Annotated in this window: 107 protein-coding genes (1 of these 107 only partly in view); 41 read left to right on the forward strand and 66 right to left on the reverse strand. The window is 52.1% G+C overall.

What is annotated here, in order from left to right:
- Nucleotides 1-78, forward strand: the end of a protein-coding gene (locus RAHAQ2_RS16445; protein WP_015698308.1) for an MGMT family protein. The gene continues 231 nt to the left of window position 1, outside the view; only the last 78 of its 309 coding nucleotides appear in the window; the start codon falls outside the window, past its left edge; its stop codon occupies nt 76-78.
- Nucleotides 79-148: 70 nt separating this feature from the next.
- Here the strand turns inward: RAHAQ2_RS16445 and RAHAQ2_RS16450 are convergent, their stop codons facing one another.
- On the reverse strand, nt 149-730 hold the full coding sequence (locus RAHAQ2_RS16450; protein WP_015698309.1) for a YbaY family lipoprotein: 582 nt from the start codon (nt 728-730) through the stop codon (nt 149-151).
- Nucleotides 731-999: 269 nt separating this feature from the next.
- Here RAHAQ2_RS16450 and tesB point away from each other — a divergent pair, with 269 nt between their 5' ends.
- Nucleotides 1,000-1,866, forward strand: coding sequence for an acyl-CoA thioesterase II (gene tesB, locus RAHAQ2_RS16455; protein ID WP_015698310.1), 867 nt, complete (start codon nt 1,000-1,002; stop codon nt 1,864-1,866).
- 140 nt (nt 1,867-2,006) lie between these two features.
- Here the strand turns inward: tesB and amtB are convergent, their stop codons facing one another.
- From amtB to RAHAQ2_RS16480, 5 genes are all read right to left on the reverse strand, one after another.
- Nucleotides 2,007-3,296 carry an ammonium transporter AmtB gene (gene amtB, locus RAHAQ2_RS16460; protein ID WP_015698311.1) on the reverse strand — a complete coding sequence of 430 codons (1,290 nt, stop codon included), beginning with the start codon at nt 3,294-3,296 and terminating at the stop codon, nt 2,007-2,009.
- Between the two features lie 85 nt (nt 3,297-3,381).
- Nucleotides 3,382-3,720, reverse strand: coding sequence for a P-II family nitrogen regulator (glnK, locus tag RAHAQ2_RS16465; protein WP_009639071.1), 339 nt, complete (start codon nt 3,718-3,720; stop codon nt 3,382-3,384).
- A 342-nt stretch (nt 3,721-4,062) separates the two neighbouring features.
- Nucleotides 4,063-5,862, reverse strand: a complete 1,800-nt coding sequence (locus RAHAQ2_RS16470; protein ID WP_015698312.1) for a SmdB family multidrug efflux ABC transporter permease/ATP-binding protein — start codon at nt 5,860-5,862, stop codon at nt 4,063-4,065.
- A complete protein-coding gene (locus RAHAQ2_RS16475) occupies nt 5,855-7,627 on the reverse strand; it encodes a SmdA family multidrug ABC transporter permease/ATP-binding protein (protein ID WP_015698313.1) in 1,773 nt (590 codons plus the stop codon). Before RAHAQ2_RS16475 ends, RAHAQ2_RS16470 begins: the two co-directional genes overlap by 8 nt.
- 136 nt (nt 7,628-7,763) lie before the next feature.
- Entirely contained in the window at nt 7,764-8,219 is a 456-nt protein-coding gene (locus RAHAQ2_RS16480; protein WP_015698314.1) for an Lrp/AsnC family transcriptional regulator, read from the reverse strand.
- A 120-nt stretch (nt 8,220-8,339) separates the two neighbouring features.
- Here RAHAQ2_RS16480 and RAHAQ2_RS16485 point away from each other — a divergent pair, with 120 nt between their 5' ends.
- Nucleotides 8,340-9,383 (forward strand): PLP-dependent cysteine synthase family protein, encoded by a 1,044-nt coding sequence (locus RAHAQ2_RS16485; RefSeq protein ID WP_015698315.1) that lies wholly within the window; start codon nt 8,340-8,342, stop codon nt 9,381-9,383.
- 172 nt (nt 9,384-9,555) lie between these two features.
- On the opposite strand, the gene cof is transcribed toward RAHAQ2_RS16485, so the two are convergent.
- On the reverse strand, nt 9,556-10,377 hold the full coding sequence (cof, locus tag RAHAQ2_RS16490) for an HMP-PP phosphatase (RefSeq protein ID WP_015698316.1): 822 nt from the start codon (nt 10,375-10,377) through the stop codon (nt 9,556-9,558).
- A gap of 192 nt (nt 10,378-10,569) precedes the next feature.
- On the opposite strand from cof, the gene RAHAQ2_RS16495 reads away from it, so the two are divergent.
- Together RAHAQ2_RS16495 and queC are read left to right on the forward strand one after the other, a co-directional pair.
- A complete protein-coding gene (locus tag RAHAQ2_RS16495) occupies nt 10,570-12,282 on the forward strand; it encodes an SgrR family transcriptional regulator (protein WP_015698317.1) in 1,713 nt (570 codons plus the stop codon).
- A 109-nt stretch (nt 12,283-12,391) separates the two neighbouring features.
- Nucleotides 12,392-13,090, forward strand: coding sequence for a 7-cyano-7-deazaguanine synthase QueC (queC, locus tag RAHAQ2_RS16500; protein WP_015698318.1), 699 nt, complete (start codon nt 12,392-12,394; stop codon nt 13,088-13,090).
- Nucleotides 13,091-13,194: 104 nt separating this feature from the next.
- On the opposite strand, the gene RAHAQ2_RS16505 is transcribed toward queC, so the two are convergent.
- From RAHAQ2_RS16505 to bolA, 9 genes are all read right to left on the reverse strand, one after another.
- Nucleotides 13,195-13,596: a YbgC/FadM family acyl-CoA thioesterase gene (locus tag RAHAQ2_RS16505; RefSeq protein WP_015698319.1), complete on the reverse strand. Its 402-nt coding sequence runs from the start codon at nt 13,594-13,596 to the stop codon at nt 13,195-13,197.
- 118 nt (nt 13,597-13,714) lie between these two features.
- Entirely contained in the window at nt 13,715-14,098 is a 384-nt protein-coding gene (locus RAHAQ2_RS16510) for a ComEA family DNA-binding protein (RefSeq protein ID WP_015698320.1), read from the reverse strand.
- Nucleotides 14,099-14,237: 139 nt separating this feature from the next.
- Nucleotides 14,238-16,118, reverse strand: coding sequence for a peptidylprolyl isomerase (ppiD, locus tag RAHAQ2_RS16515; RefSeq protein ID WP_015698321.1), 1,881 nt, complete (start codon nt 16,116-16,118; stop codon nt 14,238-14,240).
- Between the two features lie 165 nt (nt 16,119-16,283).
- Nucleotides 16,284-16,559, reverse strand: coding sequence for a nucleoid-associated protein HU-beta (gene hupB, locus RAHAQ2_RS16520; RefSeq protein ID WP_013576637.1), 276 nt, complete (start codon nt 16,557-16,559; stop codon nt 16,284-16,286).
- 216 nt (nt 16,560-16,775) lie between these two features.
- Entirely contained in the window at nt 16,776-19,130 is a 2,355-nt protein-coding gene (gene lon, locus RAHAQ2_RS16525; protein ID WP_015698322.1) for an endopeptidase La, read from the reverse strand.
- A 191-nt stretch (nt 19,131-19,321) separates the two neighbouring features.
- On the reverse strand, nt 19,322-20,596 hold the full coding sequence (gene clpX, locus RAHAQ2_RS16530; protein WP_013576639.1) for an ATP-dependent protease ATP-binding subunit ClpX: 1,275 nt from the start codon (nt 20,594-20,596) through the stop codon (nt 19,322-19,324).
- A 205-nt stretch (nt 20,597-20,801) separates the two neighbouring features.
- Nucleotides 20,802-21,425, reverse strand: coding sequence for an ATP-dependent Clp endopeptidase proteolytic subunit ClpP (gene clpP / locus RAHAQ2_RS16535; RefSeq protein WP_013576640.1), 624 nt, complete (start codon nt 21,423-21,425; stop codon nt 20,802-20,804).
- A 416-nt stretch (nt 21,426-21,841) separates the two neighbouring features.
- Nucleotides 21,842-23,146, reverse strand: coding sequence for a trigger factor (gene tig / locus RAHAQ2_RS16540; protein ID WP_013576641.1), 1,305 nt, complete (start codon nt 23,144-23,146; stop codon nt 21,842-21,844).
- A gap of 432 nt (nt 23,147-23,578) precedes the next feature.
- On the reverse strand, nt 23,579-23,893 hold the full coding sequence (gene bolA, locus RAHAQ2_RS16545) for a transcriptional regulator BolA (RefSeq protein WP_015698323.1): 315 nt from the start codon (nt 23,891-23,893) through the stop codon (nt 23,579-23,581).
- A gap of 328 nt (nt 23,894-24,221) precedes the next feature.
- On the opposite strand from bolA, the gene RAHAQ2_RS16550 reads away from it, so the two are divergent.
- From RAHAQ2_RS16550 to RAHAQ2_RS16590, 9 genes are all read left to right on the forward strand, one after another.
- Nucleotides 24,222-24,800 carry a lipoprotein gene (locus tag RAHAQ2_RS16550; protein ID WP_015698324.1) on the forward strand — a complete coding sequence of 193 codons (579 nt, stop codon included), beginning with the start codon at nt 24,222-24,224 and terminating at the stop codon, nt 24,798-24,800.
- A 148-nt stretch (nt 24,801-24,948) separates the two neighbouring features.
- Nucleotides 24,949-26,427, forward strand: coding sequence for a muropeptide MFS transporter AmpG (ampG, locus tag RAHAQ2_RS16555; RefSeq protein ID WP_015698325.1), 1,479 nt, complete (start codon nt 24,949-24,951; stop codon nt 26,425-26,427).
- A 432-nt stretch (nt 26,428-26,859) separates the two neighbouring features.
- Nucleotides 26,860-27,819 carry a cytochrome o ubiquinol oxidase subunit II gene (gene cyoA, locus RAHAQ2_RS16560; protein ID WP_015698326.1) on the forward strand — a complete coding sequence of 320 codons (960 nt, stop codon included), beginning with the start codon at nt 26,860-26,862 and terminating at the stop codon, nt 27,817-27,819.
- A gap of 3 nt (nt 27,820-27,822) precedes the next feature.
- Nucleotides 27,823-29,814 (forward strand): cytochrome o ubiquinol oxidase subunit I, encoded by a 1,992-nt coding sequence (gene cyoB, locus RAHAQ2_RS16565; RefSeq protein ID WP_013576646.1) that lies wholly within the window; start codon nt 27,823-27,825, stop codon nt 29,812-29,814.
- A complete protein-coding gene (locus tag RAHAQ2_RS16570; RefSeq protein WP_013576647.1) occupies nt 29,804-30,418 on the forward strand; it encodes a cytochrome o ubiquinol oxidase subunit III in 615 nt (204 codons plus the stop codon). Before cyoB ends, RAHAQ2_RS16570 begins: the two co-directional genes overlap by 11 nt.
- Nucleotides 30,418-30,750 (forward strand): cytochrome o ubiquinol oxidase subunit IV, encoded by a 333-nt coding sequence (locus RAHAQ2_RS16575; protein ID WP_013576648.1) that lies wholly within the window; start codon nt 30,418-30,420, stop codon nt 30,748-30,750. Before RAHAQ2_RS16570 ends, RAHAQ2_RS16575 begins: the two co-directional genes overlap by 1 nt.
- 18 nt (nt 30,751-30,768) lie before the next feature.
- Nucleotides 30,769-31,653, forward strand: a complete 885-nt coding sequence (gene cyoE / locus RAHAQ2_RS16580; RefSeq protein WP_015698327.1) for a heme o synthase — start codon at nt 30,769-30,771, stop codon at nt 31,651-31,653.
- A gap of 172 nt (nt 31,654-31,825) precedes the next feature.
- A complete protein-coding gene (locus RAHAQ2_RS16585; RefSeq protein ID WP_015698328.1) occupies nt 31,826-33,190 on the forward strand; it encodes an MFS transporter in 1,365 nt (454 codons plus the stop codon).
- Nucleotides 33,191-33,360: 170 nt separating this feature from the next.
- Entirely contained in the window at nt 33,361-34,659 is a 1,299-nt protein-coding gene (locus RAHAQ2_RS16590; protein ID WP_015698329.1) for a Gfo/Idh/MocA family protein, read from the forward strand.
- Nucleotides 34,660-34,716: 57 nt separating this feature from the next.
- On the opposite strand, the gene RAHAQ2_RS16595 is transcribed toward RAHAQ2_RS16590, so the two are convergent.
- Nucleotides 34,717-35,208 (reverse strand): YajQ family cyclic di-GMP-binding protein, encoded by a 492-nt coding sequence (locus tag RAHAQ2_RS16595; RefSeq protein WP_015698330.1) that lies wholly within the window; start codon nt 35,206-35,208, stop codon nt 34,717-34,719.
- Nucleotides 35,209-35,448: 240 nt separating this feature from the next.
- Here RAHAQ2_RS16595 and panE point away from each other — a divergent pair, with 240 nt between their 5' ends.
- Together panE and yajL are read left to right on the forward strand one after the other, a co-directional pair.
- Nucleotides 35,449-36,360, forward strand: coding sequence for a 2-dehydropantoate 2-reductase (gene panE, locus RAHAQ2_RS16600; RefSeq protein ID WP_015698331.1), 912 nt, complete (start codon nt 35,449-35,451; stop codon nt 36,358-36,360).
- Nucleotides 36,323-36,931 carry a protein deglycase YajL gene (gene yajL / locus RAHAQ2_RS16605; protein ID WP_015698332.1) on the forward strand — a complete coding sequence of 203 codons (609 nt, stop codon included), beginning with the start codon at nt 36,323-36,325 and terminating at the stop codon, nt 36,929-36,931. Before panE ends, yajL begins: the two co-directional genes overlap by 38 nt.
- Nucleotides 36,932-37,057: 126 nt before the next feature.
- On the opposite strand, the gene tnpA is transcribed toward yajL, so the two are convergent.
- Both tnpA and thiI read right to left on the reverse strand, forming a co-directional pair.
- Nucleotides 37,058-37,516, reverse strand: a complete 459-nt coding sequence (gene tnpA / locus RAHAQ2_RS16610; protein ID WP_014333746.1) for an IS200/IS605-like element IS1541D family transposase — start codon at nt 37,514-37,516, stop codon at nt 37,058-37,060.
- A 195-nt stretch (nt 37,517-37,711) separates the two neighbouring features.
- Complete coding sequence (gene thiI, locus RAHAQ2_RS16615) at nt 37,712-39,160, reverse strand: tRNA uracil 4-sulfurtransferase ThiI (RefSeq protein ID WP_015698333.1); 1,449 nt, start codon at nt 39,158-39,160, stop codon at nt 37,712-37,714.
- A gap of 275 nt (nt 39,161-39,435) precedes the next feature.
- Here thiI and xseB point away from each other — a divergent pair, with 275 nt between their 5' ends.
- The 4 genes from xseB (at nt 39,436) to RAHAQ2_RS16635 (ending at nt 43,653) form a co-directional block, all read left to right on the forward strand.
- Nucleotides 39,436-39,678 (forward strand): exodeoxyribonuclease VII small subunit, encoded by a 243-nt coding sequence (xseB, locus tag RAHAQ2_RS16620; protein ID WP_015698334.1) that lies wholly within the window; start codon nt 39,436-39,438, stop codon nt 39,676-39,678.
- A 6-nt stretch (nt 39,679-39,684) separates the two neighbouring features.
- Nucleotides 39,685-40,614: a (2E,6E)-farnesyl diphosphate synthase gene (ispA, locus tag RAHAQ2_RS16625; RefSeq protein WP_015698335.1), complete on the forward strand. Its 930-nt coding sequence runs from the start codon at nt 39,685-39,687 to the stop codon at nt 40,612-40,614.
- Nucleotides 40,615-40,632: 18 nt separating this feature from the next.
- A complete protein-coding gene (dxs, locus tag RAHAQ2_RS16630; protein WP_015698336.1) occupies nt 40,633-42,495 on the forward strand; it encodes a 1-deoxy-D-xylulose-5-phosphate synthase in 1,863 nt (620 codons plus the stop codon).
- Between the two features lie 183 nt (nt 42,496-42,678).
- A complete protein-coding gene (locus RAHAQ2_RS16635; RefSeq protein WP_015698337.1) occupies nt 42,679-43,653 on the forward strand; it encodes an aldo/keto reductase in 975 nt (324 codons plus the stop codon).
- 70 nt (nt 43,654-43,723) lie between these two features.
- On the opposite strand, the gene pgpA is transcribed toward RAHAQ2_RS16635, so the two are convergent.
- From pgpA to nrdR, 6 genes are all read right to left on the reverse strand, one after another.
- Nucleotides 43,724-44,218 carry a phosphatidylglycerophosphatase A gene (gene pgpA / locus RAHAQ2_RS16640; protein WP_037040161.1) on the reverse strand — a complete coding sequence of 165 codons (495 nt, stop codon included), beginning with the start codon at nt 44,216-44,218 and terminating at the stop codon, nt 43,724-43,726.
- A 62-nt stretch (nt 44,219-44,280) separates the two neighbouring features.
- Nucleotides 44,281-45,267 (reverse strand): thiamine-phosphate kinase, encoded by a 987-nt coding sequence (gene thiL / locus RAHAQ2_RS16645; protein ID WP_015698339.1) that lies wholly within the window; start codon nt 45,265-45,267, stop codon nt 44,281-44,283.
- Nucleotides 45,268-45,431: 164 nt separating this feature from the next.
- Nucleotides 45,432-45,845, reverse strand: a complete 414-nt coding sequence (nusB, locus tag RAHAQ2_RS16650) for a transcription antitermination factor NusB (protein WP_013576663.1) — start codon at nt 45,843-45,845, stop codon at nt 45,432-45,434.
- 20 nt (nt 45,846-45,865) lie between these two features.
- Nucleotides 45,866-46,336, reverse strand: coding sequence for a 6,7-dimethyl-8-ribityllumazine synthase (gene ribH, locus RAHAQ2_RS16655; protein ID WP_013576664.1), 471 nt, complete (start codon nt 46,334-46,336; stop codon nt 45,866-45,868).
- A gap of 123 nt (nt 46,337-46,459) precedes the next feature.
- Complete coding sequence (ribD, locus tag RAHAQ2_RS16660) at nt 46,460-47,608, reverse strand: bifunctional diaminohydroxyphosphoribosylaminopyrimidine deaminase/5-amino-6-(5-phosphoribosylamino)uracil reductase RibD (RefSeq protein WP_015698340.1); 1,149 nt, start codon at nt 47,606-47,608, stop codon at nt 46,460-46,462.
- Nucleotides 47,609-47,617: 9 nt separating this feature from the next.
- Nucleotides 47,618-48,067, reverse strand: coding sequence for a transcriptional regulator NrdR (gene nrdR, locus RAHAQ2_RS16665; protein WP_015698341.1), 450 nt, complete (start codon nt 48,065-48,067; stop codon nt 47,618-47,620).
- A gap of 160 nt (nt 48,068-48,227) precedes the next feature.
- Here nrdR and RAHAQ2_RS16670 point away from each other — a divergent pair, with 160 nt between their 5' ends.
- The gene (locus tag RAHAQ2_RS16670; RefSeq protein WP_015698342.1) at nt 48,228-48,788 is read left to right on the forward strand and encodes a DUF3251 domain-containing protein; all 561 of its coding nucleotides are present in this window, start codon (nt 48,228-48,230) and stop codon (nt 48,786-48,788) included.
- A 73-nt stretch (nt 48,789-48,861) separates the two neighbouring features.
- On the opposite strand, the gene secF is transcribed toward RAHAQ2_RS16670, so the two are convergent.
- The 5 genes from secF to queA form a co-directional block, all read right to left on the reverse strand.
- Complete coding sequence (secF, locus tag RAHAQ2_RS16675) at nt 48,862-49,833, reverse strand: protein translocase subunit SecF (RefSeq protein ID WP_015698343.1); 972 nt, start codon at nt 49,831-49,833, stop codon at nt 48,862-48,864.
- A 10-nt stretch (nt 49,834-49,843) separates the two neighbouring features.
- Nucleotides 49,844-51,691, reverse strand: coding sequence for a protein translocase subunit SecD (gene secD, locus RAHAQ2_RS16680; protein ID WP_037040139.1), 1,848 nt, complete (start codon nt 51,689-51,691; stop codon nt 49,844-49,846).
- Between the two features lie 27 nt (nt 51,692-51,718).
- On the reverse strand, nt 51,719-52,051 hold the full coding sequence (gene yajC / locus RAHAQ2_RS16685; RefSeq protein WP_013576670.1) for a preprotein translocase subunit YajC: 333 nt from the start codon (nt 52,049-52,051) through the stop codon (nt 51,719-51,721).
- A 162-nt stretch (nt 52,052-52,213) separates the two neighbouring features.
- Nucleotides 52,214-53,338, reverse strand: a complete 1,125-nt coding sequence (tgt, locus tag RAHAQ2_RS16690; RefSeq protein WP_015698345.1) for a tRNA guanosine(34) transglycosylase Tgt — start codon at nt 53,336-53,338, stop codon at nt 52,214-52,216.
- A 114-nt stretch (nt 53,339-53,452) separates the two neighbouring features.
- On the reverse strand, nt 53,453-54,523 hold the full coding sequence (queA, locus tag RAHAQ2_RS16695; protein WP_015698346.1) for a tRNA preQ1(34) S-adenosylmethionine ribosyltransferase-isomerase QueA: 1,071 nt from the start codon (nt 54,521-54,523) through the stop codon (nt 53,453-53,455).
- Between the two features lie 134 nt (nt 54,524-54,657).
- On the opposite strand from queA, the gene RAHAQ2_RS16700 reads away from it, so the two are divergent.
- The 3 genes from RAHAQ2_RS16700 to ggt all read left to right on the forward strand — a co-directional run bounded on the left by RAHAQ2_RS16700 (nt 54,658) and on the right by ggt (nt 58,073).
- A complete protein-coding gene (locus RAHAQ2_RS16700; RefSeq protein ID WP_015698347.1) occupies nt 54,658-55,239 on the forward strand; it encodes an acyl carrier protein phosphodiesterase in 582 nt (193 codons plus the stop codon).
- A 224-nt stretch (nt 55,240-55,463) separates the two neighbouring features.
- Nucleotides 55,464-56,066 (forward strand): peroxiredoxin C, encoded by a 603-nt coding sequence (locus tag RAHAQ2_RS16705; RefSeq protein WP_013576674.1) that lies wholly within the window; start codon nt 55,464-55,466, stop codon nt 56,064-56,066.
- Between the two features lie 255 nt (nt 56,067-56,321).
- Nucleotides 56,322-58,073, forward strand: coding sequence for a gamma-glutamyltransferase (ggt, locus tag RAHAQ2_RS16710; RefSeq protein WP_015698348.1), 1,752 nt, complete (start codon nt 56,322-56,324; stop codon nt 58,071-58,073).
- Nucleotides 58,074-58,142: 69 nt separating this feature from the next.
- Here the strand turns inward: ggt and proY are convergent, their stop codons facing one another.
- From proY to RAHAQ2_RS16725, 3 genes are all read right to left on the reverse strand, one after another.
- A complete protein-coding gene (gene proY, locus RAHAQ2_RS16715) occupies nt 58,143-59,567 on the reverse strand; it encodes a proline-specific permease ProY (protein ID WP_193785485.1) in 1,425 nt (474 codons plus the stop codon).
- 163 nt (nt 59,568-59,730) lie between these two features.
- Nucleotides 59,731-61,050: a branched-chain amino acid transport system II carrier protein gene (gene brnQ, locus RAHAQ2_RS16720; protein WP_015698350.1), complete on the reverse strand. Its 1,320-nt coding sequence runs from the start codon at nt 61,048-61,050 to the stop codon at nt 59,731-59,733.
- A gap of 443 nt (nt 61,051-61,493) precedes the next feature.
- The gene (locus tag RAHAQ2_RS16725) at nt 61,494-62,597 is read right to left on the reverse strand and encodes a cobalamin-independent methionine synthase II family protein (protein WP_015698351.1); all 1,104 of its coding nucleotides are present in this window, start codon (nt 62,595-62,597) and stop codon (nt 61,494-61,496) included.
- 273 nt (nt 62,598-62,870) lie between these two features.
- Here RAHAQ2_RS16725 and RAHAQ2_RS16730 point away from each other — a divergent pair, with 273 nt between their 5' ends.
- Together RAHAQ2_RS16730 and RAHAQ2_RS16735 are read left to right on the forward strand one after the other, a co-directional pair.
- Nucleotides 62,871-63,266 carry a type II toxin-antitoxin system RelE/ParE family toxin gene (locus RAHAQ2_RS16730; protein ID WP_015698352.1) on the forward strand — a complete coding sequence of 132 codons (396 nt, stop codon included), beginning with the start codon at nt 62,871-62,873 and terminating at the stop codon, nt 63,264-63,266.
- Complete coding sequence (locus tag RAHAQ2_RS16735) at nt 63,259-63,591, forward strand: helix-turn-helix domain-containing protein (protein WP_015698353.1); 333 nt, start codon at nt 63,259-63,261, stop codon at nt 63,589-63,591. Before RAHAQ2_RS16730 ends, RAHAQ2_RS16735 begins: the two co-directional genes overlap by 8 nt.
- Nucleotides 63,592-63,624: 33 nt before the next feature.
- Here the strand turns inward: RAHAQ2_RS16735 and phoR are convergent, their stop codons facing one another.
- Nucleotides 63,625-64,944 carry a phosphate regulon sensor histidine kinase PhoR gene (gene phoR / locus RAHAQ2_RS16740; protein WP_015698354.1) on the reverse strand — a complete coding sequence of 440 codons (1,320 nt, stop codon included), beginning with the start codon at nt 64,942-64,944 and terminating at the stop codon, nt 63,625-63,627.
- Nucleotides 64,945-64,966: 22 nt separating this feature from the next.
- Entirely contained in the window at nt 64,967-65,656 is a 690-nt protein-coding gene (gene phoB / locus RAHAQ2_RS16745; RefSeq protein ID WP_013576682.1) for a phosphate response regulator transcription factor PhoB, read from the reverse strand.
- Nucleotides 65,657-65,894: 238 nt separating this feature from the next.
- On the opposite strand from phoB, the gene sbcD reads away from it, so the two are divergent.
- From sbcD to RAHAQ2_RS16770, 5 genes are all read left to right on the forward strand, one after another.
- Nucleotides 65,895-67,133 (forward strand): exonuclease subunit SbcD, encoded by a 1,239-nt coding sequence (gene sbcD / locus RAHAQ2_RS16750; RefSeq protein WP_037040144.1) that lies wholly within the window; start codon nt 65,895-65,897, stop codon nt 67,131-67,133.
- Complete coding sequence (gene sbcC / locus RAHAQ2_RS16755; protein WP_015698356.1) at nt 67,130-70,378, forward strand: exonuclease subunit SbcC; 3,249 nt, start codon at nt 67,130-67,132, stop codon at nt 70,376-70,378. The genes sbcD and sbcC overlap by 4 nt, the downstream gene beginning before the upstream one ends.
- 239 nt (nt 70,379-70,617) lie before the next feature.
- A complete protein-coding gene (locus RAHAQ2_RS16760) occupies nt 70,618-71,640 on the forward strand; it encodes an ABC transporter substrate-binding protein (RefSeq protein ID WP_015698357.1) in 1,023 nt (340 codons plus the stop codon).
- A gap of 11 nt (nt 71,641-71,651) precedes the next feature.
- On the forward strand, nt 71,652-72,416 hold the full coding sequence (locus RAHAQ2_RS16765) for an ABC transporter permease (RefSeq protein WP_015698358.1): 765 nt from the start codon (nt 71,652-71,654) through the stop codon (nt 72,414-72,416).
- The gene (locus tag RAHAQ2_RS16770; RefSeq protein ID WP_015698359.1) at nt 72,413-73,234 is read left to right on the forward strand and encodes an ABC transporter ATP-binding protein; all 822 of its coding nucleotides are present in this window, start codon (nt 72,413-72,415) and stop codon (nt 73,232-73,234) included. Before RAHAQ2_RS16765 ends, RAHAQ2_RS16770 begins: the two co-directional genes overlap by 4 nt.
- Nucleotides 73,235-73,288: 54 nt before the next feature.
- Here the strand turns inward: RAHAQ2_RS16770 and mak are convergent, their stop codons facing one another.
- On the reverse strand, nt 73,289-74,209 hold the full coding sequence (gene mak, locus RAHAQ2_RS16775) for a fructokinase (protein WP_015698360.1): 921 nt from the start codon (nt 74,207-74,209) through the stop codon (nt 73,289-73,291).
- Between the two features lie 209 nt (nt 74,210-74,418).
- Here mak and rdgC point away from each other — a divergent pair, with 209 nt between their 5' ends.
- Nucleotides 74,419-75,333: a recombination-associated protein RdgC gene (gene rdgC, locus RAHAQ2_RS16780; RefSeq protein WP_015698361.1), complete on the forward strand. Its 915-nt coding sequence runs from the start codon at nt 74,419-74,421 to the stop codon at nt 75,331-75,333.
- A 69-nt stretch (nt 75,334-75,402) separates the two neighbouring features.
- Here rdgC and ppnP read toward each other — a convergent pair whose 3' ends face one another.
- The 8 genes from ppnP to RAHAQ2_RS16820 all read right to left on the reverse strand — a co-directional run bounded on the left by ppnP (nt 75,403) and on the right by RAHAQ2_RS16820 (nt 82,513).
- Nucleotides 75,403-75,693, reverse strand: a complete 291-nt coding sequence (gene ppnP, locus RAHAQ2_RS16785; protein WP_013576688.1) for a pyrimidine/purine nucleoside phosphorylase — start codon at nt 75,691-75,693, stop codon at nt 75,403-75,405.
- A 181-nt stretch (nt 75,694-75,874) separates the two neighbouring features.
- Nucleotides 75,875-76,552: an AroM family protein gene (locus tag RAHAQ2_RS16790; RefSeq protein WP_015698362.1), complete on the reverse strand. Its 678-nt coding sequence runs from the start codon at nt 76,550-76,552 to the stop codon at nt 75,875-75,877.
- 4 nt (nt 76,553-76,556) lie between these two features.
- Nucleotides 76,557-77,486 (reverse strand): DUF1177 domain-containing protein, encoded by a 930-nt coding sequence (locus RAHAQ2_RS16795; protein WP_015698363.1) that lies wholly within the window; start codon nt 77,484-77,486, stop codon nt 76,557-76,559.
- A 135-nt stretch (nt 77,487-77,621) separates the two neighbouring features.
- Nucleotides 77,622-79,199 carry an OPT/YSL family transporter gene (locus tag RAHAQ2_RS16800; RefSeq protein ID WP_015698364.1) on the reverse strand — a complete coding sequence of 526 codons (1,578 nt, stop codon included), beginning with the start codon at nt 79,197-79,199 and terminating at the stop codon, nt 77,622-77,624.
- Between the two features lie 73 nt (nt 79,200-79,272).
- Nucleotides 79,273-80,055, reverse strand: coding sequence for an IclR family transcriptional regulator (locus RAHAQ2_RS16805; RefSeq protein ID WP_015698365.1), 783 nt, complete (start codon nt 80,053-80,055; stop codon nt 79,273-79,275).
- 546 nt (nt 80,056-80,601) lie between these two features.
- Complete coding sequence (gene aroL / locus RAHAQ2_RS16810; protein ID WP_015698367.1) at nt 80,602-81,126, reverse strand: shikimate kinase AroL; 525 nt, start codon at nt 81,124-81,126, stop codon at nt 80,602-80,604.
- A 275-nt stretch (nt 81,127-81,401) separates the two neighbouring features.
- Nucleotides 81,402-81,980 carry a class I SAM-dependent methyltransferase gene (locus tag RAHAQ2_RS16815; RefSeq protein ID WP_015698368.1) on the reverse strand — a complete coding sequence of 193 codons (579 nt, stop codon included), beginning with the start codon at nt 81,978-81,980 and terminating at the stop codon, nt 81,402-81,404.
- Nucleotides 81,981-82,237: 257 nt separating this feature from the next.
- Nucleotides 82,238-82,513: a YdgH/BhsA/McbA family protein gene (locus tag RAHAQ2_RS16820; protein WP_015698370.1), complete on the reverse strand. Its 276-nt coding sequence runs from the start codon at nt 82,511-82,513 to the stop codon at nt 82,238-82,240.
- Nucleotides 82,514-82,901: 388 nt separating this feature from the next.
- Here RAHAQ2_RS16820 and RAHAQ2_RS16825 point away from each other — a divergent pair, with 388 nt between their 5' ends.
- Nucleotides 82,902-83,822: a DUF808 domain-containing protein gene (locus RAHAQ2_RS16825; protein ID WP_015698371.1), complete on the forward strand. Its 921-nt coding sequence runs from the start codon at nt 82,902-82,904 to the stop codon at nt 83,820-83,822.
- A 56-nt stretch (nt 83,823-83,878) separates the two neighbouring features.
- Here RAHAQ2_RS16825 and RAHAQ2_RS16830 read toward each other — a convergent pair whose 3' ends face one another.
- Nucleotides 83,879-84,649, reverse strand: a complete 771-nt coding sequence (locus RAHAQ2_RS16830) for a class I SAM-dependent methyltransferase (RefSeq protein WP_015698372.1) — start codon at nt 84,647-84,649, stop codon at nt 83,879-83,881.
- A gap of 138 nt (nt 84,650-84,787) precedes the next feature.
- Here RAHAQ2_RS16830 and RAHAQ2_RS16835 point away from each other — a divergent pair, with 138 nt between their 5' ends.
- The 3 genes from RAHAQ2_RS16835 to sseA all read left to right on the forward strand — a co-directional run bounded on the left by RAHAQ2_RS16835 (nt 84,788) and on the right by sseA (nt 87,145).
- Entirely contained in the window at nt 84,788-85,579 is a 792-nt protein-coding gene (locus RAHAQ2_RS16835; protein WP_015698373.1) for a helix-turn-helix transcriptional regulator, read from the forward strand.
- A gap of 137 nt (nt 85,580-85,716) precedes the next feature.
- The gene (locus tag RAHAQ2_RS16840) at nt 85,717-86,265 is read left to right on the forward strand and encodes a GNAT family N-acetyltransferase (RefSeq protein ID WP_015698374.1); all 549 of its coding nucleotides are present in this window, start codon (nt 85,717-85,719) and stop codon (nt 86,263-86,265) included.
- Nucleotides 86,266-86,299: 34 nt separating this feature from the next.
- On the forward strand, nt 86,300-87,145 hold the full coding sequence (sseA, locus tag RAHAQ2_RS16845) for a 3-mercaptopyruvate sulfurtransferase (RefSeq protein WP_015698375.1): 846 nt from the start codon (nt 86,300-86,302) through the stop codon (nt 87,143-87,145).
- Nucleotides 87,146-87,191: 46 nt separating this feature from the next.
- Here the strand turns inward: sseA and RAHAQ2_RS16850 are convergent, their stop codons facing one another.
- The 5 genes from RAHAQ2_RS16850 to purL all read right to left on the reverse strand — a co-directional run bounded on the left by RAHAQ2_RS16850 (nt 87,192) and on the right by purL (nt 95,351).
- Complete coding sequence (locus RAHAQ2_RS16850) at nt 87,192-87,995, reverse strand: phosphate/phosphite/phosphonate ABC transporter substrate-binding protein (protein WP_015698376.1); 804 nt, start codon at nt 87,993-87,995, stop codon at nt 87,192-87,194.
- Nucleotides 87,996-88,010: 15 nt separating this feature from the next.
- Nucleotides 88,011-89,018: a fatty acid desaturase gene (locus RAHAQ2_RS16855; RefSeq protein WP_015698377.1), complete on the reverse strand. Its 1,008-nt coding sequence runs from the start codon at nt 89,016-89,018 to the stop codon at nt 88,011-88,013.
- Between the two features lie 101 nt (nt 89,019-89,119).
- Nucleotides 89,120-90,421 carry a bifunctional glucose-1-phosphatase/inositol phosphatase gene (gene agp / locus RAHAQ2_RS16860; RefSeq protein WP_015698378.1) on the reverse strand — a complete coding sequence of 434 codons (1,302 nt, stop codon included), beginning with the start codon at nt 90,419-90,421 and terminating at the stop codon, nt 89,120-89,122.
- A gap of 172 nt (nt 90,422-90,593) precedes the next feature.
- Nucleotides 90,594-91,205 (reverse strand): lipid IV(A) palmitoyltransferase PagP, encoded by a 612-nt coding sequence (gene pagP, locus RAHAQ2_RS16865; protein ID WP_015698379.1) that lies wholly within the window; start codon nt 91,203-91,205, stop codon nt 90,594-90,596.
- A 255-nt stretch (nt 91,206-91,460) separates the two neighbouring features.
- A complete protein-coding gene (gene purL, locus RAHAQ2_RS16870; RefSeq protein WP_015698380.1) occupies nt 91,461-95,351 on the reverse strand; it encodes a phosphoribosylformylglycinamidine synthase in 3,891 nt (1,296 codons plus the stop codon).
- Between the two features lie 278 nt (nt 95,352-95,629).
- Here purL and mltF point away from each other — a divergent pair, with 278 nt between their 5' ends.
- Entirely contained in the window at nt 95,630-97,090 is a 1,461-nt protein-coding gene (mltF, locus tag RAHAQ2_RS16880; RefSeq protein ID WP_015698381.1) for a membrane-bound lytic murein transglycosylase MltF, read from the forward strand.
- A gap of 18 nt (nt 97,091-97,108) precedes the next feature.
- Here the strand turns inward: mltF and tadA are convergent, their stop codons facing one another.
- The 4 genes from tadA to murQ are packed head-to-tail and all read right to left on the reverse strand — an operon-like array spanning nt 97,109 to nt 100,655.
- On the reverse strand, nt 97,109-97,666 hold the full coding sequence (gene tadA, locus RAHAQ2_RS16885) for a tRNA adenosine(34) deaminase TadA (protein ID WP_037040157.1): 558 nt from the start codon (nt 97,664-97,666) through the stop codon (nt 97,109-97,111).
- Nucleotides 97,667-97,707: 41 nt separating this feature from the next.
- Entirely contained in the window at nt 97,708-98,346 is a 639-nt protein-coding gene (yfhb, locus tag RAHAQ2_RS16890) for a phosphatidylglycerophosphatase C (protein ID WP_015698383.1), read from the reverse strand.
- A gap of 4 nt (nt 98,347-98,350) precedes the next feature.
- Nucleotides 98,351-99,721 carry a PTS transporter subunit EIIC gene (locus RAHAQ2_RS16895; RefSeq protein WP_037040168.1) on the reverse strand — a complete coding sequence of 457 codons (1,371 nt, stop codon included), beginning with the start codon at nt 99,719-99,721 and terminating at the stop codon, nt 98,351-98,353.
- Nucleotides 99,722-99,749: 28 nt separating this feature from the next.
- Nucleotides 99,750-100,655, reverse strand: a complete 906-nt coding sequence (gene murQ, locus RAHAQ2_RS16900) for an N-acetylmuramic acid 6-phosphate etherase (RefSeq protein ID WP_015698385.1) — start codon at nt 100,653-100,655, stop codon at nt 99,750-99,752.
- Nucleotides 100,656-100,797: 142 nt separating this feature from the next.
- Here murQ and RAHAQ2_RS16905 point away from each other — a divergent pair, with 142 nt between their 5' ends.
- Both RAHAQ2_RS16905 and RAHAQ2_RS16910 read left to right on the forward strand, forming a co-directional pair.
- Nucleotides 100,798-101,646, forward strand: a complete 849-nt coding sequence (locus RAHAQ2_RS16905) for a MurR/RpiR family transcriptional regulator (protein ID WP_015698386.1) — start codon at nt 100,798-100,800, stop codon at nt 101,644-101,646.
- A 101-nt stretch (nt 101,647-101,747) separates the two neighbouring features.
- Nucleotides 101,748-102,002 carry a YfhL family 4Fe-4S dicluster ferredoxin gene (locus RAHAQ2_RS16910; protein ID WP_015698387.1) on the forward strand — a complete coding sequence of 85 codons (255 nt, stop codon included), beginning with the start codon at nt 101,748-101,750 and terminating at the stop codon, nt 102,000-102,002.
- A 21-nt stretch (nt 102,003-102,023) separates the two neighbouring features.
- On the opposite strand, the gene acpS is transcribed toward RAHAQ2_RS16910, so the two are convergent.
- The 7 genes from acpS to lepA form a co-directional block, all read right to left on the reverse strand.
- The gene (gene acpS / locus RAHAQ2_RS16915; protein ID WP_015698388.1) at nt 102,024-102,404 is read right to left on the reverse strand and encodes a holo-ACP synthase; all 381 of its coding nucleotides are present in this window, start codon (nt 102,402-102,404) and stop codon (nt 102,024-102,026) included.
- Nucleotides 102,404-103,135 (reverse strand): pyridoxine 5'-phosphate synthase, encoded by a 732-nt coding sequence (pdxJ, locus tag RAHAQ2_RS16920; protein WP_015698389.1) that lies wholly within the window; start codon nt 103,133-103,135, stop codon nt 102,404-102,406. Before pdxJ ends, acpS begins: the two co-directional genes overlap by 1 nt.
- Before the next feature lie 104 nt (nt 103,136-103,239).
- Nucleotides 103,240-103,977 (reverse strand): DNA repair protein RecO, encoded by a 738-nt coding sequence (gene recO, locus RAHAQ2_RS16925; protein WP_015698390.1) that lies wholly within the window; start codon nt 103,975-103,977, stop codon nt 103,240-103,242.
- 11 nt (nt 103,978-103,988) lie between these two features.
- Nucleotides 103,989-104,894: a GTPase Era gene (gene era / locus RAHAQ2_RS16930; RefSeq protein ID WP_015698391.1), complete on the reverse strand. Its 906-nt coding sequence runs from the start codon at nt 104,892-104,894 to the stop codon at nt 103,989-103,991.
- Nucleotides 104,891-105,571, reverse strand: coding sequence for a ribonuclease III (gene rnc, locus RAHAQ2_RS16935; protein ID WP_015698392.1), 681 nt, complete (start codon nt 105,569-105,571; stop codon nt 104,891-104,893). Before rnc ends, era begins: the two co-directional genes overlap by 4 nt.
- 210 nt (nt 105,572-105,781) lie before the next feature.
- Nucleotides 105,782-106,759, reverse strand: coding sequence for a signal peptidase I (lepB, locus tag RAHAQ2_RS16940; RefSeq protein ID WP_015698393.1), 978 nt, complete (start codon nt 106,757-106,759; stop codon nt 105,782-105,784).
- A gap of 28 nt (nt 106,760-106,787) precedes the next feature.
- On the reverse strand, nt 106,788-108,587 hold the full coding sequence (gene lepA, locus RAHAQ2_RS16945; RefSeq protein ID WP_037040180.1) for a translation elongation factor 4: 1,800 nt from the start codon (nt 108,585-108,587) through the stop codon (nt 106,788-106,790).
- A 424-nt stretch (nt 108,588-109,011) separates the two neighbouring features.
- Between lepA and RAHAQ2_RS16950 the strand changes: the two genes are divergently transcribed.
- Nucleotides 109,012-109,830, forward strand: coding sequence for a hypothetical protein (locus tag RAHAQ2_RS16950; RefSeq protein WP_015698395.1), 819 nt, complete (start codon nt 109,012-109,014; stop codon nt 109,828-109,830).
- Between the two features lie 53 nt (nt 109,831-109,883).
- On the opposite strand, the gene rseC is transcribed toward RAHAQ2_RS16950, so the two are convergent.
- Genes rseC through rpoE form a run of 4 tightly spaced genes read right to left on the reverse strand, consistent with a single transcriptional unit; the run spans nt 109,884 to nt 112,613 of the window.
- Nucleotides 109,884-110,360, reverse strand: coding sequence for a SoxR-reducing system protein RseC (rseC, locus tag RAHAQ2_RS16955; RefSeq protein WP_015698396.1), 477 nt, complete (start codon nt 110,358-110,360; stop codon nt 109,884-109,886).
- Nucleotides 110,361-110,409: 49 nt separating this feature from the next.
- Complete coding sequence (gene rseB, locus RAHAQ2_RS16960; protein ID WP_015698397.1) at nt 110,410-111,360, reverse strand: sigma-E factor regulatory protein RseB; 951 nt, start codon at nt 111,358-111,360, stop codon at nt 110,410-110,412.
- Nucleotides 111,360-112,007: an anti-sigma-E factor RseA gene (gene rseA, locus RAHAQ2_RS16965; protein ID WP_015698398.1), complete on the reverse strand. Its 648-nt coding sequence runs from the start codon at nt 112,005-112,007 to the stop codon at nt 111,360-111,362. The genes rseB and rseA overlap by 1 nt, the downstream gene beginning before the upstream one ends.
- Nucleotides 112,008-112,037: 30 nt before the next feature.
- Nucleotides 112,038-112,613: an RNA polymerase sigma factor RpoE gene (gene rpoE, locus RAHAQ2_RS16970; protein ID WP_037040184.1), complete on the reverse strand. Its 576-nt coding sequence runs from the start codon at nt 112,611-112,613 to the stop codon at nt 112,038-112,040.
- A gap of 214 nt (nt 112,614-112,827) precedes the next feature.
- Between rpoE and nadB the strand changes: the two genes are divergently transcribed.
- Nucleotides 112,828-114,429 carry an L-aspartate oxidase gene (gene nadB / locus RAHAQ2_RS16975; RefSeq protein WP_193785486.1) on the forward strand — a complete coding sequence of 534 codons (1,602 nt, stop codon included), beginning with the start codon at nt 112,828-112,830 and terminating at the stop codon, nt 114,427-114,429.
- Between the two features lie 81 nt (nt 114,430-114,510).
- Here the strand turns inward: nadB and trmN are convergent, their stop codons facing one another.
- Nucleotides 114,511-115,257: a tRNA(1)(Val) (adenine(37)-N(6))-methyltransferase TrmN gene (gene trmN, locus RAHAQ2_RS16980; RefSeq protein ID WP_015698401.1), complete on the reverse strand. Its 747-nt coding sequence runs from the start codon at nt 115,255-115,257 to the stop codon at nt 114,511-114,513.
- Nucleotides 115,258-115,343 lie beyond the last annotated feature (86 nt).

The raw sequence follows: 115,343 nt of genomic DNA on the forward strand, positions 1-115,343 counted from the left end.
CGTCAGGCGCTGCTGGCCGAGGGCATTACGTTTAAGAAAGGCAAAGTGGATTTAGAGAAATATGGCTGGAAATGGTGATGCAGCGGCCATAAAAAGCCCCTACAAAAAAGCACCGCCGGAGCGGTGCTTAGCCATCATAAGTGTTGAATCAATAGGTCATCGGTTGCGCTGGTACCGTACTTACTGGTGCAGGTGACGTGCCCAGCCCAGGATTTGACGGGTTGGTCATTGGCCCCAAAGCACTTGGTTTGGTGGCTACAGGAACGGCGACAACAGGGACAAGTTGCAGATCAGCACGTGTACCCTGGCCATGATTAATCACTTCTTTAATGGAATCAGTGATGAAAGTCATCTGACCATTGATGGTAACCGCAGCACTCAGAAGAATACGCGCGTCAGGAGAAATCTCCTGCGGGTTATACGGCAGGATGAAGGTAAACGGTGCCTGTTTACCCTGAGTTCTCGCCACTTTTTGCGAAATCACGCGGGATGGCTGATCCGCCACCGAAGCATCAGACAATGTCACCGTCAGGACTGCATCTGGTGGCAAAGCTACACGCTGATTGATGAACACGCTACCCGATACATTCGGGCCGGTAATCGCAGGTTGAGTGACCGGACTGGCCGCCGTATTCACAGGAGGTTGCTGCGCGGGTGCCTCATGATGCTGTGCGCATCCGGCAAGAGTCAGAGACAGCGCGGTTCCACCTACTATCTGCCAAAGTTTCATTTATCGTACTCCCTTTTTATTGTCGCTTGTCGACAGGCTGTAATAAACGCCGACGATGAATGTAGTGACTTTAACCAGCTGACCTATTAATCATGGCACAGAAATCTGAGGTTTTCCTGTTACCGACCAAACAGATCTTCTGGCAAAACGGAAGATCCACTATGATTAACAGGTTAGACCTGTCGGTGAAGGCGTATTTCAGAAGATTCCTGCCTGCATTACCCCGAACAACTGAGGTCGATTTCTTCGGTAACTTTCATGAGGCCACTATGAATCAGGCACTAAAAAATCTGCTGGATCTGCTTGATCTGGAAAAAATTGAAGAAGGACTGTTCCGTGGTCAAAGTGAAGATCTGGGCTTACGTCAGGTCTTTGGGGGTCAGGTTGTCGGCCAGGCATTGTACGCCGCTAAGCAGACTGTCCCGGCGGAACGCGGTATCCATTCTTTCCACAGCTACTTTTTGCGTCCGGGCGACAGCAGCAAACCCATCATCTATGACGTGGAAATCCTGCGTGACGGCAACAGTTTCAGCGCCCGACGCGTAAAAGCCGTGCAGCATGGCAAGCCGATTTTCTATATGACGGCGTCATTCCAGAGTCAGGAAAGTGGCTTTGAGCATCAGAACACCATGCCGGATGTGCCGCCACCAGAAACGCTGGTATCAGAAGCAGATATTGCTAAAAATCTGGCGCATCTGATACCAGAAAAATTCCGCGAAAAATTTATCGGCCATAAACCTATTGAAATGCGTCCGGTGAAATTTCATAACCCGCTGAAAGGAAGTGTCGAAGAACCTCACCGTGCGGTGTGGTTCCGCGCCAACGGTGAAATGCCTGATGATTTGCGAATTCATCAGTATTTGCTTGGCTATGCGTCTGACTTCAACTTCCTGCCAACGGCGCTGCAACCTCATGGTATTGGCTTCCTTGAACCTGGTATGCAGGTCGCAACCATCGACCACTCGATGTGGTTCCACCGCCCGTTCCGCATGGATGACTGGTTGCTGTATGCCGTCGAAAGCACCTCTGCCTCCGGTGCGCGTGGTTTTGTACGGGGACAGTTTTATACCCGCGATGGCGTACTGGTCGCCTCCACGGTCCAGGAAGGTGTTATTCGTCAGCGAAAGCCTGAATAATCATCCTTAAAGAACCCGCTGTTAGAATGGCGCATTAAAAAGGGGCGATATCATTATCGCCCCTTTTGCATATCATCATTATTGTATTATTTTTAACTGCTTAATTAGAGAGTTAGCGCACTACTTTCTCTGAAATCTCATTATTGGTTGTAAGCGTTTTCGCCGTGGCTGTTAACGTCCAGACCTTCGCGTTCTTGTTCTTCAGGAACACGCAGACCTACGATCATGTCAGCCACTTTGTAACCGATGAAGGCAACAACGCCTGACCAGACCAATGTTACGCACACGCTGAAGAACTGCACCCAAACCTGATGGCCCATGGTCACGCCTTCTGCGTAGCCCACGCCGCCAAGTGAACTGGACGTGAATACACCCGTCAGCAGACAACCTACGATACCGCACACGCCATGAACACCGAACACATCACAGGTGTCATCAACACGCAGCCATTTTTTCAGGGTAACAACCCCCCACAGACCAGTGATACCGCCTACCAGACCGATAATCAGAGCACCACCTACGCCGACCGTACCACATGCAGGCGTGATAGCCACCAGACCTGCGATAGCACCGGAGCTTGCGCCCAGCAGTGAGGGCTTACCGCGCACCATCCACTCAACCAGCGTCCAGGACAGGATTGCGCCAGCAGTAGCAATGACAGTGTTCAGGAAAGCCAGCGCGGCAACAGAGCTTGCGGCACTTGCTGAACCCGCATTGAAGCCGAACCAGCCCACATACAGGATTGAGGCGCCAGTGAAGACCATTGGCAGGTTGTGTGGTTTGAAAGCTTCTTTGCCAAAACCGGCGCGTTTACCCAGCAGATAAGCCCCGACCAGGCCAGCAATTGCGGCATTGATATGAACAACGGTACCACCGGCAAAGTCCAGCGCACCATCAGCAGCCAGGAAACCGCCTGCCCATACCATGTGAGCCATCGGAATATAAGAGAAAGTCAGCCAGATCACAGTGAAAATCAGAACTGCTGAGAAACGCACACGTTCAGCAATACCACCTACGATCAGCGCTACAGTGATGCAGGCAAATGAACACTGGAATGCAACGTGGATCATCTGCGAGAAGGTGCCAGTCACAGAATCCAGGCCAATGCCTTTCATCATTACGTTGCTGAAACCACCGAAGAACGCGTTACCTTCACTGAAGGCAAGGCTGTAACCGTAGAGGATCCACAGGACACAGACCAGGGCAAAGGTGACAATAACCTGAGTCAGCATGGACAAAACGTTTTTAGAACGCAGTAAGCCGCCGTAGAACAACGCCACACCGGGTACGGTCATGAACAATACCAGCGCGGTACAAATCATCATAAAGGCGTTATCAGCACCGTTTGCCGCTGCTGGTGCTGCTGCCATGGCAAGCGAAGGCAGCAAAGCCACTGCACCAAGCCCCATCATGGATAAAAGTTTTTTCATTATTAACCCACCCCTGTTTCTCAAAACTGTTTTTTCTAATCTGATTTATCTCAAACCGAATGGTATGAGAGATAAAAGCCTGAAATTACAGTGCTGCTTCGTCGGTTTCACCAGTACGAATACGGATAACACGTTGCAATTCAGCAACGAAAATTTTGCCATCACCGATCTTGCCGGTGTAGGCCGCTTTGCTTATCACGTCGATCACTTCATCGAGCTGATCGTCAGCGATAGCAATATCGATTTTTACTTTTGGCAGGAAGTTCACGCTGTATTCCGCACCACGGTAAAGTTCGGCATGACCTTTCTGACGGCCAAAACCTTTAACTTCCGTTACGGTCAGCCCCTGAATTCCAACAGCAGACAGCGCTTCACGCACATCTTCCAGCTTAAAAGGTTTGATCACCACAGTAACCAGCTTCATTGTGCCACTCCTCGAATTAAGGGCTTGCCGCGAGAGGATTCGCGCCCGATACGGATTGGATAAAGCAAAGGATGTGCCAGAGTTGAAATCGGGCGCAGATTCATACAATTCCCGCGTAATACGGCATTTTCAGAATAATCGTGACCACGCGCACAGTTGCCACGCCATATTCAGCACAGCAGTACACGCACCATTTGAGTGCTTATCGCTGCTTTTTAGTGCAGCCAGATTGGGAAAAGGGTTTGGCCTGCATGAATACAGTGCGGGGTAAGCAAAAACGGGAAAAGAAAACCGGAGAAAGCAGAAAGCTGGTGTCGCAGAGATACGACACCAGCCCAAAGATTATGCGTTTTCGGTTGCAGGTGTAATCTGCTCCGCAGAAGCCAATTGCTGCCCGGCAAGTTGCAACTGATACATCTGATAATACCGGCCTTTTTCTGCCAGCAGTTGTAAGTGATTACCCTGATCTACAGCTTGTCCGCGGTGCAATACCAAAATATTATCGGCATCCACAATCGTCGACAGTCGGTGTGCAATAACCACGAGCGTAGTCTGCTCCCGGATAGCCCGTAATGCGCGCTGAATAGCCTGCTCGGTGCCGGAGTCAATATTGGCCGTTGCCTCGTCAAGGATCAGAATTTCCGGTGCTTGCACCAAAACGCGCGCCATCGCCAGTAATTGTTTCTGACCGACAGAAAGATTATTGCCCTGCTCTCCCAGACGCGTATTGATACCCTCGGGCATTTCGCGCACCAGCGGCGAGAGTTGCACAATATCCAGCGCATGCCAGACTTGCGCTTCATCAATATCACGGCCTAACGTCACATTGGCGAACACGGATTCAGCCAGAACGACCGGGTCCTGCTGAACCATGGCAATGCCTTTGCGCAGGCTGGTGTGCGATAAGTCAGCGAGGTTACGCCCGTCAACCCGGATCTCACCTTTATTTAACGGGTAATAGCCCATCAGCAGATTCGCCAGCGTACTTTTGCCACTGCCAGTGTGCCCGACCAGCGCCACAAAACCACGCGAAGGCACATGCAGGGAAATATTTTCCAGTACCCATTTATCCGCAAGGTAAGCAAAGCTGACATCTTTGATATCAATCTCGCCGCTAGTCAGTAATTTGTCATCCGGCCCGTATTGCTGCTGGGTGCGGTCCATCAAATCAAAGATACGTTCACCAGCGACCACTGCTTGCTGCATAATCGATTGTTGTGAGGTCAGTTCAATCAGAGGCTCGTTGAGCCGTCCGAGATAATTGATGAAAGCATACAAAACCCCGACGCCCACAGAACCTTCTGCACTGAATCCAAAAAGAATAAGCAGGCCGCATAAAATCAACGAGGAGAATAAGCTGAGCAAAGGACGCAACAGGAATCCTTCCAGCCGCAGCGTTTGCATGCGGGCCAGATAGTGAGACTGGCTGGCGCGGGCAAGTCGTTCACCAAACCTTTTCTGCTGGCGGAACTGCTGAATCACATTCATGCCGTTGATGACTTCATTGAAACCATCATTAATATCTGCCAGATAAGCGCGTACCTTGCGCACCACCGGCGTACTGTAAATCTGGTACAACCCCATCACAACAAATACGGCCGGGAAGATACAAATCGCCACCGAGGCCAGACGCCAGTCGAGGCTGAACATTGCCACCAGCATCGCGCCAATCAGGGCGATACTGCGCAAAACTGTCGACACCACGGTCACATACAAATCACGGATAACTTCCGTGTCGTTGGTCACCCGGGAAATCAGCTGCCCCACTGGCTGGGTATCAAATGTGCTCAGAGGTTGCCGTAATGCCGCATCCATGACTTCGGTGCGCAGGCGCTGGACGACGCCCACCGCAGCACGGTTGAACAACAGTGCCTGAAAATAGTGCAGACTTGCTGCCAGAAATTGCAGGAAGATAAAACTCAGTGCGAGCAAACTGACCTTCCCCCATGGCATTTCGCCTTTAGCCACGTAGTGATCGATAAAGAAGCTGATTAATATAGGGCCGGTCACTTCCGCAGCCGCTGCAATCCATAGCATCAGCACCGCATAAGACAGCGGTTTGCTGTAGGGTTTCCCGTATTTCAACAGGCGTTTTAGCGTTGGCCAAAGCTTCTGAATTTTAACTGTTTTTTGTTCAGCCACGGTGTTCCGGCTCCTTTTCCTGCGGCACATCATCCAGCGCGGCTTCTAATTGCTGATAACGGAACATATCACGGTACCAGCCGGGTTCAGCAGCAAGCTGCTCATGGTTGCCACGTTGCGAAATACTCCCCTGGCTGAACACCAGAACTTCACTGGCTTCGGTCAGTGCAGAAAGACGATGTGCACTGATGATCACCGTGCGGTCATTTCCCCACTGGCGCAGATTGTGCAGGATCTGGTGCTCCGTCCGGCCATCAACGGCGGATAAAGCATCATCCAGGATCAGGATTTCGGCTTTGAGGAGCAATGCACGCGCAATCGAAATACGCTGTTTCTGACCACCGGAGAGCATGACACCACGCTCGCCCACTTCAGTTTCATATCCCTGAGGTAAGCGCAGAATGTCATCATGAACGCTGGCGAGACGGGCGGCTTCTTCAATCTCTTCCTGCGAGGCATCAGGCCGTCCGAGCGCAATATTCTGCGCGACAGTGTCTGAGAACAGGAAAGGCGTCTGGCTGACCACGGCCAGCCGGCCACGCCAGTCATCAAGCTGAATTTCTTTAAGGGATAATCCGTGATAGCGCACATCCCCGTCAGTGACATCGAACTGGCGCTGAAGGAGCGAGAGCAGCGTACTTTTGCCGGAACCCGTCGGACCGCATAACCCCAGCATTTGCCCCGGTTGCAGGGAAAAAGCGACGGACGTTAAAGCAGCATGGTTATTTTCCGGATAATAGAAGTTAGTGATTTGAGCAGCCAGTACCGCGCGCCCTGCGGGTAATGGTGTTTTGCCATCCACAACAGCCGGCGCTTCCTGTAACAGGCTGCGGATACGACTGTAAGCGGCGCTGCCACGTTCAACGATGTTAAACATCCAGGCGAGTGCAAGCATCGGCCAGATCATCAGACCAAGGTACATCACAAAGCTGGTGAGTTCGCCAAGTGTCAGGTGACCGTTGACGACCATCCAGCTTCCGCCGCCGATGGCCAGCAGGTTCGCCATGCCGATAGAGACATAGATGGTCGGATCAAAGCGGGCATCGACGCGCGCGACACGCATATTTTTTGCGCCGGTATCCGCAGCTACATCAGCAAACTGCGATGACTGATGATTCTCCAGGCCAAAAGCTTTGATCATACGGATACTGGTCAGGCTTTCCTGCGCCTGATCGTTAAGCGAGGAAAACGCCGCCTGCGCGGTTTTGAAGCGGGAATGCAGTTGATCGCCATAGCGCTTGATGATGATGGCCATTACCGGCATCGGCACCAGCGACAGTAACGTCAGTTCCCAGCTGATCTGAGTGGCCATAACGATGAGTACCGCCAGCCCCATGACCAGAGAATCCACCAGCGTCAGTACGCCCTCTCCCGCAGCGAACACCACGCGGTCGACGTCATTAGTGGCACGGGCAATCAAATCACCGGTACGATGACGCAGATAAAAAGCGGGATGCTGACGGCTCAGTTGACGGAAAAAATCCTGTCGCAGTTCAACAGCAAGCTGATAAGACGCGCCGAACAGCAGCACGCGCCAGACATAACGCAGCAAATACACCACAACAGCCGTGCCCAGCATCAGGCCAAGCCACGCAAAAAGCACGCCGTAAGACATTTGTTTTGACGTAACCCCATCAATAATTACACCCACCAGTTTTGGTGGCAGCAATTGCAGAACGGCGATAATGATCAGTAAGGCGACGGCACCCAGATACCGGCGCCATTCGCGTCGGAAGTACCAGCCTAATTGTGCAAACAATCTCACGCAGCGTTTTCCATACAAATAATAATGATTTTATTGAGTTAAACCGGCGGCAGAAATACCAATTTCCTCTTCAGGCCGACAAGGATACCAGAGTTAACAGGCGTTTCTGATGAAACTTTTTACTGCAACTTTTGCATTAAATCGGCAATGCAGTGGTCGATTTTATGCGCTCCATCGCAAAACTTGAGGTCACATCGTTCAGCCCTGGAATGCCATTCACAAGTCGCTTGTAAAAGTTATCGTAGCTTTTCATATCGGAGACCTGGACCTGCAGCAAATAATCATACTCGCCTGCCATCCGGTAAAAACCTAACACCTCGGGAAACGCTTCGACCTGCTGAACAAATCGCTGATACCACTCGCTGTTGTGATGCTGAGTCTTAATCAGCACAAATGCCGTCAGGCTCAGCCCCAGTTTTTCACCGTCAAGCAATGCCACTTTTCCACAAATAATCCCGTCATCTTCAAGACGCTTTATTCTTTTCCAGCAGGGGGTGGTGGTGAGATTGACGGCCTCAGCCAGTTCGTTCAGAGAAAGGGTGCAATCCTTTTGTAACAGCGATAACAGCGCAAGATCAATTTTATCTACCATAGCGCACTCCGGGAGAAAAAATTTCTCCAAATCACATGATTCATGGGTTAAAGAGTAACTTATTTCTCTGGGGATTACGTTATTCTTTATATCACCACAACACGTAGACGAGCCTGCAACATGCGTAATTCCTGGGTCACTCACGCCATTAAAGAAATCGACGCCGATTATCAACGTTCAGCCGACACACATTTAATTCGTCTCGCGCTGCACGACCTCCCCGGAATTTCGTTGTACCTCAAGGATGAGAGCACGCACCCTTCCGGCAGCCTGAAACATCGTCTGGCACGCTCATTATTTTTATATGGACTGTGCAACGGCTGGATCCGCGAAAATACGCCGATTATTGAAGCATCTTCGGGCAGTACCGCCATCTCCGAAGCTTATTTCGCGCGTCTGCTGGGTCTGCCCTTTATTGCCGTGATGCCTGCCTGTACAGCCCCGCGCAAAATTCAGCAAATTGAGTTTTATGGCGGTCGTTGCCATTTTGTCGAAAATTCAGGTCAGATTTATGCTGCTTCAGAGTTACTTGCTAAAGAGCTGAACGGCCATTATATGGATCAGTTTACCTACGCAGAACGTGCCACCGACTGGCGCGGGAACAACAACATTGCAGACAGTATCTTTCGTCAGATGTCCCGCGAACCGCATCCGGTGCCGCGTTATCTGGTGATGAGTGCTGGCACCGGCGGAACGTCCGCAACGCTCGGCCGCTATATCCGCTATCAGGGGCACGATACCGAACTGGTTGTGGTGGATCCCGAAAACTCTGTCTTTTATGATTACTATCAGCAACGTGATGCCAGGGTTACCGCACAATGTAGCAGCCGTATTGAAGGCATTGGCCGCCCGCGGGCCGAACCCTCATTTATTCCCGACGTCATTGACAGCATGATACAAGTCCCTGATGCCGCAAGTATTGCTACCGTCCGCTGGCTTGAGCTGGTACTGGGGAGAAAAGTCGGCGGCTCGACAGGAACCAATATGTGGGGTGCATTACAACTGGCAAAGCAAATGCGCGAGAAAGGCGAAACCGGCTCCATCGTTACCCTGCTTTGCGACAGCGGCGAACGTTATCTGAATACCTACTTTGATGACAACTGGGTAGCGAAGAATATCGGGGATATTTCCGTTTACGCTGCACAACTGGAAGGTCTTAACTAATATTTTTTTCCAAAATAATTCGAGTTGCAGGCAGGCGGCAAATTTGTGAATCCCGATGAGCTTACATTAGTAAGTGATTCGGGTGAGCAAACGCAGCCAACGCATCTGCAGCTTGAAGTATGACGGAAAAAAAGCCGGGACAGTTAAAGTGAACCCGGCTTGCTGCAATACCTTAATATTCGGGGGAATAGGTGAGGTGTGGAGTGTGCAGCCAGTGTTGCAAAAAGTGAGACACAGCCTGATTACGGCAATGTCCGATGATTTGTAAATGAGAAGCTTGTTCTTTCAGCACCGGTAATGCGTTGCCCATAATCAGCCCCATCCCGACACTTTCCAGCATTTCTTTATCATTCATAGCATCGCCGAATGCCATGCATTCAGACATACCGATACCCAGACCGGCAGTAAGAAGCGCCAGGGCGCTGCCTTTATTACTCCCCGCAGGCTGCACATCCAGACAATCTGCCGCTGAAAAGCACAGGTCAAGACGCGGGCCGAAATGCGCTTTCAGTTGCGGAACCAGCGCCAGCAGGGTTTCATGCGGTGCGCAGAAACAAACTTTGCTGTTACCGGCATCAGGCAATAAACGCAGATCCTGTAACTGGTAGCGGAAGCCGCTGAACTGATGCGGGATCAGCAAATCCGGATCGTCCAGCGCTGTAAACCAACCGTCATCGCGGAATACATGCAGGCTGGCCGGTGTATCCCATTGCGTGTGTAAAAGCTCATGCGCACAATCCTCGGACAAGTCACTGGCATGCAACCGGTGCCCGGACAAGTCATGAATTCGCGTGCCATTTCCGGTGATCAGAAAACCTTCCAGCCCGATATTCGCCAGAATATCTTTCATTTCGAGATAATGACGGCCAGTCGCAAACGTCAATTTCATTGGCTTTTCAGCCAGCTGTCGTAACGTCGCCAGCGTTTTTTCGCCCAGCGTGTGATCAGGTAAAAGCAGTGTGCCATCCATATCAAATGCAGCTAAACGGAACATATTTTCTCTCAGAAAGGGAATAGTTTTCACACCCAAAGTATGGACTGCGATTTGCGGAACTAATAGTGAACAGTTTGTAAATACTGTTCCGGTTTTAACGCACACTTTGATTCTTCACTGCAAGCCAGTGCGCCATAAGTGCGATATGCTGAACAGATAAGTTAATCTGAAAAATAAGGTTCCGTATTTATTGTGCGCCTGCAAAACCGGCTTAATCAGTTTCAACGTTTATACCTGAAGACCGGCCAATGTCCGGTTCAATTTACCGTGGCAGAACTGGCTGACATTTTCTGTTGCAGTGAACGGCATACCCGTACGCTGCTGACACACTTTCAGGATGCAGGCTGGATTGACTGGCAATCGCAAGCAGGTCGCGGAAAGCGTGCATCACTTTGCTGCCTGAAGGCGCCCGAGGATTTGCGGGGAGCTTATCTGCAGGAACTGCTTAAAAATGGTGAGCACTCGGCCGCGCTGCAACTCAGCCAGTTGGATCCGAGCCATCTCAATGCATTGCTGGCACCGCATTTGGGCGGGCAATGGCAGGAGGATGCGCCCACGCTGCGTATACCTTATTACCGCCCTCTCCAGCCTTTGGATCCGCTGACGCTGACCGGCCGCGCGGAGCAACATCTTGCGCATACCATTCATGCGGGACTGACGCGTTTTATTCCGGGAAATTCAACTCCCCAACCCGATCTGTCCCATCACTGGCAAATCAGTAACAACGGTAAAACCTGGCAGTTTTTCCTGCGCAGTCAGTTGTTCTGGCATAACGGAGAACCGCTTAAAACAGCGCAATTAATGATGCGCTTTGAACAACTGAGAAATTCGCCGCGCGGTAAACATAATCTGGCATCCGTGAGCATAATCTCTCAGCCGCACGCCCTGTGCCTGCAGTTTGATCTCGATAAACCCGATTACTGGCTGGCGCACCGGTTTGCCGACCTTAACTGCCTGTTATCGCACCCTGATAATCCGCATATCGGCGCCGGTCCTTTCCGCCTGACCACCTTTTCGCCCGAACTTATCAGGCTGGAGCAACATACGTTGTACGCCTTACAGCATCCTTACCTGGCGGCTATTGAATTTTGGATCACGCCGCAACTGTTTGCGCAAAAAAATAATGTCAGTTGCCAGCACCCTGTCCGGATCATTCTGGGTGAACAGGATGAACTATCGCGGGTTAAACCCGTCAGACGCAGCACCAGCCTGGGATTTTGCTACATCGCTGCCAATCTGAAACGTGGCGTGTTGAATGAGGCTCAGGCGCGTAAAATTGTCCGTCTGATCCAGCGCAGCGGCATGCTGGATAATTTACCTATTGATCATGATCTGGTGAAGTCCAGCAAGGAAATGTTACCGGGCTGGCCAATCCCTTTGCATGACGATACGGATGTTCCACTGCCGGAGAAGCTGACATTACTGTTTCACCCACCGGTTGAATTTGAGCTGGTGGCGCAGGCACTAAAAGAAAAACTGGCAGAAGAAGGTTGTGCACTGCAAGTTGAGTATCATGCCGGGCGACTTTGGGAAGATGATACGCTGCTGGGCTCTGCCGATCTGCTTCTCGGCGATCGCCTGATTGGTGAATCTCCCAACGCCTCGCTGGAGAACTGGTTACAGCAAGATCCGCTCTGGCCGGGGATCCTGCGAGAAGAAGATTATGCCCGCCAGCAACAGCGCCTGACCACCATTCAGCAAATTCCGCTGGAAAACCATCGCTCGGACGAACTGCGCGATCATTTATTTCAGTGGATGCAATCTGCCATCGTCACGCCATTGTTTAACTATCAGTATCAGGTCAGCGCGCCTCCGCGCATCAGTGGTGTGCAACTCACGGCATGGGGCTGGTTCGATTTTTGTCAGGCATGGGTTCCTCCGCCTCTGCCAACGGAAAATGCCTGAAGGAGCTGTTTCACTACACTCTGAAGGTAAAGGAAAGTAACATTAGGGCAATTTTACTGCCCGATACGCAGTAAATTTTAGATAATGGTTTTAACAACAGGTAATCATAATGAAAAGAGCAGTGGTGGTTTTTAGCGGCGGACAAGACTCAACAACCTGTCTGATTCAGGCTCTGAAGCAATATGACGAAGTCCACTGCGTCACTTTCGATTATGGTCAGCGTCATCGTGCAGAAATCGAGATTGCACAAAAACTGTCTGTAGAACTGGGCGCGCGTGCCCACAAACTGCTGGATGTCGGTTTGTTAAACGAACTGGCCGTCAGCAGCCTGACCCGCGATAACATTCCGGTGCCTAGTTTTGGCGATGAAAGCAACGGCGGCCTGCCGAGTACGTTCGTTCCCGGCCGTAATATTCTGTTTCTGACACTGGCGGCTATTTATGCCTATCAGATCCAGGCAGAAGCAGTGATCACCGGCGTGTGTGAAACTGACTTCTCCGGTTATCCGGATTGTCGCGACGAATTCGTTAAGGCGCTGAACACCGCCGTCTCGCTGGGTCTGGCACGTGATATTCGCTTCGAAACCCCTTTGATGTGGCTCAATAAAGCCGAAACCTGGGCGCTGGCCGATTATTATCAGCAACTGGATCGGGTTCGCCATAAAACGCTAACCTGTTATAACGGCATTGCCGGTGATGGCTGCGGCGAATGTGCAGCGTGCCATTTGCGCGCCAATGGTTTGCAACAGTACCAGCAGGATAAAGCGGGCGTGATGGGCAACATGAAGCAAAAAACCGGGCTGCGCTAATATCACGGTGGTGAGACTGCAGTGACTGGTTGGTTAACGGGCGGCTTATAAGCCGCCCGTTTGCATATTATTTTCACGACAACGTTATTCTGTAGTGGGATTGATTAATCGTTTTCAAGTTCCAGTTCACGTAACCGCTCGAGCAATTCCCCTTCCAGCGGCAGCGCTTTTTGCGTGCGCAAATCGATACATACGAACGTCAGCGTTGCATCCGCTACCACATCACCTTCGCAGGTCACAACCTGTTCGAGCACACCGCTACGCCCGTTCAGTTGCTGCAAACTACTGTCTATGCGCAGAACATCACCCAGTACGGCCGGTTTTCGGTAATTGATGTTGATATTTACCACAATGAAAGCAATCTTGTTCTGGCTCATCCACTGGAAACCTGACTGATTGTCGAGCCACTCCCAGCGCGCGCTTTCAAGAAACTCCAGATAACGCGCATTATTAACGTGCTGATAAACGTCGATGTGGAAACCGCGAACTTTAATGAACGTATGCATAATCGTTAAAAAACTCCTGATCGTCGTCTAAGGTATACGACCAAACTGGTCAGATGTCTTTAGAGATTAGCAGAAGAAAACGGCGGCAACCGTCAAGGGATCGCCGCCGCGACATCCGTCACAATTTCAGACGGTCCTTGTTACGCTCAAACAATGCTGCGCCAATCCCCGGAACTTCCCGCAGTTGCTCAATATCCGTAAATTGCCCCAGTTCTTCGCGGTAACTGATAATGGCTTGCGCCTTTTTCATACCGACGCCATTCATCACGCTGGCAAACTCTTCCGCCGTCGCCGTGTTAATGCTTACAGTACTTTCACCGGCTACTGCCACCTGCTCCTTTTTCACTTGCGGGCCAGTGACTTTACTGGGTGCCGCCGCTGGCGCCGCCGTTGTGGTCGCCACGCTGCTGGTCGCATTAGGCGCGGCCTGCAACATTACCGGTAGAGTGGAAAGTCCCAGTGCCAGAGCTAACGAAAGTGAGGTAATGCCTAATTTTTTCATGCTGTATCCTCCATGTGTTTGACAGCACGGAGAGAGTGCATCAGGCAGAAAATGCGGACAATGGGCAACTTTCAAATATGGAAAAGGCCGCGGAAGCGGCCTTTTGTTTGTTGCAACGCGTTACAAAACTTTGCGGCGTTTACTGGTTTTGTGCAGCAGAACCGTATTTGATTTTCGCTTCCTGGCGCAGGTTGGTCAGCAGCGAATCAAAGGCTACGTTCGAGGAAGTCTGTTGCATTTCCTGATTGAAACGTGCTGCATCGGCGGCAGGAATGGAACCTGGCGTCACAGCATTCAGTTTGACCAGTACGCTGTTGCCTTTATCGTCCTGAGTCAGACCATAAACCGGTTTGTCTTTCTGAGGATGAGGCAGTGCATAGACGTTCTCTTCGAATGCAGAAGGCTGTTGGCTGCGTTGTACTTTCTGAACAGAGCCAAATGTGAGGCCAGCAGCTTTCATGGCATCATCGCCTTTGCCCTCTTTCAACGCAGTCAGCAATTTCTCACCATCCACACGCGCCTGATCCTGTGCTTTCTGTCGTTTGACCAGCGTCGTCACCTGATCTTTCACTTCAGCGAAAGGTTTAACCCCTTCAGCTTTGTGTGCATCCACGCGAACGACAAAGGCGCGATCACCATCAACGGTAATAATGTCTGAGTTACTGCCTGGGGAACCGTCCTGACCAATCAGACCGCCGTCAAAAATCGCCTGTACGACGGGTTTGAAATTGATACCGGCCGGGATTTGATTCTGAGTGAACCAGTCAGTGTGAATCGCTTTCGTACCGGCAACATCTTCAGCAGAAGCCAGAGATTCGTTGTCATTGGTTGCCGCTTCGCTGACTTTCTGTTGCAGCGCGTAGTAAGCATCCAGTGATTTCTCTTGTTTGAGCTTGTCGGAAATCGTGTTGCGAACTTCAGCTAACGGTTTGACCTGCTCAGGCGTCACGTCATCAAGGCGAAGAATGAAGAAACCGCTGTCAGATTTAATCACACCGGAAACCTGACCTTTGGTGGTCAGATTGGCATTTTTAAATTCTGGTAACGTGGTTTCTGGCTCCATCCAGCCCAGATCGCCCCCCTGCCTGGCACTCAGCGCATCGGTCGATTTAGTCTTAGCCAGTTCCACGAAATCAGCGCCTTTCTTCAGCTCGGCAGCCACTGCGTCAGCATCGGCCTGAGATTTCAGGACGATGACGCTGTAACGACGACGTTCAGGCTGACCAAATTCGCTTTTATGCTGGTCGTAATAGGCGCTGATATCCGCATCCGTCACGTTAGTTTTCCCCTGCATGGCGGCTGCATCCATTTCGATGTAGCTGACTTTCACCTGTTCAGGCGAGAGGAAATTGTTTTTATTCTGGTCGTAGAATGCCTGCAATTCAGCGTCAGTAACCTGCTGTTTAGCTGCCAGCGCATCGGTATCCAATGTGGCAGTCTGTACATCACGGCTCTGAAGGATCAGCTCACCTAACGATTTGCTTTCCACGGGCAGAACAAAATCGGACTGGCCATAGGCCTGTTCAAGTTGCTGACTGATTAACTGTTGTTTCATCAACTGTGCAAAATTGTCTGCGGTGTATCCCATCCCCTGAATGCTTTGCAGATATTTAGTGTTGTCGAAACGGCCATCAGTCTGGAATTGTGGGGTCGCAAAAATCGCGTCTTTGATCTGCTGATCGCTGACGGTAATGCCTAATTTTTTGGAATACTGATCCAGCAAAGTGACATCGATCAGGTTGCTCAGGGATTCCTGGCGTAATTGCTGCATATAACCGTCGCTACCCGCGAGCGCAGAGAATTGATCTCCAAGCTGCTGTTGCAAACGGCTACGCTGGTTTTGCACTGCCTGTTCCAGCTGAGCACGTCCTATTTCCTGACCATTCACTTTCGCTGCATAGTCGCCTGAACCGCCGATCAGGTAGTTGCCCACCCCTGTCAAAATAAAGGACAGTATAATCAGGGCCAGAATGATTTTGAGCACGACGTGATTGGCGGCCGCGCGTAAATTGTCCATCATAGTGTGGCAACACTCCGCTGTAATAAAAAAAGCGCACCGTTTTCGATGCGCCTTGTATCTTACCTTACCAGCCCGATGACGTCAGGTTATTGTTTAACAACCAGACCTGAATGAAAAAGCATCAGTGATGCACCTCACACAGTTTCGACGTCAGTCTGCAGGTAATTAACCGTTAACGGCATCTTTCAGCGCTTTACCTGCACGGAAGCCAGGTACTTTAGCGGCTGCAATGCTGATTTCTTTACCGGTCTGTGGGTTACGACCAGTACGTGCTGAACGTTCACGCACGGAGAAAGTACCAAAACCTACCAGAGCTACTTCATCCCCAGCTTTCAGGGTGTCAGTGACAGATGCAAGAACAGCATCTAAAACACGTCCCGCTGCGGCTTTAGAAATATCAGCGCCGGCAGCAATTTTGTCGATCAATTGTGACTTATTCACTCTTATCATCCCCTCTTAAAATTCGTTCATCACGGCGCATTTTCCCTACGGACGTGACCGCGCTGCTGTTATATCAATCTTGTCAGAGCGATGCAAGCGACTGAAAGCAGCCTGAAACCCTTTGACCGTTGACTAAGTTAACGGCACAAAAAAAAGCTGGCAAGTGAGATTTCACCTGCCAGCCTGAGTTTTATTCAACTGTGTAAGCTGAAGTCACTATTTTGCTGCAACCGGCAATGCGCCGTAAGCCGGATTTTGCAGTGCGATGTTCAGAACATCATCAATGCGTTTTACCGGGTGGATCTCAAGATCTGCCAGCACGTTTGCCGGAATTTCTTCCAGATCACGTTTGTTGTCGTCTGGGATCAGAACCACTTTGATGCCACCACGATGGGCCGCCAGCAGCTTTTCTTTCAGACCACCGATAGGCAGAACCAGACCACGCAACGTAATCTCACCGGTCATCGCAACATCCGCGCGAACCGGGTTACCCGTCAGACAAGACACCAGCGCGGTACACATGGCAATACCGGCACTCGGACCATCTTTCGGCGTTGCCCCTTCTGGTACGTGAACGTGAATATCACGTTTTTCGTAGAAGTCAGGGTTGATACCCAGTTTGTCTGCGCGTGAACGGACAACCGTCAGTGCAGCCTGAATGGATTCCTGCATGACTTCCCCCAGAGAACCGGTATACGTCAGCTTACCTTTGCCCGGTACGCAGGCCGTTTCGATGGTCAGCAATTCGCCGCCCACTTCGGTCCACGCCAGACCAGTGACCTGGCCGACACGGTTTTCGGTATCAGCACGGCCATAGTCGACCTTCTGCACACCGAGGAAATCTTTCAGGTTGTCACCGTTGATTTCAATGTGCTTGATGTTTTTATCCATCAGCAATTGCTTAACCGCTTTACGGCACAGTTTCGACAACTCACGTTCCAGACTACGTACACCTGCTTCACGGGTATAGAAACGGATAATGCCGATGATTGCGCTGTCATCCACAGTCAGTTCGTTCTTCTTAAGCGCGTTACGCTCAAGCTGCTTCGGCAACAGGTGCTGTTTGGCAATGTTGAGCTTTTCGTCTTCGGTATAGCCGGAAAGACGGATCACTTCCATACGGTCCAGCAACGGAGCCGGGATGTTCATCGAGTTCGAAGTCGCCACAAACATCACATCTGACAGGTCGTAATCGACTTCCAGATAGTGATCGTTGAACGCCACGTTCTGTTCCGGATCCAATACTTCCAGCAGAGCAGAAGCCGGATCGCCGCGCATATCCGATGACATCTTGTCGATTTCATCAAGCAGGAACAGCGGGTTTTTAACCCCCACTTTAGCCATTTTTTGGATCAGTTTGCCCGGCATGGAACCGATGTAGGTACGACGATGACCGCGAATTTCCGCTTCATCACGTACGCCACCCAGCGCCATTCGCACATACTGACGGCCAGTTGCGCGTGCGATTGACTGACCCAGTGAGGTTTTACCCACACCCGGAGGCCCGACCAGACACAGGATCGGTCCTTTAATTTTGCTGACACGACTCTGCACGGCGAGGTATTCCAGAATGCGATCTTTGACACGCTCCAGACCATAATGGTCGGTATCCAGAACTTCCTGTGCTTTGAGCAGGTCTTTTTTAACTTTGCTGCGGGCATTCCATGGCACCTGAAGCATCCAGTCGATATAACCACGGACCACTGTGGCTTCGGCGGACATCGGCGACATCATTTTCAGTTTTTGCAGCTCAGCTTCGGTTTTTTCACGCGCATCTTTCGGCATTTTGGCCGCTTCGATTTTACGCTTCAGCGCCTCGTGCTCGTCAGGCGTGTCATCCATTTCACCCAGTTCTTTCTGAATGGCTTTCATTTGCTCATTCAGATAGTACTCGCGCTGGCTTTTTTCCATCTGTTTTTTGACACGATTTCGAATGCGTTTCTCAACCTGCAACAGGTCGATTTCCGATTCCATCATCGCCATCAGATATTCCAGACGCTCAGTGATATCAAACATTTCCAGCACGGATTGTTTGTCAGCGAGTTTCAATGGCATATGTGCAGCGATGGTGTCAGCCAGACGTGCAGCATCTTCAATGCTGTTCAGCGAAGTCAGCACTTCCGGCGGGATCTTTTTATTCAGCTTGATATAGCCTTCAAACTGATTAATCGCAGTACGCACCAAAACTTCCTGCTCGCGTTCATCCACGGCCGGAGATTCCAGATATTCCGCCTGGGCAGCAAAATGCTCGCCACTGTCAGAAAGTGTCGTAATACGCGCGCGTTGTAACCCTTCCACCAGCACTTTGACCGTGCCGTCCGGGAGCTTCAGCATTTGTAATATTGAGGCAACCGTACCCACGGAGAAGAGATCATTAACGCCCGGCTCATCTGTTGAGGCTTCTTTCTGTGCCACCAGCATGATTTTTTTGTCGTGATCCATCGCGGCTTCAAGGCATCGAATCGATTTTTCCCTGCCAACAAACAACGGGATCACCATGTGCGGATAAACCACCACATCGCGCAGAGGCAATACGGGGATTTCTATGCGTTCAGAACGCTCAGGGTTCATAGAGCTCTCTCTTAGTTTAGCTTCCGCCAGGTTAAGGAAATCTCGTGAAACACGAGTCAGACGGGTTTCAGCAAGTCGTTAACTGAGTATATGGGGATGAATGTCCGACATTCAACGATAAGAATGTGCGAAAAAAAAATGGGGGACAAAATCCCCCATTTCGTGGCTAACTCCCTGGATAGATTGGCTAATTATTCGCCAGATGCTTGTTGTGCTTCTGGTTTGCCATAAATCATCAGAGGTTCTGACTGACCCGCAATCACGGATTCATCAATGACCACTTTCTCGACATCTTCGAGAGACGGCAAATCATACATAGTATCCAGCAATGCGGCTTCTACGATGGAACGCAGCCCACGGGCACCGGTTTTACGGATCATGGCTTTTTTCGCGATCGCCGTCAGCGCTTCATCCCGGAACTCCAGTTCAACGCCTTCCAGATTGAATAATGCCTGATATTGCTTAGTCAGGGCATTTTTCGGTTCTTTCAGAATTTGAATCAGGGCTTCTTCATTCAGCTCACTCAGGGTCGCCACCACTGGCAGACGACCAATGAACTCTGGGATCAGACCAAACTTGATCAAATCTTCAGGTTCTGCCTGAGCCAGTAACTGACCTTCAGTCGCCTTCTGCTCTTTGCCTTTCACTTCGGCACCGAAACCGATACCGGTATTCGTATTGATACGCTGTCCAATCACTTTATCCAGGCCGGCAAAAGCACCGCCACAGATAAACAAGATTTTTGAGGTATCAACCTGCAAGAATTCCTGCTGCGGATGTTTACGTCCACCTTGCGGTGGAACGGCAGCTACGGTGCCTTCAATCAGTTTCAGCAGTGCCTGCTGGACACCTTCACCGGACACGTCACGCGTGATCGATGGATTATCCGACTTGCGGGAAATCTTATCGATTTCATCAATATAAACGATACCGCGTTGCGCTTTCTGTACGTCGTAATCACATTTCTGCAGCAGTTTCTGGATGATATTTTCGACGTCTTCACCCACATAACCGGCTTCGGTCAGCGTGGTAGCATCGGCCATGGTAAATGGCACATCCAGGAAACGCGCCAGGGTTTCAGCCAGCAGCGTTTTGCCGCTACCGGTCGGCCCGATCAGCAGGATATTGCTCTTACCTAATTCGATGCCGTTGCTGGTATCGCCATTACGCAGGCGCTTGTAGTGGTTGTAGACCGCCACTGCCAGCACTTTTTTCGCAGGTTCCTGGCCGATAACATAATCGTCAAGGTGCTGACGGATTTCATGCGGCGTCGGTAATGCACTGCGTTCACGGTGTGGCGCGACTTCTTTGATCTCTTCGCGAATAATGTCATTACATAAGTCGACACATTCATCGCAGATATACACTGACGGCCCGGCAATCAGCTTACGAACTTCATGCTGGCTTTTGCCGCAAAAAGAGCAGTACAGCAGCTTTCCTGAACCGTCTTTGCGCTTATCTGTCATCAGTAAACCTCTTCTCTGGTATCAGTCCCGCAGCGTAACAATAACACCACGACACGACTATATTACACAACAGCCGCATGATTGGCTGATGTCTGTTCATTCCTGTTATGACTCATTGTAGGCAGAGCTTCATTAACTCAAGCTCTGCCTTTGAGACGTCCGTATGAGTATAACTATAGACCATCAGCCCGGCAGAAATAAGCCGTCAGGCGCGATGGGTAAATACGGAGTCTACTAACCCGTACTGTACAGCCTCATCGGCGGACAGGAAACGATCACGCTCAGTGTCACGCTCTATTTCTTCAAGAGATTTGCCCGTATGTTTCGCCATCAACTCATTCATACGAGATTTCACTTTCAGGATTTCTTTAGCGTGGATCTCGATATCCGTCGCCTGGCCCTGGAAACCGCCCAGCGGCTGGTGGATCATCACTCGTGAGTTTGGCAGGCAGAAACGTTTGCCTTCTGCACCTGCAGTCAACAGGAATGCGCCCATTGAACAGGCTTGTCCCATACAAATCGTGCTGACATCCGGTTTGATGAACTGCATGGTGTCATAAATCGACATACCGGCAGTGATCACGCCGCCTGGTGAGTTAATATACAGATAAATGTCTTTTTCCGGACTTTCTGCTTCCAGGAACAGCATTTGGGCAACAATCAGGTTAGCCATATGGTCTTCAACCTGACCGGTCAGGAAGATGATACGTTCCTTAAGCAGACGGGAGAAGATGTCGTAAGAACGCTCGCCCCGTGAAGTTTGCTCAACCACCATGGGTACCAACGCCATGTTTGGTGCAAATTGCTCTCTTTCACCACTGTATGACATAACCGTCTCCTAATAGATTCTGTTTGGCGCAATTTAAAATCGATTCTACTTGAGATAAGCACACATGACTATGCTCAAGCGGCCAAGTCGCCATTTACACGCCTGACGGTGTTTATCAGTCAGATTTTAACTACAAATTTACCTGGGTTAGTTCTTATCAATTGGGGGAATTGCCCCCCTTTTCAAGCCTGCCGGGATATTTCTTTTTTTGACGCCCCCCCTGAGCCACTCAAAAGCCATCCTGAGGGTGTCAGTCAACGTTTTCTACGTGGGCTGTGCCTTATATTGATAAATATAGTGCAAAAACAACAGTCAAAAACAAAAAATCCCTGATTTTCAGGAAATAAAAAGCCCGCAGTATAAACCGCGGGCTTTGGAAGCAAACCTGTAAACAGGTTCAGCAACGTGCATTAAAATTATGCAGGTTGAGTCTGGTTCATCAGCTCAGTAAAGGTAGTGGCTTTTTCAGTCACTTTGGCTTTAGACAACAGAGTTTCGACCGCTTGTTCTTCCAGCGCGACGTTACGCATGTTGTTCATCAGCTCTTTGTTTTTGCTGTAGAACTCAACAACTTCCTGTGGATCTTCGTACGCAGATGCCATTTCTTCGATCAGCGCTTTAACGCGATCTTCGTCAGCTTTCAGTTCGTGCTGGCTGATAACTTCGCCCAGCAACAAACCCACCACTACGCGACGTTTAGCTTGCTCTTCAAACAATTCACGTGGCAGTTCCAGCGCTTGTTTTTCGTTGCCGCCAAAACGTTGTGCAGCCTGACGACGCAGAACGTCTACTTCGCCGTCGATCAGTGCAGATGGCACGTCGATTTCGTTAGCGCTGACCAGACCGTCGATTGCCTGGGTTTTGATGCGGTTACGAACAGCACCTTTCAGCTCGCGTTCCATGTTTTTACGCACTTCAGCACGCAGACCTTCGACAGAACCATCAGCCACGCCGAAACGTTTGATGAATTCTGGTGTCAGTTCTGGCAACTCACGTTCTTCGACTTTCTTCAAAGTAATCGCAAACTTAGCCGCTTTACCTTTCAGATTTTCAGCGTGGTAATCTTCCGGGAAGTTCACGTCGATGGTGAATTCTTCACCGGCTTTGTGACCGACCAGACCGTCTTCGAAGCCTGGGATCATGCGGCCCTGGCCCATAGCCAGTACGAAATCAGAAGCTTTGCCGCCTTCGAATTCTTCACCGTCGATGGAACCGGAGAAATCAACAGTCACGCGGTCTTCAGCAGTGGCAGCAGCATCCGTTTCTTTCCAGTCCGCTTGTTGCTTACGCAGAGTTTCCAGCATGGTATCAACATCAGCGTCGTTAACTTCAACAACCGGTTTTTCAACTTCGATGTTTTCCAGATCTTTCAGCTCAACTTCCGGGTACACTTCAAATTCTACGGAGAAGTTGAAGTCTTCACCCTGCTTGTACTCACCCGGGATGTAGTTAGGTGCGCCAGCTGGATTGATTTTTTCTTTGATGATCGCATCAACGAAATTGCGTTGCATCAGATCACCCAGTACGTCCTGACGTACTGACGCGCCGTAACGCTGTTCGATGATGTGGCTTGGTACTTTGCCTTTACGGAAGCCGTCAATACGTACTTTTTTAGAGACGTTGATCAGTTCACTGCTCACTGCTTTTTCAATGCTTTCAGCAGGAACAGTAATCGTTACGCGGCGCCCAAGGCCTTGAGTGGTTTCAACAGAAACTTGCATCTTGTTACCTCAAAAAAAAATCACAGTGCTCGGTCAACTCCAGAAGTCGTTCTCAAGATGAGCGCAAACTTACCTTGAAAACGACTTCTAAGAACCGGGACAGTTCTGTATCAGAACGTAGCCCTGTATTCGAGAGCGTCCGAAACCATTCCGGAAAAATTAGACGCGACATTATAGCGGCGCATACGCATTGAGTCGAGGACGGTCTCTGTTGCGCGGGAGGGAAACTCACACGGGACTCGATCCTTCGAAAAATGCAGCCATTCAGAGGCATAAACCTCTTGCCGTCAGTCCGTCAGAAGAAAAACAAAAACGGCCCGCAGGCCGTTTCTCGAAATTCGCATCTACTAATACCGCATCTGACAAGGAAAGTTCCAGTGTTACCGTGTCAAACGCCGATATTTATGCCTTTTGTGAATCAGATCGCGGCTGTCAGGCCATTGTGCCCGCGCCGCGACACGGCGGTGAAGCCGGCACTGTATCCTGTAAGCCTTCCCATTCTTTCAGGGTATACGTGTGCAACGCCAGCGCATGCACGCTGCCAGCGAGTTCCTCGGTTAACTTCCCATAGATTGCACGATGACGCGCCAGGAAACGCTCCCCTATAAACTTATCCGACACCATGATCACTTTAAAATGGCTCTCGGAGCCTGCCGGGACATTATGACGATAGCTTTCGTCAGTGACTTCCAGAAACGCAGGTTCGAATGCTTCAACTAATTTTGCTTCTATTTGCTCACGAATCATAGCAATCTCCTTACACCGCATCAGCAGAGAACTGCGCCTGTCTGGTACACCTATCTCTTTATAATGATAGGCGGCTTTCCAGATTCTACGCATGCCGGAACAATAAATTTCTGCCGCGAATTGATAAAAATGCCGCTCAGTCTGTCAAAGAAAGTGCCGCTTCGCTACGGATAGCGTCAGCAGCCCGCTGCTTTACTGCGACTTTGCTGAAAAAAAACGCGAAAAATACGCTTTTCCGGATTGTTGGGACTTCCCCCGGCAAATGGCAATGTTATGATGTCGGCAAATTTTTGAGCACTATTCCCTTATTAATATTGAGAAAATACACATGCTAAAGAAAATTATTTTCCCTGTTCTGGCACTGTTGATGCTGGCCGGTTGCGCCACCAGCACTAACACGCTGAACGTTTCACCGAAAATTGTTCTGCCTTCACAAGATCCAACGCTTCAGGGCATCACTATCAGCATTAACGGTGCTGACCAGCGTCAGGATCAGGCACTGGCAAAAGTGAACCGCGATGGTCAGCTGATTTCCCTGACACCGTCACGCGATCTGCGCTTCCTGTTACAGGAATCGCTGGAGAAACAAATGACCGCACGGGGTTACATGGTAGGTGCTGACGGCGCCGTTGATCTGCAAATTGTGGTGAACAACCTGTATGCAGATGTTCAGGAAGGCAACCTGCGTTATAACATCACCACCAAAGCCGACATTTCCATCATCGCAACAGCGAAAAACGGCAGCAAGCAGGTGAAAAACTACCGCTCGACGTATAACGTTCAGGGCGCACTGTCTGCGACTAACGCAAAAATCACCAACGCGGTTAACACCACGCTGGGCGATGTCATCAGTGACATGGCGTCAGACACCAGCATCAGCGACTTCATTAAAGCGAACGCCCGTTAAGTTCATCTGAAATCAGCGTGTAGAATTCTGCCCGGCTCGTCCGGGCAGAATGCTTTTTAAAGCCAGCGATTCGCTTTCCCGATCTGTATCCCTTCCTTTATTATGCATATGCGCCACTTTCTCAACGGTTCGCAGGAACACAATTTTCATGATCAGTCAGTACTTTAAAATTTTCACGCAGCGCAATACGGTCATTTTACTGCTTCTGGGTTTCGCTTCCGGGTTACCCCTGGCGTTGACATCGGGCACGTTGCAGGCGTGGATGACGGTCGAAAATGTCGACCTGAAAACCATCGGTATTTTTTCGCTGGTGGGTCAGGCCTATGTGTTCAAATTCTTGTGGTCGCCAATGATGGACCGCTACACCCCCTCTTTTCTCGGGCGCAGACGAGGATGGCTGATACTGACGCAGTTGCTGCTGGTCGCGGCAATTTTTGCAATGGGGTTTATGGATCCCTCAAAAGATTTATTCTGGCTCGCCGCGCTGGCCGTACTGATCGCCTTCGCCTCGGCGTCGCAGGACATTGTTTTCGACGCGTATAAAACCGATTTGCTGCCACCGGAAGAACGCGGAAATGGCGCCGCCGTATCGGTGCTGGGTTACCGGCTGGCGATGCTGGTCTCCGGCGGACTGGCATTATGGCTGGCTGACCGGTATCTCGGCTGGCAGCATATGTACTGGCTGATGGCAGGTCTGATGCTGATCGGCGTTCTCGCTACCCTGCTGTCGCCGGAGCCTGAAAACTCGCAACCGGCACCACGCACCATGGAGATGGCCGTCGTCGCGCCGCTGAAAGATTTTTTTGGCCGCAACAATGCCTGGCTGATTTTACTGCTCATCGTCATGTATAAAATGGGCGATGCTTTTGCGGGGAGCCTGAGTACAACATTTTTGATCCGTGGTGTCGGTTTTGATGCCGGGGAGGTCGGGCTGGTAAATAAAACGCTCGGGCTGATGGCAACCATCATCGGCGCATTGTTGGGTGGAATGTTAATGCAGCGTCTGAGCTTGTTCCGCGCACTGATGTTGTTCGGGATTTTGCAGGCTGTTTCTAACGCCGGTTACTGGATCCTCGCCATTACTAATAAAGATTTAACCACTATGGGCGCGGCGATTTTCTTTGAAAATTTGTGCGGCGGGATGGGGACGGCGGCATTCGTGGCATTGCTGATGACGTTGTGTAATCGTTCATTCTCAGCCACCCAGTTTGCGCTACTTTCAGCATTGTCTGCCGTAGGCCGTGTGTATGTCGGGCCGATTGCCGGATGGTTCGTGGAAGCTTACGGCTGGCCGTGGTTTTACCTTTTCTCTATTGTGGCGGCTGTACCCGGCTTGCTGCTGCTGGCGGTTTGCCGGCAGACCCTCGAATACACTCAAAAAACCGACAACTTTCTGCCGCGCATTCACTTCGCCACCCCGTATCGCTGGGCGTTACGTTGCATGCTGACGGGCAGCTTGTTATTGGTACTCTGGCTGATCACACTGATTATCGACAGTGTTGGCTGGGCATCATGGCAAAGTCTGGCGACACCTCTGTTAGAAGCGGGCGCAGTTATTTGCCTGACTGGCGTTATTTTGGGCAGTCTGCTCGACTTTTTATCGCTGCGCCGGACTGCACGTTCCTGATTTACCGCCATTCATTTCAAATGAATGGCGCGTTTCATTTAACAAATGATCTATAAATATGACGCAATAAATTAAATCCAGAAAAAATAATATTTGCTGGGATAATTTTCTTTTGTGCTTTTCGTGCATTTTATTTCACCTGTCATCTACATTAATTTAACATTAATTAAACCTACTGATCAGATACCGCACGACAATTATAATGTCAAAATCTGTCACTCCTTGTTTTTCATCACTATAGAAAAAAATCTATACGCAACATATTGTTGCCCCCTGTAAATTGTCACGTTCCGTGACATGTGTGACTGCGTTAACATAAAGTGTCAACAGCGCTTTGACACTTGTTTAAGCGTGTTTACAGTCCTGCAACCTTCCCGTAAAATGCCCGCACACCTGAAGCGACAATAGAGCCCTAGTTATTGAGGTCGTTAGATGAGACTTAAGAAATACAATAAAAGTATTGGGATGTTGTCCTTATTTGCCTCCGCGGTAATGTTGAGCGGTTGCAATACGGCATTGATGGATCCCAAGGGAGCAATTGGACTTGAGCAGAGAACGCTGATTTTAACCGCTATCGGTTTAATGCTGATCGTTGTTATACCAGTTATTATCATGGCGTTTGCCTTTGCCTGGAAGTATCGCGCTTCCAACACAAAAGCAAAATACAGTCCTGATTGGTCCCACTCCAACAAAATTGAAGCCGTCGTCTGGACAGTTCCAATTATAATCATTGCCATCCTGGCAACGATTACCTGGAAAACCACCCACTCGCTTGATCCGTTCAAGCCAATCGTGACTGACCAAAAACCGATGACGGTTGAAGTCGTGTCTCTGGACTGGAAATGGTTATTCATTTACCCAGAGCAGGGCATCGCGACCGTTAACGAACTGGTTATTCCTAAAGATGTGCCTGTTCAGTTCAAAGTCACTTCAGACTCTGTCATGAACTCGTTCTTCATTCCTCAGTTAGGCGGGCAGATTTATGCGATGGCCGGTATGCAAACTCAGCTGCATTTGATTGCAAATGAAGCGGGTACGTATAAAGGCATTTCAGCAAGCTTCAGCGGCCGCGGCTTCTCAGGTATGAAGTTCAACACAATTGCGACTCCAACCCGTGCCGATTTCGACACCTGGGTGGCGAAAGTGAAAAGTGCACCGAACCAGCTGGCTACGACTGATGACTTCAACAAACTGGCTGTACAGAGCATCGACAACCCGGTCGAATATTTCTCTGTTGCAAAACCGGGTTTGTTTAAAGAAATCATTGGCAAATACTCCATGCATGACATGAAGGCAGCGCCGGAAGGTCACACCATGCCAATGCCTGCAGGCGCTGACATGAAAGGCATGGATATGGGTGGACAGTCTCACGCAGCCGGAGCCGAGGAATAAACGATGTTCGGAAAATTAACGCTTGATTCGGTTCCGTATCATGAACCGATTATCATGGTCACAGTTGCCGCGATTATTATCGGTGGCCTGGCAGTAGTTGCCGGCATCACCTATTTCGGTAAGTGGAAGTATCTGTGGACCGAGTGGCTGACCTCCGTCGACCACAAAAAATTAGGTATCATGTATATCATTCTGGCCTTCGTCATGCTGTTGCGTGGCTTTGCCGATGCCATCATGATGCGTAGCCAGCAGGTTCTTGCTTCTGCAGGTGAACCGGGCTTCCTGCCTCCTCATCACTACGACCAAATCTTCACCGCGCACGGCGTGATCATGATCTTCTTCATGGCGATGCCTTTCGTAATCGGTCTGATGAACGTGGTTGTTCCTTTGCAAATCGGTGCGCGCGACGTTGCGTTCCCGTTCCTGAATAACGTGAGCTTCTGGTTTACCGCCGCTGCTGTTGTACTGATCAACATCTCTCTGGGTGTGGGTGAGTTCGCGCAGACCGGCTGGTTAGCCTATCCGCCACTGTCAGGTAAGGAATACAGTCCGGGGGTCGGGGTAGATTACTGGATCTGGAGTCTCCAGATATCCGGTGTCGGTACCTTGCTGACCGGTGTTAACTTCTTTGCGACCATCCTGAAGATGCGCGCACCCGGTATGCCGCTGATGAAAATGCCGGTATTTACCTGGGCCGCACTGTGCACCAACGTGTTGATTATCGTGTCCTTCCCGATTCTGACCGTGACAGTTGCACTGCTGACTTTAGACCGTTATCTGGGCACCCATTTCTTCACGAATGATATGGGCGGCAACATGATGATGTACATCAACCTGATTTGGGCCTGGGGCCATCCGGAAGTGTACATTTTGGTTCTGCCAGTATTCGGTGTGTTCTCAGAAGTTACCGCAACTTTCTCCAAAAAACGTCTGTTCGGTTACACCTCGCTGGTATGGGCAACCATCGCCATCACCGTGTTGTCGTTCATCGTTTGGCTGCACCACTTCTTCACCATGGGTTCAGGCGCTAACGTCAATGCCTTCTTCGGCATCATGACGATGATCATTTCTATCCCGACCGGGGTAAAAATCTTCAACTGGCTGTTCACCATGTATCAGGGCCGTATCACGCTGAACGCAGCGATGTTGTGGACTGTTGGCTTCATCATCACCTTCTCTGTGGGTGGGATGACCGGCGTTCTGCTGGCGGTGCCGGGTGCTGACTTCGTGCTGCACAACAGTCTGTTCCTGATTGCCCACTTCCACAACGTAATCATCGGTGGTGTGGTCTTCGGTTGCTTCGCAGGTCTGACTTACTGGTTCCCTAAATCCTTCGGCTTCACGCTGAACGAAAAATGGGGTGTGCGTTCATTCTGGTTCTGGATCATCGGCTTCTTCGTTGCATTCATGCCACTGTACGTGCTGGGCTTCATGGGGATGACCCGTCGTGTCAGCCAGAATATCGATCCTGAGTTCCACCCGCTGCTGGTTGTTGCGGCATGCGGTGCTGCACTGATTGCCTGCGGTATCCTCTGCCAGCTGATCATGATCTTCGTTTCCGTTCGCGACCGCGACCAGAACCGTGATCTGACCGGTGACCCATGGGGCGCACGTACTCTGGAGTGGTCAACCTCTTCTCCTCCTCCGTTCTACAACTTCGCTATCGTGCCGCAAATTCACGACCGTGATGAGTTCTGGGATATGAAAGAGAAAGGCACCGCTTACAAGCAGCCTGCAAAATATGAACCGATTCATATGCCACGTAACAGCGGCGCCGGTTTCATCATCGCTATGCTGAGTCTGGTTTGTGGTTTCGCGTTAATCTGGGATATCTGGTGGCTGGCGGCAGTGAGCTTTATTGCCCTGGCAGCAACCTGGATTGCGAAAAGCTTCGACGAAGATGTTGATTACTACGTGCCAGTTGAAGAAGTGGAACGTATTGAAAACCAACATTATGAACAAATCCGTAAAGCAGGTGTGAAACATGGCAACTGATACTCTGACTCACCACGATGAGGCCCATGCTGAGCATGGGCACCACGATGCAGGTGCAACCAAAGTCTTCGGCTTCTGGATCTACCTGATGAGTGACTGCATTTTGTTTGCGAGCCTGTTCGCGACGTATGCAGTACTGGTCAACGGGACCGCTGGCGGTCCCTCTGGTAAAGACATTTTTGAACTGCCGTTCGTGCTGGTAGAAACCTTCTGCCTGCTGTTCAGTAGTATCACTTACGGCTTTGCGATGCTGGGCATGAACAAAGGCAACAAAGCGGCTGTTAACGGCTGGTTGTTCCTGACTTTCCTGTTCGGTTTAGGCTTCATCGGGATGGAACTCTATGAATTCCATCACCTGATTGCTGAAGGCTATGGCCCGCAACGCAGTGGTTTCCTGTCTGGCTTCTTTGCCCTGGTCGCCACCCACGGTCTGCACGTGACCTGTGGTCTGATTTGGATCCTGACCATGATGGTTCAGGTTTCACGTCGCGGTCTGACTGAAGTCAACAAAACTCGTCTGATGTGTCTGAGCCTGTTCTGGCACTTCCTGGACGTGGTGTGGATCTGCGTGTTTACCGTTGTTTATCTGATGGGAGCAATGTAATGAGTCATTCTGCTACTTCCCATGGTGGCGCAAGCCACGGCAGCCTGAAGTCATACGCTATTGGCTTCATCTTGTCGGTTATCCTGACGGTGATCCCGTTTGCCATGGTCATGACCGACACGGCATCACATTCACTGATCCTGGGTACCGTGGTTGCTTCCGCAATCATCCAGATCGTTGTCCATTTGGTGTTCTTCCTGCACATGAATACGTCGTCGGAAGAGCGCTGGAACCTGGTGGCACTTCTGTTCACCGCTGTGATTATCTTTATCGTCGTTGTGGGCTCATTGTGGATTATGTATAACCTCAACCTCAATATGATGGTCAGTTAAAGAGCCGAGCTGCACGTGATGATTAAGCAATACCTGCAAGTAACGAAACCAGGAATTATTTTCGGCAACTTAATTTCTGTCATCGGGGGATTTCTCCTTGCTGCCAAAGGCAGCATCGACTTCCCACTCTTTCTCGCCACACTGGTGGGTGTTTCGCTGGTTGTCGCATCGGGTTGTGTATTTAACAACTTTATCGACCGCGACATCGACCGGATCATGGAAAGAACGAAGAACCGGGTCCTGGTGAAAGGGCTTATTCCGCCGAAAACAAGCCTGGTTTACGCGACCATTCTGGGTATTGCGGGCTTTGCGTTGTTGTATATCGGAGCAAATCCGCTGGCGATGTGGCTGGCAGTGATGGGCTTTGTGGTTTATGTCGGCATTTACAGCCTGTACATGAAACGCAACTCGGTATACGGCACGTTGATCGGCAGCTTGTCTGGCGCCGCGCCACCGGTTATCGGTTATTGTGCCGTTTCAGGCCAGTTCGATACCGGTGCCCTGATCCTGCTTCTGATTTTCAGTCTGTGGCAGATGCCGCATTCGTACGCGATTGCCATCTTCCGCTTCAAAGATTATCAGGCTGCAGGCATCCCGGTTCTGCCCGTGGTGAAAGGTATCTCCGTCGCCAAGCATCATATTATCGTCTATATTCTGGCCTTTATGATTGCGACACTGATGCTGACCCTGAGCGGTTATGCAGGTTATAAATACCTGATTGTCGCCGCCGCTGTCAGTATCTGGTGGCTGGGTATGGCACTGAAAGGTTACAAAACGGAAAATGATGTGGTGTGGGCGAGAAAACTGTTTGGCTTCTCCATCATCACTATCATGTCGCTGAGCTTCATGATGTCCGTGGATTTTAATTCTGCCCCGACATCGTTGCTGACCTACGTTTGGTAACACATACTTTCAGTGTAAGCCGCTGAAATTACAGCTAAAGGCCAGTAGCAATACTGGCCTTTTCTTTTGCTCAGTCTGACGGGAAAATCTCGTAATATCTGCTAAAGATCCATCGTTTTACCCAAGCCGGCTTAATCATTAAAATGTCGGATTGTTATTTTGAGGTAGTAATGTGAACGATAACCAGATGACCCCGCAGGAAAGTCGGGCTACATGGGGACTAGGGACAGTATTTTCTTTGCGCATGCTTGGCATGTTCATGGTTCTTCCGGTGCTGACCACCTATGGCATGAAACTCTCCGGTGCCAGCGAAACACTGATCGGCATCGCCATCGGTATTTACGGACTGGCACAGGCTGTTTTCCAGATCCCGTTTGGCCTGCTTTCTGACCGCGTTGGCCGCAAGCCGCTGATCATCTTTGGCCTGGTCATCTTCTGCATCGGCAGCATTGTGGCTGCTTCCACCGAATCTATCTGGGGCGTGATCATTGGTCGTGCCCTGCAAGGCTCCGGCGCGATTGCTGCTGCCGTGATGGCGCTGCTTTCTGATCTGACCCGCGAGCAAAACCGTACCAAAGCGATGGCGTTTATCGGCATCAGTTTTGGTATTACCTTTGCGATTGCGATGGTACTCGGCCCGATTATCACCCACGCCTGGGGTCTGCATGCTCTGTTCTGGGCTATCGCAGCGCTGACCATTCTGGGCATCATCATTACCGTGGCCGTGGTGCCCTCCCCTGCCACGCATATACTGAACCGTGAATCGAGCATGGTGAAAGGCAGCTTTGGCAAAGTGATGAGCAACGCCAAATTACTGAAGCTGAACTTCGGCATTCTGTGCCTTCACGTGTTACTGATGTCGAGTTTCGTGGTATTGCCGCAAGTGATGGAACACGCGGGCTACCCACCGGGTGACCACTGGCGGGTGTATCTGATCACCATGCTGACGTCTTTCGTCGCCGTCATTCCGGTGATTGTCTACGCCGAGAAAAAGCGCCACATGAAACAGGTATTTATGGGCTGCGTGGTGATGTTGTTGCTGGCTGAAATCGTGCTGTGGGCTGCTGGCCTGCATTTATGGGCGGTCATCGCCGGTATCCAGTTATTCTTCCTGGCGTTTAACGTGATGGAAGCGATTTTGCCATCGCTAATCAGTAAAGAATCTCCGGCGGGCTATAAAGGCACCGCGATGGGACTTTACTCCACCAGCCAGTTCATTGGCGTGGCGATTGGCGGCAGCTTAGGCGGTTATGTTTACGGGCATGCCGGTGCCGGTGCGGTATTCCTGGTCTGTGCGGTCATTGCCGTCGTCTGGTTACTGGTCAGCGCCACCATGACTGAACCGCCGTATGTCAGCAGTCTGCGTATCACATTGTCTGAACTGGCGGTGAAAGATTCCGCCCTGCAGGCACGCATTCTTGCACAACCGGGCGTGGCCGAAGCCGTTGTCGTACCGGAAGAGTTCAGTGCCTACGTGAAAGTTGATACTAAACAGACCAACCGCAAAGCCCTCGAGCAACTGGTCAGCGCTGCCTGACGCGTTCTGACATTAATAAACGCTGTGCCTGCAAACTGGCACAGCGTTTCATTTTTATCCCCACCGCGTGACCCCCCTCACTTAAAAAACCTCAGTAATCATTATCCTCAGGAATTCCTTAACAAAAATTTTTGTCAGTGATGACGGCTTTCGGGCCTTTTGAGGATCTCATGAAAACATATGCTCTCGTTGGCACCGGCGGTCGCTCAGGTTTATACATTGAAGCGATTACCGGCAAATACCGCCACAACGCAAAATTTGTGGCCTTCTGCGATACAAACCAGACACGAATGGATTATGCGAACCGTCAGCTTGAGCAAAGCGGCATCGCCCGGGTACCGACCTGGAAAGCGGCCGATTTCAATACGATGCTCGAGGAAACCAAACCGGATATCGTGATTGTCACCAGCATGGACCGCACGCACGATGACTATATCGTCCGTGCCCTGCACGCCCGTTGCGACGTCATTACTGAAAAACCCATGACCATTGATGAACCGCGCGCTTTGCGCATTCTGGATGCCGTCGATGCGACGGGGTATCAGGTGCGCGTGGCGTTTAATTACCGTTACGCGCCACATCACAGCAAAATGCGTGAACTGCTGATGCAGGACACTATTGGCGACGTGCTTTCAGTGCACTTTGAATGGCTGCTCAATACCGAACACGGTGCAGATTATTTCCGTCGCTGGCACCGTGAAAAACGCAATTCCGGTGGCCTGCTGGTGCACAAATCTACCCACCATTTTGATCTGATGAATTTCTGGCTGAACAGCACGCCGGAAAAAGTTTATGCCCAGGGCGACCTGCGTTTTTACGGTAAAGAGAATGCCGAGAAACGCGGCGTGACCGAATTTTATCCCCGGGCACATGGCTACGTGCAGGCACAGAACGATCCGTTTGCGCTGCATATGGCAGACAACGCCCAGCTCAAAGCGCTGTATCTGAATGCAGAACATGAGGATAACTATTTCCGCGACCAGAGTGTGTTCAGCGACGGCATCAATATTGAAGATACCCTATCGGTGCTGGTGAAATACCAGAACAAAGTCCAGCTAACCTATTCGCTGAATGCATATCTGCCCTGGGAAGGATTGAACGTGGTATTCAACGGCACCAAAGGCCGCATTGAAATGAAAATCGTCGAGATGTCTTACGTTAATGCCGGTGGCAAACGTGAAAACGAAGGCAGTATCGAGAAAGCAGAAATCACGGTTTACCCGTTATTTGCAGAGCCGTGGAAAGCAGAATTCCAGCTGGGAGAAGGCGGTCACGGCGGCGGCGATAATGCCATGCTGGAAGATCTGTTTGGCGAACGTAAAGACGATCCGTTAAAACGCGCCGCCGATCACCGCGCGGGGGCGATGTCGATCCTGACCGGTATCGCCGGAAATCTGTCGATGCAGCATGATAAACCGGTTTACTTTAAAGACTTCGAACTGGTGAAAAGACTACGCCAGCCGAAGTAACCGCCATAAAAAAGGGACGCACAGCGTCCCGATCTTAATTGCAAAGAACGAAGGCTATCAGTCTCTGAAGTTTTTGAACTGGAAGGGCTGGCCCAGATCACCTTTCTTAACCAGCGCCATCACGGCCTGCAAATCATCACGCGCTTTGCCGGTGACACGAACTTCGTCGCCCTGAACCTGCGCCTGCACTTTGATTTTACTGTCTTTAATCAGCTTGACGATTTTCTTCGCCAGCGCGGATTCAATGCCGGAATGCAGTTTGGCGTCAACACTGTAGGTTTTACCGCTGTGCTCCATCTGCTCAGGAATTTCCAGCGCCCCGCCTTCAATGCCACGTTTGGCTAATTTTTCACGCAGAATATCGACCAGCTGGTTCACCTGAAAATCTGATTCGCTGGCCACTTTGATACTCTCGTTTTTTTCATTGAGATCGAAGCTGGCAGGAATATTGCGGAAATCCCAGCGGGTTTGCAGTTCACGGCTGGCATTTTCCACGGCATTGCGCACTTCCTGCATGTCGATTTCGGAAACAATGTCAAAAGACGGCATAATCGCTTCTCCCTGTAGTTTTTGTGTTGCACGTTATATGGCGTGCATAATAGCGCCTTCAACCGTCGATGCCAAACGACAGCAAAGCACCGAACATAAAATGCTCCGAGGGTCAAAAAGTGCAGGTGAAAATGTGATCTGCTGCACAAATGTCTATACTAATAAGATAACCGGACAGCAGAATATTCTTTCGACAATCAATTTCATGGCCCTGTTTCGCCATAATTCCCGGGAGGCACAATGAAAATAACAGTATTGGGTTGCGGTGCGCTGGGACAACTTTGGCTTTCGGCTCTTTATCAGCAGGGCCACGACGTTCAGGGCTGGATCCGCATTCCACAGCCATTTTGTGCCGTCAACGTTATCTCGCCGGAAGGCATTGCTTTTAATCGCAATATGCCCACTAACGACCCGGAACATCTGGCACAAAGCGAATTACTGCTGGTCACGTTGAAAGCGTGGCAGGTTTCCGGCGCGGTCAGCGCGCTGATGCCGAGGCTTAATGATAATTGCGCGATATTGCTGCTGCACAATGGCATGGGCACTGTTGATGAATTACCCCCTAACCGTCTGGCGATTTTGCAGGGCGCGACGACCCATGCGGCGCGTCATGAAGGCAACGCCATTGTCCATGTCGCAGCGGGTGCCACACACATCGGGCCGGTAACACCGCGTGGTGCCGCACTGAGTTCACTGGCGGATACGCTGCATAATGCCTTACCGGACGTCGCGTGGCATGACAACATCAAATCATCATTATGGAATAAACTGGCGGTGAATTGCGTCATCAATCCGCTGACGGCGATATACGATTGCAGCAACGGCGCTTTACTGGCGCATAGCGGTCAGATTGAAGAAATCTGTCAGGAAGTCGCGCAGGTTATGGCAATCGAAGGCGTTGAAATTCACAGCGAATCATTGCTCAGTTTTGTCTATCAGGTGATCGACTCTACAGCGGCAAATCATTCATCGATGTTGCAGGACATCCGCAGCCAGCGTCATACCGAAATTGATTACATCACCGGATATGTCCTGCGCCGCGGGCGTAAGTTCGGGCTGACCCTGCCGGTTAACAACCGCTTATTTGAACAGATTAAGAGAAAGGAAAACGATTATGAACGCATCAGTTCTGGTCTGCCTGGCACCTGGTAGCGAAGAAATCGAAGCCGTCACCGTGATTGATTTGCTGGTACGGGCTGGGATTAACGTCACCACAGCCAGTGTCGCAGGCGATGGCAACCTGGAGATCCGCTGCTCGCGCGGCGTGCGTATTTTGGCAGACGTCGCGCTGGTGGATGTCGCAGATGATGAGCATGCGGTGATCGTTCTGCCGGGCGGCCTCGGTGGCGCAACCTGTTTTAGTGAAAGCCCGCTGCTGGTGGAAAAAGTGCGCCAGATGCATGTCAGCGGTAAAATCGTTGCCGCCATCTGCGCCGCCCCTGCGCTGGTACTGGAATATCACGATTTGTTCCCGGTCGGCAATATGACGGGTTTCCCGGGCTTAAGGGATAAGATCGACCCGAACAAATGGTCCGATCGTCGGGTGATTTTCGATCCGCGCGTTAATCTTCTGACCAGTCAGGGGCCGGGCACTTCGATGGAATTTGCCCTGAAAATTATCGATCTGCTGCTGGGCAAAGCCAAAGCGGCAGAAATCGCCGCGCAACTGGTTCTGGCACCGGGCATTTATAACTACACCGATGAAGGTGCGCGCGAATCCTGATCCGATTGCTGCCAATAATAAATATCCTCCGGCATAGCCGGAGGTTTTTCATATGCGCCTGTAAGGCTCTGTTACCAGCCGCGCCCTAACAGGCGCATAGCAATCTGACATTTGCATCCAAATTCGTTACTTACCGCCCGTAAACGGGCTCCCTGGATACGGGATTGATAACTGTTCCCCTAGTTTATCCTGCTCCAGTTGGTGCTTTATGTATTCCTGGATCTTCGATGTATTTTTACCCACTGTATCTACATAATACCCTCGGCACCAAAACTCCCTGTTCCTGTATTTGAATTTAAGATCACCAAATTGTTCATATAGCATCAGACTACTTTTGCCCTTCAGATACCCCATGAAGCTCGATACACTCATCTTCGGCGGGATTTCCACAAGCATATGGATGTGATCTGCACAGCATTCTGCTTCCAGAATGTGCACATTTTTCCATTCACACAGTTTTCTTAAAATACTCCCTACTGCACGGCGTTTCTCGCCGTAGAAGACCTGCCTTCGGTATTTAGGCGCGAAAACTATGTGATATTTACAGTTCCATCGGGTGTGCGCTAAGCTCTTTTCGTCCCCCATTGGGACCCCCTTTTGATTTCTTGTTTGACCAATGCAGTTGCCAGACCGCAAGGTGTTTTAACAAATCAAAAGGGGTTTTTATATCCGGCTCAAAGCTGGAAGCTTTACGGAACCCCCAGCCTAGCTGGGGGTTTTCTATAGACAAAAAGGGGGGTCAGCGATGCTGCCCCCCTTTTTTTACATCCGGAATTTCGTTTACGGACGATAGACTTTCACGTTGTGGAAGCCCTGCTCTTTCAGATACAGCGCCTGTAAACGACTCATTACGCCACGATCACAATACAGCAGATAAGTTTTGCTCTGATCCAGAGAGCCAAACTGAGTGGCCAGTTTGTAGAACGCCAGCGGCTTCACTTCAACGTTTTCCAGTGCCAGCGGCTGCGCCTCTACTTCATCCGGTGCGCGAACATCCAGAACGATGTCTGTTGACACGAACTCCGCTACCGTTTCCACTTCCGGCACCACTTCCGCCGCCTGGGTAGCAATTTCGCGGATATCGACATTCCGCGCTTCGCTGACCACTTTATCCAACACGTTAAAATCGAACATCGCTTCTTCGGCTTCGATCTTCGCTTTAACCGCTTTCACGGTCGGGCTTTTCGAAATCACACCGCAATATTCCGGCATGGTTTTCGCAAAATCTTCCGTCCCGATTTCACGGGCAATCTTAATGATGTGCTCTTTATCGTGAGAAATCAGCGGACGCAGAATGAGCGTGTCAGAAACATTGTCGATTAAACGCAAATTGGTCAGCGTCTGGCTGGAAACCTGACCCAACGCTTCGCCTGTCACCAGTGCCTGCACGCCGTAGCGCTCAGCAATAGCCGACGCCGCACGCACCATCATGCGTTTTAGCACCACGCCCATCTGGCCATCTTCGACTTTTTCGAGTATTTCACCCACCACTGGTTCGAAATCAACCGCGATAAAACGCACACGGTGCGAGCTGCCAAAACGGTTCCACAGATAATGCGCCACCTGTTTCACACCGATTTCATGCGCTGCGCCGCCGAGATTAAAGAAACAATAATGCACACGACAGCCACGGCGCATCAGCATATAACTGGAGACGCCGGAGTCGAAACCGCCGGAAATCAGTGACAACACATCTTCCTGCGTGCCAATCGGGTAGCCGCCCTGGCCTTCGAGGCGGCTTTTCACCAGCACCAGCTTATCGTCGTTAATTTCCAGTTTCACCGTAACCTGCGGAGCGGTCAGGCTAACTTTTGCCGATTCAATGTGCTGATTCAGGCCGCCGCCAACATAGCGCTCAACTTCGGTAGACGTGAAGTCATGCTTGCCACGACGTTTAACACGCACGCAGAACGTTTTTCCTTCCACTTCAGCACGATAAGCTTCCAGCGTTTGCTCGAAGATATTATGGACATCGGTGTAAGGACGGTCTTCAACTTCTTCAACATAACGGATCCCCGGAATGCGGCAGAGCAATTCCTGAATCAGGTCGTGTTTGCTTTCGTCTTTGCTGCGAACTTCGATATGATCCCAGTGGCGAACCACCGCCAGCGTCTCATCATGCGGTCGCACGATATTGCGAATGCTGCTTGAGAGGATCTTAATGAAGCGCAAACGCACAGATTGGCTCTTGATGGTGATTTCAGGGAACAATTTAATGATAAACTTCATGGCAGTCTTTTGTTAGCGGGTGAAAAAACGGGGTAGTAAGTCGCTGAATAAGGATCTAGGATCCTATTATTGCTAAGCCAAATGTTCGTTCTGTGTCACATTGGGCTTAGCAATAATATCTGCGGCGCAGAGTATATCACTTAAAATGGATGCTCTGCGCACAAAACCCTGCAGCAGATGTCATGCTGGACAGGAATGTCTCTTGAGGCTGAGCGCTGACTCTGTTGCCTCAGTACTTCGATCATCCATTCTGATCAACGATATTAAAGAGAATTATGCCAAAAAAATCTGCATCACCTGCCAATTTTGAAACTGCTCTGGCCGAACTGGAACAGATCGTGTCCCGCCTCGAATCAGGCGAGTTGCCTTTAGAAGACGCACTCAATGAATTTGAGCAGGGCGTCCAGCTGGCGCGTCAGGGGCAGCAAAAGCTGCAACAGGCAGAGCAACGTGTTCAGATCCTGCTCGACAGCGACAACGACGCTCCGCTAACCCCGTTCACCCCAGAAGCCGAGTAACTGGTCATGTCTGAAGCGATTTCCCTTTCCAGCGCTGACGGATTTACGCATGAGCTGCGCGCGATGCAAAAGCGTGTCGATGAGGCATTAACAGCCTATGTCAGCACTCAGCCGCTGGCCGATTTACCGCTGGTTGAAGCCATGCGCTACGGCGCGCTGCTGGGCGGTAAACGTCTGCGTCCGTATCTTGTTTACGCCAGCGGCCAATTGTTCAGCCTCGATCTGAAAAACCTCGATGCGCCTGCGGCTGCCGTGGAATGCATTCATGCCTATTCGCTGATACATGATGATTTACCGGCCATGGACGACGACGATTTGCGCCGTGGTCAGCCGACCTGTCACATTAAATTTGGCGAAGCCAACGCGATTCTGGCGGGTGATGCCCTGCAAACACTGGCCTTCTCCATTCTGGCCGACGGCGAAATGCCGGATGTCGCCGTAAAAGATCGGCTGGCGATGATTTCCGAACTGGCCCGCGCCAGCGGAGTCAGCGGTATGTGTGGCGGTCAGGCTCTGGATTTAGCCGCTGAAGGTCAGCAGGTCGGCCTTGAAGCACTGGAACAAATTCATCGCCATAAAACCGGCGCACTGATCCGCGCCGCCGTGCGCATGGGTGCGCTGGCTGCCGGTGAAACAGGACGTGCCGTTTTACCGATACTGGATAACTACGCGCAGGCCATTGGTTTAGCGTTTCAGGTTCAGGACGATATTCTGGATGTCATAGGCGATACCGCCACGCTCGGCAAACGCCAGGGCGCTGATCAGCAACTGGGTAAAAGCACATACCCTGCGCTGCTGGGGCTGGATGGCGCAAAAGCCAAGGCAGCAGATCTGTATCAGGAAGCCGTTGAAGCGCTGGATCAGCTTGCGGCACGTTCTTACAACACAGCGCCACTTCTCGCGTTAGCCCGCTTTATCATTGAACGCGATAATTAAACTTACTATGAGCAACTGATGAGTCTTGAATTAGCCAAATACCCGACACTGGCGCTGGCGGAGAATCCTGAAGATCTTCGTTCGCTTCCTAAAGAGAGCTTACCTAAGCTCTGCGATGAGCTGCGCCAATATTTATTGGCCAGCGTCAGTCAGTCCAGCGGACACTTTGCGTCCGGTCTGGGGACGGTTGAACTGACCGTGGCGATGCATTATGTCTATAAGACGCCGTTCGACCACGTAGTCTGGGATGTCGGCCATCAGGCCTATCCGCACAAAATTCTGACCGGCCGCCGTGACCGTATTTCCACCATCCGCCAGAAAGGCGGTCTGCACCCGTTCCCGTGGCGCGGTGAAAGCGAATACGACACCTTGTCCGTCGGTCACTCATCGACCTCCATCAGTGCAGGCCTCGGTATGGCGGTGGCGGCTGAACGTGAAGGCAAAGGCCGTCGCACCGTTTGTGTGATTGGCGATGGCGCGATCACGGCGGGTATGGCGTTTGAAGCGATGAACCATGCAGGTGACATCAAACCTGACATGCTGGTGATCCTCAACGACAACGAGATGTCGATTTCCGAAAACGTCGGGGCGCTCAATAATCATCTGGCACAACTGCTGTCCGGCAAACTGTATTCACGTCTGCGTGAAGGCGGTAAGAAAGTCCTGTCTGGCCTGCCACCGATTAAAGAACTGGTACGCCGTACTGAAGAACATCTGAAAGGCATGATGGTGCCGGGTACGCTGTTTGAAGAGCTGGGCTTTAACTATATCGGGCCGGTAGATGGTCACGATGTGCTGGCGCTGGCGCAGACACTGAAAAACATGCGTGACCTGAAAGGCCCGCAGCTACTGCATATCATGACTAAAAAAGGCAAAGGCTACGCGCCAGCCGAAAAAGATCCGATCAGTTTCCATGCTGTGCCTAAATTTGATCCGGCTTCCGGCACGTTGCCGAAAAGCAAAGAAGGTCTGCCAACTTATTCGAAGATTTTTGGCGACTGGTTGTGCGAAACCGCCGCCAAAGACAGCAAGCTGATGGCTGTCACACCGGCAATGCGTGAAGGATCTGGTATGGTGCGTTTCTCACGTGAATACCCGCAGCAGTATTTCGATGTGGCCATTGCCGAACAACACGCCGTTACCTTTGCGGCGGGTCTGGCGATTGGCGGATACAAGCCGATTGTGGCGATCTACTCCACGTTCCTGCAACGCGCCTATGATCAGGTTATCCACGATGTGGCGATCCAGAATCTGCCGGTACTGTTTGCTATCGACCGCGGCGGCATTGTCGGGGCTGATGGACAGACGCATCAGGGCGCGTTCGATCTCTCCTTCCTGCGCTGCATTCCGAACATGACCATCATGACGCCGAGCGACGAAAACGAATGTCGTCAGATGCTGCACACCGGTTATCACCATAACAACGGGCCGGTTGCTGTGCGTTATCCGCGTGGTAGTGGTACCGGCGCTACCTGTGAACCGCTGGCTTCACTGCCAGTCGGTAAAGGTGTCGTGCGCCGTGAAGGGGAGAAAGTGGCGATTCTTAACTTCGGCACATTGTTGCCTGAAGCGCTGGCCGTGGCAGAAAAACGCAACGCGACCGTTGTGGATATGCGCTTTGTGAAACCGCTCGATGAAGCACTTATCCAGGAACTGGCTTCAAGTCATGAAGTACTGGTCACACTGGAAGAAAACGCCATCATGGGCGGTGCAGGCAGCGGCGTAAATGAACTGCTGATGTCCAGACGTATTCTGGTGCCGGTGCTGAATATCGGTCTGGCGGACAATTTTGTGCCACAAGGCACACAGGACGAAATCCGTCACGATGTTGGTCTGGATGCCGAAGGCATTGACCGTCAGATAACCGACTGGCTGGCCTGACTCTTCACCCCTCTTTCTGCCTGAAAGAGGGGATTTTCCTCTCTGACTTCCTCCTCTGTCACACGATCCTGCCGTTCTGTAAGCTACAGTTATAGCGTGCTAACCATTTCAATCAATTTCTGCTAGTTTGGTTATCGATAAAAAACAATCAGATAGCCACACAAACCGCCATGGAGAAACGCTATGCAATACACGACATTGGGACAAACCGGACTCAAAGTTTCGAAGCTGTGTCTCGGCTGTATGACTTTTGGCGAACCTGATCGCGGCACACACGCGTGGACCTTGCCCGAGGAGAGCAGCCGCCCGATCATCCAACAAGCGCTGGATGCCGGCATTAACTTCTTTGATACCGCCAACAGCTATTCTGACGGCAGCAGCGAGGAAATCGTCGGTCGTGCCCTGAAGGATTTCGCAAAACGCGATGAGATTGTCGTGGCGACCAAAGTGTACCACGCCGTCACCGGCTTAAAGCCGGGACTGTCACGCGCCTCGATAATGCAATCCATCGATGACAGCCTGCGCCGTCTGGGCATGGATTATGTCGACCTGCTGCAAATCCACCGCTGGGATTACGAGACGCCGATAGAAGAAACCCTGGAAGCGCTGAATGACGTCGTAAAAGCCGGCAAAGCGCGCTTTATCGGCGCATCTTCTATGCACGCCCATCAGTTCAAACACGCACTGGATGTTTCTGAGCAAAATGGCTGGGCGAGTTTTGTCTCGATGCAGGATCAGTACAATCTGATCCAGCGTGAAGAAGAAAACGAGATGTACCCGTTGTGTCTGGAAAGGAACATTGCGGTGCTGCCGTGGAGTCCGCTGGCGCGCGGCAAGCTGACCCGTCCGTGGGGAGAAACCACCGCGCGTTCAGTTTCCGATAATTTTGCCAAAACACTGTATGACGCCACTGATGAGGCCGACGGTAAAGTCGCTGAGCGTGTGGGGAAAATTGCCGAAGATCATGGGGTGCCACGCGCACAAATCGCACTTGCGTGGATCCTGAGTAAACACGTCGTGACCGCGCCAATTATCGGTGCTTCGCGCCCCGCTCATCTGGAAGATGCTATCGCGGCCCTGCAAGTGAAGCTTTCCATCGAGGAAATCGCTGAGCTGGAAATGGCGTACGTGCCGCATCAGGCGACCGGTTTCCAGTAATGTGAGGTTGTAAAAAAGGCGTTGTCAGGGAAAACCCGGCAACGCCTTTTTTATGAGTATCTGAAACCGATCAGAGCAGGCCCAGCGGCCAGTGATGCCCGACCAGATAGATAATCGCTGCGCCAAGCACCCCGGCAACCACATCATCGATCATGATGCCCATTCCGCCCTGCACGTTGCGGTCAAACCAGCGGATCGGCCACGGCTTCCAGATATCCAGCACGCGGAAAACGATAAAGCCGATCAATACCCAGCGCCAGTCGTTTACCGGGATCGCCATCAGGGTGATCCACATGCCGACGAATTCATCCCATACGATACTGCCGTGGTCATGAACCCGCATATCACGTGCGGTCTGGCGGCAAAGATAAACCCCGATACAAATGCTGAACATGACGATCATGGAATACACCTGCCACGGCAGGTAGGTCATGACAATCCAGAACGGGATCGCGGCGATGGAGCCCGCCGTGCCCGGACCAACAGGGAATAAACCGCTGCCAAAACCGGTCGCCAGCAAATGCCACGGATTACGCAGATCAAGACGTTTTTTGGCCGCGGCCATGTCCTGAACCGGATCACCGGTTTTTCCTTTATACCCAGCCGGGCGTTTTTTACGGCCTGTATTCACAACAATTCCTCTGCGGCAAAGTGGTCAAAACCTTGCCATTCCAGTTCTACCGGCACGCCTGAACGCATAAACTTAATACCTTCTGAAAGCGGCGCAATCTGCCCGACACAGGTAAATTTGACACCCAGATGGCTCAGCGCCGCATCCAGCGCGCCGCGGTTAATTTCCGGCACCGTGAAGCAAAGTTCATAATCCTCACCTCCGGTCAGCGCCCATTTCAGCGCCTGCTCCGGGCCGGCAACCTTATTCAATGCAGCCGATAACGGGATCGCATCCAAATCAAGCCGCGCGCCGCATTCGCTGGCATTGAGTATATGTTTAAGATCCGAAATCAGCCCGTCGGAGAGATCGATGGCTGACGTCGCTAAATCGCGCAGCGCCTGCCCTTGCAGAACGCGTGGCGAAGGCCGCAGATGGCGTTTGAGCAGGAATTCGCGGAGGGCGGTATCAGTGACATTTAGCTGTTCCAGCAAAATAGCCAGCCCTGCGGCGCTGTCACCGAGCGTTCCGGTCACAAAGATCCAGTCGCCGATGCCTGCACCGGAACGGGTTAACGCACGTCCCGCAGGCACCAGCCCCTGAATAGTTAACGTCATGCTCAGCGGGCCACGCGTGGTGTCGCCGCCAATCAGCTGCATGCCGTAATAATTAAGTTGTTCAAACAGACTGTCGCTGAATGCCTGCAACCAGTCGGTGTTCACTTCCGGCAACGTCAGTGCCAGCGAAACCCAGGCCGGGTCCGCGCCCATGGCCGCCAGATCGCTCAGGTTGACCGCCAGCGCTTTATAGCCCAGGTCAGACGGTGAAATCGTTTTTAGAAAATGGATGCCTTCGACCAGCGTATCGGTGCTGACTGCTAATAGCTGCTTCTCGCCAACCGTCAGTAAGGCACAATCATCACCAATGCCCAAATGCACATCCTGCCGGGCAGTTCTGAAACGGTTAAAGTAGCGAGTGATTACATCAAATTCGCCGCATGCCATAGTACATTTCCAAATCGTTAGAATGCCTTAAGGCCGGAAATCCGGCCTTAAGAAGGGTGTCACACAAAAGATAAACGTGGTGACATCACCAGATTATCAACAGAGCCAGAAATCATCCAAAATGACTGTCGCCATTTGTGATCGAGGTTGACCCTTTTTGACGATCATTTTTTACGAATATGCGGACCTGCTTTATCCAGCACACCGTTGACGAACTTATGGCTGTCTTCAGCGCCGAAGGTTTTCGCCAGTTCGATAGCTTCGTTGATCGCCACTTTGTAAGGAACGTCCTGGCGTTTGCTCAGTTCGAACAGAGCCAGACGCAAAATCGCTCTTTCCACCTGGCCCAGTTCATCCAGCTGGCGGGACAGATATGGCGCCATCAGTGCATCGAGTTTCTCAGCACTGTTTGCTACACCAGCCAGCAGTTCACGGAAATAGGCAATGTCTACGTCTTTGACATCCTGCTCGGTCAGGAATTCTAATTCAACATCGGCGATGTCATTTTTCGACAACTGCCAGGAGTAAAGCGCCTGAACGGCACATTCACGGGCGCGGCGACGAGCAGCAGGTTTCACGGATTTCCCCTTAACTAGATTCAGGCCTTAATAGCCTTGATAACATTAATCATTTCAAGCGCGGTCAGTGCAGCTTCTGCACCCTTGTTACCGGCTTTTGTCCCTGCGCGTTCGATGGCTTGTTCAATGCTTTCTGTGGTCAGCACACCAAAGGCAACCGGGATTTCGCTGTTCATGGCAACGCTGGACAGGCCAGAGCTGCATTCGCCCGCTACAAATTCAAAGTGGGCAGTGCCCCCGCGGATCACGGTGCCAAGTGCAACAACCGCATCATACTTACCGCTTTCAGCCAGTGCGCGGGTTGCCAGAGGCAATTCGTATGCACCCGGGACCCAGACTACGGTGATGTTGTCATCGCTGACCTGACCAATACGTTTCAACGCATCAACAGCGCCGGAAAGCAGGCTGTCGTTAATAAAATTGTTAAAACGAGCAATCGCGATCGCTACGCGCGCGTTAGGCGTGGCTACAACACCTTCGATAACGTTCATAGTTTTCCTTAAAGTGGGTTCAGGAGTTTCTCAACCCCAGCCGCAGGGGGGCGGATTCTATCATAAAATAACCCTGCCTGGACATGCGCTTTTAAAGCCATTCAGCAGGGAGGAGTAAAATTCTCAATACACCGGTTTCAGGCGCAAACGTAAGTCAGGGCCAACCTGGCGGATATCACTGAAAATGAATTCAGGCGCATCCGCCAGATGTTGCAATCCTGGCAGTTCACACAGTGCGCGACCATTATCGCCCAATAACTTAGGGGCCATATAAACGATTAATTCATCAACCAGACCGGCTTGTAATAAGGCACCGGCCAGTTGCGCGCCTGCCTCCACCCAGATGCAATTTATCTGACGTTTCGCCAGTTGCATCATCAGCAGAACCAGATCAATGCGGTTATCGCGCCCCGCCACGCGCCATTGTTCGACGGACTCCGGCCAGACTTGTGTGTCAGTTTCCAGCCGTGCGAGCCATACTTCACCAGGTAAGTTCATCAGCTGATGCTGTGGCGTTACGCGGTTCTGGCTGTCGAGAATAATCCGCAGCGGCTGACGCAGATTTTTCTCGGGATAAATCGCCTGCACGTCACTGCCCAGTTCGCTCCAGCGTACATTAAGCGAAGGATTGTCCGCGAGAACCGTCGCACTGGTGCTCAGAATAGCCGAGCTTTCAGCACGAAAACGCTGAACGTCAGCGCGGGCAGCCGCTGACGTTATCCACTGGCTTTCGCCCGAGGCCATCGCGGTCCTGCCATCTATAGACGCGCCCATTTTGAGCTGAACATAAGGAAAACCGGTACGCATACGTTTCAGGAAACCGAGGTTCACCGCTTCAGCCTGCGGATGCATCAGCCCGTGGCTGACATCCACTCCGTTTTGTTTCAGGCGGTATAAACCACGCCCCGCGACCTCCGGGTTAGGATCCTGCATCGCGGCAACGACGCGGGCGATACCTGCCGCCAGTAAGGCATCAGCACATGGCGGCGTCCGACCATGATGACTGCATGGCTCCAGCGTCACATAGGCTGTGGCCCCTTTCGCTTTCTCACCGGCCATACGTAATGCGTGGACTTCGGCATGGGGTTCGCCGGCACGCAAATGATAACCCTCACCGACGATTTCGCCATTTAAAACAATGACACAACCGACGTTGGGATTAGGTGTGGTCGTGAAACGGCCGCGTCGAGCAAGCTCGAAAGCCCGCGCCATGTAGCGTTCATCAGCATGATTTTCGGCGAGTTGTTGTTCTGCAGGTTGTTCAGGCGACATCAGTTTTCCTTAATCCTGAAGACGGGCGATCTCTTCACCAAATTCACGAATATCTTCGAAGCTGCGATACACCGACGCAAAACGAATATACGCGACTTTATCCAGCCCTTTCAGGGCGTCCATCACCAGATTGCCGATCATCTTGGCCGGAATTTCACGTTCACCTGTCGCGCGCAGCTGCGACTTAATGTGGCTGATGGCCGTTTCGACGTCATCAGAACTGACCGGACGTTTTTCCAGTGCTTTCAGAAAGCCACCGCGAAGTTTGTCTTCGTTGAACGGTTCACGAACCTCATTGCTTTTAATGACGCGCGGCATCACCAGTTCCGCCACTTCAAACGTGGTGAAACGCTCATGACACACCAGGCACTGACGGCGACGGCGGACCTGCGATCCATCGCCTACCAGACGGGAATCGATGACTTTAGTATCAACAGCGGCACAAAATGGGCAATGCATAGCACTTCCTGATCGCGAACTCAATTGGACATTAGTTTAACCCGAAGTGTGCCGACAACAAAGGCTGTCGCTACTTTCATCGACATCGGGTTAAACTTAGTTATTGATATTGGTGCCCGGACGGAATGTTTCAACGGGCTGATGAAAGGAAGTCTCTGAAATGACAAAACACCCACGCCTTTTGCTGGCCTGCGCCACATTGTTCAGCCTGACGGGCTGCGCGACGCAAAATTCACAAATACCGGCGTTGAAAACAGAAGTCGGTCAGCTTAATCAAAAGCTGCAACGCCTGACGGATCTGGCCATCGCACTGGAGCAGCAAACTACGCTAAACCGTCAGTCAGATAATGGTGTCTATTTGTTACCGGCGGCCAAAAGTGCCGCCTTGCTCAAAAGTAACATTGGTGAATTAAGCGTTCAGCTGACCCGCATCGCTCCGGATGCCAGCGGCGTACAGGCTGTGCTGGAAATCAAAAATAATGCCGGACAGCCATTGCCGCCATTTACGGCTTCCCTGAGCTGGGGGCAGCTCGATCCGGTGACAGGCAAGCCGCTGACTGTCGATATGCAAACCCAGACCCTTACCGTCGAGCCAGATCTCCTGCCGGGCCCGGTGAAAACAGTCGATGTGAAGTTTAATCAGGTCACCGTCGAAACTCTGGGATTTGTTCAGTTGCATAATATCGTGGCGACACCGCCGTCCCCGGTTGTAACAAAGTAAAGACAGCGAATAACAGATAAAAAAAACCCCGCAATGCGGGGTTTTCCTGTTCCGGCAACGAACCATCGGCAACTTACGGAAGAATGGAAGGCTGATCGGCGCCCTCTTTTTCCACTTTCTGCTGCAACATGTGTTCACGCTTCATGCCCAGTTTCAGAGCCAGCGCCGAAGCAACGTAAATCGATGAAGCCGTACCGATTGAAACACCAATCAACATGGTCAGTGAGAAACCACTCAGCAATGCACCACCAAACAAATACAGCATCAGGATCACGACTAACGTGGTACCGGATGTGATTAATGTTCTGTGCAACGTCTGGGTCAACGACACGTTAAAGATTTCGTAAGATGTCCCGCGACGGATCTTGCGGAAGTTCTCACGAATACGGTCCGATACCACTATGCTGTCGTTAAGCGAGTAACCGATAACTGACATCAACGAAGCGACGATGGTCAGGTCAACCTCGATATGGAACAACGAGAGCACACCCATGGTGATCACAACGTCGTGAGCAAGCGCGATAACAACACCTGCTGCCAGACGCCACTCGAAGCGAAAACCAACGTAAATCAAGATAGCGATCAATGCCACTAACAGCGCCATAGCACCATTTTGCGCCAAATCAGCCCCTACGCTTGGGCCAACGAACTCGATACGTTTCACCTGAGCATTCTGGCTGGTCGTTTCGTTAATCACGCTAAGAACTTTAGCACCCAGTTCCTGTCCGCCTGTTTCACCCTTAGTCGGTGGCATACGAACCATGATGTCACGGCTGCTACCAAAATTCTGTACCAGCGGTTCTGCAAAGCCTGCTTTCTCAAGCGAAGCGCGCATCACGTCCAAATCCGCAGGTTTTTCCAGCGAGATTTCAATGACCGTACCGCCGGTGAAATCCAGACCCCAGTTGAAACCTTTCACGCCAATAATGGCGATAGAAAGGATCAACAGGAAACCAGAGATACCGAAAGCCCAGTAATCCCAGCGCATAAAGTCATAGACTCTACGGCCGTGGTTTAATTGTTCAACAGTATATTCCTGTGCCACAACGCACTCCTCAGATAGACAGCTTTTTGATGCGCTTGCCGCCGTACAACAGATTTACGAGGGCACGGGTACCGACGATTGCGGTAAACATTGACGTCGCTACACCAATACCGGTAGTAATCGCAAAGCCTTTAATTGCCCCGGTGCCGACGGCATACAGGATGATGACCTTGATTAGCGTCGTGACGTTGGCATCAAAGATGGAGCTGAACGCGCCTTTGTAACCTTCATCAATAGCCTGCTGTACTGAACGTCCGTTACTAAGTTCTTCCTTAATACGTTCGTTGATCAGTACGTTGGCATCAACCGCTACGGCAAGGGTTAATACGATACCCGCAATACCCGGCATAGTGAGTGTTGCCCCTGGTATCAGAGACATGATCCCAACAATAAGCACCAGGTTAGCAATCAGCGCAGAGGTCGCAATCAGACCAAACTTCTTATAGAAGAACAGCATGAAGATAATTGAGACCACAAGTCCTGCCAGACAGGCTTCCAGACCTTGCTTGATATTTTCCATCCCTAAGGTCGGGCCGATAGTACGTTCTTCAACAATCTGAATTGGCGCGATCAACGCACCGGCCCGCAGCAGAAGGGACAACTGACGGGCTTCATTCGGATCGTTCACCCCGGTGATGCGGAAGCTGTTACCCAGGCGTGACTGAATAGTTGCCACGTTGATGACTTCTTCCTGTTTCGCCAGTATTGAACGGCCATTGGCATCTTTCTTACCGCTGTCTTTGTATTCCACGAACAGGGTCGCCATCGGTTTACCGATATTGTCCTTCGTGAAGTTAGACATGGCGTTACCGCCAGCGCTGTCGAGAGAGATGTTAACCTGCGGCTGATTGTACTCATCCATGCTGGATGTAGAATCAGTGATGTGGTCACCGGTCAGTATCACGCGTTTGTACAGAACTACCGGACGGCCATCACGCATGTCTTTCACTTCGCTGTCGCCCGGTACACGACCGGTTGAAGCAGCAGAAGCATCCACATTGGTGTTAACCAGACGGAATTCCAGTGTCGCGGTCGCGCCTAAAATTTCTTTAGCACGCGCAGTATCCTGAATACCTGGCAACTCAACCACGATACGGTCAGCACCCTGACGCTGTACCAGCGGCTCGGCGACACCCAGTTGGTTGACACGGTTACGCAGGATGGTGATGTTTTGCTGAACGGCATACTCGCGCGCTTCACTCAGGCGAGCATCAGTCATCATCACGCGAGCTGCATTATCGCCGCTGTTGGTGATCACTAAATCGCGGTGACGTGGGCTCAGATAGCTGACCGCAGAATCACGGGTAGCAGCATCGCGGAAACGCACTTCAACGCCATAGTTGTCGAGCTTACGCACCGTGGCATAAGGAATATTCTTGTCGCGCAGGTCACTGCGCATGTTGTCCATCGTTTGCTCTTGCAGCTTACTCAGCGCGGTATCCATATCCACTTCCATCAGGAAGTGCACACCACCACGCAAGTCGAGGCCCAGCTTCATCGGCTCAGCACCCAGCATGCTTAACCAGCGCGGCGTTGCCGGCGCGAGGTTCAGTGCAATAACAAACTTGTCGCCCAGCGCTTCAGTCAGCGCTTCACGTGCACGAAGCTGTATATCCGTGTCTTTGAAACGGGCAAGAATAGCGCCATTCTCCAGAGCAACTGATTTGATCTGGATTTTGTTTTGATCTAATACGTTACGGACTTGGTCCAGCGTTGCTTCACTGGCGTCGGAACCCCGAGCACCAGTGATTTGAACAGCCGGATCCTCACCATATAGGTTGGGAAGTGCATAAAGCAGCCCGACGATGATCACAACGATCAGCATCAGATACTTCCACGCAGGATAACGGTTTAACACGGCAGTTCCCTTCGGGAAAATCGAAAATTAGATAGACTTCATTGTGCCTTTTGGCAGAACTGCTGCCACGAAGTCACGTTTGATCATCACTTCGTTGGTGTCGTTCAGTGCGATAACCACATAACCGGTTTCGGCTACTTTGGTTACGCGACCGATCAGGCCACCCGTGGTCATGACTTCGTCACCTTTACCGATAGAGTCCATCAGTTTTTTGTGTTCTTTAGAACGTTTCTGCTGCGGGCGCAGGATCATGAAATAGAAAATCAGACCAAAAACCACCAGCATGATAACCAGAGAGTAAGGACTTCCCTGTGACGGTGCGCCGGTCGCTGCGACTGCATCAGAAATGAAAAGGCTCATTTAAATTCCCTCATTGTTGTTGTGAAGCAAATTGATATAAAACAAACCGAGAATCCGACCCGGAGTCTGGCGATAAAACGTCTCGCACAATACCCCATAATGCCGGTTCAAGAAATTATAAAATCGGCACCCCCTTTCGAAGATGCCGACGCGAGAAAGAAATCAGAAGTTTAAAGGCGGAACCGGTTTGCCTTTACGCTCGTAGAAGTCTGTCACAAACGCTTCCAATTTACCCTCTTCAATAGCCTGTCGTAAACCGGCCATCAGACGCTGGTAATAGCGCAGGTTATGGATCGTATTCAGCCGCGCACCCAGAATTTCGTTGCAACGGTCGAGATGATGCAAGTAGGCACGGCTATAATTGCGACATGTGTAGCAATCACAGTGTTCATCGAGCGTTGACGTGTCATCTTTATGCTTCGCATTACGGATTTTTACGATGCCGTCGGTGACGAAAAGATGACCATTTCGCGCATTGCGCGTTGGCATTACGCAGTCAAACATGTCGATGCCGCGACGTACGCCTTCAACCAGATCTTCCGGTTTACCGACCCCCATCAGATAGCGAGGTTTGTCTTCCGGAATTTGCGGGCAAACGTGCTCCAGAATACGGTGCATGTCTTCCTTTGGCTCGCCCACTGCCAGACCGCCCACAGCGTAACCATCAAAGCCGATATCTACCAGCCCTTTTAATGATACATCTCGTAAATCTTCGTAAACGCTGCCCTGAATGATTCCGAACAAAGCATTCTTATTATTCAACTCGTTGAAGCGATCCCGGCTGCGTTTTGCCCAGCGCAAAGACATCTCCATAGAGCGTTTGGCGTAATCCCAGTCGGCAGGATATGGCGTACATTCGTCGAAGATCATCACGATATCGGAGCCCAGATCGTTTTGGATCTCCATGGACTTTTCCGGGCTCAGGAAGACCGGATCACCGTTGATCGGGTTGCGGAAATGCACGCCCTCTTCTTTGATTTTACGCATCGCGCCCAGGCTGAACACCTGGAAGCCGCCGGAATCGGTGAGGATCGGTCCGTGCCAGTTCATGAAATCATGCAGATCGCCGTGCAGTTTCATGATCTCCTGACCCGGGCGCAGCCACAGGTGGAAAGTGTTGCCCAGCAAAATCTGTGCGCCGGTCTCTTTGACTTCTTCCGGGGTCATGCCTTTTACGGTGCCGTAAGTGCCCACCGGCATAAATGCCGGGGTTTCAACCACGCCGCGTTCAAAGACCAGACGCCCGCGACGTGCGCGGCCATCGGTAGTGCTTAATTCGTACTTCACATTGCCTCCAGCATCAGAGAAACAGTCTGATGAGGTTAAATCCGTGGCATGACGCCCGGAAAAGAAGGCCCGGATGCACCGGGTGCGACCAGGCCGGTAATTACTGACTCAAGGTTACTGGCCGACCACTTCCTGCGGCGCCAGCGGGTTACGGTTGATGAACATCGCATCGCCATAACTGAAGAAACGGTACTGCTCTGCGACGGCCTGATGATAGGCATTCATCGTATTTTTATAGCCGGCAAACGCCGACACCAGCATGATCAACGTTGATTCAGGCAGGTGGAAATTGGTGATCAGGGAATCAATCACCTGATAGTGATAGCCCGGATAGATGAAAATCTTGGTATCGCCAAAGAACGGCGCAATCAGCGCATCTTCACTGGCCTTCGCCGCACTTTCCAGCGAACGCACAGACGTTGTGCCCACGGCCACCACTTTATTGCCGCGCGCTTTGCAGGCCAGCACCGCATCCACCACGTCCTGAGGCACTTCGGCATACTCAGCGTGCATGATGTGGTCTTCAATGGTGTCTACACGCACCGGCTGAAAAGTCCCTGCGCCCACGTGCAATGTCACAAATGCCAGCTCGACGCCTTTGGCTTTCAGTGCATCCAGCAGCGGCTGATCGAAATGCAAACCGGCAGTCGGGGCAGCGACCGCACCCGGACGCTCACTGTAGACCGTCTGATACAATTCACGGTCAGCCTCTTCATCGGGGCGATCGATATACGGCGGCAGCGGCATATGACCGATTTCGTTGAGCAGAGTAAAGACATCACGATCTTCATTAAATTCCAGCTCAAACAAGGTATCGTGACGCGCCAGCATGGTCGCTTTAATATCTTCTTTATCACCGAGCAGCAGTTCAGCGCCCGGTTTTGGCGATTTAGACGCACGCACATGGGCCAGAACGCGGTGTGAATCCAGCACGCGCTCAACCAGCACTTCAATTTTACCGCCGCTGACCTTACGGCCAAACACGCGCGCCGGGATCACCCGGGTATTGTTAAATACCAGCAAATCGCCGGGATGAATTTTATCGAGAATATCGGTGAACACGCCGTGCGTTAACTCACCGCTTGGCCCGTCCAGAGACAACAAACGACAGCCGCTGCGCTGGGTCTGCGGATAGCGGGCAATCAGGGATTCAGGGAGTTCAAAAGAAAAATCGGCAACACGCATGGCTTTTCACTTCACTTAACGACAAAAACAGGCGGCTTAGTCTAGTGGGACGGGGCATCCCCTGCAAGCATCTGCGTCAATAAAGGCATCCGCTGCCCTGTCAGAGATCAACTTTCCTGCGTTATACTTCGCGAATGAATTTTTTAGCCCACCTCCATCTGGCCTCGCTGGCCAAAAGCTCCCTGACCGGCAACCTGCTGGCAGACTTCGTTCGCGGCAATCCTGACGGCCAGTTCGCTGAAGAGATCGTCCGCGGTATCCGTATGCACCGCCGCGTAGATGTCATGACTGATTCGCTGCCGGAAGTGAAAATTGCCCGCAGCTATTTCCGTGAGGATTTTCGCCGCGTCGCGCCGATAACGCTTGATGTCGTCTGGGATCACTTCCTTTCCCGCCACTGGGCCACCATTCATCCGCAGCAATCACTGGAAGATTTTCTTGACGACTGTCAGCAGGAAATTGAACCTCAGTTGCCTCACATGCCAGAACGTTTCCAAAATCTGAACGCTTATCTCTGGCCGGAACGCTGGATGGAACGCTATGCCGCGCTGCCTTTTATTGCTGACGTCTTACGCGGTATGGCCAACCGGCGGCCAAAACTTGCCGCACTGACCGGCTCCTTCCATGATATCGAACTCAATTACGATGCCCTCGAGCAACTGTTTTGGCAGTTTTATCCGGTGATGATGCAACAGGCGGGAGACCGGCAAATCTGACAAATACCGCAAATTTTGTGGATTACTCCTCAATTCTCTGCAAGACAAAAGCAGTTGTTAAAAAAGTATGAGACTTACTTCAAAGACTGATAGCCGGATGCTATCTGATTGATTGGTACGATGGGGTTTATTCACCCGGGTGTTGCCCCTATACTGGCAGTCGTTTTGTTCACACCTTCCTTCTCACCTACGACGCCCGTAAGGGTTTCATAAGGAGTAATAATATGGTTCTGGTAACTCGTCCAGCCCCTGATTTCACCGCAGCAGCAGTACTGGGCAGCGGCGAAGTAGTTGAAAACTTCAACTTCAAAAAACACACTGCAGGCAAACCTACTGTTATCTTCTTCTGGCCAATGGATTTCACTTTCGTCTGTCCTTCTGAACTGATCGCTTTCGATCACCGTTACGAAGAATTCCAGAATCGTGGCGTAGAAGTGGTAGGCGTGTCCTTCGACTCCGAGTTCGTTCACAACGCATGGCGTAACACCCCGGTTGAGAAAGGCGGTATCGGTCCTGTTAAGTACGCGATGGTTGCTGACATCAAGCGTGAAATTCAGAAAGCCTACGGTATCGAACATCCGGACGCTGGCGTTGCACTGCGCGGCTCTTTCCTGATCGACAAAGAGGGCGTTGTTCGTCACCAGGTCGTTAACGATCTGCCACTGGGTCGTAACATCGACGAAATGCTGCGTATGGTTGACGCGCTGCAATTCCACGAAGAGCACGGCGAAGTGTGCCCGGCTCAGTGGGAAAAAGGCAAAAAAGGCATGGGCGCATCTCCGGACGGCGTCGCTAAATACCTGTCTGAAAACGCGTCAAACCTGTAATCCTTACACGGATTTCATGGTCAATAACGGTCAGCCCCGCTGGCCGTTTTTTTTTGCCTGTCACCCGGCACGATCACAGTTTCTCGTCTTATCTCCTCACTCCCGGTCATTTACGTCTACGCTGAAAACGGTCTGACTACGTCATTGTGGCGTGCCGTTTGCATAAAACGGTTGGACAAAATTCATAAAAAAGCGTTATCACACAATAGCCTGAAGGTTATGACTCAAAAGACAGGGTAATAGACAGGAGCCTATATGTTACGGAAATCACTCATCGCGCTGGCCATGCTGACCAGTTTGCCGTTGTACGCGGCATCAAATCCCGCAGTGGAAGCTAAAAATGGCATGGTCGTCACCTCGCAATATCTGGCGTCTCAGGTCGGCGTCGATATTCTGAAAATGGGGGGTAATGCCATCGATGCCGCCGTGGCTGTCGGCTACGCACAGGCCGTCGTCAACCCATGCTGTGGCAATATCGGCGGCGGAGGCTTCATGACGGTGCATCTTGCCGACGGTAAAGACACCTTCATCAACTTCCGCGAAACCGCCCCCGCGGCCGCCAGCGCTAATATGTATCTGGATGCCGACGGTAACGTGAAGAAAGGTGCCAGCCTGTATGGTTATCTCGCTGCAGGTGTGCCGGGTACGGTACTGGGCATGGATACCGTGCAAAAGGAATACGGCAAACTGACACGTCAGCAGGTCATGGCACCGGCGATTAAACTGGCCCGCCAGGGCTTCGTGCTGACCCGCGCCGATACCGATATTCTCGATACCACCGTCAAACGCTTCAAAGAGGATCCTGAAGCCGCACGTATCTTCCTGCGCAAAGACGGCAGCGCGCTGCAACCCGGTGACAAACTGGTGCAAACTGATCTGGCCAACACGCTGGAATCCATTTCCAGACACGGGCCGGATGCGTTCTATAAAGGCAAAATCCCGGCGGCGGTAGAAGCGGCGTCGAAGAAAGGCGGCGGTATCCTGACAGCGGCTGATTTCGCAAACTATAAGGTCACAGAAGACACCCCGATCACCTGCAGCTATCGCGGCTATAAATTCGTCTCTGCTCCCCCGCCAAGCTCCGGCGGCGTCACCCTGTGTGAAATCCTCAACATCGTTGAAGGCTATGACCTGAAAAGTATGGGCTTCAACTCGGCGGCCTCGATTCACATTCTCACTGAGGCCATGCGCCATGCGTATATGGACCGTAATACCTATCTCGGCGATCCGGAATTTGTAAAAAACCCAATCGACCGTCTGGTGAGCAAAAGTTATGCCGAAGAAATCCGTAAGAAAATAGAAGCCGATAAAGCTACGCCATCCACGGCGGTTCAGCCGGGTATGGAACCGCATGAGAAACCCGAAACTACGCATTATTCTATTGTCGATAACATGGGTAATGCAGTGTCCACCACTTATACGGTGAATGGCCGCTTTGGTTCGGTAGTGATTGCACCGGGTACCGGCTTTTTCCTCAATGACGAGATGGATGACTTTACGACCAAAGTCGGCGAGAAAAACCTGTACGGTCTGGTGCAGGGCATCAAAAATGCCATCGCCCCCGGTAAGCGCCCGCTATCGTCTATGAGCCCGAGCCTGGTGACTAAAGACGGTAAAATATTCATGGTTCTGGGGTCACCCGGCGGTTCGCGTATCATCACCATTACTTTGCAGGCGGCACTGAATGTCATCGACTACGGTATGGCACCTCAGGAAGCGGTGGATGCGCCACGTATTCACCATCAGTGGCTGCCGGATGAGGTCTATTACGAGCAGCGTGGCGTGTCGCAGGACAGCCTGAACATACTGCAGAAGATGGGGTATAAAATGGTGGAACAGACGCCATGGGGCGCGACAGAGCTGATTATGGTGGGATTACCGGGGGCTGCTGGCGTGACATCGGCGAACTCAGGTAATGACTCTGCGGTGTCAGGCAAGGTTCGCGAAGGTTATCTCTACGGTGCGAATGATGTACGGCGACCAGCAGGTGCCGCGATAGGTTACTAAACCCGACGAAAAAGCCCCCGGCATCTGATGATATCGGGGGCTTTTCTTTACCGGAAGGTAAGTGCTTGCTTACGCTTTGTTGCTCAGCGCCAGCGCGGCTTTCTTGCGATCGTTACGGCGTTTGAAGGCATAACCCACCAGTAATGCCACCACCCAAACCATCCCGACATACAGCGAAACACGGGTATCCGGGAAGTAACCGATCAGGCCGATGATAAACACCAGAAAAATAATCCCGAACACCGAGGTATAGACGCCGCCACGCAGCGGGAACTCCAGCTCTTTTACCTGTTGTTTGCTCAGCTTGCGACGGAAACCAATCTGGGAAAACAGGATCATAATCCACACCCAGACCGTTGCGAAGGTCGCCAGAGACGCGATCACCAGGAACACGTTAGACGGCATGATGTAGTTCAGGTAAACCGCCACCAGCAGCGCCGCCATCATCACCAGCACGGTGACCCACGGTGTCCCCAGACGCGATACCTTACTGAACATTTTCGGTGCCTGTCCCTGCTCTGCCATCCCGTGCAGCATACGGCCCACGCCGAACACATCACTGTTAATGGCCGAAAGCGACGCGGTGATCACCACAAAGTTCAGGATTGCCGCCGCCGCCGTAATGCCCATGTGCTGGAAAGTCAGCACGAACGGACTGCCCTGCGTCCCCACCTGATTCCAGGGGAAAATAGACATGATCACAAACAGCGTACCCACATAAAACACCAGAATACGCAGCGGTACGGAATTGATCGCTTTAGGGATAGATTGCTTTGGGTTTTCCGCTTCACCGGCGGTGATCCCGATGATTTCAATGCCGCCGTAAGCAAACATCACCAGTTGTAAGGACAGAATTGTCCCCATGATACCCTGACTGAAGAAGCCGCCGTTACTCCACAGATTGTGGATGCCGGTCGCCTGCCCGCCATTGCCGATACCCCAGAAGATAATGCCAAAGCCTGCCACAATCATGATGATAATGGTCAGTACCTTGAAGAAGGAGAACCAAAACTCCAGCTCGCCAAACACTTTTACGCTGACCAGATTGATGGCACCGATGATCAGCACAACGCTGAGAACCCAGGTCCATTGCGGCACATCCGGGAACCAGACGCCCATATAAATGCCGAACGCGGTCACATCGGCGATGGCGACGATGAGGATTTCGAAACAGTACGTCCAGCCGGTGATGTAACCCGCCAGCGGTCCGAGGTAATCCTGCGCATAACGCGAGAATGATCCGCTCTGCGGGTTGTTAACAGACATCTCGCCGAGGGCACGCATGATGATAAAGGCGATAATCCCGCCGACCAGATACGCCAGCAAGACGCTCGGCCCCGCCATTTTAATCGCGTCTGCCGAGCCATAAAACAAACCGGTTCCGATGGCTGAGCCCAGTGCCATAAAGCGGATATGGCGCGTTGTCAGGCCACGTTTTAACGTCGTGCCCGGCGCTTCTTGTTGCGCAGTTGGTTGTTCAGCTTCTTGCTGCATGTGCATTAACCCGTGTTGTTTTTTTTAATATCAAAAATCGTATTCTAAAAAAATGACTTTTAGCCTGCCAATGAAAAAGCCACGGAAGGGTTCTCCGTGGCCTGATTGGCGAAACATTCGTCAGACGATCATGCGTTTATATCTTCGAACATTCACCCGGTGATCACTGGTGCGCGGTTACGCTGCGCGGGCCGCTGATTTTGTCATAAATTCCGACCAGCACCAGCATTAATAATGACGGTGGTAACCAGGCAAGACCTTGTGCAGCCAGGGGCAGGTTCGCCGTCCAGGCGGGCATCAGGTCAACAAAAGCAGACGCCTTGATACCATCAACAATGCCAAACACCAGGCTTACCAGCATCACCGGCGCCACGATACGCGTGGTGCTGTTCCACCAGCGCAGAGTGAAACTCAGTACAACCAGCGCGATACATGGCGGATAAATCGCTGTCAGCACTGGCACTGAAATCGCAATCAGATGGCTCAGCCCCAGGTTGGACACCAGCATGGAGAACAGACCCAGAATGAAAACCAGCGTCTTATAAGACAGCGGCAGATACTGAGCAAAGAATTCCGCACAGGCGCAGGTCAGGCCAACCGCCGTCACCATGCAGGCGATAAAGATCAGCGCACCGAGGAAGAAGCTGCCAACACCGCCAAAGGTATGTGCCACATACGCATGCAGAATAATCGCACCGTTGGTCGCATCCGGCACCAGTGAAGCACTATTTTCGCCGAGTTTGAACAGGCTCAGGTAAACCAGCATCAGACCCAGACCGGCAATCAGCCCCGCCAGCACCGTATAACGGGTCAGCAGTTTGGCGTCAGACACACCACGGGAACGCGCGGCATTGACGATAACGATACCAAACACCAGCGCACCCAGCGTATCCATGGTCAGATAGCCGTTAACGAAACCGCTGGAGAACGGCACGGTCTGATAAGCATCCACCGCAGGCATCGGAGAACCGGCTGGCCACAGTACGGCAGCGATACCCAGCGCAGCCAGGGCGACCATTTTCAGCGGCGCGAGGAAATGTCCGACGGTATCGAGCAGACGACCCGGATACAGAGAAATGCCGATGACCAGGGCGAAATAGATCACGCTGTAAATCAGCAAAGGCAGCGGGCCATCACCGGTCATCGGTGCGATACCGACTTCAAAAGAAACCGTCGCCGTGCGTGGCGTGGCAAACAGCGGACCCACCGCCAGATAACACACGGTGGCCAAAAGGATACCGGCACCCCGACCAATAGGCGTACTCAGGGCATCCACACCGCCGCCAACGCGTGCGAGTGCAATGACCGTCATCACCGGTAGCCCGACTGCGGTGATCATAAATCCGGCGGCAGCCCACCAGACGTCATGACCTGCCTGCAAGCCAACCATTGGCGGGAAAATAATGTTCCCGGCCCCGACGAATAAGGCGAAGGTCATGAACCCCAGCGCCAGAATATCTTTATTTGTTAAACGAGTACTCATGATGGGTGTCGTGTTGCCTGTTCAAATGAATAAAGTGTCCGATGCTGCCGTCGTGCCACGTCGTCAAAAGGATGAATGACCTGAAAAAGCCAGAGACCACCAATGTAAGATTCGAAGTGAGCAAAACGCCTGATGATATGCAGATGATTACGTTGTTATGCAGGGAGTATCGAGCGACAGCGGAGGCTAAGGTAATCTTTTATAGCGTATAAAGGCAAGCCGTGATCTAAAAAGCAGAGCCTTTGACCAGATTAACCCATCAAAGCAGGTATATTCACTAAATACAGAGAAAAATGCACCATATGATATGTATGATTTTTGCACTAACAAAGCACAAGATATGCTCCGATAAGACGAAAAATGCGTGAAATCACCATTCCCGGAGGGTTTCACGCACAATATCCAGCATATTTAAGAGGCCAGAATTTGACCTCTTTCAGGGATTACCAGACGCGGGCAGCAATATCGACCACCAGTTTCAGTTTTTCCCACTGTTGCGCTTCGGTCAGGCTGTTACCCTCTTCGGTAGACGCAAAGCCGCATTGCGGGCTGAGGCAAATCTGGTTGATATCCAGATATTCCGCGGCTTCGGCCAGACGTGATTCCACCGTTTTCGCCAGTTCAAGCTCACCGGTTTTGGTGGTGATCAGTCCCAGAACGGCCTGCTGATGGCCTTTCTTAATGAAACGCAGCGGCTCGAAGCCCCCGGAGCGCTCGTTGTCATACTCCAGGAAGAAGGCATCGATGTTCACGCCGCCAAACAGGATCTCCGCGACCGGCTCATAGCCGCCTTCAGAAATCCAGGTTGAACGGAAGTTGCCGCGACAGACATGCAGACCAATCACCAGATCGTCCGGTTTACCGGCAATCGCTTTATTCAACACGTCAGCGTAAGTACGTGCTAACTCTTCCGGAGAGTCGCCACGTTCGCGGATTTGCTTCTTCTGATCTTCAGAACACAGGTAAGCCCAGACGGTGTCATCGAGTTGCAGATAACGGCAACCGGCATCGTAAAACGCTTTAATCGCGTCACGGTAAACCTGCGCCAGATCGTCAAAATAGTCTTTCAGATCCGGGTACACCTCTTTGCTGATGGCATTACGGCCACCCCGGAAATGCATCACGCTTGGGCTTGGAATGGTCATTTTCGGCACCGCTGTTCCGCTGATGCTTTTCAGAAAACGGAAATCTTCCAGCATCGGGTGCGAACCGAAACCGAGTTTGCTGATCACTTTAATACTGCGTGCTTTGGTCTGCACGCCGTTGAACTGGATCCCCTGCACCGCATCGTAACCTTCCACGCCTTCCAGACCTTCGAAGAAATCGAAGTGCCACCACGCGCGGCGAAATTCACCGTCAGTCACCACTTGCAGACCGGCTTCGCGCTGTAAATCCACCACGCGGCGGATTTCCGCATCTTCCACGGCGCGCAGTTGCGTGGCATCAATCTCACCGTCCTGAAATTGCTTACGGGCTTCTTTAATCGCCGCAGGGCGCAGGAAACTGCCAACGACATCAGCGCGGAACGGAGGGGTTGTACGTTGCATGTATGACTCCTTTTAGGTACCCCGCTGCATGTAGCGGAATACGAATAATTCACATAATAAATAATTACGTCGCGTTATATTTAGACTTCTGGATGTCTAAACGTCTTTATAACGATACTGTCATGCAGATTGTTCAGGGGCAACAGAGGAATCCTCATGGGGCTTGAATAAAATTCATGATCGTTTCGCGATGTTTCATGATGCTGAACAATATTTGTCCCGTTGCGATCTGTGGTAATAAATACTATAGTTATTTTTACCAGGGACGATAGCATGAACTGTTTACGTATTTTCGTTACAGAGGATTTTCACGACTTCATGACCGCCAGCAAACTGTCGGAAAAGGATATCCTCAGGTCGGCACATGAACTGGCAAACGGACTTTTTGATGCGGATTTATCCGGCAACGTTTACAAGAAGAGAATTGCACCGACAGGGAGATCGAAATCAGGGTTTGGCCGGGCCGTTGTCGCTTTCCGTTTGGAGGATAAGATTTTTTTTATCGATGGCTGGCTGAAACACAGTGTCCGTAAGAAGGGACCTGAAATTCCCGACAAACTTTTGTCTTTGTATAAGGCCATTGCTAAAGATTTGCTCAATTTCACAGAGTTGCAACTCGAAACAGAACTTCGAACTGGATTAATTAAAGAGGTGATTTCTAATGGTTGATGAACGTTTGCTAAAAATGCAGCGGATGGCTCAACGCTTCCATGACTCATCTGGCGTGGTTTCACAAACCACGATGCGTGAAATTAACAAAATTGTTGATGAGGCCGTTCAGGAAGAAAGACTGAAAGCCTTTGCAGAAAGCTCTGCTGAACGCATTCGTGCGTTGCGGGAAAAAGAAAAAATCAGTCAGGGTGTGCTGGCCAGACTCATTAATATGTCGGCTAACAGCATTCAAAAATGGGAACGTAACGAAACGAAACCAACGGGTGCCGCCCTGCTTTTACTGCTGTTAATCGAAGAAAAAGGTTTACAGATCATTTGCTAAAAGAAGCCACAGCTTGTTGCTGTGGCTTGATTTTTATCCCTTCACATCGCTTTGGCTGGCCTGTTCCTGAGGAACAATCAACTTCGGTGCCAGCGTAAACATAAAGCGCGTACCCACCCCCACTTCACTCATGACTTCAAGTTTCGTGTGGTGATGGCTGAGCGCATGTTTGACGATCGCCAGCCCGAGGCCGCTGCCGCCGGTCTGGCGTGAGCGGGCTTTGTCAACGCGGTAGAAACGTTCGGTCAGGCGCGGCAGGTGCTGCGGCGCAATGCCCGGCCCGTTATCACTGATCTGGAACTGTGCGCCATGCGGCGTTTGCTGCCAGCTGACTTCAATCCGCGTACCGGCTGGCGTGTGGTTGACGGCGTTATACACCAGATTCGACACCGCGCTGCGCAACTGATCTTCATTACCAAAGACCTTCAGCTTGTCATTAATGCGAAACACCACTTCATGCCTGCCGTTGCTTAACGTTTGCACTTCACGTTCGAGCATACCGAGCATCACCGGAATATCGACTTTTTCATGCAAATCAATATTCGCTGAAGCTTCGATTTTCGACAGTGTCAGCAACTGTTTCACCAGCCCGTCCATCCGCCGCGTCTGTTCCTGCATGGTATCGAGCGCTTTGCTGCGAAAAGGCTCTTCCAGCTTGGCGTCTTCCATCATTTCCAGATACCCCTGCAAGACAGTCAGCGGCGTTCTCAGTTCATGACTGACGTTAGCGAAGAAGTTACGCCGCGCGCCTTCGAGCTGACGCATCTGGGTCACGTCGCGCGCGACCATCAGCAATTGCCCTTCGGAATAGGGCATGACGCGAAACTCGACGTAATGCTCATTATTGAGTTGCAGATTCAGCGCCCGGCTGAAATCGCGGGTCTGGATCCACAGCCGGAATTCCGGATAACGCAGCAGGTTGAAGATATGTTGTCCGTTATCCTCCGGCCAGCGGAAACCGAGCAAATCCTGCGCCAGCCCGTTGCACCAGAAAATATTGCCGTCTTCCGTGGTCAGCACCACAGCATCCGGCAGTGATTCGGCCCCGCTGCGAAAGCGTTTGATGAGCTGACCTAATTCGCGACGCCGGCGCCGGTTGCGCATCTGCATCTGGTTCAGCCCGTAAAACAGCGGCTCCCAGCTCCAGCGACCATTCGGCGGCGTAATGCTGCGGTCAAGCCACAACCAGTGTGAGAGTTTGAGCTGATTGTAATAATTCCAGCCCAGTGCCGCAGCCAGCGACACAAAAAGGAGCCAGCCGAAATGGCCGACGAAGATACCGAGAATTAACGCTGGCAGGCAAAAAAGAAATAATTCACCGGCCAATCGTTTCCATGACAAACGTTCTAGCACACAGATTCTCCGCTGTGAGGACTCAATAACGCGTTGAAAAACGGTATCCGGTACCGCGAACAGTCTGGATCATTCTGTCATGTCCGCTGGTTTCCAGCGCCTTACGCAAACGACGAATATGCACGTCTACCGTGCGATCTTCCACATAAACGTTAGTGCCCCAAACGTTATTGAGCAACTGTTCCCTGCTGTATACCCGTTCGGAATGGGTCATAAAGAAGTGTAATAACTTGAATTCGGTCGGCCCCATATCGAGCGCCTGCTCATTGGCCATCACACGGTGAGACGACGGATCCAGGCTTAAACCCTGCATGTCGATCACTTCTTCCACCGCCATTGGCGAGATGCGACGCATCACGGCTTTAATGCGGGCAACCAGTTCTTTCGGAGAAAACGGTTTGGTGATGTAATCATCGGCACCGACTTCAAGGCCGCGCACCCGATCTTCTTCTTCACCGCGTGCGGTCAACATCATCACCGGAATTTCGCGGGTCAGTGCTTCACGTTTAAGATGCTTAATAAACTGGATACCGGAACCGCCAGGTAACATCCAGTCGAGCAGGATCAGCTCAGGGTAAGGTTCAACAAGTTGCCCGATCGCTGAATCAAAATCCTCAGCTTCTACGGCCTGATAGCCATTTTGTTCCAGTACAAAACACACCATTTCACGGATTGGAGCTTCGTCTTCAACCACCAATATACGTCTAGCCATCGTAGGTCCTGCCAATAGGTTAGCGATCTTTTATTTGATTGCGGGCGCCATTATGCGTCAGTTTTGTGACAGATTTATGAATGAAAAGAATGGTTCATTACAGTCAACTATGACAGATACATTTCTTCTATTTAGCGGCCATCTTGCTGAAATTGGTCTGATTTATCGGGGACAGCTTCCCCCGCTGGCGTTTATACTTTGCCCCATCGTCGTCATCCAGGGTTCATACGGGAGTCTCATGCGCCTGATCCACACGTCAGACTGGCATCTCGGCCAGTACTTTTTCACTAAAAGCCGTGCAGCCGAACATCAGGCATTTTTGCGCTGGCTGACCGGTCAGGTGCAGCAACATCAGGTCGATGCCGTGATTGTCGCGGGCGATATTTTCGATACCGGATCGCCGCCCAGTTATGCCCGCGAATTGTATAACCGCTTCGTGGTGGAATTACAACACACCGGCTGCCAGCTGGTGGTGCTGGCGGGCAACCACGATTCCGTCGCCACACTCAATGAATCGCGCGAGCTACTTTCCTGCCTGAACACGCGGGTGATTGCTACCGTCGGTGAAAACCTTTCTGAACAGGTTTTAGTGCTCCGTCAGCGTGACGGAAAACCGGGCGCGGTACTGTGCGCCATCCCGTTTTTACGTCCGCGTGATCTGCTCGCCAGCCAGGCCGGTCAGTCCGGCAGCGACAAACAACTGGCGTTGCAGGAAGCCATCGCCGCGCATTATGACGCACTGTGGCAGGCCGCGCAGGCCAGACGTGACGAACTGGGCGTGCCGCTGCCCATTATTGCGACCGGCCATCTGACGACTGTCGGCGTCAGTACCTCTGATTCCGTGCGCGACATCTATATAGGCACGCTTGATGCGTTTCCGGCGCAGGCCTTTCCGCCGGTCGATTATGTGGCATTGGGGCATATTCACCGCGCGCAGTGCGTCGCCAAAACGCATCATATCCGTTACAGCGGCTCGCCGATTGCCCTGAGTTTTGACGAGCTGAGCAAGGCCAAAAGCGTATATCTGCTCGATTTCGACGGCGCAACGCTCAACACCATCGAGACACTGGAAATCCCCGTTTTCCAGCCAATGCAGATAATCAAAGGCTCGCTGGCGGAGATTGAAAAGCAACTGGCGCAGTTCGAAGGCGGCGATGCGCAAAAAACCGTCTGGCTGGATATCGAAGTCGCCACGCAGGATTACCTCAGTGATATTCAACGGCGCATTCAGGCGCTAACGGCCGATCTGCCGGTGGAAGTCGTATTGTTACGCCGCAGCAAAGAACAACGCATCAGCAGTATTGGGCAGCAGGAAAAAGAAACCCTCAGCGAACTGAGTGTCAGCGACGTCTTTGAACGGCGGCTGGCGCTGGAGCCGGCCCCTGATGAACCCCGTCAGGCGCGGATGCGCACATTGTTCGCGCAGGTTGTTGAACAGGTCACCAGCGGTCAGAGCGCGGAGGACAGCCCACGATGAAAATTCTCAGCCTTCGTTTAAAAAACCTGAACTCGCTGGAAGGCGAATGGAAAATTGATTTCACCGCCGAGCCGTTTGCCAGCAACGGATTATTCGCCATCACCGGCCCGACCGGCGCCGGGAAAACCACCCTGCTCGATGCTATTTGTCTGGCGCTTTATCATCAGACGCCACGGCTGAATATCACGCCAAGTCAGAACGAACTGATGACCCGCCACACTGCCGAATCACTGGCGGAAGTGGAGTTTGAAGTGAAAGGTGTGGGTTACCGCGCATTCTGGAGCCAGCGGCGTGCCAAAAATTCCCCTGACGGGAATCTGCAGGCACCGAAAGTCGAGCTGGCGTTACTGGCCGACGGCAAAATCCTGGCCGATAAAGTACGCGACAAACTCGACGCCATCGCCACCCTGACCGGGCTGGATTTTGGCCGTTTCACCAAATCGATGATGCTGTCTCAGGGGCAGTTCGCCGCGTTTCTGAATGCCGATGCCAATGACCGCGCCGAACTGCTGGAAGAACTGACCGGCACCGAAATTTACGGGTTGCTGTCTGAACGCGTGTTTGAACAACATAAAGAAGCGCGTATTGCGCTGGACGGCCTGCATCAGCGCATGGCCGGAATCGAACTGCTCAGCGAAGAGCAGCGCCAGACGCTGGAAGCGCAACGTGCTGAACTGAACGCGCAGGAAATCAGTCTCAGCCAGCAGGCGCAGCAACGCCAGCAGGATCTGAACTGGCTGCAACAATGGCAGCAGATGCAGCAAAAACAGCAGCAATTTCAGCAGCAACTGGCCGCCGCAGAGCAGGAAAATCTGGCCGCCGCGCCGCAGTTACAGCAACTGGCGCGCAGTGAACCGGCAGAAAAACTGCGTCCGTTACTCGTTGATCGCCAGCGTTGTCAGGACGAATCACAACGCCTTCAGCAATGGCTGACACAACTGACGCAGCAGCAGGAACAGCAGCTTGTGCAGCTGACGCCGCTGAAACAGGCGCAAGAACAGGCTCAAACGGCACGGCAGACACAGGCCGAAGAACAGCGCCGGATGCAGACGCTGATCGAAGAAAAAATCCTGCCGCTGGACGGCGAAATCACTCAATGGCGCAAATCGCTGGCGGAAACACAGCAGGCGGTGGGTGAGTCGCAGAAACAGGCCGCTGAACAAAGCGCGACGTTGCTGCAAATCACGGCGGAACGCCAGAAGCTGGATGAAGAAAGTCGTCAGCATCAGACCCGCCAGACCGCACTAACCGAAGCCCTTAACGCCGCACAGCAGCGCCAGACCGGACTGGAAAAGCAGCACCCGCTGGCGGCCTTGCAGAAACGGCAAAAGGAACTGATGCTGCTCAGGCCGGTGCGTCAGCAGTTGTTTTCACTCGCGCAAATTTTCCCGCAACTGAACCAGCGCGTGCAGCAACAACATAAAGATTTTGCGCAATATCAGACGCAACTGACAGAGGAAGAACAGCGCCTGGGTGCGATCCGCCAGCAATGCCAGAAACAGCTGGAACATCTGAATGACGTCAAAGCGCTGCATAAACAGGAAATGCTGATCGTCAGTCTCGAAGCCGAACGCGCGAATTTGCAAAGCGGCCAGGCCTGCCCGCTGTGCGGCTCGACATCACATCCGGCGGTTGAACACTATCAGGAGATCAAACCTTCTGAAACGGCGCAGCGCGTCGAGAAAATGCAACTGGAATTCGATGCGGCAAAAGCCAGCGGTATCGAACTGGCGGCGAAGATCAAAAACCTGAAAGAACAGCAAACGCGTCTGCAAACCCAGATGGAGCAGGATCAGCAGCAACTGAATGCGCATACCGCCAACTGGCAACAGCTCAGTACGCCGCTGAATCTGACATTTACGCTGCATGACACCGCCGACATCACACAATGGCTGACTGCCCGCGACGAAGAAGAGCAGCAGACTCAGGCACTGATCAGCCAGCATGAACAACTGACGCGGGAGCTGCAACAGGCCAAAGATGCGCTGACTGACGCCCTGAACCAGCAGCAGAAAGTCCGGCAGCAAAGTGCCTTGCTGACCGAACGCATTACCGGGCTGGAAGAGATGCAGGCGAAATCTCAGCAAGATCTTGTGCGGTTGCAAAAACAACTGACGGAGGGTGAAAAAAACCTTTCTGCGCTGAATGCCCTGCGTCTCGAGCTGTTCGGTGAGCGCCAGGTGGCTCAGGTTCGCGAGCACTTACATCAGCAACAGCAGGCGGCAGAAAAAGCGCTCAGTGATGCACAAGCCGCGCTGCATAAAGCGCAGGAACAGCGCGACCAGTTGGCCGGTCAGTTGGCCAGTACGCAGCAGCGACAGTTACAGACCGCCGCACAACTGACGCAGGCGGAACAGGCGTGGCAGCAGGCGCTGAGCGCCAGCGGATTCGCCGATGAAATCGCAGTGAAAGAGGCACTGCTTGACGACGCGCTGCGTCAGCAACTTCAGCAACGCAAAGAACATCTGCAACAGCAACTGGCGCAGGTACAGGCGTTACTGATCGACGCCAAAGACATGCTGGAAAAGCACCGCCTTGCCCGTCCTGCACATCTGAGTGAAACCGACAGTGATCTCAACGCCCTGACGGTGCAGCAGACGGAACTGGCACAACAGCTGAAAGCGTTACAACAGCGTCTGGGCGAAGTGAAAAATCAGCTGGAAAGCGACAAACAGCGGCACAGCGGACAACAGGCATTGATCGCTAAGATTGCCCAGGCGCAGCTGACCTGCGATGACTGGGGTTATCTCAATCAGATGATTGGTTCCAGCGACGGCGCGAAATTCCGTAAATTCGCGCAGGGTCTGACGCTCGATCATCTGGTATATCTGGCGAACCGTCAGCTGGAAAAACTGCACGGGCGCTATCTGTTGCAGCGCAAAACCAGCGATGCGCTGGAGTTGCAGGTGGTCGATACCTGGCAGGCCGATGCCGTGCGCGACACCCGCACGTTATCCGGTGGCGAAAGCTTCCTGGTCAGTCTGGCACTGGCGCTGGCGCTCTCCGATCTGGTCAGTGATAAAACCCGTATTGACTCACTGTTCCTTGATGAAGGTTTCGGCACGCTCGATGCCGACACACTGGATACCGCGCTGGATGCGCTGGACAGCCTCAATGCCTCGGGTAAAACCATCGGCGTAATAAGCCATGTCGAAGCGATGAAAGATCGCATTCCGGTACAAATCAAAGTCACCAAGGTAAATGGTCTGGGTGTCAGTCGCCTGAGCAGTGAATTTAAAGTCTGACCGCCGTTTTTTGCCAGGGCATGCCGCTAGTGAGATTGCTAGCGATATGCCCTGTTGTGGATCCTGATTGTGAGCATCTGCACAAAAATCGCACCAGCGCAGTGCGTTCTCCTGTGCCAACCTGCTGAATTTCGGCTAATTCCCACCCGCCAGTAAACTGGCACGCCCTGTGCTTAACGTTATGTATACAAGTTGCAGTACAAGTTGCAACGCCTTCATAACCGCTAAGGGAACCGCCCATGAAAAACATCAAACCCGAATGCCTTCCGGTGGATAAAAAACGCCGCCAGCTGATGAAATGGCTCGCTATCACCGGCGGCGTATCCACCCTTGGCGGCATGATCCCGACGTCCGTTTTTGCAGCCGACGATGACGAAATCCGTATTGGTTACTGGCCGATTGTCGGCGGTTTACCGCTGTATGTGGCGCTGGAACAGGGCTTTTTTAAAGAAGCCGGGCTGAATGTGAAAGGCGTTAAATTCGCCAGCGCCCAGCAAATTGTCGAAGGGATGATCACCGGCAGGATCCACGGCTGCGCCAACGGTACGGCAACCGGCGCGCTGGGACTGGGGGCGATCACCTCACCGGGTCTGTTCAAAATTATCTGTTCTAACCCGTCAAACCATAAGCTGGTGCTGGATGAATTCCTGGTGCCGCTGAACAGCACGGCAAAAGCGATCAGTGACCTGAAAGGTAAGAAAATCGCCTGCGGACCGGGGATCCAGAACGTCACTATGGCAAAGATCATTCTGGAGAAAAATGGTTTCACTAATCCTTCAGTGATCGAACTGCCGGTGGGACAACATGTGCCTGCGCTGGCCGCCGGACAAATTGACGGCGTGTATACGCTCGAACCGACCGGCACTGTCGGGCGAATGAAAAACCTTTCCCGCACGCTGGAAACCGGCGTGATTTCGAAATACGTGCTCGGCAACGCCGACGCCCCGTGGTTCGGCGGCGCGGCGGCACTGAACGCCAGTTTTATCGCTGAGAAACCGGAACAAACCAAAAAGTTTATTGCCGCTTATCAGAAAGCGGTGGACTTCATTGCAGCTCACCCTGATAAAGCGCGCGAAAACGTCGCCGGTTACACCAGCATTGAACCGGCGCTGGTGAAGGAAGTGCCGCTGCCGGGTTTTGTGATGTACCCGGATTTGAAAGGCGACAACCTGCAATGGTTCCAGAAGTTTTATGACGTATTTACCGAAAGAAAAATCTTCAGCAAGCCGGTGGATGTCGCCTCGCTGATTTATCAGGGATAAGGAGAAACAGGATGACATCACGCTGGTCTTCAAGGTTACTGCCGCTGGTCGGCCCGGTACTGCTGTTTTTATTCTGGCAACTGGCCGTCAGCGCGAAATGGCTCAATCCGGTGCTTCTGCCCTCGCCCGTCGAGACAATCGGCTACATGTTCCAGTCGTTTTCGGATGCGTCCATGCGCACCGACATCGGCGCAACCCTTTACCGCACGCTGGTGTCCTTTGCTTTTGCCGCGGTGACTGGCGTGCCGCTCGGCGTCATTTTAGGCAGTAACGAAAAGGTCTACCGCAGCCTGGAATTCCTGATCGACTTCTTCCGTTCAACACCTTCCTCAGCGCTTATCCCGCTGTTTATGTTGATTTTCGGTATCACAGATGCCAACAAAATCGCTATCGCCGCCTTTGCCGCCGTGCTGGTCATCCTGTTCAACAGCGCCTACGGCGTGATGAATGCCAGGAAAACCCGCCTGATGGCGGCCAGGGTCATGGGCATTTCCCGCTGGCATATTTTCAAAGACATCATGCTGATGGAAAGCCTGGCGCAAACTTTTGTTGGCCTGCGTACCGGCGTGTCGATTGCGCTGGTGATCGTGATCGTCGCCGAAATGTTTATCGGCTCCGAAACCGGCCTCGGCCACCGGATCATCGATGCCCAGCAGGTGTTCAATATCAAAGACATGTACGCCTCGATCCTGATCACCGGCGCGCTGGGTTATCTGCTTAATCTGGCCTTTTTGCTGATCGAGAAAAAAACCGTCCACTGGAGTAGCAAAGCATGACGCAACCTCTCTCGCTTAACCCGGATTATAAAGGCCCCCAGTTGCCGCAATACGCCACCCGCCCCGACACACATGTGACGATCCGCGGACTGAGCAAGGCATTTGCCGGACAGCCGCTGTACACCGATCTCAATCTGGATTTACCGCGCGGCAAAATTGTGTCGATCTTCGGCCCGAATGGCTGCGGGAAATCGACCTTAATGAATATGATCGCCGGGCTGATCCCGGTCGATATTGGCGACATTCTGTTTGACGGCAAAACGCTGGCACAGACCACCATCGGCTATGTGTTTCAGAACTACCGCGATGCGCTGTTTCCGTGGATGAGCGCGCGTGCCAACATCGCCTACCCCCTGATCCGCCACGGCATGAACAAAGCGGATGTGAATGCGCGGGTGGAGGAACTGACACAAATGTTTGATATCCGCTTTGACCTGAAACGCTATCCGTATGAGCTTTCCGGCGGCCAGCAGCAAACCGTGTGTATCATGCGGGCGCTGGCAACGCGGCCAGAAGTGATGTTCCTTGACGAACCCTTCTCGGCGCTGGATTTCGAGATGACGTTGTTTATCCGCGATAAATTGCAGGAAGTGCAACTGGCGACCGGCGTCACCATGCTGATTGTGTCGCATGATCTGGAAGATGCCGTGTTTCTGGCGGATGAGATTTTACTGCTGACACGGCGGCCAACGCAGATTGCCGAAATTGTACCGTTCGACCTGCCGCGTCCTCGCGCGTCGGAAATCATGAGCCATCCGGAATTTATCCGCGTGAAGGCGCATACCCTGGAAGTGTTTAAGCGGGAGATGGCGCTTTAGCTGGCGACAGGATCAGGGGCGCAAACTCTGCGCCCCTGAAGATTGATTAAGAAATTACAACGCAAAACGTGATTGCGGCCACAGCCAGGCAGCGCCGCGTACCCCGCTCGAATCTCCGTGAACGGCTTTGAGGATCGGCGTTTCACATTCCCCGCCGAACACCCATTGTTTAATCAGCAGCGGCACCGTCTGATACAAACGATCCACGTTACTCATGCCGCCCCCCAAGACAATCACATCCGGGTCGAGGATATTCACCACGTTCGCCAGCGCCTTGGCCAGACGGCGTTCATAGCGCCCGAGCGCCTGCTCTGCGGTTTCGTCCCCCTGCTCCACCAGTGCAATAATTTCTGCGCCTTTGAGCCGCTGGCCGGACAAACGGAAGTAGTCTTCTGCAAAACCGGTGCCGGAAACAAAGGTTTCGACGCAGCCTGATTTCCCGCAATAGCACGGCACCTCACGGGCAAACTGAATTTCTTCATCATCCGGCCACGGCAGCGGGTTATGTCCCCATTCCCCGGCATTGCCATTGCCGCCCGCATGCGCCGCGCCGTGCAGCGCAACACCCGAGCCGCAGCCGGTGCCGATAATCACGGCAAATACGGTCTGACGGCCCGCGCCCGCGCCGTCAGTGGCTTCTGACACCGCCAGGCAATTGGCATCGTTGGCAATATGCACTTCGCGTTTTAACAGCAGCGCCAGATCCTCATCCAGTTGTTGTCCGTTCAGCCAGACCGAGTTGGAATTTTTTACCTTGCCGGTAAAGGGCGACAATGTGCCGGGGATCCCCAGCCCCACGCTGCCGCGCTGACCGGTGGCTTTTTCGGCGTCCAGCACCAGCCCCTCAATCGCCTTGAGTGTACGCTCGTAATCGTTTCTCGGCGTATCGACCCGTTTGCGGAACAGCTCTTTACCTTCACCAGATAACGCAATGACTTCTATTTTTGTGCCGCCTAAATCAATGCCAATTCGCACGTGTTGTTCTCCTTTTACACTTTGCAGGGTCAGTTTTTTTGAGTTTATTCAGTTTAGAAGCCAGACGCGACTGTCACCAGAATAAGCTGTTATGCAATGTTACAGGGTGCGGCGATTTCTTAACGACGACTGACGCTCAATTGGTTATCATGCCGCCCTGCATTCATTTATTCAGCGTACCACGAGTGCGCCGGGACAGGGATAACGCCATGTTATGGTTTAAGAATTTGTTGGTTTACCGTTTGAGCCGTGAAGTTTCGTTATCTGCTGACGAAATGGAAAAACAGCTCAGTGCTTTCACCTTTACCCCGTGCGGCAGCCAGGATATGGCGAAAACCGGCTGGGTCTCACCGATGGGTTCTCACGGTGGTGACGCCCTGACGCATGTCAACGGCGGTCAGATCCTGATCTGCGCCCGTAAAGAAGAAAAAATTCTGCCTTCTCCGGTGATCAAACAGGAGCTACAGGCCAAAATTGAACAGCTCGAAGGTGAACAACACCGCAAGCTGAAGAAAACCGAAAAAGATTCCCTGAAAGATGAAGTGTTGCACAGCCTGATGCCGCGCGCCTTCAGCCGTTTCAGTCAGACTTTCATGTGGATTGATACCGTTAACGGTCTGATCATGGTTGATGCCGCCAGTGCCAAGAAAGCGGAAGACATGCTGGCGCTGCTGCGTAAAAGTCTCGGTTCGCTGCCGGTGGTACCGCTGACCATGGAAAGCCCGATCGAACTGACGCTGACCGAATGGGTGCGTTCAGGCGATACCCCGGCTGGTTTTGCGTTGCAGGATGAAGCTGAGCTGAAAGCAATTCTGGAAGAAGGCGGCGTGATCCGCTGTAAGAAACAGGCGCTGGTCAGCGATGAAATTGCCACTCATATTGAGAATGGCAAACTGGTGACCAAGCTGGCAGTGGACTGGCAGGAACGCATTGCGATGATGCTGGCGGACGATGGCAGCATTAAGCGCCTGAAATTCAGCGACGTCATTCGTGATCAAAACGAAGATATCGACCGCGAAGATTTCGCTGGCCGTTTTGATGCCGATTTCGTGCTGATGACCGGTGAACTGGCGGCGCTAATTCAGAACCTGATCGAAGCCTTAGGCGGCGAAGCGCAGCGTTAATCTCTCACCCTGCAAAAATAAGAAAAGGCGCTCATTGGCGCCTTTCTTGTTTCGACCGTGTCTGAATAACTATTTCGTTAAATACTTACAGAGATACGACGTGGTCTCACCGACCTGTAAGTTGAATTCACTTTTACCCGGAATGTAGAACGTTTCGCCTGGCTTAAACACCTGCCAGTCCGGCGATCCCGGGATCAGCACTTTCAGTGAGCCGCTGATCACCGTCATTTCTTCCGGCTTTGCAGTGCCGAAAGTGTATTCACCGACGGCCATCACGCCCACACTGGCTGAACCCGTACTTTCGCTGTCGAAACCAATCGACTTCACTTTCCCGTCAAAATACTCATTATTTTTCAACATAGATTGGCCCTTTGCGATAAATTTCAGAGCCTTCATATTAGGGGGAGAAAGCGTCTTCTGTCACTGATTATTACGGCTTTATCCGCACGAGACGACACCGCCCGCAAAGCGATAGCGCTGATTTGATTTTACCGTCACACAGTGCCATTGTGGGTAGCTGTTCGCCCCGCCAGTCGTACCTTCAAACCACCAGTTCCGCCGCCAGCTTCGCCATCAGGACATTCGGTAACAACACCGGAATATTCAGATGCTTTTTCAGCACATCGGCGTGATGACGGTTAAAGCCGATGCAATCGAGCACCACGACTTCCGCCCCCTGTTCAGCCAGTTGCATCGCGGCTTGTGTCAGCGCCTCATCGTCAGAAAGATACGGGCTGGCAACAGCAAAACACGGCGCTTTAGCTAATTTGCGCCATTTGTTCGCCTGTTCAACCACCTGCGATTCAACCGGCACCACAATACCCGCACGATGCTGGCCAACCATTGCGCCGATCAACGGTGGAATAATGCGGTCAGGTTCCAGCAACAGCGCATTGTTAGCCTGCAGGTGATGAAACTGGCCGGTGCAAAGCAGCAGAATGGTCATGCAACCCAGCGCTTCCAGTAACGCGATTTTTTCCTGTAATCCTCGCTCCACACGGTGCGCAGCCATCGTGACCTGCGAACCATCAAGCAGGCGGGTGACCAGTACCGCCTCGCCCTCTGCGGCAGCATAGCGCTGTTCAATTTGCTCCGTACTTAACCCGTCGAGTAAGCCCACATGGGTGACAGACCCGGCTGGCAGATGTGCCATCAGCAGCGACATAATATCGCTGCGTGGCGCCTGTCCGATTGTTAACGTCGCAAGGGATGTCATCATCGTGTTACTTCCGGTTTTGCAGGTGGCGCAAGCTTCCGTACAGCGACAACAGGAGTTGATATTCATCGGCATCAAAAAACTGACAGGTGCCGCGGCCAAACTCTTTCGCGACTTCAACGGCAAATTTTGCCGCCAGCGCGATATCCACTTCATGACTTGCCCCGGTGCCACAACCCGGTACAACCGATTCCGCCGTAATAGCCACACCGACCACCGGTACGGTAGTCGCCGTTGACGGTTGCAGAATACTGTTCAGATGATGCACGCCGTTGCCGTAAGGCGTGATGTCCTGCGTGGTAATCGGGAAAGTGACCGCCGGTTTGCCGCTGGTCATTTCCATGATGCGCAGTAAATCTTCAGAAACACGCAGGATGTAACCCTCTTTCACCGTCGGCGAAATCGCGTATCCCTTGTGACTGATGATGCGGTTGCCTTTGGTGGTGTCGATAGACAGGATGGCATCGACGCCGTCCACCACTTCATTATCATTCATGGTCACGTCATCAATCGGCGAATCCATGAAATCGACCGGATCATGCGGGCGGGTCGGTGCGTTCGGGCAAATATGGGTAGTGATAATCACGTCGCCGTCGAGCACATCGCCCTTGCGCTGCATGTCAGCCAGCTTGAGTGCGCTGCTGACAGCGGCAATCGCACCATCGCCATCAGAGACCAGACCGATACGCGTCGGACGCGCACCAATCCCGCCAAGACGGCCGATAATCCCGAGCGTTGGCGCTGTGCCGCCACGGCTTTTCCCCTGGCTGCCCGGCACGGTGATACGCACAAAATCGGTGCCGCCTTTCGGGCCGTCAGCGCGGTGGGTGCTGGCGGTGATGCCCGGATAGCGGGCGAACAAGTCCACAATGTCCTGGCCGCTGACATAGGCGCTGTCAATCAGTTCGAATACCGTTAATGTCTGTTGCAAACTCATCACAAAGTCCTCTTAAAACATCGCGACCGGCGTATGTCACGCAGTAGCCAAAACGGTCGCGGGTGCTGTTCATCGTGGAACAGTCAGGTGTTTAATGCTGGCTGAACATCAGCCCTGGTGTTGGTGCGGTACTCGTTATTTTTTGGCACTGAAAATCGAGGTGAAGAAGCTGTAAAGTGCATCACCGGCAATAAAGCCTGCCGCCAGCACTTCCATTGGCGTACGCCCTTTTTCACCCCAGATTCGGATAATGATAATGCGCAGCACGATGCCGCAGACTACGGCCCATCCGGCCATCACGCTGTTGATCAGCAAACCGGTCGCCAGCAGCACGCCAAGCTGGCGTTTCGGGCCGCCAATCAGCTGAATCAATGCGCCCGGAATCGCCCAGATCAGCAGGCTGTGCGCAATGCCCGGCTGGGCACCGGCCTGAATAGTTTTGGCATAAACCCGCGCGACCGGCGGTACTAAATCCTGGGCGAAGTAACCGTAATGGGCGTACCACACAACGGGAATGGCGATGATAAATGCCAGCAATGCAGCGAATAACTGGATGCGGCGGCCATAGAGTTCAGCCTGCAAATCTTTGCCATAACCGCGCAAAATGAATCCGGCTTTCAGGTCAAAGCCCATATCGGCAAATGCCGGGCCGGTAGCCGCAGTAAAGCCGGTCAGTACGCACAACGCCAGTGGCGGGAAGCCGAGCAGAATGCCGATAATTAAGGTAATCAGCGCCACGGCAAAGGCAGGGAACCAGCCGGAATGCATCGCGGCAATCCCGACAATCAGCTCATGGAAGAAAGCAGCAAAGGCAGCGTAAATCACGAACGCGATCAGCATGCCGACCGACATTTCACTGTACAGCCCGCCTGCCAGCGCCAGCAGTGCAGCAATAGCAATATAACCGAATGCGCCCAGACCGAGCGCTTTACGCACCTCTTTCGCCGGTTGGGTAAACGTGGCTTTGGCGTCGGCGTTTTTAGCGCGCACCACCTGAATCACCTGCAGCAACGACACCAGCCCCGCGCCAACCATCATGCCGTGCGGAATATACAGCGCGTTAAGATCCAGCCCGGCGACCGGCTGCGCATAAGCGCGGATCAGCAAGCCGATACCAAACATACTGAGCGCCCAGATATTGCCGATAAATGCCGTACCGAAAGCCGCCATCGGGATTTTAAGCATCGCGCCCCCCAGCCCGACAACCACACCCGCGACCAGCAGCCAGGCCTGACGGCCGCCGTTATCACCCGCTTTGATGGCTTCAGCCGCCGCAACACCCGGTGGCCAGGCATTGCTGGCAGGGAACACTTTGGTGTCGAACAGACGGTAAAGCAGATAGGCATCGAGCAACATCGCTGCGGCTACGCCGGTAAACATCGGCATGATCAGTTGCGGCTGCCCCATGACATAAGGGATAGCGATCGGCATCAGCAAACTGTTTGCCGCGCCAAAGGTCGCAGAAGAAATAACGGTTTGCGCCAGATTCTGCGTATGAACAGAACGGTAGCGGTGAAAAGCCTGCATCGGAATGCGCGCCAGTAGCATGGCAAACAGCGCGCCGATAATCGACGTATTTGGCGTAACGCCTAACGTGGTAATCAGTTGAACACCGATGATTGCGCCTAAAACAGACAGCAAAATCATCACGATGAGCGTGCCAATATCCTTTAGCGGATTTTCCTTATTATGTTTTGCAGGTTGATCTGACATAAGGCCCCTGGTGTTGAGCAAGTATTTCACATAGCAAATAATCCGGGTCCGTTATAGGTCATTATCCTGACGGCTACATTGCCGTTTTAGATAAATGCCAATACTCATCACCCAATTTTTCGGCGATTTGCCGGGTTACAGCAATCAGCCCTTCTTTTATGCCTTGCGGAATTTCTTTCCCCGGCGCGGGCGAAGGGAAAGATAAACATAATCCGACGGTCTCATTACGGTGCTTATTAAAAATACTGGTGGCTAAGGTACTTATTCCCAATAACGTTTCGTTGCTGGCAAATGACACACCGTGCTGCCGGACTTCCGCCAGCCGGGATAACAGAATCTCCCTGCTTGCCGGCGAATTAGCAGAATTCACCTGATATTTGTCGCTGTAGCGTGCCAGAACTTCATCATCGGTATATCGTGCCAAAATCGCGCGCCCGATGGCTGTTTCATGCGCGGGCAACAGGCTTCCGGCCGGAGTGACCACTTGCAGATACGTTCTGCCCGGAAACATGCGCATGACCATGATGTCGCGCCCTTCCAGCATGGAGATATAGCCGGTGCATTGCGTCAGCTGGCTGAGTTGCGCCATATAAGGCGACGCTAAATCGACCAGCGGAGCCGATAAATAATGGCTGGAAACAGCCAGTAATAATCGTCCGATTCGGTACAAACGGCTGTCAGGATCACGTTCGAGCAGCCCTTCTGTTTCCATCGTCATCAGCAAACGGGAAACCGTACTTTTCGGTAATTTTAAATCTTCGACCACATCACTGAATGACAAACCCGGATGTCCCTGCCGGACTCCTTGTTTTGAAAATAATTTCAGTACCGCAGCCGCATTTTCTAATGTGGTCATAAAGGAGTGAGTTCCGGTATATGGAACAGGGTTCCTGTTAAGTTAAATAAAAAGTAAAGCTGATACGTGTCAGCGTCAAGTCGTTTATTTTTCATGCAGAACACATAAGGAAAATTAATATGCTTAAAGAAATTCTTAAAGCCATTATATTGAGGGGCAGGGAAATTGAATGCCGGATATTAATGAGGTGAAGCACGTAAAACACAGCAGATTATCGTGATTAAATATTACGCAAAATATAAAGGGCGATGCAGGTTTCGACGAGAATAATGGTGACTGACCAGATAGCCGGCATCGCTTTGGCGTGCTGACTGAAGAACGACTTCAGGGCTTTCATCATGGGTTCCGTTGAAAAGCGTTAATGTAATCACATAAGTTATTATTTTACCCCCACATATACACCAGTACAATACTTGTACTGACGTGATCCCCGTCACATGAAGTGGCCCATTTTGTTTACACCGTTCTCTCATGCGGCTTTGAGTCACAACGTACAGGCATAAAAAAACGAGCCACCCGGGCTCGTTTTGTCAGACGAAGAGGAATTCAGCGCACCATTGGCAGCGCCAGCGCGTCCATAATCAGGTTCACGACAGTCTGCGGCTCCTGCGTTCCGTCAACAACATGATGGGCGGCCTCCTGATAAAGCGCCTCGCGCTCATTCAGTACTTCCATCATTTCTTCAGTAATCGGTTTGCCCGTCAATGTCGGGCGCTGATCTTCCAGCGGCGTATCTTCCAGACGATTTGCCAGGGTTGATGCCGGGGAACGCAGATAAATGACAGTACCGTTTTCACACATAAAGTCGCGATTTTCCTGGGACAACACCACGCCGCCACCTGTGGCAACTACGGTCAGTGGCGAGCAGATGGCTTTGAGTGTCTCAGTTTCACGGCGGCGAAAGCCTTCCCAGCCTTCGCGCTCAACAATATCTGCCACGCTGAGGCCAGAAGTGCACAGCAACGCCAGATCGGTATCGACAAATTTGTAGCCCAGCGTTTTAGCCAGAGCACTGCCCACCGTCGTTTTACCTGCACCGCGCGCGCCGACCATGAAAATGGTTTGTGTCATTACCGCTATCCTTTATTCCCCGGGAGCCGTTAGCCCGCCTGATGAAAATCCATCATCAATATGAAGTGTGTGTGTCAAAAATGGGTCATTGTACTGGTCTGCCGGTGTACTCGCCAAATAGTACAACAAAAAAGCCTCACTGGCAGATTTTTGTCACCTGCCGGTGAAGCTTCTGTAGCGTTTTATTTACGCCATTAAGGGCATCATACTTAAAAATCCTTGCTGCGCAATGGCCTGCAATAAGCTTTGCGAGCCCTATCCGCTAAGTGACTGTATCAGCGAGGTTTACAGATATACACCAGGGCGGGCGGAAAATTCTTCACCACGCGGATTTTTTTCCAGGTGAAATAGCGTGATAACAACTTCTCTGACAGCTGGCTGTACTGGAATAAAACCAGCACGCCGTCTTTTTCTTTCAGCTGTTGCCGTGTGGACTGCAAAATCCGGATGCTGGTACGCAGAGGCATCGACAACAGCGGCAGACAGGAAAACACAGCGTCATACTGCGTGCTCATATGCTCGGCAGAATGCGCCATCACCTGCAAACGGCTATCTTTCATCTGATTAAGCTTACGCACAAACGCGGGCTGGATTTCAAAAGCCTCAAGCCTGGCATCTGCCCGCATCCGGCTCAGAATGCGGCGTGTCAGAACGCCGTCTGCCGCGCCCAGCTCGGCGATATCCAGCGATGTCGTCCAGTCAATCTGGCTGAGCATTGCATGGCACAACCACGGCGATGAGGGCATAAGCGTGCCCATGGTGCGTGGTGAAGTAATAAAATTCTGCAAATAAAAAAACTGATTCTGAATCGAAATCCCGGTGTTCTTAATCGTCATTTTTGCGGCATTCAACATTCAAACGTCCTCCTGAGGATATAGACCCTTATATCACTTTTAAATTCTTAAGAAATGATTATTAAGGGAAAAAATCGGCAGAAAGATTCATATGAAATAAATCCCATGAGATGATTCTCAAAATAAATATTATTAGCGAAAGAGTAAAAGGAATAAAAAGGCCAATGTCAGCTGACATTGGCCTTCTCAACTCCTCTAACGCCACTGAGGCGAATAAGAATCAGACGAATCAAACTTTCCGTTTAAATATCTGTTTCTTATTTATACAACTCAACGCTGGCACGGGTCAGACTTGAATCCCCCGGGGTGTCTGCCCCGATCACACGGTAATGGCTCGCACCTTTGTCGGTGGCAATCTGGTTAAGCTGGTCGTGCAGGCTGCCCGGCACGGTACTGGACGCACTGACCGACACCGTGCCCAGTGACTGGTAGTTACCGCTTTGCGCCTGCATTTCAGAGATAGGCGTTGCAGCCAGGGCTGAGAATGAAGCAACGGTAATAGCAACAGCTGTGATTGCAGGTAACAGTTTCATATTACGCACCTTTCTTTCGTTAGTTTCGTTAATTAATGGAGCGGAAGCAATCCGTTGAATTAATTATCTGCGAAGCAATGAAAGCGGACGTAATCGAATGTAAAGAATTTCAACCATTGTGGTAAAAATAAGGAGGCAATGAAAATAAACATTTCAGATAGCGTAAACGATGGAGAATTAACGATATTTAATGGAGAAAGTATGAAGAGTTTTCAAAGTTATTTATAACCCGGACAACATTCGCACAAATCGACGCTGGCATGCAATCACTGTTATGATTATTTTGTATGAATTTTCTGTGGCTGTGATCGCCTGCACTGTCAGGGCTACAGAGTTCGGGTTCCCGCGTGCGCGGAGAACATTGGCATAATGATAAAAGGGAGTATTTATGGCGGGTGGTAGTCTTCTGGCCTTAATCGATGACATCGCATCGATTCTTGATGATGTGGCGGCAATGAGTAAAGTCGCTGCGAAAAAAACAGCCAGCGTGCTGGGCGATGATCTGGCGCTGAATGCACAACAGGTTACGGGAGTGAAAGCCGATCGCGAATTGCCGATCGTCTGGGCGGTCGCCAAAGGCTCAATGATCAACAAAGCCATTCTGGTTCCGCTGGCTTTACTGATCAGTGCGTTTATCCCCTGGGCCGTCACCCCGTTGCTGATGATTGGCGGTGCGTATCTGTGTTACGAGGGTTTCGAAAAAATCGCCCATAAACTCATGCCGGGCGAGCATCATGAAGAAGAAAAACCGGCAGCCACCGAAATAAAAACAGAAGCAGATGCCAAAAATCACGAAAAAGATAAGATCAAAGGCGCGGTGCGCACCGACTTTATTCTTTCGGCTGAAATCATTGTGATCTCGCTCGGTATTGTCTCATCAGCGCCCTTCCTTAATCAGGTCACCGTAATGGTGCTGATTGCGGTGGCAATGACTGTCGGTGTTTACGGGCTGGTGGGCGCGATTGTCAAAATTGACGACGCCGGTTTGTACCTGAGCAAACTAAACGGTGAAAGCAGCATCATGAACGGTGTACGCGCCTTTGGCCGCGGCATCGTGAATCTCGCCCCCTGGCTGATGAAAGCCCTGTCGGTTGTGGGGACTGTGGCGATGTTCCTGGTCGGTGGCAGCATTATCAGCCACGGTCTGCCGTTTATGCACAGCCTGATTGAGCCCCTGATGCACGGGCACCAAAGCTGGGTGAATACGCTGATTACCGGTGCCACTGATTTAGTCGTCGGTCTGGTGGTAGGTGCCGCCGTGCTGGTGCTGGCAATGATTGGAAAGAAAGTATTGGGCAAGAAACAATAAAGCCGAAACTCTGCGCCCTTCCTGCGGGGGAAGGGCGCAACTTACTGCTTTTGTCTTCAGTTTTTCCTGGCCACCAGCATCATGATATCGCTGGTGAACGTACCGTCAGGCTGGATCTCAAAATGTTTTACCACCTCATCCGACATCTTTTTTTGCAGCTCGCGGATAGCGACGGCGAAATGTTCCGGTGTGCGCATGCGGGCGATCCAACTGGTGAACTCCAGCGGCAGACGGTCAGTCGTCACTTCACAGGCAATCAGCCCGGCTTCAGCCGCCATGTTCAACCATTCTCCTGGTGAATAGTTGCAAACATGCGAGGTGTCGCGCAGCACTTCGACGGTTTGCAGATAAATATTCAGCAACGGATGCCCCGGCGAAACCACATCCATCATGATAAATTTACCGCCCGGCTTCAGCACACGCGCCACTTCACGCAGCGCCTGTCCGACATCATGCCAGTGATGTGCGGAATAGCGGCTGATAATCACATCCGCGCTGTGGTCGTCGAACGGCAGCGATTCCGCCACGCCCTGTTGCACGGTGATATTCGTCAGTTGCTTATCCCGGGCAGCCTGCGTGACCACGTCCAGCATCTGCGCCGACAAATCATAGGCAATGACATTTTTAACCACACCTGCTGCGACAAAACTGGCGTGCCCCGCGCCACAACCCAGATCAATCACCTGCGCATGCGGAAAGGGTGCCAGCAGCGTCGCCAGACGTTGTAAATCCGCCCCCTGCGAGTGCACGGCGCTGGTCAGATAATCCTGCGCCTGTGAACCAAACTGCTTATCGACCGCCTGACTGTGGGTATTTTTTGTGTTCATCATTGCTCCTGTCTGTCTTGTTTTTGTAATGAGAATGCGGGTTTCAAATGACCTCAAAATCACTATAGGCATTGTTGTATACGGGTACAATATGAGCATTTATACTGGTATCAATTACACCCTGTTTAAGTGAATGTGATGATTGATAACGCAGAATCGCTCAGCGGACCGAAAGCGCTGGGCATGTTTTTACGTACTCACCGCGAACGTGTCACGCCTGAAATGGTCGGGCTTCCCGGTTCTTCACGCCGCAGAACCAGCGGTTTGCGCCGTGAAGAACTGGCACAAATCAGCGGGATCAGCGCAACGTGGTATACGTGGATTGAGCAGGGCCGTGATGTATCCATTTCCGCCGCCACGCTCGACAGCCTGGCAAAAGCGTTACGGCTGGAGCCCGCCGCGCGCGAGTATTTATTCAGTTTAGCCTCGGTTAAAGATCCGCAGGCGTTGCCCTCCTCCGGCGCGCCGGACGACAGCCTGAAAGATTGCGTGAATCAGCTGACCTGCCCCGGCTATCTGCTCGACAGTGGCTGGAATGTGCTGGCGTGGAATCCGCAAGCCGGGGCGTTGTTCAGTGGCTGGCTGGGCGTGGATGAACATCCTAATCTGCTGGATTTTATGTTCCTGCATCCGCTGGCCCGCGAACTGGTCACCAACTGGCCGGAACGCGCTAAACGCGTGGTGGCGGAGTTTCGTGCTGAGACCAGTCATTACGCCCATTCTGAAGCGGTCCGCCAGTCGGTGATAAACCTGCGGGAGCGCAGCCACGAATTCAATCAGTGGTGGTCGCAGCAGGAAGTGCTGGCGCGCGAAGGGGGTGAACGGCGTTTCCATCATCCGCTTCAGGGCGAAATCTGTTACCGGCAGCAGACATTTTTTCCTGCCGGATATGCAGAATGTAAACTGGTGATCCTGGTACCGGAAACGTAAAAACCGCTAGCGGGCAGTCTGCTGTTTTTTCTCGTTTAATGGGCGTTCTCACCAATTGACATACAGATGCCGGATATGTGAGGCTGACTTTTTCGGTTTGCTAAATAATTGGTTTCCTCCATGACAGGATAACGCTCATGATGACACGCCAGATTTATCAGGATGAAGAGTTCGAAATTCGTGTAGCGACTGAGCTTGAGGCCGTCACACATTTTGCGGCAGTTAAAGCCTCCGTGAAGGATATTGGCGCATGGGAATCCTGGTGCACTGAGAAATATTCGCCTGAAGACAGCCGGAAATATCTGGCTGACAGCGAGCAGAAACGCCATCGCGGGACAGAATTCAATTTCTGTGTATTTGAACGTACAGGCGGTCAGCTGATTGGCAGCGTGGGCATCAACCGCATCATCCCGGAGTATAAATTCGCCAATCTCGGTTACTGGATCCGTACCGGTTATACCGGTCGCGGGCTGGCGACGCTGGCAGCCAGAACGGCGGCGCGCTTTGCATTTACCGCACTGGAGCTGACCCGTCTGGAAATCGTGGTGATGGAAGGCAACGACCGCAGCCGCCGGGTGGCGGAAAAAACGGGCGCGATATCAGAAGGCCTGCACCGCAACCGGCTTTATTATCACGGTCAGCCGCGTGATGCCTGGATGTATTCCCTGATCCCGGGCGATCTCTGAGACTGGCTTCACAAAAAAGATAAGGCAACAGAACATGACTTTTTCTACCCATACCGTATCTACCGACTGGCTGGCGAAGAATCTGAACTCACCGGACGTGGTCATTATCGATTGTCGTAAATCCAAGCCGGGCATTACACCCCCTATCGATTTCCACGCAAAATATCTCGAAACGCACATTCCCAACGCGATTTATGTGGAAGTCGACAGCATCTCTGATTGCACTACCGGCCTGCCACACATGATGCCGACAGCGGAAGAATTCGCTGCGTCGATGAGCCGTTTAGGCGTAGCCGATACGCAAACCATCGTACTGTATGACGAAGGCGATTTGTTCTCTGCGCCGCGCGTCTGGTGGATGCTGACCAGCTTTGGTGCCAAAAGTGTACGCGTGCTGGATGGCGGGCTGAATGCGTGGATGGCCGAAGGTAAACCGACACAAAGCGGCGAGCACACCCGCGTGCCCACGACCTTTAATGCCAGACTGGTGCGTCCGGTGGTGGTCAGTGCTGAGCAGGTTAAAGATGCCATCGGCAAGGTACAAATCATTGACGCACGCTCCCTGGCACGCTTTAAAGCCGAGGCACCGGAACCGCGTCCGGGGCTGCACGGCGGCCATATTCCCGGCAGCCTGAGTGTTCCGTTTACCGAACTGACACACGACGGGCACCTGAAATCGCCACAAGATTTGAAGGCAACGTTTGAACGTCTGGGCGTGGATCTGAATAAACCGGTGATCACCAGTTGCGGGTCAGGTGTTACCGCCGCGGCACTGGCCTTCGGGCTGGATTCTCTGGGGGTAAAAGACGTGCTGCTGTATGACGGTTCATGGGCTGAATGGGGCGATATTAACGAAGATTTTCCGATCGAAACGCACTGATACCCTGATGCAGGTAAACGACAACCGGGCACGATGCCCGGTTTTTTTATGCTGTTTTTTGGCATACCGGCATCAGATCACTGACACCAAATGTCTGTGCTAACGCTTTCATCTGACTGATCATGCGGTAAGCCTGACGCGGCACTTCGGTGAATTCTTCAATAAGTAAGGGCTCACTGACCGGCTCATGCGCGATATCGCGTAACGCCTGTCGCAAAATCGCCAGATCTTGCGAAGAGGTCTGCGGGGAGGTAATCAACGGTAAACCCGGCACAGCGGCAGTTTGTCCGATCACCGCCAGTCCGCTGAGGATGTGGGGTTCGCTACGACGCAGGAGTTCCAGCGTCACGCAATCAATCGCGGCAAGATCGGCAAGATTCTGCTGAACGTAATGAAGCGATTCGCGGTGACTGCCGGTGGCCGTCGCCTGTGAGAAGAATCTCCCGTCTTTCGCCAGCGGCGCAACCAGCGCACGCAGGCTGTTATAACCTGACTGGGAATCGGTGCTGTTAAACGCCAGCCGCCGGTGGCGGAAACCGGCCAGATGTAATCCTGCGTCTTCTTCACGCACCAGCAAAAAGCTGCGGTAGCGGAAACCCTCGCAGCCGGGGGCCCGGTAACTGAATGTGCCGACCAGTTGAACCTGCGGCAAACTTTCCATCAGCGGAAAACCGCAGGTCTGGCTGAGCAGCAAATCCGGGGCCTGCCAGTGGCAGAACAAATCCTGCGGCCAGTTCAGCGCGTCCGGCGTGGAGACGAGGCCAAGTTGCTTCAGTTTTTGGCGTAATACCCCGGCGAAGGCTTCCACATCGGCGGGAGAAATCGCATACATCGGCAAAGACATCAGCATCACATGGCCACTCCGTCAGGGGATTTCCTGCTGATAATCATAGCCGCTGCGCCCGGATTGCGCCGGAGATTTCCCGGCGGCAAAAGGATGTGCTTCGACCTCAACGGGTGTCCGCGTGTGGTCGCGGAACCACTGCCGGTAACCGTAGACCACAAAACCCTCGCTGCGCTGAATATACGCCTCGCGGTCGGCAACATAGACCTGGCGCAACGCATACCACGGCACGCCGGGCAAATCATGATGCACCAGATGATAATTCAGATTCAGAAACAGCAAACGCCACACAAAACCGGCTTCATTCAGCGTCGATCGGGCCTGCGGCGAGTGCTCTGCGCGGTGTTCAAAGAAAGAACGGACTTTGGTCAGACTCAGCGCCGGATAACTCACTGCCAGAACAAAATACAGCGGCGATAACCCGCGTTGCGCCATCCAGCTGAACAGGAGCATCAGCAATAAACCCTGTATCAGCCACATACTCACCGTGCGCCACTCACCGCGCAATACAGCCATTAGCGCGCCGTTCAGCGTACTGACAATATCCAGCAACGGGCCGATGAGCATTCTTCCCGGCAAGGTATTGCGCAGACGGACAACAGCTTTCATTGCAGGCGACAGCTCTCCCCAACGGGCACGGCTGAAATAATAAGCTTCAGGATCGTCACCGGGCAGCGTCAGATGTTCATTGCGGTGATGTTGCAGATGCGTATCGCGATACAGGCCATAGGGAAACCAGACCGCCAGCGGCAGTGTGCCGAACAGCTGATTCAGCCAGGGTTTGCGGGTCGGATGCCCGTGGATAAGTTCATGTTGCAGCGACATATACCAGGCGGTGAACCAGATAAGCCACGGCGTCCCGAGCCACGGACCCAGATCGCGCCAGAAGAACACACCGGCAAACCAGCCGCTGTAGACCGCGACAATCAGCAGCCAGGTGGGCACTTCCAGCCGCCACCAGGCATGGCGCGAGCGGAGGGTAATTTCGGCCCGCTGGCGGGCGCTGAGGTAAAACGAAGAGGACGCCATAATGTGCCAGAGTCAGAAACCTTTGGCACATTATCGGGCAACGGAGGGGGACCGCTAACTAACTTAAAACACTATCTATTGCCAGTTAGCGGCTAACGGACTCAGCCCTGCAGATCTTTTTGCAGCGCCTGAGTAAACTGTTCCATCGGGCAGAAACCCTGCTTGTCGGTGGTACATCCTTCGATTTGCAGCGTGACGCGTTCCGGAGGATTTTTCAGGCTCAGCGCCACATTGTTGCGGATCTGACGGGCAGTCGGATAAACATATTCAATTTTCATCAGATCCTTATCCGCTTTCTTGTCATGCCAGCGCTGGAAAACTACCGTGCCGCTGATAGGCGTGCGTTCGTACTGCCCCGGCAACCGGTAATCCTGCGTTTTCAGAGCGGCAAGCAGTGAAGCGATATTCGAATCATGCCCGACCAGCACCGCCAGTTTTGCCTGTTGTGCGGTTTTCTGATCGGCTGTTGAAGTCAGCTTCGGATCGAGCGCACCGGCGATAAAGGTCAGCAACGGTTTAGCCGCGTTGGCAGCAATCGCTGGCGAACCGAACAGCGTTTCATGATACAGATTTTTGATGGCTTCCAGCTTCGTCCATTGGTCTGGCGTATCAATTTTTCCCCAGGCGATATCCTTCATCGGGAAACCTTCGTAATACTGCAACATGAACGCGTCGGTCGCGCCGGTGGCCATCCGCAGCGGGCCGGTAATGCCTGGTTCTTTGCCCTGCGTCAGCACCACGTCCGACGGCTGCGAAGCCAGATCGCACTGTTGTTTCTCTTTGCAGATTTTACTGTTTTTATAATCGAGAATGCTTTCCAGCAACTGGTAATTCGGCCTGAGACGCTGATTCAACCCCGACAGACCGCCCTCACCGGCATGCTGATTAATGGAATTCAGGGCGCCGGTTTTGAAGGTGTCGTTCACCTCTGCGGTAATAATCGGGTTAAATACCGGATCCATTTTGCCGATTTCTACGCGGTTAAGCACCGGGACCTCACAGCCGGGGAAAGCGCCGCTGGTGAAGTGTTTCGCGGTATCAATGGTGCGCGGCAAACTGTTGGCATAGGTAAAGACCTGCGCATTTTCAGGGCATCCGGCGGCAGGCAACAGTTTGTCTTTCGCCAGCCAGGCGCGGAAATAATGCCCCATATGTTCGGAAACCTGACCGCCTTTCGGCGTCAGCAGACCGCCTTCGGTTTTCCATACCGGCCAGGTATGCGTCGTTGATTCGGCAAGCACATCGCCATAATTGACCAGCGGTGCGCGGATACCGTGGCGGCTGAGCACCAGAACCTGTTGCAGTTCTAAATTATCGGACTGGGCGGCCTGAGCGGCGGGTAAAGAAAGAGGTAAAACGCAGGCAAGTGCAGACAAGGCAAGATAACGGGATGCTTTTTTCACGAGTGATCCTCTTGATGAAGTGTTTTGTAGATTCCCTGAAAACAAAAAACACCGCAGGAGCCAACAGATTGATTCCTGCGGTGAATTTTTAGCATAGTGGAATATTCATCAGAAGTGGGGGATCAGGTTCACAACCTGTGTCCGGGCTTTGTTCAGTCACAAAGAAAGCGGATCAGAACTGATAACGCAGCCATGCAAAGAACACATTGCCGTTGTTGTAGGTTCCCGGAATATATGTCGCCTGGAAGGTCAGTTTGTTATAGCCGACGGAAGCCAGCGGTAAAACAATCGGGATAGGAATATATTTATAGTCGTCACGCGCCGTCACCGCGGCGGTATACCCCAGACCTAATCGGAAGTTTTTATCCTCTGCAGTGGTCCATATTTTTTCCCAGCCGTAACCGCCGATAGGTTCCCATTTATTATGGGAGTCTTTAAACGCCATAAAATAGATGCCATTCCAGTTACCTTTTTCATCGTACCGGGAAATACCATAGCCTCCGCCCCACGGACGTTCGTTATATTTATCGGTTTTCTCTTTATCGTAGGTCAGACGGTTATGCCAGGTGATCACCGGCAGATACAGATCCTGCGACTGAGGTTCACTCCAGGTGGTTGACACCTTCTCTGTAAACGACGACCAGATACCGGGAAGGATGGATTCTTTGTGCACCTTGTTAGGATCGCTGACGGGATTCCCTCCGTTACTGGCGGCAAAAGCTGGAATACAAAAAGACAGTGAAATAGTGAGACTTAAGTCTCTGATTAATTTTTTATAAAACATCTTTTCAAACAACTCCCTGACGTAATGTTTTTATTATACCTAACCCCGGTCAGGGATAATTAAACAACCGAAAAACAGAAAGCCTGAATAACTTTAATTGACTGATATCTCAGGAATTTAAGGTTTTATTATGGGAGCATTCCTAGCCGGATAAATAAGAAAAAATATGAACAGCGGGTAAAAAATAAGTCAGGGCCATAAAAAAATCCGCAGGCTTTCGCACTGCGGATTTTTATTACTGATGCTTATTAAGCATTAGCCAAGCTGTTTACGCGCATTGCGGAACATGCGCATCCACGGGCTGTCTTCGCCCCACTCTTCCGGATGCCAGGAGTTGCTGACCGTGCGGAAAACACGCTCCGGGTGCGGCATCATTACAGTGACGCGACCTGACAAGTTGGTCACCGCCGTGATGCCGTTCGGAGATCCGTTCGGGTTCGCCGGATAGTTTTCGGTCGCCTGTCCGTTATTATCCACGAAGCGCAGGGTCACCAGATTGCTGTGTTCGATTTGCGCCAGATGCGCCGCGTCACGCACTTCAACATGCCCTTCGCCATGAGACACCGCGATTGGCATATGTGAACCGGCCATGCCCTGCATAAACATCGACGGGCTGGCAGCCACTTCCACCAGACTGAAACGCGCTTCGAAGCGGTCAGACAGGTTACGCACGAAGCGTGGCCAGTGTTCTGCGCCCGGGATCAGCTCTTTCAGGTTAGACATCATCTGACAGCCGTTACACACGCCCAGTGCCAGCGTCTGCGGACGGTGGAAGAATTCCTCGAACTCTTCACGCACGCGGTCATTGAACAGAACTGATTTCGCCCAACCTTCACCTGCGCCCAGCACGTCACCGTAAGAGAATCCGCCGCACGCGACCAGCGTGTGGAAATCCTGCAAATCACGGCGACCGGCCAGCAGGTCACTCATGTGCACATCAACCGCATCGAAACCGGCACGGTGGAAGGCAGCCGCCATTTCAACGTGTGAGTTCACGCCCTGCTCACGCAGAACGGCGACTTTCGGACGCGCACCTTTGGCAATGTATGGCGCAGCCACATCTTCATCCGGGGCAAAAGTCAGTTTGACGTTCAGACCCGGATCGAGATCGTTGGTTTTCGCCTGATGTTCCTGATCGGCACATTCCGGGTTATCACGCAGACGCTGCATCTGCCAGGTGGTTTCTGCCCACCAGGTACGCAGCGTGGTACGGCTTTCGCTGTACACCGGCTTGTCAGCAGAAGTGATGATGAAGCGATCGCCGGTTTCAACAGTCCCGAGGTAATGCGTACAATCCGCCAGACCAAAGTCGGCCAGCGTTTTCTCAACGGCTTCACGGTCAGACGCACGCACCTGAATCACGGCACCCAGTTCTTCGTTGAACAGCGCGGCCAGCGAATCGTTGCCCAGCGCCGCGATATCTGCGGTCAGGCCGCAATGCCCTGCGAAGGCCATTTCAGCCAGCGTCACCAGCAAACCACCGTCGGAGCGGTCATGGTATGCCAGCAATTTTTGCTCAGAAACCAGAGCCTGCATGGCGTTGAAGAAGCCGCCAAGTTGCTCTGCGCTGCGAACGTCAGCAGGCGTGTTACCGAGCTGACGGTAAACCTGCGCCAGCGCCGTTGCGCCCAGAGCGTTATGGCCGGCCCCCAGATCCACCAGCAGCAACGCGGTGTCACCTTTGTCGGTACGCAGTTGCGGCGTCACGGTATGGCGGACATCTTCGACACGGGCAAACGCGGTGATCACCAGTGACAGCGGAGAGGTCATCTCGCGTTGTTCGTTACCTTCCTGCCAGCGGGTTTTCATCGACATGGAGTCTTTTCCCACCGGGATGGTAATGCCCAGCGCCGGACAAAGCTCTTCGCCTACCGCTTTCACGGCGGCGTATAAACCGGCATCTTCTCCCGGATGACCGGCCGCAGACATCCAGTTAGCAGAAAGCTTAACGCGTTTCAGGCTGCCGATTTCTACCGCCGCGATATTCGTCAGTGCTTCGCCAACGGCCATGCGACCGGAAGCGGCAAAGTCCAGCAAAGCAACCGGAGCACGTTCGCCCAGTGACATCGCTTCGCCGTGGTAGCTGTCGAGGCTGGCGGTGGTGACTGCGCAGTCGGCTACCGGGATCTGCCACGGGCCGACCATCTGGTCACGCGCGACCATACCGGTGACAGTGCGGTCGCCGATGGTGATCAGGAAGGTTTTCTCGGCAACGGCAGGCAGATGCAGAACACGATTTACCGCTTCAGCAATCTGGATATTTTCTGCATTCAGGTCATCGCCTTTCGCTTTCAGCGTGGTGACGTCGCGGGTCATTTTTGGCGTTTTGCCCAGCAGGACATCCAGCGGCATATCAATTGGCTGGTTATCGAAATGGCTGTCTTCCAGAGAAAGATGCATTTCTTCGGTGGCTTCACCGATGACCGCATAAGGGGCGCGTTCGCGCTGGCAGATCGCATCGAACTGTTCGAGCTGTGCGGGAGAAACCGCCAGCACGTAACGTTCCTGCGATTCGTTACACCAGACTTCCAGCGGGCTCATGCCCGGCTCGTCGTTCAGGATGTCGCGCAACTGGAAACGGCCGCCACGGTGACCATCACTGACCAGTTCCGGCATCGCGTTGGATAAACCGCCTGCACCGACGTCATGGATAAACAAAATCGGGTTGGCTTCGCCCAGTTGCCAGCAGCGGTCGATGACTTCCTGACAACGACGTTCCATTTCCGGGTTGTCGCGCTGTACGGAAGCAAAATCCAGATCGGCATCAGACTGACCGGACGCCATAGAAGACGCCGCGCCGCCGCCCAGACCGATATTCATCGCCGGACCGCCGAGGACGATCAACTTCGCGCCAACGGTGATTTCACCTTTCTGCACATGATCGGCACGGATGTTGCCGATACCGCCCGCCAGCATGATCGGTTTATGGTAACCACGCAGTTCAGGGCCATTGTGACTGTTGACGTTTTCTTCGTAAGTACGGAAGTAGCCCAGCAGCGCCGGACGACCAAATTCGTTGTTAAATGCTGCGCCGCCCAGCGGGCCGTCGGTCATGATATCCAGCGCGGTAACGATACGATCCGGCTTACCGAAATCTTCTTCCCACGGCTGTTCAAAACCCGGAATCCGCAGGTTAGAAACGGAGAAACCGACCAGTCCGGCTTTCGGTTTTGCGCCGCGACCGGTTGCCCCTTCGTCACGGATTTCACCGCCGGAACCGGTAGCCGCACCCGGCCACGGAGAGATCGCCGTCGGGTGGTTATGGGTTTCTACCTTCATCAGGATATGCGCCTGCTCCTGATGGAAATCGTACAGACCGTCTTTCGCATCGGCATAGAAACGACCGACCTGCGAACCTTCCATCACGGCGGCGTTATCTTTATACGCCGACAGCACGTGATCAGGGGTATGTTCGAAGGTGTTCTTAATCATCTTAAACAGAGATTTCGGCTGCGTTTCACCGTCGATAATCCAGTCTGCGTTGAAGATTTTGTGACGACAGTGTTCTGAGTTGGCCTGTGCGAACATATACAATTCGATGTCCGTCGGGTTGCGCCCCAACGACGTAAAGGCATCCATCAGATAATCAATTTCGTCCTGCGCCAGCGCCAGGCCTAATTTGGTGTTGGCGGCCTCCAGTGCGCCACGGCCTTCGCTGAGGATATCCACATGCTGCACCGGGGCAGGCTGATGCTGCGCAAACAGCGCGCTGGCATCTTCCAGATGGCCAAAGACGGTTTCCATCATACGGTCATGCAGCAATGCGCCCAGTTCGCTCCACTGTGCTTCGGTCAGTTGCGGGGCCTGAACATAAAATGCCAGACCGCGTTCCAGACGCAAAACCTGCGACAGGCCGCAATTATGTGCGATATCGGTAGCTTTGGAAGACCACGGAGAAATGGTGCCGGGGCGCGGGGTAACCAACAGTAAACGACCAGAAGGAGCGTGTTCAGCGAGAGAAGGACCGTATTTCAGGAGGCGTTGTAGCTTGGTTTGTTCGTCCGAATTCAGCGGCGCGCTGACATCGGCAAAGTGTACATATTCGGCGTAGATATCGCTGACCGGAAGGCGGGCTTCCTGACAACGGGACAACAATTTGTTAATGCGAAAAGCCGACAAAGCGGGCGAACCACGCAGTATTTCCATAATGACAGATCTCTCGTCTTCGAAGACACTGACCACAGTGCTTCATTGGGCGCAACAGGGGGAAAACGCGGGCTATTATAAAGAAAGCTGGCGTCCGACGAAACCGTTTGCGCAGGGAAACTTGATATTCATTTATCGCCCTGCAAATCTTGCGGGTATCATGAATAAAGTTGCAGACTGCCGTTTTGTTGAGCAAAATGCGTCAGCACTGGGGATATAACCATACGAACTGCACAGCATAGCGTAAAAAAACAAGAGCGCCGCAGCGAGATAACTATTTGACGCGACTAAAAATTAATTATGTCCTGATGGGGATCGCCGCTCTGTTACTGGCGCTGGCTTTATGGCCGGCAGTCCCGTGGCACAGAGGTGAAGGCGACCAACTGGATCAAATAAAATCCCGTGGAGAATTGCGCGTAAGCACGCTCAATTCTCCACTGACTTTTATGGACACTCCGGAAGGCAATCTCGGCTTCGATTACGAACTGGCGAAACGCTTTGCAGATTATCTGGGCGTGCAGCTGGTCGTGACACAGCGCACCACCATCGAGAGCATGTTTGACGATCTGGATCACGGCAATACTGACATCCTGGCTTCCGGCCTGGTGTACAACAATGAGCGGCTGAAAGGCTACCGTGCTGGTCCGGAATACTATTCCGTTTCCCAGCAGCTGGTTTACCGGCAGGGTGCCGCGCGTCCGAAAAGCTTCGCGGATATCAAAGGTTCGCTGATGGTGTCTGCGGGTAGCGCGCATATCGCCACACTGGAAGCCGCCAGCAAAAAATACCCCGACCTCGCGTGGAGCACGACCGATAAGATGTCACCACGCGATCTGTTGCAGCAGGTCGAGAACGGTAAACTCGATTATACGCTGGGCGACTCGGTTACCATCGCCCTGATGCAGCGCGTTTATCCGCGTCTCGCGGTGGCTTTTGATGCCACTGACGACGAACCTGTGACCTGGTATTACCGCAAGCAGCCTGACGACGACAGTCTTTCTGCCGCCATGCTGGACTTTTTCAGCCAGATTTCAGAAGACGGTACGCTGGAAAAGCTGGATGAGAAATATCTCGGGCACGTGGGTGATTTTGATTACGTCGATACCCGGACTTTCCTCAAAGCCATCGACAGTACGCTGCCGGATTTACAGCCGCTGTTTGAAAAATATGCGGGGAATATTGACTGGCGGTTACTGGCGGCCATCGCCTATCAGGAATCCCACTGGGATCCCCTGGCGAAATCCCCGACCGGCGTACGGGGTGTGATGATGCTGACCCGCGCGACCGCTGGCGGGCTGAACGTAGAAGACCGTACCGATGCCGAACAGAGCATTCGCGGCGGTGCGCAGTATCTGTCGCATCTGATGGATAAAATGCCGGAATCTGTTCCACAGGATGAACGGATCTGGTTTGCACTTGCAGCTTATAACATGGGTTATGGCCATATGCTGGATGCCCGTAAGCTGACGGCGCAGCAAAAAGGCAATCCCGACAGCTGGGCGGATGTGAAGCAACGTCTGCCGATGCTGAATCAGAAACGCTTCTTCAGCCGGACGAATTACGGGTATGCGCGCGGCACGCAGGCATATAACTATGTGGAAAATATCCGTCGATATCAGCTGAGCCTGGTGGGATATCTGATGGAAAAGGAAAAACAGCAGGCACAGAAAGCGGCCTTGCAGGCTCAGTTAGGTCAAGGGTATCCGGTGGTGAATGCACAGGAAGCGCTGGCTCCCTGAGACGGGCAGGCCCGTTTTTCAGCCCTGATCATCCGCCGCATCACCGGCCTGAGCGGCACGTTCTGCCCGTCGCAGTGCTTTTTTCTGGCTGCGGCGAAAACGAAAAAACGCACTCAGTTGTTGCGAACAGGCTTCTGCCAGTACACCCGCCTTAATCTCCACCTGATGATTCATGCCAGGATGGCGTAATACATCAAGCAAAGAGCCCGCAGCACCGGTTTTGGCATCAGCGGCACCATACACTACGCGGCGGATCCGGCTGTGGATCATCGCCCCTGCGCACATCACACAAGGTTCCAGCGTGACGTACAGTGTGGCGTCGAGCAGACGATAATTTTGTACGGCGTTGCCACCCTGACGTAAAGCCATGATTTCCGCGTGCGCTGTCGGATCATGATGGCCGATAGACCGGTTCCAGCCTTCGCCAATCACCTGATTGTCTAAAACCAGTACCGCACCCACCGGCACTTCGCCCTCGTCCTGCGCTTTGAGCGCCAGAGTCATGGCATGTTGCATCCAGTGTTCATCATCATTGATTACTGCCAACTCTGCGTCTGCCACTTCTACCTCAATCATTTTTTACCGGCAGACATTTTATCTGATTTTTGCGCTGGCCGTTATTCCAGTTGCTGTAACTCACCCTGTTTACTGACGCGAAAACGGTGCTCGCAAAAGAACAACAACGGATTGTCCTGTTTGCTGTCGCTGTATCCGCTGTACAGCTTAAGCGGTGAGCCAATGCGGCTTTCGAGTTGCACGACTTTCTCCTCACCCAGGCAACGCAAGGTCAACACCCATCCGCCTTTGCCACGGGCAATCCGGCTGCCGACCAGACGAACCTTCGGCAAAAACAGGGAAGTATGATAAACCTGCTTCACCAGATTTTCCGGTGACCCGGTGATCAGCCAGACTTCAGTATCATCGCTGTCGAGATATTCACGCAGCCTGCGCTGCACCACCGGAAACTCCACCACTTTCTCGCGAAACGCGGCGACAAATTGCAGCTCCAGTGCTTTCAGGCGTGCTTCACCGTGGCCGAAGGTAATCGACCACAGTAACAGGCTCATTGGCCAGCGTGCGGCGCGCCCGTGGATAAACAGTCCGATCCCCACCAGCGGCAGAACCGGGACGACTAAAATCAGATTCTGCGGCATCCGCCTCAACAAAAACCGCAGAAAGCTGCCGAACATATCCTGCTGGTGCAGCGTGCCATCAAGATCAAAAAAGACTACCCGCCGATCAGGCTTCGTACTCAATCCGTTACTCCTCGGGATCGTTGAACCCCATCAACCAGGTAAAAATAAAACCAGCCAATACCGTAATGACTAAACCCGTCAGATACAACACCACTTTGCCGGAAATAATGGTCAGCGCCAGCGGCAGCCCGGAAATGCCAAACGTGATGACTGTCGCGACTTTCCAGTAACAGATTAGCGCACCACCGACGGCTCCGCCCAAACATGCGCCAATAAAAGGCCGGCCGAGCGGCAGTGTGACACCGAATATCAGCGGTTCACCGATGCCGAGAATACCCACCGGCAGCGCGCCTTTAATCACTTTTTTTAGCCGCGCGTTGCGGGTTTTCATATAAACCGCGATCGCCGCCCCTACCTGCCCCACACCGGCCATCGCTAAAATCGGCAGCAGCGGATTAGAACCATGCGCCTGGATCAGCTCAACGTGGATCGGCACCAGCCCCTGATGCAGTCCGGATAATACCAGCGGCAGAAATGTTCCCGCCAACACCGCGCCCACCAGTAATCCGCCTTTATCGATAGCAATATTGACCCCGTGGGCTATGCCATCCGAAATGTAACCGCCGATGGGTTGCAGGATCACAATCGCCAGCGTGGCGGTGATCAACGTGGTGATCAGCGGATTGAGGATCAGTTCGACAGATTCCGGCAGCCACTGACGCAGCCTTTTCTCCAGCCAGCACATCAGCGCGACGACCAGTAATACGGCAATCACACCGCCGCGACCGGGCTGTAAAGTTTCGCCAAACAGGGTAATTTGCGCCAGCGCCGGACTGGAGAGAATCCCCGCCATTACGCCGCCCATGGCCTGAGAACCGCCGAAAACGCGCGCCGCATTCACGCCGACTAAAATATTCATGATGGCAAACACAGCACCACCAAAAATTGCCAGCAGGCCAAGCACATTAGGATAATCAAGAGCAATGGAACCGGCGATATCAGGCCGTTTGAGCAAGTTAATAATGCCCATAATCAGCCCTGAAGCGATAAATGCCGGGATCAGCGGGATAAATACATCGGCCAGTTTGCGCAGCGCCCCGCTCATCGGCGCAGAATATTTCGCTTTGGCGCTGGCTTTATTGCGGACAATTTCGCTTTCATCCGACGAACTGGCCGTCCCGGCAGGGCTCAACAGCAGACGCATCGCATCCACCACTTTTGCCGCCGCGCCCGGACCAACAATAAACTGATGCTGGTCACCTTGTTTCAGATAACCTTTGATACCTTCAAGCGTTTTCAGGCTGGTCAGATCCAACCGACCATCATCGTGCACTTCCACACGCACACGGGTCATACAGTTTTCCAGTTTGCGGATATTCCGCTCACCGCCCACACCTTGCAGAATCTGAGAAGCCAGTCTCTGCGTTTTATCCATTGCCATCGCCATACTCAACTCCTTGAGGTTAATCAGCCAGTGCGGCGCGCAGGAATCCGTGGTGCTTAGCCAGACGTATTTTTGCCTGCTCCGCGTCAATACCTGCCAGCAGCATCAGAATAGCCGGTTTAACTTCAAAATCCGTCCTGGAAAGTGCCGCTTCGGCATCACTGCGTGCCGCGCCCGTGGCCTCGACAACGATCCGGCAGGCACGATCGACCAGCTTCACGTTGGTCGCTTTCACATCCACCATCAGGTTCTGATAAACCTTGCCACTTTTAACCATTGCTCCGGTTGAAATCATATTCAGCACCAGTTTCTGCGCCGTGCCGGATTTCAAACGGGTTGAGCCGGTCAGTGCTTCCGGCCCTACAACCGGAGAAATCGCGATGCTGGCTTCACGCGCTATCGGAGAATCCGGGTTACAGGAAATTGCCACCGTGGCGCAGCCCATTTCTGATGCATAGCGTAAAGCACCTATGACGTAAGGCGTGCGTCCACTTGCGGCTAATCCGACAACGGTGTCATCCGCGTGCAGATTGAGATTTTTTAAGTCCTCCACACCCAGCGATTCACTGTCTTCAGCACCTTCTACCGCTTTGAGCAGCGCGCCCGGCCCGCCGGCAATCAGCCCGACAACCATACCGTGCGGGACACCAAACGTCGGCGGACATTCAGACGCATCAAGAACGCCGAGGCGACCACTGGTACCTGCACCAAGATAAATCAGACGCCCGCCAGCCTGAAATGACGCAGCGGCTTTATCGACAGCCCGGGCGATGTGCGGCAGGACTTTATTGATAGCCTCCGGCACTTTACGGTCTTCCTGATTGAAACAGGTCACCAGTTCCAGCGTAGACATTTGATCTAAATTCATCGTATCCGGATTGCGGCTTTCTGAAACCAGCGCACCAAGGTTGAGGCTCGTCTTCATGTTTCACTCCTGAATTTTTAATTCAAATTTATTACTCAATATTTGAATATATTATTCATCAATGCGAGGAAAATTTGCTATTTTAGATAACATAATCCGTAAAACGTGATGCAAGTATTCAGAGACGCCGGGATAACCCACCATGAGTTGTATGATCCGTATCCGCCAGCTTTATCCGACACTGGCGCAAAATGACCGCAAACTGGCCGATTTCCTGCTCGCTCAGCCGGAAAAAGCACGTCATATGAGTTCGCAGAAACTGGCTGAAAAGGCCGGCGTCAGCCAGTCTGGTGTGGTGAAATTTGCCCAAAAACTGGGCTATAAAGGCTTCCCCGCGCTAAAACTGGCCATGAGTGAATCACTCGCATCGCAGGAAAACAGTGAGCCGGTCACTGTACATAATCAGATTTTAAGCACCGACAGCCTGCATGTTGTGGGGGAGAAATTACTGGCAGAAAAACAGTCGGCACTTCGTGCAACGCTGGATATCAACAGCGAGTCCCGTCTGCAAATTGCTTTGGCGATGCTCGCCGGTGCCCGAAAAATTGTGCTGAGCGGCATTGGTGCATCCGGATTAGTGGCAAAAGATCTGGCGTATAAGCTGCTGAAAATCGGGGTCACGGCGATTGCCGAATCCGATACGCACGTCCTGGTTGCCACCGCACAGGCGCTGTCGAAAGAAGATTTACTGCTGGCGATTTCGTTCAGCGGCGAACGGAGTGAAATCAATCTTGCGGCAAAAGTCGCCCGCGAGAGTGGCGCAAAAGTTCTGGCCATTACCGGGTTTTCACCCAATACCCTGCAACAGCAGGCAGACCATTGTTTGTATACGGTCGCAGAATTACCCGCAACCCGTGGCGCAGCACTCTCAGCCACCACGGCACAATATTCCCTGACTGATTTACTGTTTGTCGCGCTGGTTCAGCAGGATACGGCGCATGCACCGGAGCGGATCCGCCACAGCGAAGAACTGGTGAAAAAACTGGTTTGATCAGGATCATTTGAGGTGTGGAAACGCGCGGACACAGAACCTACGCCAGCGCAATTCTGCTATACTGCGCAGCCTGATAATTTAAGATACGAGAAAACGCCATGGCCCTGCTGATCACACACAAATGCATTAATTGCGATATGTGCGAACCGGAGTGCCCGAACCAGGCGATCTCGATGGGCAATGAGATTTACGAAATCGACAGCGATCGGTGTACGGAATGCGTCGGGCATTACGATAAACCGACCTGTCAGAGCGTCTGCCCGATCGACAATACCATCATCATTAATCCGCAACACGCCGAAACCAACGAACAGCTTTGGGATAAGTTTGTGGTATTGCATCACACCGTGTAATGAGCGGCGTGATGCAATGGATTAGTTCTCGATAATGACCGTGGCACAGGCATAACGCCTTTCATCCGCCAGCGTGACATGCACCGACTTCACCCCCATCACGGCTGCCATTTCCGCCGCACGGGCATGGAATACCAGGCCCGGCTTTCCCAGCACATCATTGACGACTTCAAATTGTTCAAACGCCAGACCGTTGCGGATCCCGGTCCCCAGCGCTTTAGCTGCGGCTTCCTTGACAGCAAACCGCTTTGCCAGAAATCGAACAGGCTGCTGATGTTGCTCATAAACCGCCCATTCATTCGCGCACAAAATACGCCTGGCCAGACGGTCGCCACTGCGTGCAATCACCGCTTCGATACGGGAAATTTCAACGATATCCGTACCTAAACCTAAAATGCTCATTACCGGCGCGCTTCCCGCATCAGATTTTTCATTTCGCGCACTGCACCGGATAATCCGTCGATAACAGCCTGACCGATAATCGCATGGCCGATATTCAGCTCATGCATTTCCGGCAGTGCGGCGATCGGCTGAACGTTGTGGTAAGTCAGCCCGTGACCGGCATTGACTTTCAGGCCTTTACCGGCTGCATAAGCCGCGCCCTGTTTAATGCGCTCCAGCTCGGCCTGACGCTCAAGGTCAGTTTTCGCTTCAGCATAAGCACCGGTATGGATTTCGATATAAGGTGCCCCTACAGCGACGGCAGCATCAATCTGGCGCATATCAGGGTCGATAAACAGGGAAACCAGAATGCCCGCTTCGCTAAGACGGGTCACCGCAACGGTCATTTTATCCAGCTGACCGGCGACATCCAGACCACCTTCGGTCGTCACTTCTTCGCGCTTTTCCGGCACCAGACAGCAAAAATGTGGCAGGATTTCACAGGCAATACCGACCATTTCATCGGTGACGGCCATTTCTAGATTCATGCGGGTTTGGATCGTCTGACGCAGGAGGCGTACGTCGCGGTCAGTGATATGACGGCGATCTTCACGCAGGTGGACGGTGATCCCATCAGCACCAGCCTGCTCAGCGATAAATGCCGCCTGAACCGGATCAGGGTAAGCCGTACCGCGTGCATTACGCAGTGTCGCGATGTGATCAATGTTAACGCCCAACAGCAACTCAGCCATAACAGCTCCAGATTTAAGAATGAATTGATTTATGAATGGAACAAAAAAGCTAATTTCTGCAGTTTACACCTTTGAGCGTGACGGCGTGTAGCCCGGAGTCCGAATTAGCGGGAAGAATTGTCAGAGGGTAAAACAGGCCTTTTAACCTGAAACTGGCGGAACAGCTCGCGGCTTTTCAGCGGCTTGCCGCCAAGATAAGGTTTCAGCGCCATACGGGTAAAACGCTTCGCCGCCCGCAGCGTTGAAAGATCCGGAAATTCACGGCTGGCCAGGGCTTTCAAATCCCGACCGGTAAAGCTGGAATTATCAATCACCAGACTGGCAATAAAGCCTTTTTCTTCACGATAACGGTAAGTCATGTTGTCGCTGACTTCTTCACCGCTGCCTGCGCAATGCAGAAAATCCACGCCGTAACCCAGATGATGCAAAAGAGAGAGTTCGAACTGACGTAACGCATACTCAGGAGAGCCGCTGGCACCCGCAAGATTTTGCAGGCAATTGAGATAATCAAAGAATAATGAAGAGTAATTGGCTTCCTGCTCAAGCACCCGCGAAACGAGTTCATTGACGTATAAACCGCTGTAAAGCATCAAACCAGAAAGGGGAAGTGCAAGAGAGACTGGTTCAGCATTACGCAGGGTTTTCACTTCTCCCCGCCCGCTCCAGCGAACCAGTAAAGGTGTAAAAGGCTGCAAGCAGCCTTTTAAATTGGACCGGCGGCCACGCGCACCTTTAGCCAGTATGCGTACCCGCCCTTGTCCCTCAGTGAACAGATCCAGCATTAAGCTGGTTTCACTGTAAGGTCGCCCATGCAAAACAAATGCGCGTTGCCAGCCTTCCATAGGCGCGGACCTTATAAGTCGTCTACATAACCCAGACTGCGCAACGCACGTTCGTCGTCTGCCCAGCCGGATTTAACCTTAACCCACAACTCAAGATGGACTTTCGCTTCAAACATGTTTTCCATGTCGTGGCGAGCTTCAATCCCAATCGTTTTGATTTTAGAGCCTTTGTTGCCGATAACCATTTTCTTCTGGCCTTCACGTTCTACCAGAATCAGCCCATTGATATCGTATCCGCCCCGCTCATTGCTGACAAAGCGTTCGATTTCAACGGTCACAGAATACGGCAACTCTTCGCCCAGGAAACGCATCAGTTTTTCACGGATGATTTCAGAGGCCATAAAGCGCTGTGAACGGTCAGTAATGTAATCTTCCGGGAAGTGATGAACCGCTTCCGGCAGACGTTTGCGCACCAGAGCCGCGATGGTATCAACGTTTATCCCTTTCTCTGCGGAGATAGGCACGATATCGACGAAGTTCATCTGCTCGCTAAGGAATTGCAAATGTGGCAATAACTTAGATTTGTCGGTGACGTTATCAATCTTGTTGATCGCCAGCAGAACCGGTGATTTCAAATCACGCAGCTTGTTGACCACCATTTCGTCATCGGCAGTCCAGTTAGTGCCTTCAACAACGAAGATCACCAGTTCAACATCACCGATTGAGCTGCTTGCAGCACGATTCATCAGACGGTTGATAGCACGTTTTTCTTCAATGTGCAGCCCCGGGGTATCTACGTAAATGGCCTGATATGGCCCTTCAGTATGGATACCCATGATGCGGTGACGCGTGGTTTGTGGTTTGCGGGAAGTAATGGAGATTTTTTGCCCCAATAATTCATTGAGCAAGGTAGATTTGCCGACGTTAGGACGGCCTACGATTGCAACAAAACCACAGTAATTCTTTTCTTCGCTCATTCAAGCTCCAGCTGTATCAGCGCTTGTTCCGCTGCCGCCTGCTCGGCTTTACGGCGACTTGAACCGGTTCCTACAACCGGCTGGCTCAAGCCACTGACCTGGCAGTGGATGGTAAACTCCTGATCGTGCGCTTCACCGCGAACCTGCACAACCAGATAAGAAGGCAACGGCAGATGACGACCTTGCAAAAACTCCTGTAAGCGGGTTTTTGGGTCTTTCTGCTTATCACCGGGACTGATTTCGTCCAAACGACTACGGTACCAATCGAGAATCAGCTTTTCGACGGTCTGGATATCACTGTCCAGGAACACGCCGCCAATGAGTGCCTCCACCGTATCCGCAAGAATCGACTCGCGGCGGAAACCACCACTTTTCAATTCGCCCGGCCCTAAGCGTAAACATTCGCCGAGATCGAATTCACGCGCCATTTCCGCTAGCGTATTTCCACGTACTAATGTGGCACGCATACGACTCATATCGCCCTCGTCTACGCGAGGAAAACGATGGTACAGCGCGTTAGCAATGACATAACTAAGAATTGAGTCACCCAGGAACTCTAAACGCTCATTGTGTTTACTGCTTGCGCTGCGGTGAGTCAGTGCCTGCAATAAAAGCTCCTGCTGTTGAAAAGTGTAGCCCAGCTTCCGCTGAAGCCTGTTTATTACGATGGGATTCATGAGTTACCAATAGACTAAGAATGCGTCAAAAACTTCAGCATACGGAACAGGCCTGCTTCGCCCTAAGCCAATCCAAAGCTGTTTCGTTTGCAGTGGCTCCCTCTGTTGGTTTTAAATAAAATTTAAAATCAGGGGAGCCAACTTTTATCGCCCGAAAGGATATTCTACAACGAGTGGACATATAATGCTGCGGTAATAGGCACCATTAAATTAATGAATTCCACCGATACGGCTTAAACGAACACCGGTAGGCCATTCACCTTCCTGTTTTTTAAAGCTCATCCAAATTGCAGAGGCTCTACCCACTAAATTTTGTTCCGGCACAAAGCCCCAATAACGGCTGTCGGCGCTATTATCACGGTTATCGCCCATCATGAAGTAATGGCCAGCCGGCACCACCCACGTTCCCAGTGGCTGACCCGGTTGCTGATAATAAGCACCCAGTTGGTCACGCGCGCCTGGCACGGTCAGAATACGATGCGTGACATTGCCCAGTGTTTCATTGCGCTGTACAAGACGGACACCGTCTTGTGGCACGTTACCCGTCGGTGGTGTTTCAAAGAAACCACTGCTGGCTTCGCCGCCCGAAGACTGACCAAAAGTCTGTACGAAATCGCTGGCAACCCCGGTGTCATATGTCACAGCCAGTGCGGTGTTGCAATTTTTGCCCGTTTCACAGGCAGGCTGAACGGTCACTTGCTTGCTGAACGGATCGTATGTCACGCGGTCACCCGGTAAACCTACCAGACGTTTAATATAGTCCACGCTCGGATTTTGCGGATATTTAAATACGACTACATCGCCACGTTTCGGCTCACCGGTTGGGATCAGCTTAGTCTGAGTAATAGGATCTTTCAGACCGTACGCATATTTCTCCACCACGATGAAATCGCCAATAAGCAGCGTTGGCATCATGGAACCGGACGGGATCTGGAAAGGTTCATAAATAAATGAACGCACCACAAACACAACTAACAATACAGGGAATACCGACGCACAGGTTTCCACCCAGCCCGGTTGCTTCGCCACTTTGTTCAGCGTTGAATCGTCAACGGCACCACCCGTTTCAGCTTTAATTTTAGCAATTTTAGCCCGGCGCGCGGGTGCCAGCTTAAAACGATCAAGGCACCAGATAATCCCTGATACCAGCGTTGCAACCGCCAGAATCAGGGCAAACATGTTAGCCATGCATACTCCCTACAACTCAATTAAGGATTTACTTGCTGTCTTTGCCCACGTGAAGAATGGCCAGGAACGCTTCTTGTGGTAACTCTACGTTACCCACTTGTTTCATGCGTTTCTTACCATCTTTCTGTTTCTGCAAGAGTTTTTTCTTACGACTGACGTCACCGCCATAACATTTGGCGAGAACGTTTTTACGTAATTGCTTCACGGTTGAACGGGCAATGATGTGAGCACCAATCGCCGCCTGGATAGCAATATCGAACTGCTGACGCGGGATCAGTTCCTGCATCTTCTCAACAAGCTGGCGTCCACGGAACTGGGAATTGCCACGGTGAGTGATTAGCGCCAGTGCATCCACACGGTCGCCGTTGATTAGAACATCAACACGCACCATGTCAGAAGTCTGAAAACGTTTGAAATTGTAATCAAGCGACGCATAACCGCGTGACGTTGACTTCAGGCGATCAAAGAAATCGAGTACGACTTCCGCCATCGGAATTTCATAAGTCAGTGCGACCTGATTGCCGTGGTAAACCATGTTGGTCTGTACGCCACGCTTCTCAATACATAAAGTAATCACACTGCCCAGATATTCCTGCGGCATCAACATGTGACACTCGGCAATAGGCTCACGCAGTTCCAGAATGTTATTCAACGCAGGCAGTTTGGACGGGCTATCGACATAAACAGTTTCATTGCTGGTCGTCAGAACTTCATAAACGACGGTCGGTGCCGTGGTGATCAGATCCAGATCGTATTCACGTTCCAGACGTTCCTGAATGATTTCCATGTGCAACAGCCCCAGGAAACCACAACGGAAGCCAAAGCCCAGCGCGGTAGAGCTTTCTGGTTCGTAGAACAGAGAAGCATCATTGAGGCTCAGTTTGCCTAACGCATCACGGAAGTTTTCATAGTCATCAGAGCTGACCGGGAACAGGCCAGCGTAAACCTGAGGTTTCACTTTCTTGAAACCAGGCAACGCTTTGTCAGCAGGCTGGCGAGCCAGAGTCAGGGTGTCCCCCACTGGTGCGCCAAGAATATCTTTGATCGCACATACCAGCCAGCCAACTTCGCCGCAGTTCAGAATGTCTTTATCGACACGCTTAGGCGTGAAAATACCCAGACGATCGGCGTTATAAACTTGTCCGGTACTCATCACTTTAATTTTGTCGCCCTTCCTCATGGTGCCGTTTTTGATACGGACCAGAGAAACAACGCCGAGATAGTTATCGAACCACGAATCAATGATCAACGCCTGAAGTGGCGCATCAGGATCACCTTCCGGTGGTGGCACATCACGTACCAGACGCTCCAGCACTTCTGGTACGCCGACCCCGGTTTTCGCGGAACAACGGACTGCATCCGTCGCATCGATACCGACGATGTCTTCGATTTCCTGCGCTGCACGATCCGGATCGGCGGCCGGTAAGTCGATTTTGTTAAGGACAGGCACGACTTCCAGATCCATTTCCATTGCCGTATAGCAGTTTGCCAGCGTCTGAGCTTCAACACCCTGACCCGCATCCACGACTAATAGCGCACCTTCGCATGCAGCGAGAGAACGGGAAACTTCATAGGAAAAGTCGACATGTCCGGGCGTGTCGATGAAATTCAGGTGATAAACCTGACCATCTTTCGCTTTGTAGTCGAGCGTCACGCTTTGCGCTTTGATGGTAATCCCGCGCTCACGCTCAAGATCCATTGAATCGAGGACCTGCGCTTCCATTTCACGGTCAGATAAGCCACCGCAAATTTGAATAATACGGTCTGACAGCGTCGACTTACCGTGGTCAATGTGGGCAATAATGGAGAAATTTCGTATATGCTTCATTATAAAAGTTTTTCTACCTTGGTATTTCTGAATCATTCGCCATGAACATACAGCGACGGTTTGTAGGTTGGCTGTCTTTCGCCTAAGTCGCAGCATTCTACATGCCAGCACCATGAAAACCTAGTCTCGCCACATCCTAACTCCAGATTATGCGAGCTTTCTCAGGGCGAAATCCCCACATTTTCATTTGTTTTCATTACCGGAACGTCTGTGTGCGCCATCGCTTTGTCTCAGTCCGCTATTTCCTGTGGGCACGTCATGCCTTTAGGTTTTAGGAAAATACCCATATACAGAAACGCGTATTGAAACTTAATATATTGTTATAAAAGAAATTACATAATTTCTAACGCATAAAGCTCTAATTCAACTTCTTCCATAAATATCTTTTTTCTTTTTAATTCAATCCGGTCACAAGGTTATCAATATGATCAATGAAGGGCGGCTGCTCAGTCAGCATGGCTTTGCCAAAGCCAACTCTTGGATCACTCTGGTCCTGTCTGTATTGTTACTGATCGGCGGCGCAGTGCAAATTGCATTTTTGCTGGCCTTTGGCTACACCGCTGAGGGGCTGCATAGCGTGATCTTGTCTGCTCTGCTCAGTATTGCACTGGGTGTGGTGCTCATTCTGCTCCGACGTCTGATACGACCTAATCAATTCTATCAGCTTCATGAAAATGGCATTTTAGTTATAAGCCAGACGGATAAAAAAAATCGTTTTATCCCTTTTGATCGCATCATGGATATATATCGCTTCAGAAGCGGTAAATATACACGTCGTATTTTAAACACAATGATCTTCCGCGAGGAAAACAGCAAAATCTGGCACCGTATTACGCCAAACATCGCTAATTCTGAAAGGTTAATTGAAGTCATTAAAAACGAACAACTGATGTATCGCGGCCCGTGGGCCCTCAATACGCTGGCTCAGGGTGGCGATATTCTTTTTACCTATCTGGTGAATCCACATTGTGGATGGAAAAGATTTATCGGCGCTAACCTTCTGGCGCTGAACGAAAAAAAGATACATCTGAGCGCGCTGGTGTTAACCACCGACGAAGGGAAAACAGTGCCTGTTGAGGATATTCAGTTTATCAGTGGCGGCAGCAACAGCCCGTTAATACGTCTGCTCGATAAACACGGTCGCATCCTTTTCTCTGTAGAGTATACATCGCTTTCCAGTGCGGATCTTTTCATCGCACTGATCGAACATATGATCCAAAACCGTATACCCGTCAGAAATTAAAAATGACACAGGGTCAGCTAACATTGTGTCATTTTCAAATATTGCAGGAGAAGTTAAGAAGGGAGCGTGCTGTCAACTGAATAGCGGAAGGCGTCAGGGGGTAACCCCACCTGCAAGATGACAGGCTGATAACCTGCTTTCCCATCGACTTTTGCAGCAAGCGCTTTGGCAATCAGGAAACCTAATCCGCCCCCCAGCACCGCACCAATAACCGCGTATATATCTGCTTTCAGCAAGGCTTGCAAAATGCCACCGCCCGCAATCACACCAAAGAGCGGCGTCATATAAACCAGCAACGCCGAGCGCAGCAGGCTGCCTTCCTGTATGCCCAGTTCAACTTTCTGACCTGGTGCAAGAGGCTCGTTGATGCTGACCTGGAGATTATGTTCGGTCTGCGGCCCTAACTCATTCAATACGCGAGCGCCACACCCTGAACGTGAATGACAACTACTGCAACCCGCTTGTGTTTCACAACGCAGTGTCGCAATACCGTCCTGCCACGACACAACCGTGGCCCATTCTTTCATCATGTAATCACCCTGTATTTCTGTCGCTGAGGCAGTTATTTCTGATTAAAAGCTATTTTGCTGAGAAAACAATGCTATCAGCAATACGTTTGGCAGTTGAAGGAGGAAGCTCACCGACAACCGTGATTTCATTGCCATTGCGTATTTCAGTTTGCACTGTTCTGCGCCCTTGCCTGATCAACTGTTCAGAAGGACCATTGGTTGTTTCACTGATATTGACAGAGAAGCTGAACAAACCATCAGTATACAACCGCGATTCTATCGATACGGGCATATTTGGCAAGTTTCGGCGGCTACTTGCCACCTCTGCCACGCCAGCCGGCAGCCATTTTATTTGCCAGTCAAACTTCACCTGCTCAGACGCAGGTAAAGACAGCACTGGCGGTAAACTGGCTTTTTCGAGATCAGAAAGCGTTCCGACGACTTGTTCTCCCTCATCAAAACTGATGACACGGAACTGCTCAAGCGTTTCACCGTCCCGATCAAGTAAATCGACCCGCATCGGCAATTTCGTTTGCTCATCGATCCATATGACATAACTGAATCGGGTACCATCACGGGACACAACCCGGATCACCTGACTCAGGCGATCCGCTGTGCGTGCACGACCTACGGCGATAAAATCGTAGTATTTGGTCAGAACAGAGAAATCGCCGAACACGATGGAAGGCAGGGAATCAACGATATGATCGCCATCCAGCGTAAAGGGCTGTAAACCGGTTTCAAAGTAGCTGATATCTTTTCCACGCTGGACAATTTCACGGCGCGGACCGTCCATCAGAACCAGTTGGGCGAGGGAAGTTTGATGAGAGACAGCATGACGATAGCGAAAGGAATCAATCCCTTGCTTCGTGATGTTGATAAAACCCATTTCATAATTCAGCGTCTGGGAAGCTTTGCCCATCTCTTCGAGTAACGCCTCGGAAGAAGAATCTGCCGAGGCGATACCTGGAGTCAGCAGGCTGCCCGCCGCTAAACAAACGGCAAACCAAATTTGCTTCATTACTGCGTTTGCGTTCCTAAAGACTGAGTTCCTGGGACCTGAACAGCGGCTTGCTGAGGAGTGACTGGTTCGAGCTGAAGCTGCTCTGAATGCAAGCGGCGCTGCAATTCATAATCCTGCAACATCGCATTAATGCGTTTACGTTGCTCCTGAACATTTTGTTGCCCGCTGGTGGTATTGCCTTCATTTGGCACGCCGAAGCTCACCGGAGAAGCTTTACCCATCATAGGCAAGGTATTGAAGGCTGGCGTTTCCGGAGAAGCACCCGAAGCGTCAGGCTGGTTGTAGTGCTGAACACCCACAATCACGGCGAGTGACACACAAGCAGCCACGCCCACCTGAGTCAGCTGGCTCGCCCAAGGACGAACCTTCTGCCAGAATGGCATTTTTTGCCAGGTATGGGGCTGAGGTTGTGATTCGGTTGCGGAACCCGGCACCAGTTTTACCGGCTCATTTGCCAGCGCTGCGGCCACACGGTCTGCGATATCCAGATGCACCACGTTCCCAATATCACCGCGTAAGGTATCGCGGATCAAATGATAACTCTGCCAGTCTTGCTGAAGCCTGGTATCTGTTGATAACAAACTTAACAGTTCGGTATCAATGGCTTCACCATCCATCAGAGCGGAAAGCTTTTCTTTCTGCATGCCTAAGTATCCTTCCTGTGTCCGTCATCTCTAACGCTGGATGAGCGGTTGAACTTTGTTATCAATTGCTTCCCGGGCACGGAATATACGGGATCTCACCGTGCCCACCGGACAATCCATGATGGCGGCTATTTCTTCGTAGCTCAATCCATCCAGCTCCCTCAAAGTAATCGCCATACGGAGATCTTCAGGAAGTGCTTCAATAGTACGGAAAACGATCTGCCGTAACTCTTCTGACAACATCAGGTTCTCAGGGTTCGAAATTTCTTTCAGGGCACCGCCACTTTCGAAATTTTCGGCTTCATTCGCATCAACATCACTGGATGGCGGACGTCGCCCCTGAGCGACTAAATAATTTTTCGCTGTGTTGACTGCAATACGATACAGCCAGGTATAAAAAGCACTGTCGCCGCGGAAAGATTCCAGCGCACGATACGCTTTGATAAAGGATTCCTGAACCACATCAGGCACATCGCCTTGTGGTACATAGCGGGATACAAGGCTCGCTACCTTATGCTGGTAACGAATAACCAGTAAATTGAACGATTTTTGATCACCCTTCTGGACCCGCTCAACCAGAACCTGATCGGCTAACTGCTCGCTCATCCGAGGTAAAATCTCCCCAAAACCTTCTCCGCGCTTAAAATCGTACTGCCAGCTTTCATCATTATATTCCTGAGCAAGTACTGCTTGGAGTTCACATGAAACATTAAGTTCCATATCGCCATTGTTTTTTCTATTGAAGTCTCAAGTCCGTGGCTTTTGCACGGAGGTTTAGGCTAACATGAATTTCCCTCTTCTTCTGCAAACATCATACGTTATGCAACCTTCATCTGAATTTGTTAGCGATGTATTGATAATCGGAAGTGGCGCTGCGGGCCTTTCTTTGGCTTTGCGACTTGCAGACCACTGCCATGTCACTGTTCTCAGTAAAGGCCCACTCAACGAAGGCTCAACGTTCTACGCACAGGGCGGGATTGCCGCCGTTTTCGACGAAGCAGACAGCATTGCCTCACATGTAGATGACACATTAATTGCCGGCGCGGGATTATGCGATAAAGAAGCTGTTGAATTTATCGCGAGCAACGCACGTCATTGTGTCCAGTGGTTGATCGACCAGGGCGTACTGTTTGATACCGAAACCAACACCCGCTCAGAAGAGCGTTATCATCTGACACGTGAAGGCGGTCACAGCCACCGTAGGATCCTGCATGCTGCTGATGCTACAGGTAAAGAAGTAGAGACTACGCTGGTTGGGAAAGCAAGGGCGCACGCTAATATTTGCGTGAAAGAACGCTATAATGCCGTTGATTTAATTACCTCAAGCAAGCTTGGATTGCCGGGGACACAACGCGTCGTTGGCGCGTATGTCTGGAATCGCGATAAAGAGCATGTTGAAACGCTCCGCGCCAAAGCCGTTGTACTGGCCACAGGGGGCGCAGCCAAGGTTTATCAGTACACGACCAACCCGGATATCTCTTCCGGCGACGGCGTCGCCATGGCGTGGCGTGCAGGCTGTCGTGTTGCCAATCTTGAATTTAACCAGTTTCACCCGACCTGTCTCTATCACCCTCAGGCACGCAACTTTCTGCTGACGGAAGCACTGCGCGGCGAAGGTGCCCTGCTCAAACGTCCGGACGGCACCCGTTTTATGCCAGATTTCGATGAACGTGGCGAACTGGCACCGCGCGATGTCGTAGCACGAGCCATCGATCATGAAATGAAGCGTCTTGGCGCCGACTGCATGTATCTCGATATCAGCCATCGCCCGCCTGAATTCATTAAGCATCATTTCCCGATGATTGATGAAAAGCTGCAATCACTGGGTATTGATCTGACCAAAGAGGCAATCCCGATTGTTCCGGCTGCGCACTATACCTGCGGCGGTGTGATGGTTGATCAGCACGGGCGTACCGATCTTGACGGGCTATACGCTATCGGCGAAGTCAGCTATACCGGCCTGCATGGCGCTAACCGTCTGGCCTCTAATTCACTGCTGGAATGCGTGGTCTATGGCTGGTCAGCGGCGGAAGACATTATCAAACGCCTGCCGCATGCCAAACTGGCGAAAAATATTCCGCAATGGGATGAAAGCCGGGTAGATAATTCCGATGAGCAGGTTGTCATTCAGCATAACTGGCATGAATTGCGGCTGTTTATGTGGGACTACGTGGGGATCGTGCGCACGACAAAACGTCTTGAGCGCGCGTTGCGCCGCATCATGACGCTGCAACAGGAAATTGACGAGTATTACGCAAACTTCCGTATTTCCAATAATCTGCTGGAACTGAGAAATCTGGTGTTAGTTGCCGAGCTGATCGTCCGCAGTGCCCTGGAGCGCAAAGAGAGCCGGGGACTGCATTTCACGCTCGATTATCCTGATTTACAGGAAAATCCGCAGCCGACCATTTTGCAGCCGTAGTATTTGCAACAAGGCTATCGGGAAAGTGCGAAGGAACGCACTTTTTGAAAGCCCGGGCACTCGCGACTAATCTGCTACTCACTAATAGTTAAGATAAAAATCGGTAATCAGCGCGCAGAACGCTTCACTGTAAACCCCTTCCGATTTTCGCAGTGCCAGTTCCTCATCAACCCGTTCAACAGATTGCCTTGATAATGTCAGCAGTAGCCGGTTAAGCGGTTTTCCGGGGCGATCGCGTACAGCCATCCGCCAGGCGCTGAACCAGCCTTTTTGATGGGCCAGAGTTTCAAACGCCAGCCCGATGTCGTACGGCAAAACAACACTGAACAGTCCCGCCGGCGTGATCAGCTTATTCGCACATTCCAGCAATGCATCGTGCGTCAGGGTTTCGGTGTAACGGGCAGCATTTCGGGCATCATCGCGACAGGCAACCGCCGATTCAAAGTAAGGCGGATTGCTGACAATCAGATCATATTTAGCCGTATTTTCGCGGGCATAAGCATTAATATCCCTGGCATACACCGCCAGCCTTTGCGCCCAGAGCGATTCGCGGAAATTCTCTTCAGCCTGCGCGGCTGCGGAAGGTTCCAGTTCAACGGCATCAATAACGGTGTCAGTATTGCTACGTTGTGCCAGCATCATGGCAATCAGACCGCTGCCACAGCCAATATCGAGAACACATCGTGCCTGACTGACCGGCGCGGTCGCACCCAGCAAAACACCATCGGTGCCGACTTTCATCGCGCAACGATCATGAGCAACGAAAAACTGTTTAAAGGTAAATCCATTACGCCGTAATGGCTTTGCGGAACTCACTTCTTTTGTCACTAAATTTCACCGTAATTACACCAGCCAACAGGCCTGTAAACAAAAACTGTCGTAGCATAGGGCATAGAGAAGCAGAGTAAAAGCCA

The organism is Rahnella aquatilis CIP 78.65 = ATCC 33071, from assembly GCF_000241955.1.
Taxonomy (GTDB): Bacteria; Pseudomonadota; Gammaproteobacteria; order Enterobacterales; family Enterobacteriaceae; genus Rahnella; species Rahnella aquatilis.

Excerpts from the sequence above, each read along its gene's own strand:
- glnK (WP_009639071.1), bottom strand. The coding sequence starts at position 3,720 with ATGAAGCTGGTTACTGTGGTGATCAAACCTTTTAAGCTGGAAGATGTG.
- clpP (WP_013576640.1), bottom strand. The coding sequence starts at position 21,425 with ATGTCATACAGTGGTGAAAGAGAGCAATTTGCACCAAACATGGCGTTG.
- ggt (WP_015698348.1), top strand. The coding sequence starts at position 56,322 with ATGTTACGGAAATCACTCATCGCGCTGGCCATGCTGACCAGTTTGCCG.
- acpS (WP_015698388.1), bottom strand. The coding sequence starts at position 102,404 with ATGAGCATTTTAGGTTTAGGTACGGATATCGTTGAAATTTCCCGTATC.
- RAHAQ2_RS16590 (WP_015698329.1), top strand. The coding sequence starts at position 33,361 with ATGAAAACATATGCTCTCGTTGGCACCGGCGGTCGCTCAGGTTTATAC.
- lon (WP_015698322.1), bottom strand. The coding sequence starts at position 19,130 with ATGAACCCTGAGCGTTCTGAACGCATAGAAATCCCCGTATTGCCTCTG.
- phoB (WP_013576682.1), bottom strand. The coding sequence starts at position 65,656 with ATGGCTAGACGTATATTGGTGGTTGAAGACGAAGCTCCAATCCGTGAA.
- RAHAQ2_RS16725 (WP_015698351.1), bottom strand. The coding sequence starts at position 62,597 with ATGCAACGTACAACCCCTCCGTTCCGCGCTGATGTCGTTGGCAGTTTC.
- cof (WP_015698316.1), bottom strand. The coding sequence starts at position 10,377 with ATGTTCCGTTTAGCTGCATTTGATATGGATGGCACACTGCTTTTACCT.
- purL (WP_015698380.1), bottom strand. The coding sequence starts at position 95,351 with ATGGAAATACTGCGTGGTTCGCCCGCTTTGTCGGCTTTTCGCATTAAC.
- pgpA (WP_037040161.1), bottom strand. The coding sequence starts at position 44,218 with ATGGCCGCGGCCAAAAAACGTCTTGATCTGCGTAATCCGTGGCATTTG.
- era (WP_015698391.1), bottom strand. The coding sequence starts at position 104,894 with ATGAGCGAAGAAAAGAATTACTGTGGTTTTGTTGCAATCGTAGGCCGT.
- pdxJ (WP_015698389.1), bottom strand. The coding sequence starts at position 103,135 with ATGGCTGAGTTGCTGTTGGGCGTTAACATTGATCACATCGCGACACTG.
- dxs (WP_015698336.1), top strand. The coding sequence starts at position 40,633 with ATGAGTCTTGAATTAGCCAAATACCCGACACTGGCGCTGGCGGAGAAT.
- amtB (WP_015698311.1), bottom strand. The coding sequence starts at position 3,296 with ATGAAAAAACTTTTATCCATGATGGGGCTTGGTGCAGTGGCTTTGCTG.
- sbcC (WP_015698356.1), top strand. The coding sequence starts at position 67,130 with ATGAAAATTCTCAGCCTTCGTTTAAAAAACCTGAACTCGCTGGAAGGC.
- RAHAQ2_RS16570 (WP_013576647.1), top strand. The coding sequence starts at position 29,804 with ATGGCAACTGATACTCTGACTCACCACGATGAGGCCCATGCTGAGCAT.
- RAHAQ2_RS16815 (WP_015698368.1), bottom strand. The coding sequence starts at position 81,980 with ATGTTGAATGCCGCAAAAATGACGATTAAGAACACCGGGATTTCGATT.
- sseA (WP_015698375.1), top strand. The coding sequence starts at position 86,300 with ATGACTTTTTCTACCCATACCGTATCTACCGACTGGCTGGCGAAGAAT.
- rseC (WP_015698396.1), bottom strand. The coding sequence starts at position 110,360 with ATGATGAAAGAATGGGCCACGGTTGTGTCGTGGCAGGACGGTATTGCG.
- cyoA (WP_015698326.1), top strand. The coding sequence starts at position 26,860 with ATGAGACTTAAGAAATACAATAAAAGTATTGGGATGTTGTCCTTATTT.
- yajC (WP_013576670.1), bottom strand. The coding sequence starts at position 52,051 with ATGAGCCTTTTCATTTCTGATGCAGTCGCAGCGACCGGCGCACCGTCA.
- lepB (WP_015698393.1), bottom strand. The coding sequence starts at position 106,759 with ATGGCTAACATGTTTGCCCTGATTCTGGCGGTTGCAACGCTGGTATCA.
- ampG (WP_015698325.1), top strand. The coding sequence starts at position 24,949 with ATGATCAGTCAGTACTTTAAAATTTTCACGCAGCGCAATACGGTCATT.
- rdgC (WP_015698361.1), top strand. The coding sequence starts at position 74,419 with ATGTTATGGTTTAAGAATTTGTTGGTTTACCGTTTGAGCCGTGAAGTT.
- rpoE (WP_037040184.1), bottom strand. The coding sequence starts at position 112,613 with ATGAGCGAGCAGTTAGCCGATCAGGTTCTGGTTGAGCGGGTCCAGAAG.
- ribD (WP_015698340.1), bottom strand. The coding sequence starts at position 47,608 with ATGTCGCCTGAACAACCTGCAGAACAACAACTCGCCGAAAATCATGCT.
- aroL (WP_015698367.1), bottom strand. The coding sequence starts at position 81,126 with ATGACACAAACCATTTTCATGGTCGGCGCGCGCGGTGCAGGTAAAACG.
- xseB (WP_015698334.1), top strand. The coding sequence starts at position 39,436 with ATGCCAAAAAAATCTGCATCACCTGCCAATTTTGAAACTGCTCTGGCC.
- nrdR (WP_015698341.1), bottom strand. The coding sequence starts at position 48,067 with ATGCATTGCCCATTTTGTGCCGCTGTTGATACTAAAGTCATCGATTCC.
- RAHAQ2_RS16770 (WP_015698359.1), top strand. The coding sequence starts at position 72,413 with ATGACGCAACCTCTCTCGCTTAACCCGGATTATAAAGGCCCCCAGTTG.
- tig (WP_013576641.1), bottom strand. The coding sequence starts at position 23,146 with ATGCAAGTTTCTGTTGAAACCACTCAAGGCCTTGGGCGCCGCGTAACG.
- RAHAQ2_RS16480 (WP_015698314.1), bottom strand. The coding sequence starts at position 8,219 with ATGGTAGATAAAATTGATCTTGCGCTGTTATCGCTGTTACAAAAGGAT.
- RAHAQ2_RS16895 (WP_037040168.1), bottom strand. The coding sequence starts at position 99,721 with ATGGATAAAACGCAGAGACTGGCTTCTCAGATTCTGCAAGGTGTGGGC.
- rseA (WP_015698398.1), bottom strand. The coding sequence starts at position 112,007 with ATGCAGAAAGAAAAGCTTTCCGCTCTGATGGATGGTGAAGCCATTGAT.
- RAHAQ2_RS16840 (WP_015698374.1), top strand. The coding sequence starts at position 85,717 with ATGATGACACGCCAGATTTATCAGGATGAAGAGTTCGAAATTCGTGTA.
- RAHAQ2_RS16905 (WP_015698386.1), top strand. The coding sequence starts at position 100,798 with ATGAGTTGTATGATCCGTATCCGCCAGCTTTATCCGACACTGGCGCAA.
- ppiD (WP_015698321.1), bottom strand. The coding sequence starts at position 16,118 with ATGATGGACAATTTACGCGCGGCCGCCAATCACGTCGTGCTCAAAATC.
- recO (WP_015698390.1), bottom strand. The coding sequence starts at position 103,977 with ATGGAAGGCTGGCAACGCGCATTTGTTTTGCATGGGCGACCTTACAGT.
- RAHAQ2_RS16850 (WP_015698376.1), bottom strand. The coding sequence starts at position 87,995 with ATGCTGATGTCTTTGCCGATGTATGCGATTTCTCCCGCCGATGTGGAA.
- RAHAQ2_RS16795 (WP_015698363.1), bottom strand. The coding sequence starts at position 77,486 with ATGAGTTTGCAACAGACATTAACGGTATTCGAACTGATTGACAGCGCC.
- RAHAQ2_RS16760 (WP_015698357.1), top strand. The coding sequence starts at position 70,618 with ATGAAAAACATCAAACCCGAATGCCTTCCGGTGGATAAAAAACGCCGC.
- ribH (WP_013576664.1), bottom strand. The coding sequence starts at position 46,336 with ATGAACGTTATCGAAGGTGTTGTAGCCACGCCTAACGCGCGCGTAGCG.
- RAHAQ2_RS16805 (WP_015698365.1), bottom strand. The coding sequence starts at position 80,055 with ATGACCACATTAGAAAATGCGGCTGCGGTACTGAAATTATTTTCAAAA.
- RAHAQ2_RS16735 (WP_015698353.1), top strand. The coding sequence starts at position 63,259 with ATGGTTGATGAACGTTTGCTAAAAATGCAGCGGATGGCTCAACGCTTC.
- RAHAQ2_RS16835 (WP_015698373.1), top strand. The coding sequence starts at position 84,788 with ATGATTGATAACGCAGAATCGCTCAGCGGACCGAAAGCGCTGGGCATG.
- RAHAQ2_RS16820 (WP_015698370.1), bottom strand. The coding sequence starts at position 82,513 with ATGAAACTGTTACCTGCAATCACAGCTGTTGCTATTACCGTTGCTTCA.
- sbcD (WP_037040144.1), top strand. The coding sequence starts at position 65,895 with ATGCGCCTGATCCACACGTCAGACTGGCATCTCGGCCAGTACTTTTTC.
- RAHAQ2_RS16825 (WP_015698371.1), top strand. The coding sequence starts at position 82,902 with ATGGCGGGTGGTAGTCTTCTGGCCTTAATCGATGACATCGCATCGATT.
- RAHAQ2_RS16790 (WP_015698362.1), bottom strand. The coding sequence starts at position 76,552 with ATGATGACATCCCTTGCGACGTTAACAATCGGACAGGCGCCACGCAGC.
- RAHAQ2_RS16510 (WP_015698320.1), bottom strand. The coding sequence starts at position 14,098 with ATGAAAAAATTAGGCATTACCTCACTTTCGTTAGCTCTGGCACTGGGA.
- RAHAQ2_RS16595 (WP_015698330.1), bottom strand. The coding sequence starts at position 35,208 with ATGCCGTCTTTTGACATTGTTTCCGAAATCGACATGCAGGAAGTGCGC.
- RAHAQ2_RS16450 (WP_015698309.1), bottom strand. The coding sequence starts at position 730 with ATGAAACTTTGGCAGATAGTAGGTGGAACCGCGCTGTCTCTGACTCTT.
- ppnP (WP_013576688.1), bottom strand. The coding sequence starts at position 75,693 with ATGTTGAAAAATAATGAGTATTTTGACGGGAAAGTGAAGTCGATTGGT.
- RAHAQ2_RS16800 (WP_015698364.1), bottom strand. The coding sequence starts at position 79,199 with ATGTCAGATCAACCTGCAAAACATAATAAGGAAAATCCGCTAAAGGAT.
- tnpA (WP_014333746.1), bottom strand. The coding sequence starts at position 37,516 with ATGGGGGACGAAAAGAGCTTAGCGCACACCCGATGGAACTGTAAATAT.
- RAHAQ2_RS16910 (WP_015698387.1), top strand. The coding sequence starts at position 101,748 with ATGGCCCTGCTGATCACACACAAATGCATTAATTGCGATATGTGCGAA.
- queA (WP_015698346.1), bottom strand. The coding sequence starts at position 54,523 with ATGCGTGTTGCCGATTTTTCTTTTGAACTCCCTGAATCCCTGATTGCC.
- brnQ (WP_015698350.1), bottom strand. The coding sequence starts at position 61,050 with ATGAGTACTCGTTTAACAAATAAAGATATTCTGGCGCTGGGGTTCATG.
- RAHAQ2_RS16575 (WP_013576648.1), top strand. The coding sequence starts at position 30,418 with ATGAGTCATTCTGCTACTTCCCATGGTGGCGCAAGCCACGGCAGCCTG.
- cyoE (WP_015698327.1), top strand. The coding sequence starts at position 30,769 with ATGATTAAGCAATACCTGCAAGTAACGAAACCAGGAATTATTTTCGGC.
- bolA (WP_015698323.1), bottom strand. The coding sequence starts at position 23,893 with ATGATTCGTGAGCAAATAGAAGCAAAATTAGTTGAAGCATTCGAACCT.
- rnc (WP_015698392.1), bottom strand. The coding sequence starts at position 105,571 with ATGAATCCCATCGTAATAAACAGGCTTCAGCGGAAGCTGGGCTACACT.
- RAHAQ2_RS16730 (WP_015698352.1), top strand. The coding sequence starts at position 62,871 with ATGAACTGTTTACGTATTTTCGTTACAGAGGATTTTCACGACTTCATG.
- RAHAQ2_RS16550 (WP_015698324.1), top strand. The coding sequence starts at position 24,222 with ATGCTAAAGAAAATTATTTTCCCTGTTCTGGCACTGTTGATGCTGGCC.
- RAHAQ2_RS16855 (WP_015698377.1), bottom strand. The coding sequence starts at position 89,018 with ATGGCGTCCTCTTCGTTTTACCTCAGCGCCCGCCAGCGGGCCGAAATT.
- RAHAQ2_RS16705 (WP_013576674.1), top strand. The coding sequence starts at position 55,464 with ATGGTTCTGGTAACTCGTCCAGCCCCTGATTTCACCGCAGCAGCAGTA.
- thiI (WP_015698333.1), bottom strand. The coding sequence starts at position 39,160 with ATGAAGTTTATCATTAAATTGTTCCCTGAAATCACCATCAAGAGCCAA.
- RAHAQ2_RS16830 (WP_015698372.1), bottom strand. The coding sequence starts at position 84,649 with ATGAACACAAAAAATACCCACAGTCAGGCGGTCGATAAGCAGTTTGGT.
- panE (WP_015698331.1), top strand. The coding sequence starts at position 35,449 with ATGAAAATAACAGTATTGGGTTGCGGTGCGCTGGGACAACTTTGGCTT.
- RAHAQ2_RS16505 (WP_015698319.1), bottom strand. The coding sequence starts at position 13,596 with ATGCATACGTTCATTAAAGTTCGCGGTTTCCACATCGACGTTTATCAG.
- proY (WP_193785485.1), bottom strand. The coding sequence starts at position 59,567 with ATGCAGCAAGAAGCTGAACAACCAACTGCGCAACAAGAAGCGCCGGGC.
- queC (WP_015698318.1), top strand. The coding sequence starts at position 12,392 with ATGAAAAGAGCAGTGGTGGTTTTTAGCGGCGGACAAGACTCAACAACC.
- RAHAQ2_RS16700 (WP_015698347.1), top strand. The coding sequence starts at position 54,658 with ATGAATTTTTTAGCCCACCTCCATCTGGCCTCGCTGGCCAAAAGCTCC.
- rseB (WP_015698397.1), bottom strand. The coding sequence starts at position 111,360 with ATGAAGCAAATTTGGTTTGCCGTTTGTTTAGCGGCGGGCAGCCTGCTG.
- yajL (WP_015698332.1), top strand. The coding sequence starts at position 36,323 with ATGAACGCATCAGTTCTGGTCTGCCTGGCACCTGGTAGCGAAGAAATC.
- RAHAQ2_RS16485 (WP_015698315.1), top strand. The coding sequence starts at position 8,340 with ATGCGTAATTCCTGGGTCACTCACGCCATTAAAGAAATCGACGCCGAT.
- ispA (WP_015698335.1), top strand. The coding sequence starts at position 39,685 with ATGTCTGAAGCGATTTCCCTTTCCAGCGCTGACGGATTTACGCATGAG.
- RAHAQ2_RS16765 (WP_015698358.1), top strand. The coding sequence starts at position 71,652 with ATGACATCACGCTGGTCTTCAAGGTTACTGCCGCTGGTCGGCCCGGTA.
- tesB (WP_015698310.1), top strand. The coding sequence starts at position 1,000 with ATGAATCAGGCACTAAAAAATCTGCTGGATCTGCTTGATCTGGAAAAA.
- cyoB (WP_013576646.1), top strand. The coding sequence starts at position 27,823 with ATGTTCGGAAAATTAACGCTTGATTCGGTTCCGTATCATGAACCGATT.
- RAHAQ2_RS16635 (WP_015698337.1), top strand. The coding sequence starts at position 42,679 with ATGCAATACACGACATTGGGACAAACCGGACTCAAAGTTTCGAAGCTG.
- RAHAQ2_RS16670 (WP_015698342.1), top strand. The coding sequence starts at position 48,228 with ATGACAAAACACCCACGCCTTTTGCTGGCCTGCGCCACATTGTTCAGC.
- RAHAQ2_RS16950 (WP_015698395.1), top strand. The coding sequence starts at position 109,012 with ATGATCAATGAAGGGCGGCTGCTCAGTCAGCATGGCTTTGCCAAAGCC.
- murQ (WP_015698385.1), bottom strand. The coding sequence starts at position 100,655 with ATGAAGACGAGCCTCAACCTTGGTGCGCTGGTTTCAGAAAGCCGCAAT.
- clpX (WP_013576639.1), bottom strand. The coding sequence starts at position 20,596 with ATGACAGATAAGCGCAAAGACGGTTCAGGAAAGCTGCTGTACTGCTCT.
- pagP (WP_015698379.1), bottom strand. The coding sequence starts at position 91,205 with ATGTTTTATAAAAAATTAATCAGAGACTTAAGTCTCACTATTTCACTG.
- lepA (WP_037040180.1), bottom strand. The coding sequence starts at position 108,587 with ATGAAGCATATACGAAATTTCTCCATTATTGCCCACATTGACCACGGT.
- nadB (WP_193785486.1), top strand. The coding sequence starts at position 112,828 with ATGCAACCTTCATCTGAATTTGTTAGCGATGTATTGATAATCGGAAGT.
- thiL (WP_015698339.1), bottom strand. The coding sequence starts at position 45,267 with ATGGCATGCGGCGAATTTGATGTAATCACTCGCTACTTTAACCGTTTC.
- tadA (WP_037040157.1), bottom strand. The coding sequence starts at position 97,666 with ATGATTGAGGTAGAAGTGGCAGACGCAGAGTTGGCAGTAATCAATGAT.